Origin of the sequence: Flavobacterium sp. C4GT6, assembly GCF_036347315.1 — a bacterium.
GTDB lineage: Bacteria > Bacteroidota > Bacteroidia > Flavobacteriales > Flavobacteriaceae > Flavobacterium.
The window spans coordinates 230,686-316,853 of sequence record NZ_JAZGZU010000004.1 but is presented as its reverse complement, the minus strand read 5'-3'; the positions used below and the strand labels follow the sequence as shown (position 1 = coordinate 316,853).

Genomic DNA, 86,168 nt, shown 5'->3' with positions numbered 1-86,168 from the left:
TCCAACCGTCCGGGTGGACAGGGAGGCAATGATATCTGGAAAGTGGAAGTAAAAGGCAATAACACTTACGGAGAGCCACAAAACTTAGGGGATAAGGTAAACACCCCGGGTAATGATAACTTCCCTTACCTTACTACCGAAGGTAAGTTTTACTTCTCTTCAGACGGACGTAAAGGCTTTGGTGCACTTGATATCTTTGTTATCGACCTGAACAAGGGAACAGAAGCTAAGAACGTTGGCCTGCCTGTAAACTCAGGACAGGATGACTTTGCATTCAGTTTTAATGACAGTAAACAAATCGGGTTCTTCTCCAGTAACAGAACAGGAGTTGACCAGTTGTACAGTGCTACACCAATTTGTGGGGTTGAGGCTATAGTAATGGTAAGAGATGCCAATACAGGCAAACCACTGTCCGGTGCTAAGGTAGCCATCCTAGATGAGCGTAACAATGTGATTGAGACCAGAACGGCCGATGCAAACGGTAAGGTAACCTACAGTGTAGACTGTGACAGAGCCTATACCATACAGGCAAGCATGCCAAAATACGAACAGAATACTTTCCCGATTGCCAAGACCCATGGCGGAGAGGTTACAGTAAATGCTAACCTTAGACCGATCGTAGAAATCGTAAAAGAAGTAGAAGTTGTACTTAACGACATCTTCTTTGAGTTTGATAAGAGCAACATCACTAAAGAGGCTGCTTTTGAATTGGATAAGTTAGTTGAGGCTATGAACAACAACCCTGAAATGGTAATCATGGTTAAGGCCCACACGGATAACCGTGGTAGTGCACAATACAACATGAACCTTTCTAACAAAAGGGCAAAGGCTACAGTTCAGTATGTCATTTCAAAAGGTATTGCTAAAGAGCGTATCTCCGGACAGGGGTATGGTGAGAGCGAGCCTAAGGTTGACTGTAAAGAAAACTGCAGTGAAGAGCAACATGCTCAAAACAGACGATCTGAGTTTATTATTGTAAAAAAATAATCAATTATAAATCGCCTTAACAATTTAAACCAACCTAAAAAGTAAAAGCAGCCCATTGGGCTGCTTTTTTTATTATGTATGCTGCTTTTATTGATTATCGCTCTGATACCATTCGGCAAAAGAAGTTTCGGTCTCCTGAAGCCTTAATGAATGTAGCGCTATGTTTTCCGGTAATCTGCTTTTAATTTTTGCTGCAAAATCAATTACCATATTTTCACTTGTAGGCTGGTAATCTACTAAAATTACATGATGTCCTCTTGTTTTTAATTCGTTAGCAAGCTCAATATGAGGAGTGTTTTGGTTAAAAACAGTAGCGTGATCAAAAATATCTACAATTTCTTCCTTAACTATCTTTTTAAGATCGCCAAAATCAATTACCATTCCGTACTTAACATTACTGGTATCGGTAATAGGGCTTCCTATAACGGTTACCGATAGTTTATAACTGTGCCCGTGTACGTTTTTACATTTGCCGTCATATCCGTAAAGGGCATGTCCTGTTTCAAAATTAAACTGTTTTGTAATCCTGATTTTGCTCATTATAATAGTATTAAGTGTGCAAATTTACTAAATTAAATGCATCGCATTAATTTATTCTCAACGTATTGGTTTTCCTGTTATCTTTGCTCGCCTTTTTTAATTATGGCGCTATATGGATGAATTACAGTTGAATCCGTTGTATGAAAAGGTTATAACCGACCTTTTAGAGAAGCAATATAGTGTGGTAGAAAACTTTTTCCCCTTGGAGGAAGTGCTTGAGCTTCGCCAAAGCCTCTTAGATAAATATGATGACGATCAGTTCAAAAAATCAGCTATTGGAAACTGGTCTAACGAACAGGTTATGAAAGCCGTTAGGGGAGATTTTATTTTCTGGCTCGATGAAAGTAAATGTAACCCTGCTGAAACTAAATTTTTTGCACGGCTGAATCATTTTATCGATTACCTTAATAGAACCTGCTTTATGGGAATTACAGAACAGGAATTCCATTATGCATTATACCCTGAAGGGACTTTTTATAAGCGCCATTTAGATACGTTTCAAAATGACAGTAGAAGAAAACTGTCTGTAGTATGTTATCTTAATGAAGAAGACTGGCTACCGGAATATGGAGGTGAGTTGGCTGTTTATATTCCTGAAAACGGAATAGAACGTACAGAGAATATTTACCCGGTACAGGGTCGAATGGTCATTTTTGAAAGTAGCGTTCTAGAGCATGAGGTTAAGCCTGTAAAACAGGAACGTTTAAGTATTACAGGCTGGTTAAAAACAAGAGGAGAGGCTATTTTTTAAACCTCTCCAATGCCTGTTTTGTAAAGTCGGAAAGTACAAGTCTTCCTGATATTTTTGCGCGTTCTGCCAGTATGGTATCCCAGTTTTCAGTGCCTTCCCACAGTACTTTTTTCATTTCGTTCAATGCTTCGGGGTTATAAGATGCCAGTTTAGAACTGAAAATTTCAAGTTCGTTGTCAAGCTCTTTTATATTTTCAAATACCTTGGCATATAAACCTTTTTCCTGTGCCCAGTAGGCATTTTTCCATTCGTGTGCGGCAAGTGTCATCTCTGCAAGTGCGGCTTTGCCCATTTTTCTTTCTACAGCCGGGGCGATTACAAACGGACCGATACCTATAGTGAATTCAGATAGCTTTATAGCACTTCCTTCTGTCGCCAGTGTATAATCACATGCAGAAGCCAGGCCTACGCCACCACCTACAGCTTTTCCGTGTATACGACCTATAATAAGCTTTGAACAGTTGCGCATAGCATTGATAACATTAGCAAAGCCTGCGAAGAAAACAGCACCTTCTTTTAAATTAGATACGGCTAGTAGCTCGTCAAACGATGCTCCTGCACAAAAAGCACCTTCGCCTTCACTTTTAAGTATAATGATACTTACTTCAGCGTTGTTACTAAGTTTATTAAACTCGTCTGTAAGTCGTTGTAAAAGCTCACCGGGGAATGAATTACTGGCCGGATGACCAAACTCTACAGTAGCGATTTTGTTTTCAATTTTGGTATATAAAGACCCATTAGGTCTGGTTGTAGTACTCATGCTTGCTTTGTTTTTGGTAAAATTAAAGCAAAATGAAAAAGAGAAAAACAAAAACTTTAAAAGTTTGTATTTTTGGTAGTGAATTATATTATATTTGCTTCACAATTTTGGGGATGTAGCTCAGCTGGCTAGAGCGCTTGCATGGCATGCAAGAGGTCGTGGGTTCGACTCCCATCTTCTCCACAAGTAAAAAACCTCCGGTGAAAACCGGAGGTTTTTTTGTTTATATTAGTTATTGAGTTGCATGATTGAATCTAATAAAAGTTATTTATGAAATATTTCGTATTAGTTTGCTTTTTGCTAATTATGAGTTGTAAGTCAGGGAAAGATACAGCTACTCTTGATTCCGTCATTGAAATTGCATACACAAAAAAAATAATTCAAATTGATGACATTTTAAAAATTAAATAGCATGATTACAAAAGAAGAGGCCCACGATATACTAAAAAAATATCTCGGAAAAAAAAGGCGTGATTATGTTACCATTAGTGCTGTTAGTGAGATACAATTAAAAGAAAATAAGAAAATCCTATACGGAGATCATGAAAGTGAATACTTAACCGTCTATATAGCGGGTTACAGCACTTTGTGGGGTATGGAGGAACGGGGGGTAGTCGTATATATAGCTGCAGAAACAGGTGATGTATTATATTCGCTATCATCACATGGCTGGGTTGAAGAATTAGAATAAGGGATTATAAAGATATTTTGCCGTCTTTGAAAATGTTACCCCAATATGACAGATAGTTTATTCATACAAATTTAATTATGAAATATTTTGTAGTAGTGTGCTTTTTGCTAATTATGAGCTGTAAGCCAGGGAAAGATGCAAGTACTGTTGATTCCGTCATTGGAATTGCATCAAATCAAAAATCTGGAGCTATATTAAGTACTGATATTGGAACATGTTCAATTGTAGGATTAAGTAAATGGGATAGTATTTATCTGGGTAATAGAGTAAAAGTAAAGGGAGATTTTTTGTTTATAGATGCTGAAACGGATCGCCTAAAGATTGAAGACTCCATTGTAAAACAATTACAGGCTCAAACATATCCCAAATATTATTCTGTGACAAATGCTACATGGGAATTGTACAACTCTGATTAATCTAGGCCTCTAACAGTATAATATATATAACAAAAGCAAAGGATTTTAAAATCCGTTTCGGCGATTCAAAAAGAAATTAAAATTATGAAGTTAATCACGGTATTAATAATTAGTCTTATGTTTTCCAGCTGTGTAAATAAGAATCTTTCAGATGTAGAAAAGTTTTTTGGGGACTCACTCATAGATAAAGTTGAGTATTTAAGTAGTGATGAAAAGTGGAATGATTTTAATGGGAATGGATTTAAGGTGGATGTTTATGAAATTATAGATTTGAATTATATTAAAGATAAATCAGTAGATAAAAATTTTAAAACTTTCAATTTTAATGAAAGTAAAAGCCCTCTTAATAATACTGATTATAGTAAGTACATTGAAAACGGTTCAGGTTTTTATAAAACTATTTGGCTTGAAAATGAGATTAAAACGATAGTTGTAGATACCACTAATAATAAGTTCTTATATTATTATAACTTAATGTAAAAATATACCAACTAAAAACGATAAGTAATGAGCAGCAAAAATCAATTATCGCACGACCAGTCACAGGAATTACTAAAGGTACTCAAGTCCCGTTTTGAGAAAAACATGGTTAGGCATAAGGATATAAGCTGGGATAAGGTAAAGGAAAAACTGGATGTCAATCCTAACAAATTATGGTCATTAGATGCTATGGAAGAAACAGGAGGCGAGCCCGATGTTGTAGGATTTGATGCCAAAACAGGAGAGTATATTTTTTACGACTGTTCTCCCGAAAGTCCTAAACGCAGGAGTTTATGTTACGACCGTGCAGCGCTTGAGTCGAGAAAAGAACATAAACCTAAAGACAGCGCTCTTGATGTTGCTGCGGCTATGGGTGTAGAGATTTTAACTGAAGAACAATACAGGGAGTTGCAAACGCTTGGTAAGTTTGACACCAAAACATCGAGTTGGTTTAAAACGCCCGATAGTATAAGGCAACTGGGCGGAGCTCTGTTTTGTGACCGTCGTTATGATACGGTTTTTCTGTATCACAATGGTGCCGAATCGTATTATGCTGGAAGGGGCTTTAGGGCTTCTTTAGGGGTTTAATAGGTTAGCGTTGGCTTTATACCGTTTTTTTGTCGAATTTTGATGCAGGATAATTAACCATTCCGTCAAAAGAAATAATATGCCTACAGATAAAAGCAAACAACAGAAATCAGAATTACACCCCCGCAACAAAAACAGGGAACGATATGATTTGGATGCGCTTAAAATTTGTACTCCTGAACTGGCAGGTTATATTAAACTGAATAAGTTTGGAGATGAATCGGTTGACTTTTCTAATCCAAAGGCGGTAAAGCTGTTAAATAAAGCCCTGCTTAATCATTATTACGGTATTGAGTATTGGGACTTCCCTGATAAAAACCTGTGTCCTCCCATACCCGGTAGGGCAGATTATATTCATTATCTGGCCGATTTGCTTGCAGAAGGGAATAATGGTAAAATCCCTGTAGGTAATACTATAACCTGCCTTGATGTGGGGGTAGGTGCGAGTTGTATTTATCCTTTAGTGGGGGTAGCCGAATATGGCTGGAGGTTTATAGCCTGTGATGTTAGTGTGGAATCTATAGCATCTTCAAAAAAGATAACCGAATCTAACTATAAACTGAAGGGAAGTATAGAGTTTAGGCAACAGCAAAATCCCAAGAATATTTTTACGGGGATAATAAACAGTACCGACAGGATAGATGTAACACTGTGTAATCCTCCATTTCATGCCTCGGCAGAGGATGCCCAAAAGGGAACCTTAAGGAAACTTAATAACCTACAGGGAAAAAAAGTGAATTCACCACAACTTAATTTTGCGGGAGTAAGCAACGAACTTATTTACGACGGAGGTGAATACAGGTTTATTACCACCATGATTGCCGAAAGTAAAAAAGTTGCCAAAAACTGCCGATGGTTTACCACGCTTGTTTCAAAAGGAGCTAACCTTAAAGGAATTTATAAGGCATTAAGCAATATAGGGGTAACCCAAACCCAAACCATTGTTATGGGGACAGGTAATAAAACTACACGTATTGTAGTCTGGACATTTTTGAGTGAAAGTGAACTGAAAAATTGGTAACGATGCTTAGCTGGCTTTAGCTTCCTCACTCAAAAACACTTCTTCCTCGGGAGGGAAAATAGATTCGTCTTCAGAGAAATCAAGTATCTCGGCGGTAATCACATATTTAATAATTTCGTCAATACCTTTTTGAAGCATTAACGGGGTAGAATACTTACGGCTGGTTGCCAGTACGAGTCCACCAATAGAGAGTCTGAAAAAATGTTTGCCCGATGGGGTAGCGTTTTTCCTGAAAGTAAACTTTTGGACATCTTCTGTTATGGCTTCTATTATCTTCTGGCAATCAGATTTTTGCTTACAGCCTATGCTGGTAAAAATCGTTTTCCCCTTTCTTGATGTGAAAACAAATTTATAATCTCCGTTGTTTCGTTTACTTATCACGAACATCCCCATATTTCCTGCAATAATTTTTTTCTTAGACTTGTTTTTACGTGGCTCTTATTAGTACAAATCTAAATAAAATAAGGGGTGGTTAAAAGGCGTGTTAACTAATATTTATCAAGAAAATGAGATACGGAAACCTAAACATTGGCTAAACATTTTTTAATCAGCAGGATTATGAAACTAAAAAATCCGCCAATACTTAAAGTATCAAGCGGATTTTCCGTTGGACGAAAGTTGTTGTTTTAAACTATAATCTTATAATTCCTGTAATGTAAGGAGCTCCTCCGTTAAGAGGTTGGAAAATTTCAACGATAGCTTCCCATACTACTTCTGCAGGAGGCATAGAGGCTGTACATTTAAAACGGTAGTTTTTACCGGCTACAACCTGCGTAGATACGCTTTGCGGAGTGTATTTTACTCCAACAAAACCTTTCATTGCCTGATCGAATACTGCTTTGTCTTCTGCAGTTAGCGGATGAAAAGGAGTCCATCCTCCTACTAATGTTGCTTCTAATGAATTTTGAGTTGACATAATTTTAATAATTTTTTAGTTGGTTTTCTTACTCGTTAGGCTTTTCAGAAATAAATACCGCCCGTTTATTTAAGTGGTTATCTGTTCCACGTTTTAATTTGTAAATCAATTGATTAGCTTTGCTAAGTTAGTAAGGTAAAAACATATATACCTGCGTAAAAATTACGGTTTTAAAAAATCCCGTACTTCTACTTAAGTGTGTTAAAAAGTGAAGGAGTTTTCTTAAAACCTTTTTTAACTGCCTAATTTTTACTATAATTATTAGCCTAAACAGAGATTATGGAAAACTTAACCGCTGTAAGGCACTATTTGCATCAAAATCCTGAAATTTCACAACAGGAATACAATACTCAAAAATACATACTTAGTTTACTGGAACCCTTAAAGCCCGACAGGCTTGAAAAGGTTGCCAATACGGGTATTATTGCCTGTTTTTACGGTACTGCGCCCGGTAAGAATATTTTACTGAGAGCCGATACTGATGCACTGCCCATACAGGAAACCAATACCGATTTATCGTATAATTCCAAAACTGCAGGGGTATCCCACAAATGTGGACATGACGGGCACACTACCATAATGTATGGTGTTGCGGGGCATTATGCCAGGCAACGTCCCGAAACAGGGAATGTATACCTGCTGTTTCAGCCTGCGGAAGAAAACGGCTGGGGCGCGCGCAATGTAGCTGATGATTCTTTTTTTAAATCACTTGATGTTGATATGGTGTTTGCCTTGCACAATCTGCCGGGGTTCAAAAAGAATAAAATAGTATGTAAAACAGGTAGCTTTACCTCGAGTGTGGTAAGCCTTGCCGCTTACTTTAAAGGGTATACTGCACATGCCGCCGAACCCTGGAACGGTAAAAATCCTGCTGCTGCCATGAGTAGCTTTATGCTGCAAACCCTTGAGCTTAATATGGAAAACAAACCCGAATATATAACCATCACTCCGGTATATATGGAGATGGGGGAGAGGGCTTATGGTGTCTCGGCGGGAGAAGGATCGGTGCATTTAACCATAAGGGCCGATAATAACCAAAGGCTTAACGATACCATTGCCAAAGCAAAAACAATAGCGACTACTCTTGCTCAACAGGAAGGGCTACAGGTAACTTTTGAAATGATTGAACCTTTTGAGTCTAATCAAAATCATCCTGATGCAGTCGCTATAATCCATGATGCTGCAGGGGAGAATCAACTGGAATATGAAAACCTGTATGAAGGTTTCCGATTTGGGGAAGACTTTGGGGTGTTTACCAACCTGTTCCCCGGAGCAATGTTTGGTGTTGGATCTGGTGAGAACTGTAAACCACTTCACCACCCTGAATACGATTACCCGGATGAGATAACCGAAACCGGAATTAAAATGTTTATTGAAATACAGAGAAAAGCACAATAATTATGATGAAATCCACCCATATTAAACTAAGCAAAAATGCTTTAAAGAGTAATTGGGATTTTTTAAGGGAATATTTTAAAGATAAAAAATTAAGCGCCGTTGTAAAAGGCAATGCCTACGGTCACGGTATTGAGGAGTATGTGACTATGGCCGAGCAGTGTGGTGTAAACCATTTTTCGGTTTTTAATGCCGAAGAGGCTTTGCGTGTAAAACAAACAGTAGCTAAAAATACGACCATTATGATAATGGGGGCTATAGAAGATGAAGATCTTGCATGGGCTATTGAGAACGATATACAGTTTTATGTTTTTAATATGGAACGCTTGTATGCAGCCATAAAAGCTGCGGCTACCACAGGTAAAAAAGCACTGGTACATATTGAGATCGAAACAGGCATGTACCGAACCGGGTTTGAGCAGACTATGATTCCGGAATTGGCAGATACATTTAAGAATAATACTGATACTTTAGTTTTTCAGGGGTTGTGCATGCACTTTGCCGGAGCCGAAAGTATTACCAACTACTTCCGTGTAAAAAAGCAGAAAATCAACTTTAAAAGGGCTGTAAAGCAGTTTAAAAATTTAGGGCTTGAGCCTAATATGATTCATACCTGCTGTAGTGCAGCAGCCGTACGTCTGCCCGATATGCATTATGATATGCTGCGCATAGGTATTATGCAGTATGGCTTTTGGCCCAGTCCGGAAATTTTAATAGAATACCTTAATAAGTATAAAACGGTACAGTCTCCGTTAAGGCGTATTATCAGTTGGGAAAGTAAAATAATGAGTTTAAAGCTCGTGCCTCCGGGAGAGTTTATTGGGTATGGTTCATCATATTTTGCACATCAGGAAATACATGTGGCGGTGGTACCTGTAGGCTATGCGCACGGTTTTAGCCGAAGCCTCAGCAATACAGGGCATGTGCTCATTAATGAAATGAGAGCACCTGTTGTAGGAACGGTAAACATGAACTGTGTAGTGGTTGATGTAAGTAATATCCCTAATGTAAAAATAAACGATAAGGTAACCTTAATAGGGGAACAGGGTAATCAGGAAATTACGGTAGCTTCGTTTGGGGAATTAAGTAGCCAGCTAAATTACGAACTGCTTACCAGGCTTCCTATGGATATACCTAGGTATATGGTTTAGGTTAGAACCCGAATCGGTAATTGGTCGATACTAAAAAGGAAGAGCGCCCACCTAAAAATCCGGTTTCAAAACGAAACTAAATATTATGATTTAGCTGATACTGTCCGCCAAAGCACATGCTCCAGTGAGATATGGCCTCCTTGTTTAGGGAATAGGAAATGGTGGTGCCCGATATATCAACATTTTCAAGTTTATCCTTAATCTTATCGGCAATTTGCTTTACCACTACTTTTTGTGCCGGACCCAGGTTTTGGTACCAGTCGGTGTTTTCAATATCAAAGTCTGGTGCATGTCCTCCTATATTCAGGTCAGAAAGGTTTAGTACGCCTTCGGTAGTACGGTTTATAAATAATCCCTGCGTACCTATCCATAGCCCTAGGTTTCTGTCGGGTCTTCTTTTGGATTGGAATATATATCCAAATCTGGGGGTTACCATTTGGGAATGTATGGAGCCTTTTATTTCGTCAAATTTTGTCCAGGAATGATTGTAATCTATCGTTCCGAAAACATGTTTGTAACCACCGCCAAAGGTGAGGCCTGCTCCCATAATATTGCCGTTAAAATCTACCTCGCTTTTAAAGTCTATGGGATAAACTATCTCTACAGTAGTATTAGCCCATGTTTTTCCTATAATACCATATAAATTTACAAATGGTAATGCCCATACATCAATACGTGCGTTGACCGATTGTACACTGGCGTTAACTTCGCCAAACTTTATAAAATCAAGCGGTACAGGTTCCAAATCGTTAATACCTATCTGCAAATCATGAATTTCTATTTTTTGTGAGGCGTTCACATAGTTTATCATAACCCCTGCGGGGTATGGGAGGTCTATGCCACGTTTGGTAATACGCTGTGCCCACGCAGGTAGTTTATAGGGCCACTTGGAGTTGGCAATACTATCGGTGTAGGCCTGCATGTTATCCTGAGCAAAGGCATGACATTCAAATAGTAATAGGAGTAGGTATAAGTAGTAAGGCTGTCTCATAGGCTACTTTATTTGTTACGGGCTATAGGGATTCCCACGCCAAAATGGAAATACTGGTTCACTCCTGTAAAGGGTACATTACTTTTGTATATGTTGGTTAAACCTGAACAAAACCTCAAGTTGAGGTGTATACCGTTTCCTTCCTTAAGTATATATTGGATATCGGTAGCAAAACCGGCATCAAACCTATGCATATAATCTTTGGTTTTATATTCTACCGTTTCTGTAGATCCGTCATCCCGGTCTTCTATATAAAAATCCTTTGCACCTATCCGTACTCCAAACTGTGGTCCTATTGCTATACTGAATGATGGTGTGAACTTATACCGTAGCAAGGGTACTATTTCAAAATAAACCAGTTTGCGATGTATGGTAGCATCTGGAGAATAAACTCCGTTCGGAATTATCTCATAGTTCAGCGGAATTTCCTTAAGTCCTTTGGGTGATTTGAATGACATAAAATTGCTTATCATCCAATTACCTTTTAGCTTAATGTCGGTATAAGCACCAATAGCAAGACCACTGGCATTTTTACTGTTATCGGTATTGGTTATATAAGATGATTGTCCGGCAAAGTATAACCCTACCGATACTTTATCACTGGATATCTTGTCTCCAAAGAAGAGTGCTATTACAGCTTGGCCTGAAGCAAGAAACGGACAGGCGATAAACACTATAATGAACAGGAACCGATGGGCAGGTTGTAGCATCTGCATAATTATTGTTGGTTTAGGTTAATCGGTTCTTTTGGGTTTAAGATCTTGTTATTGTTAAAGTTACGTATCTTTTTGCTTTAATACTTATTTATTTTTACTCTAACAGTTTACGTTTAGTTAATAAAGATAACATTGATTTAGTGTTATAGTCACCTTGACATAATGTAAGGCTAACGCTTACGTTAAATGTGACTTTTAGTTTTGCGCCCAACAAACACAAAGATTAAATCAATGAAACAACTATTACTATTAATCACGGCTTTTGTGCTAAGTGTATCTGCTTATGCTCAAAAGAACGGGGTAATCTCGGGAAAGATTACCGATCAGGATGAAAATTTCTCACTTCCCGGTGCTACAGTTAGACTTAGCGAAGGAAATAAATACACCGTATCTGACCAGATAGGTGATTTTGAATTTCTTAATGTACCAGCCGGTACTTATACTGTAGAGGTATTGTATTTAGGATACCAAACCCAGTCACAACAGGTTGTTGTGGAAGAGGGTAAAAATGCAACCGTAAATTTTGTATTGGTTAGCGGATCTGAAACACTTGATGAAATTGTTGTTGTGGGTGACGCTCTAAGAGGTCAGGCAAGAGCAATCAATCAGCAAAAAAACAACAGTAACATTACTAATGTTATTTCCAGTGATCAGGTAGGTCGTTTTCCTGATTCAAATATTGGTGATGCATTAAAGCGTGTACCTGGTATTACTATGCAAAATGACCAGGGTGAGGCACGTAATATTATTATCCGTGGTTTGGCTCCGTCACTTAACTCGGTAACCCTTAACGGTGACAGGATTCCTTCTGCCGAAGGTGATAACCGTAATGTACAGATGGACCTTATACCGTCTGACATGATTTCTACCATTCAGGTAAATAAAACACTTACGCCGGATATGGATGCCGATGCAATTGGTGGATCAGTAAACCTTGTTACACGTGCTACACCAAACGGTGAAAGAATCTCTGCTACACTTGCAGGTGGTTATGGTCCAATTAGAGATAAAGGTATTTATACTGCCGGACTTGTTTACGGTAACCGTTACTTTGATAACAAACTGGGTGTTGTTCTTAGCGGATCCTACAACAACAACGATTTTGGTAGTGACAACATTGAGGCCGACTGGACTCAGGATGATTTTGGGAATGTATATGTAAAAGAGCAACAAATAAGAAAGTATGACGTACAACGTATACGTCGTAGCGGATCGTTTGCAATAGACTATAAGTTTAACGATTACAATACTATTTTTGCCAGCGGTATTTACAACTGGAGAGATGACCGTGAAAACCGTTTCAGAACTACTTATGATGATATCGATCCGTTATACAACGGTGAGCAAATTGTAGGTTATACAGGTGTGGTTAAAAGAGAAACTAAAGGTGGTATAGATAACAACCGTAACAAAAACAGAAGACTTGAAGATCAACGTGTACAAAACTACTCTTTAAGAGGGGAGCATCTTTTAAGTCCTAAACTTGATTTAGACTGGGGTGTAAACTATGCAACAGCAAAAGAGTTCCGTCCTAATGAGCGTTACATTGAGTTTGAACAGGAAGACCTTCCTTTTGGTGTAGACCTTTCAAACATGAAAAAACCGTATGTAACTACTACAGGTGAAGATCCTTCACTAATGGAATTTAGTGAACTTACAGAAAACCGTGACTACACTAAAGAAAGTGAGTTTGGTGCTAAAGTAAATATCCGTTTCCCGTTCTCTGTTATTGAAGGGCAAAAAGGACGTTTAAGAACAGGTTTACGTTTACGTTTAAAAGATAAAACAAGACAGAACAACTTCTATGCATATGAGCCGCAAGGTGACCTAACTCTTGCAGATGTTGCTACAAGCTACTGGGGTGGTGACGGATTTAATCCGGGAAGCCAGTATGTGCCGGGTATATATGCTTCTGCAGCATATCTTGGTGGGTTAGACCTAAACAATCCTGCACTTTACAACAGCGAGTCAGATCCGTCTGAATTCCTTGCTGTAAACTACAAAGCAAAAGAGAATATTTTTGCAGGTTATGTAAGATGGGATCAGGATTTCAACAGCAAATTATCTATGATAATTGGTGCCCGTATAGAAAATACACATATTGACTATACCGGTAACAGGGTGCTTGACGAAGAGGAACTTGAAGGTAAAATAGAGAATACAAACTCTTACACTAACATACTTCCAAGTGTTACGTTTAAATATAATGCTACCGAGGATTTTGTAATCAGGGCTGCATTCACTACAGCTTTAGCAAGACCTAACTATTATGCACTTGCTCCATACATTAACAACATCGCTTCAGATACTGAAATCATAGCAGGTAACCCTGATCTTGATGCTACTTATTCTTATAACTTCGACTTAATGGCAGAGAATTACTTTAAGTCGGTAGGTTTAATATCAGGAGGTGTTTTCTACAAAAACCTTCAGGATTTCATTTACACTTACAGCAACAACCAGTATACTTCAGAAAATTTTGCTAATGACTTCCCTAATCAGGCAGATAATCCTGTGCCTGTGGGAGAACAGTGGACATTTATCCAGTCAAGAAACGGTGATAATGTAGATGTATACGGTTTTGAGGTGGCTTTCCAGAGACAGCTTGACTTCCTTCCGGGCTTCCTTAGATACTTTGGTGTGTATGTTAACTATACTTACACGGATTCTAAAGCTAAGGGTATTGCTGATGAGGATGGTAACGAAAGAACAGATGTTACACTACCGGGTACTGCACCTCACATGTTTAACGGATCGCTTTCATGGGAAAACAGCAGATTCTCTGCAAGAGCTTCTGCAAACTTCACTTCTGATTACCTTGACGAACTGGGTGCAGATGAATTTAGCGACAGCTATTACGACAAGCAGTTCTTCCTTGATATCAACGCTTCATACAAGATTACTAAAAACCTTCGCATCTTTGCAGAGGCTAAAAATATTACCAATCAGCCGTTACGTTACTACCAGGGCGTATCAAACAGGGTGAAGCAGTTAGAGTACTACGAAGGTCGTTACAACCTTGGTCTTAAATTTGACTTCTAATAAAAAAATATAATTTTAATGAGCCGGCATTAATTTGCCGGCCTCATTAATCAATGCTTATGAAAAAAATAGTTTTACTTATTGCGTGTTTTGCTTTCCTTAATGCAGGCGCACAGGGATATTTAAAAGAAACTGAATCAGGTTATCAGGGAAAATTTATCCCAAAGCTGCAACAGGAAGACGATGCGCTTCACTTTTTGGTACTGGGTGATTTTGGCCGCCACGGGCAATACCATCAAAAACCGGTAGCCGAACAAATGGGGGCTGCTGCCATAACGCTTGATATAGATTTTACCATATCTGTAGGTGATAATTTCTACCCTAACGGGATAGAGAGCACGCAGGATCCTCAGCTTCAAAATTCGTTTGAGGATATTTATACCAATACCAAGCTGTATGAAAACTGGTATGTGGCACTGGGTAATCACGATTACAATGGTAACATCCAGGCCCAGATAGATTACACAAAAGTGAGCCGTCGCTGGCAAATGCCCGATACGTATTACAGTGAGACATTCAAACTAAAGGATGGCAGCAAACTGCTTATGGTGGTTATGGATACCAATCCGTTTATAGACGGTTACTATAAAAAGGATAATGATATGTATGAAAATATCATTAAGCAGGACACTACAGCCCAAAGGAAATGGCTGGCTGAAACACTGGAAAAAACCGATGCCAAATGGAAAATAGTTGTAGGACATCATCCGTTATATAGCGGAGGGAAAAGAAAAAACAGTGACGATACAAAAGCCTTTGAGAAAAAGTTTGCTTCTTTTTTTGATAAGTATAAAGTAGACGCTTACCTGTGCGGGCACGAGCACGACCTGCAGGTTGTAAAACCAAAGGGGCGTTATACTACTCAGTTCCTTTCGGGGGCAGGTAGTGAGGTAAGACCAAGCGGGGAGCGCGAAGGAACCCTTTTTGCCGATAATCAGGCAGGGTTTATGTGCTTTTCTGTAACCGGTAAAAAGTTACTGGTGCAGTTAGTTAACGAGCACGGAGATATTATTTACAAAACAGAAATGAATAAAAAATGATAAAGAATATAACATTTGCAGCAGCTATTGGATTTACACTTGTTTCCTGCGGAGATAAGCTGGCCCCGGTAAGGGAAGACGCTGTTAAGCCTGCTGTAGTAACACAACCTACACCACACGACACTGATGACCCTTCTATATGGATTAATCTGGAAGATGCTTCTAAAAGCTATATAGTAGGTACAGATAAGGATACCGATGGCGGACTGTATATGTATGATCTTGAAGGGAAAATCGTGAAAAAGTCGGTTACCCTTAAAAGACCTAACAATGTAGATATCGCATACGGACTTATGGTAGCAGGTAAAAAAACAGATGTTGCCGTAACGACCGAAAGGGAAACAAACAAGATAAGGATATTTAGCCTGCCGGAACTTGAACCGATTGATAATGGCGGTATCGAGGTTTTTGAAGGTGAAACAGAGCGCGACCCGATGGGAGTTTCGCTTTATACTCAAACTAAAGACAGTGTAACGGCTATTTATGCTATAGTAGGCAGAAAAAGCGGTCCTTCGGGAAGTTACCTGTGGCAGTATCAGCTAAACGGCAACGATAACGGTACTGTAACGGCAAACGTTGTAAGGAAATTTGGTAACTACAGCGGTAACAAAGAGATTGAGGCTATAGCTGTAGATAACGAGCTTGGAGTAGTTTATTATAGCGACGAGGGTAAAGGTATAAGAAAATACAATGCCGCTCCTGAAGGCGGAAATGAGGAGCTTGCCTTTTTTGGACAGGAAGGCTTTAAGCAGGATCACGAAGGTATTGCAATATATAAGGCTACCGATTCTACCGGATATATACTGATATCTAATCAGCAGGCAAATACCTTTATGGTATACCCGCGTGAGGGTGTTAACGGAAATCCTAACGAATACAAACTACTGGCAGAGGTGCCAACCTCAACTATAGAGTGTGACGGAGCCGATGCTACCAGTGTTAACCTGGGAGGTAAATTCCCTAAAGGTATGTTTGTTGCCATGAGCAACGGTATGACTTTCCACTATTACGACTGGAACACTATCCAAAAAGTAATAGATGAAAATAAAAAACAGTAAGACAGATAAAATGTGAGACTATCTGAATCTTTCTAAACAAAAAGGCCCAATGTGAGAGGGCCTTTTTTTGTACCCTGAAGTGAAGGGCAGTAAAAACAAATTCTAAGTGAAAGGGCAGGAATACTAAGTCAGCCATTAGGTTTACTATTCCTTGCCCTTTTCTCATTATATGGTTTGGTAATTTAGCCTTGAGAGAAGAAAAATATTACAATCTGCAATATGAAAAACAGAAAGATATTAATCGTTTCAGGTGTTATTTTGCTGGTGCTGGCTGCGGCCTATTACTTCTATTTCGGTTTTTTGTACAAAGAGGCAAGAGATGTAACCGCCGAAGCACCGGCCTATACCCTAACCGCCCCCGATATTGTGGAGGAGTACCAAACTAATACTGCTACCGCAGATTCAATGTACCTCAATAAAACCATTGTGGTTATAGGAAACGTAAATGATAATGACAGCATTTCGGTTTCCCTTGATCCAGGTGTGTATTGCAGTTTTGATGTGCCTGCAAAAAATATTATTCCGGGCAAAAACATTAAGGTAAAAGGACGATGCATAGGCTTCGACGAACTTTTTGATGAGGTAAAGCTGGATCAGTGTACAATTAATCAATAATACAAATGAAGAATTTTTTAGGCTTGCTATTTTGCCTTACAGTAGCGTCTTCTGTTTCAGCACAGGACGATTTACTTGCCGAGATAGACTCGGTTTCGACGCAGGATTATGCCACACCTGCTTTTAAAGGATTACAGGTTGTAACACTGCAATCAACAAAAATACCTGCTGCACAGGAATTTTACTTTGTGGTATCCCATAGGTTTGGTTCGGTTAAAGGCGGTATTTCCGAATTTTTCGGGATGGATATGGCTACCACAAAAATAGGTGGAGCCTATGGTATTAACGAATGGCTTTCGGTTAGTGCTTCACGCCATACCCTTTTAAAGGTGTATGAAACTGCTGTAAAGTACAGGCTTGCCAATCAGGCAACCGGAGCTCCGGTAACAGTTATTGGCTACAATACCATATACATCAATACCTTTTTGGAAAAGGAAGATTATCCTAAAATTGAGTTTGCTGACAGGTTAACCTATATAAGCCAGTTACTGGTGTCACGAAAAATATCCGACAGGCTTTCGCTGGAAATGGTGCCTATGTATATTCATAAAAATCGGTACAATCCTGATGTGGAAAACGATAACCAGTTTTCATTGGGAGCAGGGGGAAGGCTTAAGTTGACCAAAAGGCTTTCGCTTAATATGGAATATGTACACAATTTTGATAAGCCTGATTTTTATCAGAATCCATTATCGGTTGGACTTGACTTAGAAACAGGCGGACACATTTTTCAGTTGTTGTTTACCAACTCGCAGGCCATGACAGAAGGTGGTTATGTAACCACTGCGGCGGGCGATTGGGGTAAGGGAGATTTTTTCTTTGGGTTTAATTTATACAGGGTTTTTTAATATGAAGAATACAATTTTATATACAGGTTTGTTAGCGTTGTTTTTTGTTTCGTGTGACTCCAATACTTATGAGGATATAAGCCAAGAGCAAAATATAGAGGGTACGGTTACCTATACGGCTAATGTGAAAACGATTATAGATAATAACTGTTTGTCCTGCCATGCTCCGGGTGGAGTGGCTTCTTTCAGGCCGCTGCTTACCTATGCACAGGTTAAGGATGCGGTAGAGAATCATGATTTGCTGGGGCGCATACAGCTACAAAACGGACAGCAGCAACTAATGCCGCAAACAGGTAGGATGCCACAGGCAAATATCAATGTGATACTGCAATGGAATACCGATGGTTTACTTGAAAATTAAATTACTATGAAAATTAGAAATTTACACTTCGTCCTTTTTTTTGTGGCAGCTATGATGCCCTTTGTTTCTCATGCGCAAAAGTTTGCCACTAAAACAGGTGATATAAAGTTTGAGGCTTCGGTTCCTTCATTTGAGGAGGTAGCTGCCGAAAACAAAAATGTATCGGCTATACTTAATGCCAATAACGGTGAGCTTGCCGCACTGGCACTCATGAATGGTTTCCGTTTTAAGGTTGCCCTTATGGAAGAACATTTTAATGAGAGCTATGCCGAAACAGCAAAATATCCTAAGGCGGTTTTTAAAGGAAAGCTGGATGGGTTTTCGCTGAAAGCACTTTCGCAAAAACCGAAACAGTTTACCCTAACAGGTGAACTTACCCTACACGGAAAAACCAAAAAAATTAATGATATTGCTATGGTGTCGGTTAAAGGAAGTACCATCACTGTAGTCGGTAATTTTATGGTAAAACCTGCCGACTTTGATATTGATGTACCAAAAGTGGTAAGCAAAAAAATAGCCGATGAGGTACAGGTTACCTATACCTTTTTGCTGGAGGAATAGCCTTTAGCTTTCGGTTAACTGTTTTTAAGAACTGTTTAATTGTTAAAAACCATATCTTTATGCCCTAAAACGATCTTCATGAAAGTATTAGGGCTTTTTTTGTGTCTGTTATGTATTGCACCCGATAAAGAATTGGCAACGGTTAGGCAACAGTATATTGATGCTGCTGTTTCTGCCGAAAGTGCGCTTGTGTTTCATGCTTCGCTTGAAGATTTGGATAACAGTCATGAAAATACTACCCTTTTGGCATACAAAGCGGCTTCTATCGTTTTGATGGCTAAATATGAAAAGGGTTTATTTACTAAAACCCGTTACTTTAATAGAGGGACTGACTTACTGGAGGAGGTGATTGAAAAAGATGCCAAAAACTACGAGGCACGCCTGCTACGTTTAAATATTCAGGATAATGTGCCGTGGATTACGGGATATACCGGAGATATTAAAAAAGATAAAGCCTTCCTGATTGCTAATTATGCTGCACAGCCTAAAGATCTTAAAGTTTTCACGAAGAAGTATGTAGTGCAATGTGATGCTTTTTCTGAAAAGGAAAAGGCCGCTTTTAATTAAAAATAAGCCCTAAGCTGTACATTGCCCGTATGTATAGCTTTACTGGTTTCACTCTTACGTCCCTGATAGTTTACGTTTACATCCAGAAACTGTGTAAGGTTTTTTTGTAGCAGTAATCGCCATGTAATATTCTTCCCGGCCTGTAAACCTTCCAGCATTTGGTAGGCTGCGGGGGTAAGTTCGTTACCTGTAAAGGCATTATCATAAAGGGAGAACTCTCCGTTTATGGAAAACTGCCTGTCTGAAGCATAGGTAAACGATGTTCCCACACGCTGTTGATATAGGGTTTCCATTTCGCCTATTTTATTCTCTTTACTTCGGTATTCATAGAAAAGATCCCAACTGGCATTTTTGGAAAAGATGTACGATATTTTAGGCAGTAATGCGAATCCGCCTATTTCGTAGTTCCTGCTGCTGTAATTTTCAGAATAGGTGTCAGATTGCAGGGTTTGTGCCGAAAAACCTAACAACCATAGTTTTTGTATTAAATGGGCATACTGTAACTGATGCGAACTGTTTTTGCTTTCCTGTGAACCGGCATTAAGCAGGGTGCGAGCCCTGTTTTTTAAATAAGTATACGTAACGGAATGGTGCTGTTTCCCCCGATTATAAAATAAACTATTCCTAAAACTGGAGTTAAGTCCCAGTAGTCCGTCTTCACTATTGTCAAACGGGTTAAGGTCAAAAGCTCCCGGCTTGCGTTCTATTTTACGGTCAATTAAAAATGAGGTCTGGTTATAAAAATAGGAGAGCAGTTTTTTAAACCCCTTTTCGTTTTGCCATTGGTTGGCATTCAGGGTAACCGACTGTGAAAACTTATTTTGGTGAGTACGTATGTATACCTGATTGGGCAGGTATACCCTAACATATTTTGCCTGATCGGGGAATGGGGCAACCTCAAACTCTTCCAACTGTTGTATGCCATCGTTGTTATAATCATTCCAGGTGTATGTACCCTGTCCGGGTTCAACTTCCAGATAGGTGAATTCCTGTTGCGGTATGGTACCTGATGTAGTTTCGTAAGCAGTGGTAACCTGTATTAACTGGTCAAAATACCTGTCGTTGTATAAAAGTCTTGAGTTAAGCGATTGTTCGTTTTTTATAGCGGGATCGGTAAACTTTAGGTTCCTGTAATTTACAAAAAGGCTCAGGTCGCTTTTTTCGGTTTTCATTAATCGCGACTTCATGTAGTACGAACGGGAGGTGTTCACCTTGTCTAGAATACCGTTTACAACACTATCATTAGCCCTTTGAAGGTAGCCCAGCTCCACATACACTTTAGTACTGTCACCACGCCCTACGAAAGCTCCAAGCTCATTAAAGCGCTGACTTAATGCCGATAACTGACCTGTTTCCTTAAGTCGTTCCCTGTTGTCTTCAACTCTTACTGTACCGCCTACCCAGTTTTTGCCAAAATGATATTTGGCAAGGGCTTCGTTTCGTATAAATTCTGATGCGGCATAATCGCTGTCACTGTCCAGCCAGCTACCCTGGTTTTGTATCAGGAAATTATTAAAGGTAAAACGTCCGTTAACCACGTGGCGCGTTCCTGTAAAACTGCCCGAAAAATCCAGTTGTTCAAGCTGGTAATTAAACTGTCCTTTTTGCGGTAGCCTGAATGTGGTTCCGGTTGTAAGGTAGCTTTGGTTACCATTTGTAGTAGTAATGCCGTTAAGGTTCCAGTCTCTATTAAACTCTATATTGAACAAGCGCTCTACGGTACGGAAATCTTTTTGGATAAACTGATAGTTGGCAAAGGCATCCAATTCCCACTTACCGGTGTACAGGCGTTGCTTGGCATCTATTTTTGCAGCATAACCATTGTTGTCGTCATTATCAAGCGACGAATACATGTTGAGGTCGTTGTTGCTCATGCCGGCCTCAAAATCGATAAGCGTTTTTTCGCTTGGATTGTATTTACCTAATACGGTAGCGATTTGTATTTTTTGTGGAGCCGTAAGCCGGATAACGGGCTCGTAGTCTCCCTGTGGTATGCCGTTAACAGGAGGCACATACTCAAAAATTCGTCCCACAGCTGCCGAACTTGCCAGTATGTAATTACCCGTATTAGCACCAAGGTAGGTGAAGCGTACATTGTACAGTTCATCGTCAGGGTTATTGGAATATTCAAAAACCTCAACACCGTTAATTAGGGTTTTGCGGTATAATATCTTGTTTTCTGAATAACTATCCAGATAAGCCGATGGGGCAATCATCTGGTCGTTATTATCTCCTGCCTGTTTTAGTATCTCTACCTGTTCTTCGGTAAGGTTTTGTTGCAGGGGTTGGTTTTTAATATCGTTTTCAGAATATACAAATCCGCCAATGCTCCATTTTTCCTCCTCGTGGGTAATACCGCCATAGGTAAGCAGCCTGGTATAGCTTTGTACTGTATACTGGTATTCCACATTAATACGCATTTCACTGGTTATGGGGAACAGTGAGGTGAATATTATTTCCCCGGCATTATAGTCTATAATGTAGTCGTTGTTTTCGCCACGTTCCAATAGTATTCCGTTTACAAAAACCCTTTCTGAACCCGATATTACCAGTATGTACAATTCGTCGTTAGGACCTCGTAGTTTATATGGACCCTGATTGCCTTCCTGTCCGGTAAAAGTACTTCGGGCATATTGGCCTCTTACCAGTGCGGCGGCGGCAAAAATGGTGGTTTTAGAATCATCATCCCCAAAAGAGAAGTTGGTAGATATACCCTGAACCTTTTTATTGAAGTTAAGGAAGCGGGACTGCCTGTTTTCAAGGAAAAGATCTCCGGCACGTATGCTCCAGTTATCACTGAAGAGTTCTATAAAAATCTGGTCAAACTCATCCAGTTTTTGTGAGTAACCGCCTTCCTGTAGCGGGATGTTACTGTCTTGTATGGAAGCGCGCAGGCTTACTTTGTTAGATAGTTTTCCTGTAATCTGTAAATCAAGGTTGGAGTTTACCACCGCATTCTGGTTGTTACCTACGGTTATACCACGGGTTATACTACCCGATGTGGTGAGTCCGTCAAACGGTTTAAAGGTATTGAGCGGGTCGCGTGTTACACGGTACAGGTTTTGGGTTCCGGTGGCATTATTGTCTACCACACGGGAATCGTCATAAATGCTGTATTTCTTGGTTAGGTATTCAGGGTAGCTCAGGTAGCGCATAAACAGGGTGTCCTGCGGAGTATACCCATTTTTAAAAACCAGTGTGCTGTGTTTAAAGTCTACATGGTATAAGGTGGTGTCTATATCTTTTCCGTTCCTGTCTTTAAGTGTAAAAAAAGCATTGTTTATGCTAACACTGTCTATCTGTATGGTGTCGGTTACGGGAGCTATTTTCCGGTTTTTAAACAGGCCGTTTGTTTCCTGACCGGAAACCGCGGAAACCAAACACAATAACGCCATTAAAAACCTATATCTCAGCATCACAAGAGTATAACTCTAAAAAAGCAAAAGTAGTGTATTTACAGGGAAGATTTAAGGAGATATAGGGACTTTGATTTATTCAAGTTTTTTTTGGATTATAGATTCAACATCTGTAGTGCTTCCGATTTTGAAACTTGAATTTATCCACTCGTCTCTACTCATTTCATTAAAAATATCAATATTATTTTTGGTTTTGAAGTTTACTTTCAACGGTTCAATAACATTGTTTTTTATTTCTTCTTTTACATCATTGTAATCTTCTATTTTAAACTCAGGAGGTAGTTTTTTATCTCCCAATAATCTTTGTATAGCATCCTTTGAATAGTAATTTTCTATTTCTCTTTTGTGTAAAATTAATAGTTCCCCTCCTGATTTTTCAATTTCCTCTTTGAGTTTTGATTTATTTTTAACTTTTGCTTCATAATCAATAGCTCCTTTGTCTGAATCTAAGATAAAAAGGAATTTTCGGTTTATTTTTTTGCATAGAGTTGCATTTACATAAAAATCAACTTGATCTCCGCCGCAAGGAATAAATAATATGTCATCAGGTAACGCTCCTGTAATTTTTTTTAAAGCAATATTCCAAAATTGAATATCACCACTGCCTTCGACAAACACAGCTTTTCTGTAATTTTCATTTAATAAGTTATAATTAGGGCGTATTCCTAATTCAGAGATAACTACATCTAGTATATGGTTTTCATTTTCAAAATTGAAGTATTTAGATATTTCATTTTCTTTTTTTACAACAATAATATTTGAGCTTTTAGTTGCTCCAGCGAATATAGGTGAATGAGTGGTTATAAAGAATTGGCTATCGTCAGATAAGCTGATTATTGAATCTAATAAGTCATGCTGTAACTCAGGGTGGAGAAATGTTTCTGGTTCTTCAATTCCAAAAATTTGGTATTGTTTTGTTTTTTTTTGTGCCAAGTATTCGAAATACGCAACCATTAATAATCTTTTAAAGCCTGTACCTTTATTTGAGATAGGGATTTCATAGCTGTCAGAATTGAACTTTAATGATAAATCAAACTTGACTAAATTATTCCAGTTGCAATTGACAGATGGTTTTATAAGTTCTAAATCAGGAACATTTTTTTGCATGAGTTGTGTGATTATTGTAAACTCTTTTTCTAAATCTGATTGAACTCTTCTTTCCAGTTTTGTAGTAAGTCTTTTATTGTCGTCTAATGATTTGTTAGCAATTGGTTTAAATTGATTTTGGAAGTTTGTTGACCCTATATTTAGATCTTGTTCGGCATCAAAAAGTGAAAATTCAGGTAGTTCAAAATAATCAAGCTTTTTTATATTTTTTATGTATTCTTCAGCGGGATATGTTTTTAAAGCGCGTCCAAGATTTTTAGTGTTATTGTCAATTTGTTCTATTTTTGATAGGTTAGTTACTCCCCTTCCTGATTTAGAGAATTCTAAGCCTAATATACTCATGAATTTATTTATTTCTGACTCTTTGTTTCCCCAGCAATTATTCACTGTTTCGTCATTTATATCATAGCAGGTATAGTAAAATTCTTTTAATAGTCGTGCTGAAGTACTGTAATGAAATATTTTTGTCAATGAGACTTTTTGGTCATTATCTAGAGCTAAAGGATGAGTGTTTGGGTTAGGTGTGAATCTAATATTTATTTCTGTTTTTTCAGATTCATGTTTTCCTTGAAAAATATCATTAGAATTAAATTTTTCATTAAAAAAAGCGTCAAGAGCTTTTAATATAGATGATTTTCCAGAGTCATTTTTTCCAACGAATGAATTTATATCTCCAACTTTTAAGTTCGTTAAAGACTTTATTCCTCTAAAATTTTTTATAGTGATATCATAAATTTGCATAAGGTATGGTTTTGAAGTTTTGTTAAAAATAATATTTTTTATTTATTAATGTTTTTAACCTAGCATTACAACCATCAAATATTAAATTTTCCTAAAACTTTGATAGTGTTAAAGATGTAAGTTTTATCTTTAAAGAAAAACTTACATTTCATGACTTCAGGTAAACAAATACTATACACCGGCACTGTTTTCATAGTAGGTATTTATTTTTTAACCGCAGGGCTTATTAAAGCCAAACCCCTGCTGGCTCCCTTGCTTACGGCTGTTATACTGGCACTGCTAATGTTGCCCGTTGCCCGGAAACTGGAATCGTGGAAAATAAATCGTATGCTGTCATCGCTTATCAATACCGTTTTGCTGTTTTTGGTAAGTGTAGGTTTTGTAGCGCTTATCTCAATACAGATACAGAGCTTTGTGGCCGACTGGGATAAAGCAAGGCAAAAAATAATGCCCCAAATTGAAAAACTGGAAAACTACATTTATGAGAAAACCCCCATTAGTCCCGAAGATATAGCCAAACAACAAAATGAGGCTACAGGGAATATGGGGAAACAGGCTATCAGTTTTATAAATGGATTGTACTCCTTTAGCGGGGATTATCTGCTTACGTTTGTTTATGTTTTCTTTTTACTCAACTATCGTAAAAAGTTCAGGCAGTTTTTTGTAAAGCTCTTTAAAAAACAAAACAAAGATGATGTGGATGATGTACTTAGTCAGGCTATAAAAATTACCCAGGGTTACCTGTATGGTAAATTTATACTGATGATATTTTTAACGATAATCTATGCTGTGGGTATGGCAGTTTTTGGAGTTAGTAATTTTATCATCATTAGTGTTTTGGCAGCATTACTTTCTATAATTCCTTATATTGGGAATATTATAGGTTTCCTTATTGCTATTGGATTAGGTTATGTTGCCGATGGAGATACCACAGCCTTAATAGGTATTGTGGTGACTTTCTCTGTTGCGCAGTTTGTAGAGTCATACCTATTTGAACCTTATGTGGTGGGCGATAATGTGAACCTCGATCCGTTTATTACAATTATTGCAGTTGTGGTAGGTAGCATGATGTGGGGAATAATAGGAATGATACTTTCTATACCTATATTAGGAATCATAAATGTGGTGTTTATGCATGTTAAGCCATTAAAACCTTATAGTTTTTTACTGAGTAACGGAGATGATAAAGGAAAAAGTAAAATTATAAAGCAGCATAAATAAACTATCCATAAACTTTTGCATCTTTGTATAAATAACCTATTCATGCCATGCGAATAATCTGTTTTTATCTGTTATTGTTTTTTACTCTTCCATTACTGGCGCAAACTAATGAAACAGATAATGCTGCTGTAGAGTCGGATAGCCTGCTGACTCCCGATCCGTTATACAGGGAAGATCAGTTTTATGCTTCCGTTTCCTATAACCTTATTCACGGTAAAGCCGAGCAGTATTCGCAAAACTCATTCTCTACAGGACTTACATTAGGTTTTTTAAGGGATATTCCGCTTAATGAGGCAAGAAACAGGGCGGTGGCCATTGGTTTGGGCTACTCCTACACCAATATAAAGCATAACCTGAAAGTGTCTGAAGTTACAGAAAGGGAAATTACCGGTAGAGCATATGAGGTTGTGTCTGATAGTGATTTTTCAAAAAACAAATTGGTACTCCATTACTTAGAGTTGCCTATAGAACTACGATGGAGAAACTCTACAATGACCAGTCATAAATTCTGGAGGATATATACAGGGTTTAAGGTGAGTTATTTGTTAAACGACCGTTCTCAATTTGAAAGCAATGAAGGCACAATAAAAATACAGCATAACCCCGATGTGAATAAATGGATTTCTACAGCTTATGTTTCGGCAGGGTGGAATACATGGAACTTTTATGCAGCTTATTCCTTTACCCCGATTTATAAAAATGCCTATACCAAACAGGGAGAAGAATTAAAGCTGAGTTCCTTTAATATTGGGCTAATGTTTTATATATTGTAAATATGAAAGAGGCTTTAAGAAAACATATCGAGGAAATAGTTCCTTTAACAGATGAGCAATTTGATATTGTGTTTTCTTATTTTAAGTCCCAAAAACTTCAAAAAAAAGATTTTCTGGTAAAGCAGGGTGATACTGTAAACTGCGAATATTTTGTGGTTAGCGGACTCGTAAAGGCTTTTTATACTGATGATGAGGGTAAAGACCATATCATGCAGTTTGCTATGGAAGACTGGTGGGTAACCGATTATCAGGCATTGCTGCATAAAACTCCGGCACAACTGGATATAGACTGTCTTGAGGATACCAAATTGCTTTGTATTACCCTTGATGATAAGGATAAGCTTTGTGCGGCGCTCCATAAAATGGAGTACTTTTTCAGAAAGAAATCAAACTCCGGTTATGTCGCCTTACAAAGGCGTATTCTCTCGTTGCTTAATAACGATGCTAAAGAGCGTTATGAGCAGTTTATGAGTTTATATCCGTCATTGCATCAAAGAGTGTCTAAAACGCTTATAGCGGCTTATCTGGGTGTGACGCGCGAAACCTTAAGCAGGCTCGCATAATTCCTTTAGTTATAAAAATGTGATGTATGTCCTGTGTAGTGCAAATGCAGGGCAGTAAATTTGCAGTGTTAATTAATTAAATATTACCATGAAAAAAGTACTTTTTAAAACCGCTTTTCTGGTTTTAGCACTTTCGTTTGCTTCCTGTAAGGAAACTGAGAAAAAGGATGAGGCAGATGCCCAGCTACAAGAAGAAACCCAACCAGCAGAGAAAACCGAGAAAAAGATTTTGTTTGTTGTGACCAGTCATGATAAAAAAGGTGATACCGGTAAACCTACAGGATATTACCTTGCCGAGGTAGCACACCCGTGGGAGGTGTTACACGGAGCAGGTTATACTATTGATTTTGTTAGCCCAAAAGGAGGGAACCCTCCGGTAGATGGTTTTGACCTGAATGATGAGGTGAATAAGAAATTTTGGGAGGATGAGGAATACCATGCAAAAATTGAAAACACAATGACTCCGTCTCAGGTAAATCCAAAAGAGTATGAGGCTATTTATTATGCAGGTGGTCATGGTGCTATGTGGGATTTACCGGATAATGAAGAACTGACAAAAATAGCCGCACAGATATATGAAGATGGCGGAATAGTAGGAGCAGTATGTCATGGTCCTGCCGGACTGGTAAACATAAAACTGTCAGACGGATCGTATCTGGTAAGCGGTAAAAAAGTAAATGGTTTTACCAATGAGGAAGAAAAAGCGGTAGGCCTTGAAATGGTGGTTCCGTTCTTATTGGAAAGCAAACTTATTGAACGTGGCGGACAGTTTGAGAAATCAGGAATGTGGGAACCTCATGTAACTGTAGACGGCAGACTTATTACAGGTCAAAATCCGCAATCGGCAAAAGGAGTTGGGGAAGCGATACTAAAAGAGCTTAACTAAATTATATAAAGCGAATTCTATAAGGCGGACTATAAAGTCCGCTTTTTTTATAGCCACCAGTGCCATAAAGCTATTTGTGGTACAATGCCTATAAGTAGCCCCTGTAGCAGTTCGTTTGGTGTATGCGCTTTTAGATAGAGCCTTGATGAGGCCGTAAAACCTGTGCATAGTATAAAAAAGGCAATGGTGTAGTTAAGGCTAAGGTGAAAGTGCAGGGACAGGCTTATCAGGAAAATGGTAAGCGCACTAACGCCCATTATATGCAGGCTGGATTTTTGATTAAACAATATCATTACTATTGCCAACACTGTACTGATGAGGTAGCCTGCAAAGTAATAATATAGCTCTGGGATAGTGGTGTTGCCAAATCCCTGATAAAGCATTATGCCTAACAGTAGTGCCTGTATAATGAGCGGAATTTTACGCTCCTTCTTGTCCAGCTTCATGGTAGAGTGTACCAGTCCCAGTGAATGAAGGAGGTAATATATGGATATGGGTAATAGTACGGTAAGTATAAGCACCTGTACACTTACCAGTATAATTTCATAGCTGTAAAAATACTGATGGGCAAATAAAAAATATAACAGCGCAGCATATACCGATACAAACAACGGATGGAATATATAGGAGAAAGCCGGCAGTATTTTTTTCATATTAAATCCTCTTTCTCATTCTGGCTACCGGGATATCCAGTTGCTCCCTGTATTTTGCAATAGTCCTTCTGGCTATAGGGTAGCCTTTTTCTTTTAGTATTTCGGCAAGCTTGTCATCCGGTAATGGTTTTCTCTTGTCCTCTTCGTCTATAACGTTTTGAAGTATTTTCTTGATTTCAATGGTAGATACATCTTCTCCCTGATCGTTTTTCATAGCTTCAGAGAAGAATTCCTTAATCAGCTTGGTACCATAAGGGGTTTCTACATACTTACTGTTTGCTACACGAGAAACAGTAGAAATATCAAGCCCCACCATATCGGCAATATCCTTAAGGATCATCGGTTTCAGTTTGGTTTCATCACCGTCAAGGAAATATTCTTCCTGATAATGCATAATGGCATTCATGGTGACAAAAAGGGTTTCCTGACGTTGTTTTATAGCGTCTATAAACCACTTTGCTGAATCCAGTTTTTGTTTAATAAACTGTACTGCATCCTTTTGCTGATTAGATCTGTCTTTTGACTCCTTGTAGCTTTGCAGCATTTCCTGATAATCTTTAGACACGTGCAGTTCCGGAGCATTTCTTCCGTTAAGGGAAAGTTCCAGTTCGCCGTCCACAATTCTTATAGAAAAATCAGGAACAACATGTTCCACAACTTTAGAGTTACTTTCGTAAGCCCCACCCGGTTTAGGGTTTAGCTTTTCTATCTCGTCTATAGCTTTTCTAAGCTGATCCTGACTGATGTCATATTTCTGCAACAGTTTGTCGTAATGCTTTTTGGTAAAGGCATCAAACTGATTTTCCAATATATCTATAGCCAGGTCAATAGACTCGGTAGGGGTTTTATGTTTTAGCTGTAACAGCAGGCACTCCTGCAGGTCGCGTGCGCCAACTCCTGCCGGTTCCAGCTGGTGTATTATGTGTAGTATGTTTTCTACAGTTTGGCTGTCTGTGTAAATACCCTGTGTAAAGGCCATATCATCCACAATGTCGTCCACACTCCTGCGAATGTATCCGGTATCGTCTATACTGCCTACTAAAAACTCGGCAATATCCCTCTCGTTATCACTTAGTATAAAAGTGTTAAGCTGGTCGCTAAGGCTTTGATGGAAACTAACAGGTGCGGCATAAGGCATGGTGCGCTCTTCGTCGTCGTCACTGTAGTTGTTGGTTTGTAATTTATAGTTGGGTATTTCGTCGTCACTAAGGTATTCGTCTATGTTAATATCGTCGGCTTCTATCCTTTCGTTATCATAGTCGTCATAATCATCATAGTCGTCATTGCCAAACTCATCAGCCTCATATTGGTCTTCCTTACCTGTTTCCAATGCCGGATTTTCTACCATTTCTTCTTTAAGGCGTTGCTCAAATGCCTGCGTTGGCAATTGTATCAGCTTCATCAGCTGAATTTGCTGTGGCGATAATTTCTGAGATAATTTTAATTGTAAATTCTGTTTGAGCATAGTAAAAACATAGAGTTTTATGAATTATAAAAGTACAAAAAAGCCCTTTTAAAACGCTAAATTTTTAGAAAAAATTATAATTGAAATAAAAAAAGGTATAATTTTTGATATAGAGGTATATGTCTTACATATCTTATTAATACAATGTATTAAAAAAGCCCTGCAATATCCTGCAGGGCTTTTTCTATATTCTAATATCTCAATTCTCAATACTAATTTCTTGAAATTAAAACTCAGCGTTTTGCGGAGTCCTTGGGAAAGGAATCACGTCGCGAATGTTACTCATACCGGTAACGAACAGTACTAAACGCTCAAAACCAAGTCCGAAACCACTGTGTACAGCAGTACCGAAACGACGTGTGTCAAGATACCACCATAGTTCTTCCTCGTCGATACCAAGCTCTGCAATTTTTTGCTGAAGCACGTCAAGACGTTCTTCTCTTTGTGAACCACCAACAATTTCTCCAATACCAGGGAAAAGAATGTCCATAGCACGAACGGTTTTGTTGTCGTCATTAAGGCGCATATAGAATGCTTTGATCTTAGCAGGATAATCAAACAGAATTACCGGAGATTTAAAGTGTTTCTCTACTAGGTAACGCTCGTGCTCACTTTGTAGGTCGGCACCCCATTCTTCAATAATATAGTTGAACTTTTTGTTCTTGTTAGGTTTAGAGTTTTTAAGGATGTCAATAGCTTCTGTATAGCTAACACGCTTAAAGTTGTTTTCCAGTACAAACTGAAGTTTCTCTAAAAGCCCCATACCGCTACGCTCGTTTTGTGGCTTCTGCTTTTCTTCTGCCGCAAGGCGCTCGTCCAGGAACTTAAGATCATCCTCACATCTTTCCATTGCATATTTAATAACATACTGGATAAAATCTTCTGCAAGATCCATGTTAGCATCAAGGTCGTTAAATGCAACTTCAGGCTCAACCATCCAGAATTCGGCAAGGTGGCGTGATGTGTTAGAGTTTTCAGCACGGAAAGTAGGACCGAATGTATATACCTGTCCTAACGACATAGCAAAAGTTTCTGCCTCTAGCTGACCTGATACGGTAAGGTTTGTTTCTTTACCGAAGAAATCTTCTTTATAGTCTACTTTGCCTTCCTCTGTACGTGGAGTGTTATCAAACGGTAATGCGGTAACCTTGAACATTTCACCTGCTCCCTCGGCATCACTACCGGTAATGATAGGTGTGTTTACATATACAAATCCTTTTTCCTGAAAATACTGGTGGATAGCAAATGATAGTACCGAACGTACTCTCATAATAGCTCCAAAAAGATTAGTACGCGTTCTAAGGTGTGCGTTTTCTCTTAAAAACTCAAGAGAGTGTTTTTTAGGCTGCATAGGGAATTTCTCAGCGTCGCTGTCTCCTAAAATTTCTACCTGCGAAACTTTTATCTCATATTTCTGTCCTTTACCCTGGCTTTCCACAAGGCTACCTTTAATGGCAACTGCAGCTCCGGTAGTGATACGTTTTAAGGTTTCTTCCGGAGTGTTTTCAAAGTCAACAACGCATTGGATATTATGTATAACCGAACCATCGTTCAGTGCTATAAACTGATTATTTCTAAAAGTTCTTACCCATCCTTTTACTGATACTTCATCAATCGTGTTGGTGCTATTCAACAGGTCTTTAACTTTTGTGTGTTTCATTTTTATAATAAATTAAATAGAATAAACTGGAAATCAGCTGCGTTTTGATGTTTTTCAAAAAGCAAATGCCTGCAAATGTAGTAAAAACAACAAAAAGGTGTAAATATTAAAACCATAATTTGGAAAACTTTACCTTGTCTTAAAGTAGTATCTTTGACTTTGTTTAAACAATAGTGCCATGAACTGGATTTTACTTGTAATAGCAGGGCTTTTTGAAGTAGGCTTTGCATCCTGCCTTGGTAAGGCTAAAGAGACGACCGGAACTGCCTCTCAATTATGGATGGGTGGTTTTTTTGTATGCCTTGCTATTAGTATGTTTTTATTGTATAAAGCTACCCAAACACTGCCTATTGGTACTGCTTATGCGGTATGGACCGGGGTAGGGGCAGTAGGTACGGTTTTAGTAGGGATTGTTGTGTTTAAAGAACCTGCCGATTTCTGGAGGCTTTTCTTTATAACTACACTTATAGCTTCTATAATAGGGTTAAAATTTGTTTCGCACTAAAACAGGCTGAATACAAATGATAGCTTGATGGATATGTTACGGTCAAACTCCGGTAAATGATAAGGGCCATAACGGTAAAAGGCGGTTAATCCAAGTCCTTTAAATATTTCATTAAACTCCATGCCACTTTCATAGTAGCCTTTTTCGAGCGTGTTGTACGGTTGTCCTATATGTTTTTCCGGACTTTCCATGTTACCCCAAACGCCTCGGGTTACCAGTACCGGACTAAGCTTAATATCGCCAAAAAGATTTAATCTTCTAAAAGCATGTTTTACCTGAAACATGGCATACTGGCTAGAGAAGAATTCATTAAAATACATGGTCTCAAAACTGTTTTTACCGGCAAAGGTAATACGGGCTATAACGCCGTCTTTATCCAGGTTGTTTGGCGAGGTACTGTACAGGTGAGTGATAGGAGTATCGCCCATGGCTAAGCCTCCCTGTATAACTAATGATGTTTTTTGTCCGTTAATGTATTTTCTCTCGTATTCTGTCCTGAAATCGAGCTTCCCAAAGGTGAAATCACTTTCAAATAGTCCTGTTACTGCCTGAGTGTACTGGAATGTGAATTTAGGGAATCGTTTTTCTACCTCTATACGCCCTTCGGGTGTCTGCATAAAATCACTAAACGGATTCCATTGCAGGGCAGCCTCAAAGGTGCTGAGGTTGTACTTTGTGTATAATTGTCCGTTGGTATTAAAGGCGTAATCGAAACGGGGTTCTACACTAGTGCGGCTAAAACCCCATCGACTTTCGGTTTTAGGTATTATTTTGGTTTCTATATACCCGTGCCACTTTCGGTATTTGTAAAAAGTGGAAACGTTTATAGGGCGGGGGTCATATATTTTAAATACCCGCTTATCGGTAGCAAAATTGGTACTACCTATTTCCTGTACATCTTCGGTAAAGGAGCCTCCAATCCATGAGTCTGAAAAACGCCCTAATCGTACAGCTCCGCCAAGATTGTATTTAAATTGTCCGTCTTTGGTACCATAAGCACCATAAGTACTGATCCTAAATACTTCAGAGAATTTATTGTTGGTTATTCCACCTACACCAAACCTCACGCCTTCGTAGTTGTTGTATTTTATAATTTGTCTCAGGTCAAAGTCAAAAAAGCCAACAGGCAGGTATCCGGTAATAACTCTTTTGCCTAAGTTAATAAACTGTTCTATCCTTTCCTTGGTTAAAATACTATCCAGTGCAGGGTAGGTTTTGATACTGCGTTCGTCCAGTGTATCAGCTCTGTGTTGTGTCCAGTAACTTTCGGGGCGTGTTATGGCTTCTTCATTTATCTCTATAGCAATAGCCGGCCTTTTAATTGTTAACGGGATGTTGAATTCCTTATCGGAATTAATGGATTCAGAATATACATAAACAAAGTCAGATGGTTCCTTATCCCTGTCGGAATTCGTACTGTTTATAGCATCAAATTTAATGGTCTCACCCAGTATGTTTATGTCTTCGCGGTTGTTACCCTTTACTATTTTAAGTGTTTTCCTGTCGGGAAACCAAATGCCTTGTTCTTCCTCAAACTTAAATAGGTGGGTAGAGGTTATATCCAGTACATTTTTCACCCTGAAAACCGCTTTTGCAACGCCAAATGTATTGCTGTCTATGTATACCAGTCCGTCAAGCCTTTTTTTCTTGTTGGCCCGTTTTGGGGTAAAATAGATCATGAATGTTTTACGGTTGTCTATGTATACCGTGTCGAGTATTCTGTATTTGTATTCTAAAAGTGCATTGTATGATAAAGGTCCCCTGTATTTTGTTTCCAGTAAGTCTACATCATTGTAAACCGAGTAAGATTGCAGGCTAAGGCCTATAAACTCGTATACTGGTTGTTTGAACCCGGCCATACGCGCGGCAAGTATATTTTCTTTAAGTCCGTCTTTTTTGGTATAGCTGAACTCTGATATCTTTTCGGTTTGATACAGGTGTTGCTTTTCAATCAGCTTTTTGAATTTATAGTCGGTCGAGTCTATCTTCAGTATCCTGCGTCCGGTTTTTTCATACAGGTAAATTGAATCCAGTTTTGAACTGATGGAATCGGGATTTGCAGTAACAATAAGTTTGTTGTAGGTTTTGTATTTAAAACTGTTTAGTTTTAACTGCGGATCGTTGCTTTCCTTAATCCTGATAGCATGTTTTATTATGGTTGTAGCCTTGTTGGTTTGGTTAATAACCAGTTCTTCCAGTTCGTTTGCCTTTGCTTTTAGGGATACGGTGTAAAATCTTTTACCGCTGCGTGTTTTAATGGTTTTGGCTTCATAACCGGTGTAGGTAATGGTTATGCTTTGTTGCCTGGTTTTACTTTCTATTATGAATTTGCCGTCAAGGTCACCAATAACGGTATTGCTTTCCTCTGTTTTTATAGTAGCAAAAGGAAGCGGTGAGTTGGTACTGCCGTCCTTAACTATCCCGGTTATTGTAAACTGGGCGTTGGCAGCCATGCTGAACAAAAAAAGCAGGACGGTAATAACTCTCATAGGGGTTTTTAAAGCTAAACGCGCAATACGTAAAATTGTTACAAAGATAGTATAAACAAAGAGTCCGCTGTTACCAGCGGACCTTAAAAACTTATACTTTCATAATCTCGGCCTCTTTGTGAGCCAACAGATCATCTATTTTCTTAATGTAAGCATTGGTAAGCTCCTGTATATCGTCTTCTGCTTTTTTACAAACATCTTCAGATGTTCCGTCTTTTTCAAGTTTCTTGATTTCGGTGTTAGCGTCTTTACGGGCATTTCTTACGCCAATTTTAGCATCTTCTGCTTCCGCTTTAGCCTGCTTTACAAGGTCCCTTCTTCTTTCTTCAGTTAAAGCCGGGATGTTAATGATGATGTTTTCACCATTGTTCATTGGGTTAAAACCAAGGTTAGCAATCATAATTGCTTTTTCAATAGGCTGTAGCATAGCTTTTTCCCATGGTGTAACCGTTAAGGTTCTTGCATCGGGAGTGTTAACGTTTGCAACCTGAGAAAGAGGTGTTTGAGAACCGTAGTAATCTACTTTTACACTACCAAGCATGGCAGGACTTGCTTTACCCGCACGGATGTTAAGGAATTCTTTTTCAAGGTGGCTAAGAGATCCTTTCATTGATTCTTCGCTGCTATCTAAAATAAAATCTATTTCTTCCATAATGCTGTTTCTTTTCAGTTTTTAGTTAAACGCTTACTGTAGTTCCTACAGTATCACCTTCGCATACTTTTACTAAGTTGCCTTCCTTGTTCATATCAAACACTATAATAGGCAATTCGTTTTCCTGGCTAAGTGTAAAGGCAGTTGTATCCATTACATTAAGCCCTTTTTGAAGTACGTCTTCAAAAGTAAGCGTGTCATATTTAGTGGCACTAGCGTCTTTTTCCGGGTCAGCAGTATAAATACCGTCAACACGTGTACCTTTTAATATTACATCGGCATGTACTTCCACACCTCTTAGTACTGCAGCCGTATCGGTAGTAAAGTATGGGTTACCTGTACCGGCTCCAAAAATTACAATTCTTCCTTTTTCAAGGTGGCGTACAGCACGTCTCTTAATATAAGGTTCTGCGATAGCTTCAATTTTAAGGGCAGTTTGCAGCCTGGTTTGCATACCGGCATCTTCAAGAGCTCCCTGTAATGCCATACCGTTAATAACGGTAGCTAGCATTCCCATGTAATCTCCCTGAACCCTGTCCATACCGTTGCTGGCTCCGGAAACACCTCTAAAAATGTTACCGCCTCCAATAACGATTGCTATTTCAACACCTTTATCGTGTATTTGTTTTATCTCGTGGGCATATTCGGCAAGTCTTTTAGGATCAATGCCATACTGCCTGTCGCCCATAAGGGCTTCGCCGCTTAGCTTTAACAGGATTCTTTTGTATTTCATAGGGTAATATTTGACTGGTGCAAATATAGTAATTATTGTTTTTCTTAAAACAGAATTTTAACCCCTGCTTATGATAGGTATTTACGCAATGAGCTCCTCATAGGATTTTTTTGCCGATTCGTACCCGATATTGAAAATTTCTTCCATTTTTTGCTTGTTGGTTTCAAAGGTACTATACAGGGCAAGCTCATCGGGACTGATAACCCAATCGCATAGGGTGAACTTTTGCATGTTGCTGTTTGCCGAAAGCAAATCGTAAGCACGGGTGGTTACTGTTTTGATGGATTTCAAATCGTCAGCACCAATTTTTTGTATAGGGCTAACGTATATCCCTATAAGGGTTTCACAACGTCCCTGCAATACATCGGTAGGGAAATGGTTTATAATGCCGCCGTCGCTGTATATTTTACCGTCTATCTCATAAGGTGATATAATACCCGGAAAAGCAGATGATGCCAGTACGGCATCAGCAATTTTTGTTTCCGGACCGAAGATTTTAAGCTTGCCCGAAACCAAATCGGTTGCAGTAATGTGCATGCGGTATTTCATTTCCCCGATAAGAGTTTCGCCAAAGGCCGAATGAAAATAACTTTTAAAAGCTTCTGAATCTATAAAACCTGCCTTACGGAAGGTAAAGTGTTTCCAGTGGAAAAAGTATATGGATTTAAAAAATTCCAGTATCTCTTCGGGCGATTTGCCATGAGCGTAGAGGGATGACACAATAGCACCCGAACTGGTGCCTGCCAGGTGAGATGGTTTTATCCCTATTTCATCAAAAAATTTAAGTACGCCTGCGTGGGCTATACCTTTTGAGCCTCCCCCCGAAAAAATAAGGCCTATAGTGCTGTTGTCAAATTTCATGGTGTGATTAGAATTACCTGACTAAATTACAGTTTTTTATTAGATGGCTTCTTTTTTGCTATTGCAAAAAGTAATTTACTTTTGCACAAATTTATATTATGAGTACACTAATAGAAAAAAGTCTGGATAACAGTTATTCTTATTCAGAGTACCGAAACCATATGGGGTTGCTTCTTCAGGACGGACTGTCTACAGGGGCAACACAATCAGAAGATTTAACCAATTACAGTTCGCTTAATGAAGTAAGGATGAATCGTCTTGATAAAACCATTAAGCTGACAGATGATATTAAGGAAAGACTGAGCAAGCTTAAAAAAGAGCATGTACTGCTTGTAATATCTGAAGGCTGGTGTGGCGATGCGGCACAGATAGTGCCGGTTATAAACAAGATGGCTAATGAGACCGATAAGCTGGAGCTGGAAATAGTGCTTCGTGATGATAACGACGAACTAATGAACGAGTATTTAACTAACGGGGCGAGGTCTATACCAAAGCTGGTGTTAGTGGAAAAAGATACCCATATTGCCCGCGGAAGCTGGGGACCAAGACCTTACGATGCAGCAAAGCTGATAAGGGATTATAAGGAACAGCACGGTGTTATTGACCAGGAGGCTAAAACCGAACTGCAAAAATGGTATTTGCACGATAAAGGTGAAAGCACCATGAAAGAGATAACACTACTGCTTGAAAACGCAGAGAATATGTAAAATAAGAAAGTCCGCTCATTGAGCGGACTTTCTTATTTTGTCATCCTGACGGCAAGAAGGATCTCTTATTGCTTTTCCAGTATTTTGTCTATTTGCTCATAGCTTAAGTTGTATCCTAAAAAATTACCGTTTTTATCAATAAGTATTTTTGATGGTATTGATGTGATTCCGTAATAGTCACATATTTCAGAATCCCAATCGTTCTCGGTAATATAGTTTTTCCAAATCAATCCGTCTTTTTCAATAGCTTTTTTCCATTCGTCTTCTTCATCATCTATCGAAATGGTTATTATTTCCAGCTTATCGCCGTATTTTTTAGCCAGTTCAGGTAATTTTTTATTTTCTCTTCTACAGGGGCCGCACCACGATGCCCAAAAATCTACAATGGTGAATTTGTTGTTTGGAGTATAAAAGTTTTCTGTTTTACCCTCAGTATTCTTTAGTGTGAAGTTTTCTACCGGAGTGCCTTTTTGTGTTCTTTTTTTTGTGTTTAATGTAATGTTGATAATTCTTAAGTCATTGCTATACATTGTAGTAGTGTCAATGAGGCTTTTTATTTCTTTAATCTGAGAAGTGTTTAATACACTGTCTGAGTTTAAATGTAAAATTCTGCCAAGTATAGGAGATTCGGGGAACGAGTCTATGTTCTTTTTAAGCTGTTGCATTATAAGGTCTCCATAGTTGTTTTTTTTATGGTTTTTCCGCCAAAAAGCAGTATAGTTATCCCATATTTTATGGTTTAATGAACCTTCTATTTTCTTGGTTTGCAGAAATGTATAATTAATACTGTCAATTTCTTTAGTGATGTAGTCGAAATCAACGGTAATGTTTCCTTTATCTAAAAAAATAACACCTAAGTTTCCCGGGGTTTTTAGGTGAAGAAAAGCTTCTCCCTGATCAATATTGTCAAGTGTGCCTTCAAATCTAAAAGTGTTGTTTTTTACAACGGTGCAGTCTTTTTTGCTGCCGTATGAAAAAAAGATAGTGTCGCTGTATGGTGTTAGAAGTTTACCTGTTAAAGTGAATTTTTCACCTATAGGTTTTTGCTCTTTTTCATTGCAGCTTATTAATGTTGTTGTAGATACAATTAGTAAGGCAAGGATTGTTTTGAAGATGTGTTTCATTATGGTTTTTGATTTGGTTTCTATCTTATAACGTAGAAATCACTTTAATCTTGTTAGAAGTTGATATTCCACCCGGATTACATCCCGGTAACCCTTCGGGTATATCGGCATTAATGCTTTTGTAGTATTCTACCCAGGCAGGGAAATAATCGTTTGTGCCGGGTTCTTTGTAGGTCATGGGTTGTAATTCAAAAAACGGAGTTCCGTTGTTGGCAAACTTAAAGGCATCATAAATGAGTTCGCTGCAATAGTAGGCGCCGTTGTCATATACATACTCATCGTCATAGGGGATACCAATCTGATTAAGGGAAAAGTCAATAGTCTTAGTGATAAGCTTGAGGTATTTCCTTTTTAGCCTTCCTACATACATAGGTTTTGAAGTGTTTTTTGAAAATTTTTCCAGCGGCGTAAGGCGAACAGCAGTTCCGGCAGCTTCAATAATATAAATGGTATCGTTGCGGTGGTATACCATACCCATGTGGCTAAAGTCGTTTCCTTTATAGCCTTCGGTAACAGCCTCTATGGCATCACATAACGGACCGCAATCCATATCCTGAAAAATAAGATCGCCGTCTTTAAGTTTTATGTTTTGTGCAAAAAGGGAATTTGCAGCTAAGAGTAAAAAGAATATTACTTTTTTCATGCTGCAAAGATATCTAAAGCTATTCGTTATTCCGCTCTTTAACCATAGTTTCAAAAGCATCGGGTAAAATCGCATCCTCTACCGAGAACTCGCCTATTTTGGTGCGGCGTAGTGCCGTTAGATGCGAACCGCTTTGCATGGCTGCTCCAAAATCGTTAGCGATAGAGCGGATATAGGTCCCTTTGCTGCAAACAATCCTGAAATCTATTTCGGGTAGTGCTACTCGGGTAATTTCAAACTCATGTACGGTAACCTTGCGGGAAGCAATTTCTACCTCTTCACCTTTTCGGGCGTGTTCGTACAGGCGTTTTCCGTCTTTTTTAATCGCCGAAAAAACAGGTGGTTTCTGGTCTATCTCACCGGTAAACTGTTTTGTGGTTTCCAGTATCAGTTCTTCAGTTATATGTTCGGTTGGGAAGGTGGCATTTACTTCTGTTTCCAAATCATACGAAGGGGTAGTGGCTCCAATATGGAAAGTTCCGGTATATTCCTTTACCATGCCCTGTAACTCGGGGATGCGTTTGGTGAATTTTCCGGTACATATAATAAGTAGTCCGGTAGCCAGAGGGTCAAGAGTCCCGGCATGGCCTACTTTTATCTTTTTTAAACCTAAGTTTTTTTTAAGGGCCCACTTTACTTTATTCACTGCCTGGAACGAACTCCATTGCAGTGGTTTGTCAATCAATACTACCTGTCCTTCCTGAAAACTTTCTGCCGTCATTAAATAATAGTAAGTGGGTGAATAAAGTAATGTATTATAATTACTGCCAGTCCGGCAATAATCCTGTAGTAACCAAACACTTTAAAGCCATGTCGGCTAAGGTAATTAATAAAGGTTTTTATGGCTAGTGTACCTACAATAAAGGCAACTATGTTACCAATGATAAGCAGGTTTACCTGATCTCCGGTAAGTTCAAATCCGGCTTTATAGTAATCAAATGATTTTTTTGCTGTTGCGCCAAACATGGTAGGTACTGCCAGGAAGAAAGAGAATTCGGCAGCAGCCTTGCGCGAAAGTTTTTGTGACATACCGCCTACAATACTGGCACCACTCCTGGATACACCCGGTATCATGGCAATACACTGAAAGAATCCTATTTTTAATGCGGTAACATAGCTTATTTCGGTATTCTCAGAATCGCCAAAATAGTCGTCTACCTTTAAAAGGATAACCCCGCCTATAACCAGTGATATGGCTACCGTTAGCGGACTCTCCAGCAGGCTGTCTATAAAGTCGCTTAATAATAATCCAAGTACTACGGCAGGCATAAAGGCTACCAGTAGTTTTAGGTAAAAATCTACCGTTTGGAAAAAACGTTTAAAGTAAAGTACAATTACCGAAAGTATAGCGCCAAGTTGTATAACTATGGTAAACAGTTTGGTGAAATCGTCGCCTGCAATCCCGAAAAAGGAGGAAGCGATAATCATGTGTCCGGTAGATGAAACAGGTAAATACTCGGTTAAGCCTTCAATGATGGCTATAATAATGGCCTGTAAGTAATCCATTAGGGGTAATTATTTTTTGAAGTTCTTAATTTCGGCGTCTTCCGGGAAATTGCTGTCTTTTTTAGCGTTCGGGTTTTTAAGTATGGCATAAATGGTAACACCAAAACCAATAAGTACTACAGTAGGTGCAAGCCTTATTCTCCTAAAGTTGAAAATAGCATCACTAAATACTTTAGGGTCGTCGCTACCGCCACCGGCCATAAGTATAAAGCCCAGTAAAATAACGCCAAGGCCTATTAAAAGTATTTTGTAGTTTACCTTTTCAAAAAGGAAATGTGTTTTTATCTCGTTACCCATAATAATTGTTTCAGGTTTAAAATTTTAGGTTTTGCGGTTTACTTAATATAAATCGTCTGTCCTTAGGTTAAGGAAACGCTGCGTAGCAAAGAACGTACTAATGGCGGCGATTATTATACCAAAGCCCAATACACCGCCCATTACGATAGCTGTAGGAACCCAGTCTTTCCAAATATCCAGGAATGGTAATTTACTGTCTACATAGTTAACCAGCCATAATAAAGCTCCTATGGCAAGTAGTGCGCCTATAAGTCCCAGTTTAATGCCTCTCCATACAAAAGGCCTCCTGATGAACGATTTTGTTGCACCTACCATTTGCATGGTTTTAATGGTAAAACGGTGTGAGTATATGGATAGCCTAAGCGAACTGTTTATAAGCAGCATGGCTACAAAGGTAAGTCCGCCACTAATAACCAGTATCCAAAAAGTTATTTTCTTAATGTTTTCGTTAGCCATTTCTACCACTACGGCATCATAACTTACATCGGCAACCATTTCGTTTTTCCTAAACTTCTCATCAATTTTTTTGATGCTGTCGGGTTGCACGTAAGCACTTTTTAGGTGGATGTCGTAAGAATCAAATAACGGATTTTCGATAAGGCTTTCAAAGTCACCTAAAATATCCTTGTTCTTTTCGGCTGCTTCCTTTTTAGAGACGTAGTGAAAGTTTTTAATGTATTCTGCTGTTTCAAGCTCCTTTCCAAACGCTTTAATGTTTTCGTCTTTAGCCTCCCTCTTAAAATAAATCGTAAGCGGAATATTCTCCTTAACATAGCCCGACAGCTTTTCTGTATTAATAACAAAAAGCCCTAATGCCCCTAAAAGGGTAAGTACTATGAAAATGATTAATATAACCGAGAAATATGAAGAAATCAACCGCCTTTTTTGAAATTGTTCAAAAGATGATGCCATACACACATTAATTTTAGGTGTAAAAATAAATAAAGTATTTGTTTATACATAGTTTATAACGGGCAAAGTTTTGACTTTCGTACAATAAGCGTAAATTTGCCTTCCTTAAAGACTTTCAAACTTTTGACTTTAGACTGATACAATGAAATACAATCCTAACGAAATTGAAGCCAGATGGCAAAAGTACTGGGCAGAGAACGGTACTTTTATGGCAGAAGATGTTTCTGATAAGCCGAAATACTATGTGCTTGATATGTTTCCTTACCCATCGGGGGCAGGATTACACGTAGGGCACCCGCTGGGTTATATCGCTTCAGATATTTATGCACGTTACAAACGTCATAAGGGTTTTAACGTACTGCACCCACAGGGATATGACAGTTTTGGACTTCCGGCAGAACAGTATGCCATCCAAACCGGGCAGCACCCTGCTGTAACTACCGAAACCAATATTGCGCGTTACAGGGAGCAGCTGGATAAAATAGGCTTTTCTTTTGACTGGGACAGGGAGGTGAGAACATCTAACCCTGAGTATTACAAATGGACACAGTGGATATTTATCCAACTGTTCAACTCGTGGTTTGATATCGATGCTAACAAGGCAGAGGATATTCGTGCACTTGTTATTGAGTTTGAAGCAAACGGTAATACAAAAGTAAATGCGGTTTGTGATGATAATATCCCGTTGTTTACTGCTGCCGATTGGAAAGGTTACAGCGGAGAGGAACAGCAAAAAATATTATTAAAATACCGTCTTACCTATCTTGCTGAGACCGAAGTGAACTGGTGTCCGGCTTTAGGTACTGTTTTGGCGAACGACGAAATTGTAAACGGTGTTTCCGAAAGGGGAGGACATCCTGTAGTGCGTAAAAAAATGACGCAGTGGAGTATGAGAATTTCTGCTTATGCCGAAAGGTTGCTACAAGGGCTTGATACTATCGACTGGACCGATTCGCTAAAAGACAGTCAGCGTAACTGGATTGGAAAATCGGTTGGGGCTGCTGTTACCTTTAAAGTAAAAGAAAATCATAATAAATTCCTTCACCTGCTAACGGGTGATGATACCGGAGAGTTTGCGATAGATGTATTTACTACGCGCCCTGATACCATTTTTGGGGTTAGCTTTATGACACTGGCACCCGAACATGAACTGGTAGCAAAAATTACTACTCCGGAACAGAAGGCAGCGGTTGAGGCATACATAGAAGCTACTTCAAGAAAGAGTGAGCGCGAGCGTATGGCCGATGTAAAAACCATATCAGGGGTGTTTACCGGTGCGTATGCCGAGCATCCTTTCACTAAGGAGCCTATTCCGGTTTGGATTGGTGACTATGTTCTTGCAGGTTATGGTACGGGGGCTGTTATGGCGGTACCTGCCGGAGACCAGCGTGATTATGATTTTGCGAAGCACTTTAATATCCCAATCAAAAATATTTTTGACGGAGTTGATATTTCTGAAGAGGCTTATGCTGCCAAAGATGGCGTGAAGCTAAAAGATTCTGATTTCTTAAACGGACTTGATTATAAAAAAGCGACCAAAACAGCTATTGAGGCGCTTGAAGATATAGGGCAGGGTAAGGGTAAAACCAATTACCGCCTTCGTGATGCGGTATTCTCGCGCCAGCGTTACTGGGGTGAGCCGTTCCCGGTTTATTATGTAAACGGGTTACCGCAAATGATAGAGGATAAGTACTTACCAATACGCCTTCCGGAAGTGGAGAAATATCTTCCAACCGAAGACGGGCAGCCACCGTTAGGGAACTCTAAAGAGTGGGCATGGAGTGTTGTTGAACACAAAGTGGTAAGCAACGACCTTATTGATAATGTTTCGGTATTCTCGCTTGAGTTAAACACTATGCCGGGTTGGGCAGGTAGTTCATGGTACTGGCTAAGATACATGGACCCGCATAATGATGAGGAATTCGTGTCTAAAAAAGCACAGGAGTACTGGGAAAGCGTAGACTTATACATTGGTGGTAGCGAGCATGCTACAGGTCACTTATTATACAGCCGTTTTTGGAATAAGTTTTTAAAAGACCGCGGATTTATTACTCAGGAAGAGCCGTTTAAAAAGCTGATAAACCAAGGGATGATTTTGGGTAATTCAGCTTTTGTGTATGTGTACTTATTGAAATGTGTTAATAAAGAAAATGACGGCAATATTGCTATTGATGTACCAAGACCAACTTTCTTTATAGTTTCTGAAAAGGATTATGAAAATATAAGTGAGGGTAATGAGATTAAGTCCATTGAGAATTGGTTAGAGGCTAAATACGGTAATAAGGAAACTTGGACTTTTGAAGTGAGATATAATTCTTCAAAAATTTTTAAAAGACATGTAGATATAAATTTACTTCAGGGGCTTACAGATGAATTAGATATTGAAAGGTTTAGAATTGACCCTCTGAATAAAGACTTGGCTAACGCCGAATTTATTTTAAATGAAAACGGTAAGTACATTGTAGGTCGCGAAGTAGAAAAAATGTCCAAGTCAAAATACAATGTGGTTAACCCGGATGATATTTGTGAGCAGTATGGTGCCGATACTCTAAGGTTGTATGAAATGTTTCTTGGTCCGTTAGAGCAGGCCAAGCCGTGGAATACTGCCGGTATAACAGGAGTTTCGGGCTTCCTTAAAAAACTATGGAAACTGTATTTTGACGATAACGGACTTATTGTTAATACGAATCAGCCAAGTAAGGAGGCATACAAAATACTTCACAAAACCATTAAAAAGGTACAGGAAGATATTGAGAACTTCTCGTTCAATACATCGGTAAGTTCATTCATGATTGCCGTTAACGAGCTTTCGGCTATTAAATGTCATGAGCGTACCATACTTGAGCCGTTTACTATACTTATTTCGCCTTATGCACCACACATTGCCGAAGAGCTTTGGCACAGGTTAGGGCATCAGGGAAGTATTGCTAAAGTGCCGTTCCCTAAATTCAATCCGGAACACCTTGTGGAAAGCAGTAAGGAATACCCGGTATCGTTTAACGGAAAAATGCGCTTTAAGATAGAACTGCCTATGGATATGCCTGTCCCTGAGATAGAGAAAACTATTTTAGCCGACGAGCGTACCGTACAGCAACTTGAAGGGCGTGCTCCTAAAAAGGTAATTGTTGTTCCGGGCAAGATTATTAATATAGTAGGATAAACTTTTTTTAAGGTCATAAGTTATAGAAAACCGCAGCTCTCGCTGCGGTTTTTTTATTTTCCATTTCGAGCGAAACATCGTGGAGTCGAGAAATCTATAAAAAAAATAAATCCTTCCTGTCGTCAGGATGACACCTTTGAGTACTGGAGTTCGCTTTGTCATTCTGAATGAAGCGCAGCGTAGTGAAGAATCTAATTCTGTTCAAGATTCTTCGTTCCTCAGAATGACAAAAGAGTACTTGTGTTTTACTCTGCCGTTCTGAATTAATCAGTAATCTTTTTAAGGTCTAACAACCTGTGCTAAAAAGATGTGCTTTAGTGTTAACAGGAATTTTAGCACATAGTTTGGTAGTGGTAAAATCAAATAACCAAATAAACAATCATGCTATGAAAAAAGCCTTACTATTTGCAGCCCTTTGCTGCTTTGGAGTTCAATCGTCAATCTTTGCTCAGGAAACTCAGCCTGAAACAACTACAAACGAAAAAGAGAAACCCGTTTACCTTTATTTTGCATTAGGTGCAAATATTAACAGTGGATTTAAACTTAACGACAAGCTTGCCAATGCCGGTTTCCGCGAAATCGATGAAGCAACTCCCGAATTTGCCCTTGGGTTCCGCATTAATATTCCCGATTCTAAAATGTATACCGATGTAGAGATTTCCGGAAGTTTTTATGATAGGAACGACGGAGGTTTCAGGACACAGTCAATTGGTACCAGCAGTAGGCTAAGGGTGCATTACACGATTTGGGAAAACAAGGACTTTATGTTTTCTGCCGGAGGAGATGTGTCATATACATCTTATTATGTAAACCTGTTTTCAAGAAACAATTATGTAGACCTTGATGATCTTCCTAACACAATGAACAACTCCCATGCTTCACTTAGAAGCGGACTGCTAAATGTTGGTCCGTCTGTTGCTTTTGGTTTTCTTAGAGATACGGAGTTTCCTTTAAGAATTAATGCCGGATATGATATTGGGCTTACAAACGGTAAATGGAAGTCGGATTTTGCCTCTGTAGGGAATACGGTAAAAGAAAACGGTTTGGGTACTTTTTATGTCAGATTAGCACTTTGGGCATGGTAAAAGCCTAATAAAATGTCAAAATAACAGTTAAAGCCAATCTCGAGTAAGATTGGCTTTAATTTTGCTATATATTTACTATATAAATCAAAAAACGATGTATTTACAATATTATATTTTACTAGGTATTATTGGTTTGTTTAGTTACGCTATTAGTGCCAAACTAAAGAGTAAGTTTGCTTTTTATTCAAAAGTACACTTAAGGAATGGTATGAGTGGTGCCGAAATCGCTCAGAAGATGTTACAGGATAATGGTATCTATGATGTAAAGGTAGTATCGGTAGCCGGTAGGTTAACCGATCATTATAACCCCGCAGATAAAACCGTAAACCTAAGTGAAGCTGTATATAATCAGCGTAATGCTGCCGCCGCTGCAGTTGCGGCACACGAGGTAGGGCATGCCGTTCAGCATGCTACGGCATACAGTATGCTTACTTTTAGGTCTAAAATGGTACCTGTGGTAAGCATATCATCTAACCTAGCACCTATGCTTATATTTTTAGGGTTGATTTTAGGTGCTGCTGCTAAAATAGGTATGGGGTATTATATAGCTGTTTTAGGTGTTGCACTTATGGCTATTGCCACACTGTTTAGCTTTGTGACATTGCCGGTGGAGTATGATGCCAGTAATCGTGCCCTTGCATGGTTAAAAAGTAAGAACATGCTTAGCCAGCAGGAATATGCCGGTGCCGAGGATTCATTAAAATGGGCTGCCCGTACTTATGTGGTTGCTGCTGTTGGATCGTTAGCCATGTTGCTATACTGGGCATTGCAGGTATTTGGAGGTTCCAGGGATTAAACCCTGTCTATATATATCTTGATAAACAGCCGGATCTTTAAGTCCGGCTGTTTTTTTTATGCTTATTATTTTGAAAGATATATGCTAAACAGTATGAGTTTTTTTATAACTGTATCTGTCTTTCAATTTGCTGTTCAAGTGATATAAAGGTTTCGGTGCGTGATACTCCGCTAATAGGCTGTATTTTTTTGTTAAGCAGCTGCATTAAGTGTTCGTTATCACGGCATATCATTTTTATCAGTATGGACCAGTTTCCTGTGGTATAATGACATTCCAGTACTTCGGGTATTTTTCTAAGCTCTTTAACCGCTTCAAAATTACTGGATGCTCTTTCAAGATAGATGCCCACAAACGCCATAGTGCTGTAGCCCAAAACCTTGGTATTCACTATAAATTTTGACCCGGCTATTACTCCGGCCTGATCTAATTTGCGTAAACGTTGGTGAATGGCAGCGCCCGATATGCCTATTTTTGCAGCTATCTGTAATATGGGTTTACGGGCATCTTCCATAAGGTAGCGCAGTATCTCTTTATCAATTCCGTCTATTTCAATCTGTAGCGAATTTATCTTCATAGCATTTCAGTTTGATATAAATATACGTTTTTTGGTTACAATTGATAATATGTGTCGTGTTTATTATATCGGCTTAAAATGGAAATAAAAAAACCTTTCCCGGGGCGGTGGGAAAGGCTATAAAAATATTGAGTTAGTAAAGGAGGTCTAGCTCACTACATTATTGGCATTGTAGCCCATGTATGGAACTTGTTTTTCGTGAAAAACGACCCCAAAATCTTCAAGTTCTTTTAATATTGGCTCGTATACTTCTTTATTTATAGGTATTTGTACCCCTGTTGTGGTAATGTTACCGTTTAATATTTGTAAGGTTGCCATAGCTACGGGTAAACCTACTGTTTTTGCCATTGCAGTGTAAGTTTGATCCTCTCCTATGCATACCATTGTAGAATCGATTTGTTTACGTTCTCCGTTCAGTTCGTATCCAAACTTGTGATACATAACAATCATGTCTTTATCCTCTGGGCTAAGAGTCCACTTATCACTTAATATTTTTTCCAGTATCTGAGCCGGAGTGGCATCTATAAGTCCCACTTTTTTATTAGGGTTAAAAATGTCAAGCTCTACCAGTTTGTCCCACTGTATATCATCCTGATCCAGTTTTAGGCTGTGTCTTAATTTCAGTTCAACCGAATCACTAGGGTGGTAAGGTAGAAAAGAATTGACAAACTCCCTGTAGCTCATGTTCTCTGAGTTTTCCATGATGTATGAATCATCGGTCATTCCCAGTTGTACAAACATGTTCCATGCTTTAGAGAAGCCTACACGTCTAAGTGTACCTCTATATAAGGTTAAGGCGTCATCCAATCCATACACGCTACGGTATTTAAGAGAGTCTCTGTTGGCATAGCCTTCAAATCGGCCATAGCCTTCAACTTCCATAAATTCTGTACGACGGAAAAGTTTATTGTAAGGGATGTATTTGTAGGTTCCTTCCTGAATAAATTTTGCTGTTCCGCCCTGTCCTGCAAGTACCACATTGCGGGGGTTCCAGGTAAACTTATAGTTCCACAGGTTATTATCGCTTTCAGGTGCTACGAGTCCGCCACAAAACGATTCAAATAAAATTACTTTACCGCCCTGCTCACGAATTTCGTTTATAACCTTCATAGCACTCATGTGGTCTACACCGGGGTCAAGACCTATCTCGTTCATGAAAACAAGATTGTTTTCCTTAACCAGTGTATCCAGCTCCTGCATGGCAGGGCTAACATATGATGCGGTTACTAAGTGTTTTTTATGCTTAATACAGTCTTTAGCTACCTCATAATGCAAATGTGCCGGCAGCATGGATATTACTATATCGGCTTTGCTTAATTGTGTATCACGTTGTTCTGCATTAAAAATATCAAAAGCTATAGCTGTGGCGCGAGGATGGCCTGCAGTTTTCTTTAGGGCAAGTTCAAGGGAAAGATCTGCAATAGTAAGGTGCAGGTTTTCAGTCTCTGATTTGTCTAAAAGGTATTTAATTAATGATGATGCAGAGCGTCCTGCACCAATTATTAATATATTCCTCATTTGAGTTTGGTTATTTTAATTATAACACGAAAGTAGCAATTTGTTATATTTATAAAAATTATTTGGCAAAATAAATGCGTTAAACTTTTTAAATTTACCCTCACAATAATACAATCATGGATAGAAAAACAATTGCCATTGCAGCAATACTGGGAGCTACAGGTATTATGCTTGGTGCTTTTGGAGCACACGGACTTAAAAAACTAATAGAGCCGGAACAGATAGCTACTTTTGATACAGGGGTAAAATACCAAATATATCATGCATTATTCCTGCTTTTTGTAGGGACAACTTCAATGTTAACACAAAAGGCAAAAAAGACAATTTTAACACTTACAACGGTAGGGGTGTTTTTCTTTTCGGGATCTATCTATTTTTTATCGTGTAACAGCCTTTTTTCGTTCGATTTCAAAACAATAGGTTTTATAACACCTGTTGGAGGATTATTATTAATTTGTGCTTGGGTAGTATTATTTTTACAGATAATGAAGCAAAAACAATAATTTTGTTTTAATTTTTTATTTTGTAAAGTTTAATTTATACTTTTGTCCCCTGAAACAATGCAACTTAATAACAAAACTTATGAGTAATTTTGGCCTTTTTACGAAAACGATTTCGTTAGAGAAAATGGGAATTAAAAATGCTAATGTAAAGTATCAGTTAACTCCGGATGAGTTACATGATATTACGATAGAGAAAGGCCAGGGTGTCGAAAGTTCTACAGGGGCGCTGGCAATTAATACCGGAGAGTTCACCGGAAGATCTCCTCAAGACCGCTTTATAGTTAAAGACAGTGTTACTGAAGATAAAGTGTGGTGGGGTAATGTCAATATTCCTTTTGATAGTGATAAATTTGAAAAACTGTATAATAAAGTAACCGAATACCTTTCGGGAAAAGAAGTTTTTGTAAGGGATAGCTATGTATGTGCTGATCCCAATTACAGAATGAACGTAAGGGTGGTTACCGAATGTGCATGGTCAAACCTTTTCTGTTATAATATGTTCCTTCGTCCTGAAGATTCAGAACTGGAGAACTTTGATGCAGAATGGCATGTGGTATGTGCACCGGGCTTTATGGCCGATCCGGCTGTAGACGGAACACGTCAGCATAACTTTGCAATACTAGACTTCACAAGAAAAATTGCTCTTATAGGTGGTACAGGTTATACCGGAGAAATGAAAAAAGGTATTTTCTCTGCGCTTAACTTTATTCTTCCTGTATTTAAAAATACTTTACCTATGCATTGTAGTGCTAATGTAGGTGAAAAAGGTGATACAGCTATTTTCTTCGGTCTTTCAGGTACAGGTAAAACTACACTTTCTGCCGATCCTGCACGTAAGCTTATTGGTGACGATGAGCACGGATGGACTAAAGAAAATACTATTTTCAACTTTGAAGGAGGCTGTTATGCGAAGGTTATCAATCTAACAGAAGAAAACGAGCCGGATATCTTTAGGGCTATTAAAAAAGGTGCGCTTTTAGAGAATGTAATCTTTAAAGAAGGTACTAAAGAGGTTGATTTTGAAGATATTTCAATCACACCTAATACACGTGTAAGCTACCCAATATATCATATAGATAATATTCAGCCGGGATCTATCGGCGAAAATCCTAAAAACATATTTTTCCTTACTGCCGATGCGTTTGGGGTACTGCCTCCGGTTTCTAAGTTAACTCCGGGTCAGGCTGCTTATCACTTCATTTCGGGCTATACAGCTAAGGTAGCAGGTACGGAGGCAGGCATCAATGAGCCGGTGCCTAACTTCTCTGCTTGTTTTGGTGCGCCGTTTATGCCGCTACACCCAACAAAATATGCTGAAATGCTAAGCGCTAAAATGAAAGAAGCCGGCGTTAACGTATGGCTTATTAATACCGGATGGACCGGTGGTGCTTACGGTACGGGTCAGCGTATGAAATTAAAATATACCAGAGCCATGATTACTGCAGCTCTTAACGGAGAGCTGGATAATGTGGATTACAAAACACATAAAGTATTTGGCTTAGCGATACCACAAACCTGCCCTAATGTTCCTGCAGAGGTGTTAAACCCAAGGACTACATGGGATGATAAGGATGCTTATGATGCAAAAGCACACGAGCTTGCCGAGTCGTTCAGGAAAAACTTTGCCAAATTTGAAGAATTTGCTAATGATGAAATCATGGCAGGTGCACCAGTGGCATAATCAGGAAATTTTAGAATAATGAAAAAGAGCCGTTTTTACGGCTCTTTTTTTTGCTTTTATAGTAGGTTAGTGAAACGTGTATAAACAAAAAAAGCCGCTTAAAAAGCGGCTTTTGTAGTATTGTGTGTGTTTGGTGTAATGTAATATAATATTATTTCCCTTTGTTGGCTTCTATAATATATTTTTCAAGAGCCATTGTCATAGAAGGGGTTCCCGGTGCAGGCGCCATAATATCTATGCGCAGGTCGCGATCCAGGGCTTCTTTCTGGGTGGTACTTCCAAATACAGCAATTCTGGTGTCGTTTTGCTTAAAGTCAGGGAAGTTTTTAAATAAAGATTTAATTCCTGTAGGACTGAAAAATACCAGTACATCGTAGTAAACATCTTTAAGGTCAGAAAGGTCACTCATCACAGTTTTATAAAAAGTACCTGCTGTCCAGTTCACCTTAAGGTTGTCCATTGTTTGAGGGACATCGTCGTTAAGCTGGTCTGAGGCCGGTAAAAGGAATTTCTCATCCTTGTACTTTTTAATAAGCGGAGAAAGATCGGCAAAATCTTTCTGGCCCACATAGATTTTTCTTTTTCTGTACACCACATACTTCTGCAGGTAAAAGGCTACGGCCTCGCTCTGGCAAAAGTATTTCATAGTTTCAGGCACTTTATAACGCATTTCTTCCGCTACCCGGAAAAAATTATCAACAGAATTCTTGCTGGTAAGGACTATGGCAGTGAAATTGTTAAGGTCAATTTTTTGAGCCCTAACATCTTTTGCGCTTACACCCTCTACGTGGATAAATGGCCTAAAGTCTACTTTTACTTTTAGTTTGTTCTGGATTTCGAAGTATGGTGAATTTTCTACTTTAGGTTCCGGCTGCGAAACCAAAATTGTTTTCACTTTCATATTTGACATGTTGTTATAACTAACTTTTTGTAAACCAATAATACATGAAATAATAGGGTGCTATTTCAAGAGTGCAAAGATACAAAATAAAATAGAATAATTTACCGAGTATCAAATTTTGATAAGTCTTCAATGAAACTATGTATGAATAAAGGCTTCCCGTAATAATAAGGATTAAAATTGTATAAACCACAAAAGGAGAGGGGTTGCTGTTGTAAAACAGTATTGCATTTAACGGGAGTAACACCAGTCCTATATAGGTTCGGTAGTTTACTTTCAGAAGATTAAACTGCTCGTTAAACTCTTCTATGTTAAATGAGGTGGCAATTATTTTTTCGGTAAGGTATTTAGAGAGGATAAAAAAGCTCAAAAAAGTAAATATCTGTACAAAGGTAACAAGGCTGTATTTACTGCTACTGCCAAAATAACTTAACAGGAACTGTATAAAAAAAGTGAATGACACCAGTTGTACAAAAAAGAAAGATATGGTAAAACTACTGGTCATATTACCGCTGTCCTTGTATATTTTTATGTATTTGTTTGATAGTGCGAGTTTTGAGAATTCGGCAAAGCGTCCCCCAAATACAGAGCGGTTTGCGGCAATAAGCACAAAGCAAAAAACAAACAGGATGGTGGCCCAGTCTTTGCTATCGGTTATTCTTTCATGTAAAACGAAGTCGGTCATACTCAGCAAAATTAAACATTTTTATGCACAGTTATTTTGCAGAATTATAATTTAATTATGGCATGCACGTTAGAAATACATTATTTTTGCATTCAAAATTCACGCGCACATGAGCGAAGGTATAGTAGTAATACCTACTTATAACGAGATTGAGAACATTGAAACCATTGTAAGGGCTGTTTTTTCTTTAGAGACAAGCTTCGATATACTGGTGGTTGATGATAATTCACCCGATGGTACTGCTGCTAGGGTAAAAGAGCTTCAGGCTGAGTTTCCTGATAACCTTTTTTTGGAAGTGAGAGCCGGTAAAGCGGGGTTAGGTACTGCCTATGTGCACGGGTTTAAATGGGCTATTGCGAGGAAATACGAATATATTTTTGAAATGGATGCCGATTTTTCACACAATCCTGCCGATTTAGAAAGATTGCAGGTGAGCTGTAAAAACGGAGCCGATATGGCAATAGGGTCAAGGTACAGTACCGGGGTAAATGTTGTGAACTGGCCACTTAGTCGTGTGCTTATGTCATATTATGCTTCGGTTTATGTGAAAATGATAACGGGAATGAAAATTCACGATGCTACTGCCGGTTTTATATGCTATACACGCAAGGTGCTGGAAACCATAAATCTTGATAAAATTAAATTTGTGGGGTATGCTTTCCAAATAGAAATGAAATACAGAGCCTGGTCTAACGGGTTTATTATAACAGAAGTACCTATAATATTTACCGATAGGACAAAAGGACAGTCTAAAATGAGTAATGCCATTATTAAGGAAGCAATTTTTGGTGTTATTTCATTACGAATAAAAAAAATGCTTAACAGATTATAACGGATAAAATGAACAGGGTTTTAATTAAGAACGCTAAAATCGTAAACGAAGGGTCTATTTTTGAAGGCGATCTTTTAATTGAGGATAAATATATTAAGGAGATTGCTGATAGTATCAGTGCAAAATCTTCTGATATTAAAATTATTGATGCCGAAGGGAATTACCTTATTCCGGGAGCGATAGATGATCAGGTACATTTTAGGGAACCGGGTCTTACCCATAAGGGGAATATTGAAACCGAATCTCGTGCTGCAGTTGCCGGGGGTATCACATCATTCATTGAGCAACCTAATACCGTGCCCAATGCGGTGACACAGGAGCTTTTGGAGCAAAAGTATCAAAGGGCAGCCGAAACATCGTATGCTAACTATTCATTCATGATGGGTGGTACTAACGATAATCTTGAGGAGGTTTTAAAAACCAACCCGAGAAATGTGGCTGGTATAAAACTTTTTTTAGGTTCGTCTACAGGTAACATGCTGGTTGATGATGAGCAGGTGCTGGAAAAGATTTTTTCAAGTACTTCAATGCTTATCGCAGCACACTGTGAGGATGAGGCTACTATACGTGCTAATTTTGCAAAATACCAGGAGGAGTTTGGGGATGATATCCCAATGAAATACCATCCGCTTATACGTAGTGCAGAAGCGTGTTATATATCTTCATCAAGAGCAATTGAGCTGGCTAAAAAAACAGGAGCCAGGCTGCACGTTTTCCACGTGTCTACAGCTAAGGAGACTGAACTTTTTACCAATAAAATTCCGCTTGAGGAGAAAAAAATTACAGCCGAGGTGTGTATACATCACCTTTGGTTTACCGATGCCGATTATGAGAAGAAAGGTTCGTTTATTAAATGGAACCCTGCTGTAAAAACGGCTGAAGACAGAAAGGCGCTTTGGGAAGCATTGCTTGACGACAGGATAGATGTTATTGCTACCGACCATGCCCCTCATACACTGGAGGAGAAACAAAATCCATACACAAGTGCACCATCGGGCGGGCCTCTTGTACAGCATGCTGTGGTGGCAATGTTTGAGGCATATCATCAGGGTAAAATATCTATTGAGAAGATAGTAGAGAAAATGGCACACAACCCTGCAAAACTATTCAGGGTAGAGAAGCGTGGTTTTATCCGTGAAGGTTATTTTGCCGATCTTGCTATTGTAAATGCAGGATTGCCTTGGAATGTGAAAAAAGAAAACATACTATATAAATGCGGTTGGTCTCCGTTTGAGGGAACTAACTTTAAATCTAGAATTACGCACACGTTTGTAAACGGACAACTGGTATATAATAACTTTAAGGTGAAAGATATCCGTTGTGGTGAGCGTTTACTTTTTGACAGGGAATAATCATGAAAAAAATTGCAGTTTTATTATCGGCATTATGCCTTTTTGCCTGTAATGATAAATTACAGCGACCGGATAATCTTTTAAGTGAAGATAAGATGGAGGATATACTTTATGATGTGGCCCTGCTACAGTCTATAAGTTCTTTTGCTCCGGCTGTGCTTAGTGCAAACGATATTAAAATTGATACTTATATCTATGATAAATACCAAACAGACAGCTTAACTTTCGTCCAAAGCAATGAATATTATGCTGCCGATTTTGACCGCTATGAAGCAATTTTAGAGAAAGTATCTGAAAGGCTTAAGGCTGAAAAAGTTGAAATTGACAGTATAGTTTCTAAAGAGAATAAAAATGTTGTTAAGGATTTTAAAGCAAAGGTTGTTAAGGATAGCGTTGATGTAATTAGAGATGATATAAAGGTCCTCAACGATAGTATTTCAATAGAATAAAAAAGCGGGCTAACAAGCCCGCTTTTTTATTGATGATTATTCCTGTATTTTTCTCCTATTTTGGTAAGATAGCTCTTTACATCCCTAAAGTTGTAGTTAAGGACTTCTCTTATTTTTGAATTGTCAAAGTTTTGATGTTTGTGTGCCGATTTTGCCATGCTTTTGGTAAAGTGCCTTTTCCTGAAAAGTAGTTTTGAGAAAAACCAGTCCAAGCGATAAGCCACATCGGTCATGAAAGGGGTGGCATATATAAACGTATGTTTTTTGTGCATGCCGTCGGCTATGGCGTTAAAAATGTTCTCATAAGTAATGTTTTCGGCTACCACGGTATAACGTTCCCCTGATATGTCAGACTCCATTAGTTGTATCATTATTTCCACTACATCTTCAACTGCTACAGCGCCACAGGTGCCTTTGGTGTAAAAATACTGTCCCTTGTTTACGGCTTTAAATATTTCGCCGCTACCCTGATTCCAAAAACCATAACCGAAAATCAATCCCGGGTTTACAATGGCAACCTCAAGACCTTCCTGCCAGCCTCTCCAAACTTCGGTTTCTGCGCCGTGTTTGCTAATAGCATAATCGGCATGAAACTTTTCGGGATTCCATTCGGTCTCCTCAGTAATTACAGTTTCGTTATATTTTAGGTCGCCCAAAGCAGCTACCGAACTTACATGGCACAGTTTGCGAACACCCAGTGCCAGGCAGCAGTTTACCACATTTGCAGTTCCTTCTATGTTTACTTTGCGGAGTAATTTTTCGTCGGCAGGATCAAAAGAAATACTGGCGGCACAATGGTATACTTTCTCTACACCTGCCAAGGCAAGTTCCAGTGACGGAGTTTCCAGTATATCGCCTTCCAGCCATTCTATTTTTTCAAACAGGTTTTGTTTGCCGTAATGAGAAAACAGGTGCTTTGTTTTTCTGGTTGTGTCGGCGTTGCGATACAATGCCCTTACGGGCGTTTCGCCTTCAGCCAAACGCAGCAGCAGGTGTGCACCTACCAGTCCTGTTCCTCCTGTAACTAATATCATATAACAAATATAACCATTGATGAGTGTATTTTATATTGGCTTAATTATAAATATTCACTTTTTTTAAACAACGAGGTGTATTTTTATCGCCGTACATTGTATTTTTGCATTTCACTAAATTTTTGATATGAAGAACTTTGTAGAAGAGCTAAGATGGAGAGGTATGATACATGATATCATGCCCGGAACCGAAGAACAACTGAGTGAAGAGGTTACAACGGCGTATATTGGCTTTGATCCAACTTCAGATTCGCTGCACATTGGTAGTTTAGTGCCTATTATTATTTTAGTACACCTGCATAAATGTGGGCATAAGCCTATTGCGCTTGTGGGTGGTGCAACCGGTATGATAGGTGACCCGTCGGGCAAGAGTGACGAGAGGAACCTGCTTGATGAAGAATCGCTAAACAAAAATGTAGAGGGAATTAAAAGAGTGCTTTCCCGTTTTCTTGACTTTAATGCTAAAGAAGAAAATGCTCCGGTACTGGTTAATAACTACGACTGGATGAAGGAATTCTCTTTTATCGGGTTTGTACGTGATGTGGGTAAACGTATTACTGTTAACTACATGATGGCAAAAGACTCGGTTAAAAAGAGGCTTACGGGCGAGGCAGGATCAGGTATGTCGTTTACCGAATTTACCTATCAGTTAATACAGGGTTACGATTTCTATCACCTTCACAAACATTATAACTGTATGCTTCAGCTGGGCGGTAGTGACCAGTGGGGTAATATTACCACGGGTACCGAGCTTGTTAGAAGAATGAACGACGAGGGGGCTAAGGCTTATGCTATGACCACTCCGCTTATCACGAAGGCAGACGGTTCTAAATTTGGTAAATCTGAAGGCGGAAACATTTGGCTGGATGCCGATAAGACTTCGGTTTACAAATTCTACCAGTTCTGGTTAAATACCAGTGATGCTGATGCTGAGAAATATATTAAGATATTTACTTTCCTTGAACAGGAAGAGATTGAGCAGTTGATTGAAGGGCACAAACAGGCTCCGCACCTAAGAGTTTTACAGAAGAAACTGGCGCAGGAGGTAACGGTGTTTGTTCATTCGCAGGAAGCGTATGAGGATGCGGTTAAGAAAGCCGAATTTGTTTTCTCTAACTATGACAAAGCTGCGATTGAAGCTGAGAGTGAGGAATTCTTTACCGATATTTTTGGTGAGTTCTTTAAAGCTCCAGTTAAAAGGTCAGTGCTTACAGAAGGAGAGGATATAGTTGTGGTGTTGAGTGATCTTACCGGTATATTCCCTTCAAGAAAAGAGGCTAGGAAATCATTAGTGGCAAATGCTGTTGCTATAAATAAAGTTAAGGTAGATGAGGCTTATGGCTTAAGTTCAGCCGATTTACTTTTTGATAAGTATATACTTGTTTCTTTTGGTAAGAAAAAGAACTTTGTAGTTCCGGTTGAGGACTAGTTTAAAATACATCTATAAAAAAGCCGCTCATTGAGCGGCTTTTTTTAGTTCATTGGAGTACCTCTAAGTTTCCTGAAGTTCTCGTATGTTTTTTCAACTCTTTCCTTTGGAGTTGTTTTAAACTCCTCATCGGTTACTTTGTATTGTTGTTGTAGCTCTTTTAGTCTTTTGTGTAGCTGTTTTTGTATGTCGGTATAATTTGGATCGTCATACAGGTTGTGCTGCTCTTCAGGGTCGGTTTTAAGATCATACATTTCCCATGCGTCAATGTCGTCATAAAAATGAATAAGCTTGTAGCGTTTGGTTCTTATGCCATAATGCCTTTTTACCATGTGGAAGGCAGGGAAGTCGTAATAATGGTAGTATAGTGCATCCCTAAAATCATCGGGGTTTACTTTGTTGTCTAAAATAGGTTTGATGGACTGTCCCTGGAAATCATCGGGTATAGTAGCTCCGGCATAATCCAAAAGTGTAGCGGCAAAGTCGAGGTTTTGTGTCATAGCAGGCACTACCGAACCTTTCTGGATTTTAGGCGGGTATTGTATAAGCAATGGCTGTTTCATGGAAATGTCATACATAAAACGTTTGTCAAACCATCCGTTTTCGCCCATGTAGAATCCTTGGTCTGATGTGTATACCACTATGGTGTTTTCGGTAAGTCCGTTTGCATCCAGATGATCCAGTATTTTACCTACTCCTTCATCTACCGATGCTATGGTGGCAAGATAATCCTGAACGTAACGCTGGTATTTGTATTTTGCTAGTTCTTTACCATGCAGGTTAGCTTTGTGGAAAGCATCGTTTTTTGCCTGATAGGCATTATCCCATATTTTGCGCTGTTCGGGAGTCATGCGGTCAAAATCAGTTTTCCACGGGTTGTGTGCCAGTTCGGGACTGCCTTCTTTTTTGGTTAGTTTCAGGTCGTGACCTTCATACATGTCATTATAAACCGTCATGAGTTGCTGTTGTGCGGCAAGCTGACCTTCGTGTTTGGAGAAATAAGTATCCGGTAACGGGAAATGAACAGTGTCATACATATTAAGGTGACGTAAGGCAGGCATCCAATTGCGGTGCGGTGCCTTGTGGTGAACCATGATAAAAAAAGGTTTGTCTCCGTTTTTATTCTGGTTTATCCAGTCGATACTTTTATCGGTAATCAAATCGGTTGCATAACCTTCGGTAACCGTGGTGTCCTGTTGTTTTATAAACTGCGGATTGTAGTAGTTGCCCTGGTCGTTTAATATATCCCAATAGTCAAATCCGGTAGGAGTGCCCGATAGGTGCCATTTGCCTATTATGGCTGTTTTATAGCCTGCTTGTTGCAAGTATTTAGGTAAAGTAGGCTGATCGTTGTCAAATTTGTCTCCGTTCGTCCTAAAACCGTTTAAATGGCTGAATTTTCCGGTTAGTATGGTAGCACGACTGGGACCGCAAAGGGAGTTGGTACAAAAGTTATTGGTAAATAATGCGCCGTTTTGAGCCAATCGGTCAATATTTGGTGTTTTTGCAAGCTGACTTATAGGATGACCGTATGCGCTTATGGCCTGTAGGGCATGGTCGTCGGTCATTATGAAAATAATGTTTGGTTTTTGCAGCTCGGTTTGTGCTGTTTCCGCCTCTTTCTTTTTACCGCAGGAGGTTAACGCCAGCACAGCCAGCGCAGTGTAAAGTACTCTTCTAAACATGTGTATAACAGATTTGCGTAAAGGTAAAGATACGATTATCTATGTAACGCTATGTTAAAGTACCATAAGGTTGCAGCCTCTTATGTCTGAATTGTCAAAACGTCCCAGTACCTCAAACGACTGGTTAGGGTACTTTTTGCCTAAGTCCTGTGTAGCAATAAAGGAGCAGGAGTTGATGTTAGCAAGGTCTATCACGTTTATACCTCCGGTTTTTCCGGTATTTACATAAGTAAGTGCATCTTCGGTATCGCGGATAAGAATGTCCATCCAGGGCGGACATTCAAAAATACCGTCACCTAAAGAATAGGCCTGTGAAAGCAGTTCGGTCATTCCGTATTCCGAATGTATTTTTCCAACTCCAAAGCCATTACTAAGTATTTCATGAAGTTCTTCACGTATCATTTCACGGCGTTTACCTTTCATGCCTCCTGTTTCCATGATAATGGTATTCTTAAGGTTGAACTGCTGCATTTCGGTAAGGTCGAGCAGTGCATAGGTTACACCTATAAGTAATACGTTTTGTCCGTTACTTTCCAGTTCGGTAAGTTTTTTTATAAGCTCGTTGTGGTTGTGTAAATAAAAACCGCTGTCGGGATTATTGGAGCGTTCTATAAGGTCTTCAACCATATAAATAAGCGACGATCCTTCACGTTCCAGGTATGATGGTAGCAGTGCCAGTACGGCATAGTCTTCAATGTTGCCGTAAAACTGAGAGAAGGCCAGCCTGAAGCTGTCTTCATAATAGGTTAAATCGGTAACAAGGTGTCTGCTGGTAGTCATTCCGGTAGTTCCACTACTGGTAAAGGTTATCTGTATATCATCTGTACTGCTAAGAACCTCGTGGGTTTTAAAAAACTGTATAGGTAGGAAAGGAATGTCTTTAATAGCTTTTACGTTTTGCTTGTCTTTCCCCAGTAGTTCGCAAAAGTTGCGGTACACGGCATTGTTGTCAAACTGATGCCTGAATACTTTAAGGGTTGTTTTTTCGAACTCCTTTTTTGATGCTATGGTAAATATATCGTTTGGGGTAAGCAATGGGTAAAAGTTTTGTCAAAAGTACAAATAAAAAAGCACCGCTGTTGCAGTGCTTTAAATGTTATTAATTTAAATATCGTTATTTAACTATCAGCTTTCTGGTTGCAGTTGCTTCACCTTCTTTAATCTTAATGATATACACGCCTGCAGTAAGGTTAGATATATTAAGCTCTTTACCTGTAATGGTTGTGTGAAGTATTTTCTTGCCCAGTACGTCAAAAATCTCTACCTCTTTGCTTTGAGATGACTTAGAGGTAATATAAACCCTGTCTGAACTTACCGGGTTAGGGTAGATGTTCAAACCTTCTATGCTCTCCTGCTGTACAGTTAGATTCCCTTTGTTCTCCTGAGCTACTGCGGCAAAGGAAAAAAGGAAAAAGAACAATAAAGTAATATAAAAGTAGTTTTTCTTCATTTATGACTTTTGATTATGTAAAGATATAAAATTAATTTCAAATATCATACCAAAAAAATACCCCTCTTTTTGGAGGGGTATTCTTAATAATATTTTATTGTGGTTCGGATTAGAAAGCGTAGCCAGTCCAAGCGAATACAGAAGAGTTAGCACCTGTTTGAGTACCGTTTTCTGTAATTGTAGCGCTATCAGTTGGAGTGTTTTTAATATTAGCTTCACCAAGACCGTTAGCAGCATCTCTTGTTACTGTAAGAGCAGTACCGTCTGCAGCAGGACCTTTAGAGTCAGTTAAGTCGATGAAGTCATTAGCAGTTACACCAGTACCAAATTTAGCATATCCGTTAAGGATAGTAGCTTTAGCACCTCTTCTGATTTTGAATACATCCTGCATTGTAGCTTCAGCACCAGCAGCGTTGTTAATGATAGTGATTCCGTTGATAACGAAGTCAGATTGGTTAATGTCTGTTGGAGAGTTACCGTCTAGGTTACCATCAGCCTCAACACCTCTTGGATCAACAGTTACAGCAGTATAACCAGCCTCACGGATACCATAAGCATTAGTGATAGTACCTTTATAACCCTGAGTAAAGTCAAACATATCGTCAGTACAATTAACAACAAGGATGTTGTTTACGTTTACAGTACCACCAAAGAACTCGATAGCATCATCATCACCGTAAGTAAGGTATATGTTGCTTATTTGAGTACCGTTACCAACACCGTTAAGTGTTAAACCATTGTGCTCAGACTCGTCATCAATTCTAGCACCTGTGTACTCAATGATTACATAGTCAAGGATACCTGAGTTGTCAGCAACGTTGTCTCCACCAAATAGGAATGCGTTGTTAATCTCTGTAGCAGCTTCGCTGTTAGTTCCTTCCTGACGGCTAAGAGGAGCTCTACCGTTAAGGATTATACCACCCCAGTCACCAGCAGCTGGTGTAGCAGCATCTGAAGTGAAACGTATTGGGTTTAGAGCGTCACCGTCAGCGATGATTTTACCACCTCTTTCTACTAAAAGATAAACATCAGTACCACCAGCAACAGCGCTAATTGTAGTACCTGCAGGTATTGTTAGAGTAGCTCCGTCTTTTACGATAAGAGCACCTGTTAGTTTATAGTCAAGAGTAGCATCAAGAGTTAAATCCTCAGTAAGGTTACCTGTAAGGTTTGTGTCAACCGGTGTAGGAGTAGGAGTTCCTGAATCGTCATCACTTGAGCAGCTTGTTAAAACTAATGCTGCAACAGCAAGCATTGATAAAAATTTTGATTTCATTTGTCTATTATTAATTGTGTTTACTCGTTTAATTGTGCTTAGTTTTTATTTCTGATGCAAATGAACTAAGAGTACTTAACATGAACATTTAGTTAATATTAAGTTAGTGTTAAAACTTGTAAGTTAATCCTAAGCTAAAGTCAAGACCAAGCTTGTAGGTAGATAATACAGTCTCTGGGTTAGCATTACCGTTAGACTCCCTTGTTAGTTTAAAGTCTGGATTTAAAAGGTTTTTTGCTTTAAGACTGATACCAAAATGCTCTCCTAATGATGTTTGTGTAACAAAGTCCAGAGTTGGAATGCCTTTTTCAACAATGTTTGCAAAACCTCTTGTACCTATAGAGTAAATTCTGTCGCTGAAATAGTTCATTACTACAGATGAAGTAAGACTGTATCCTTCATTTTTAATATTGTAAGTAAGGTCGGCATTTACAAGTAGTGGAGATGCACCCTGTAGCTTATCTTCAGAATTTGTAAATTGTGGAAGTGGGTTCTCTAAATCCTGCCTTGTATGAAGGTAAGATACGTTTGCTCCTGCAGATAATACAGTTTCTTTACCTGTCTCCTCTGAAGTTACTTTGTAAATATTCTTTTTAGCTTCAAGCTCAACACCCATAGCATCTGCAGTACCACCTACGTTTAGGTAAGTTAATGTATTACCTCCTGAAGGTATCTCAGATCTTGCAATAGGGTTTTTAATATGCTTGTAGAAACCTGTAATTGCTATTATTTCATCTCCTTCAGGGTAAAATTCCCATTTAATATCTGCATTGTAGTTTTCAGAAGGTATTAGTAAAGGATTACCCTGGCTTGAGAAACTCACATCCTGGTATTTGAATGGAGCGACCTCTTTAAACTGTGGTAATGTATATGACATACTACCTGCTAAACGTAAAATGTTCTTGTCGTTAAGAGTGTACTTAAGGTTTAGGTTAGGAAGTACATAGCTTTTGTCAATTTTCGCCTTACCATTAGTGTTACTGTTAGAGATATTAGTGTCATACTCTACTTCCTGTAATACTTTTTCAAAACGACCACCTACAACAAGTGTAAGGTTATTGTTTATGTTATGGGTGAAAGTAGTTAAAGCAGCATTTATAGTTCTTGTACCATTGTATGTAAACGGTTCAAATACTCTTGGGTTGCTCATTGTACCTCTTCCTGTTTGAAGTTGGAATACTCCGTTGTCAAGATTCTCCTGGTTAAATAAACCATCGGCATCATTTATATCAACAGGTGTAAGTGTTGAGAAACGGTGGTTAAATATAAGTGAAGAGAAGTCTCTTGTTGTGTGTCTGAAGTTGTAACCAACATCAAGCTTGCTTTTTCCTTCGTTTTCAAATTTGTATGATGCTACTGCTTTTCCTGCAAAGTCATCTTCATTCAGTTCGGCAAAGTAACGCTCGTTGTCTCCGGCACTGTTTGTAGATGGAGTGTAATTACCATTTCTGTAAAGGTATTTATTACTTCTTCTGTCTGGTTCGGTAGTTCTTATCATGTTGTAAGAAGCACCAAGATCTAGGTCAATTTTATCGTTTAGAGCTATAGTAGATAACAGTTGGTTTACCCAAAGGTTATTGTTGTTCATTTGCTGTCTTCTTAAATACTCAATGTCACCTTCCTGCTCAGGGTTGTTAGGTCCTAAATAATCACCAACAGACTGAGTGTTTGAGTGAATGTAAAGAGAGTTATAAGAAATTGTGTTAGAGTTTTCAAAACGATATTTAAAGTTACCCATTAATGTTTGGGCAACATTGTAAGTGTATTTTTTGTAATCCTGATCCTGATAAACAGTACCAATACTTGTTGTTTGTCTTATTTTACCTTCTCTGTATTTGTAGTCGTTGTTAAGTGCTCCTACTAAATACATTGTGAAGCTGTTGTTGTTTTCAAAGTCAAATCTTTTACCGTATGAAGCGTTAGCTCCGGTGTTGATTTGAGTTGATTGTGTATTTGGGTTAAGCTTGTTTGCAAAGCTGTAAGAGTTTAGGTTTGTTATGCCTGCTTCTTTATCGGCTACGGTACCAAACCAGTTTCCTCCGTCAAGTTTAAGGAAATCCTTGCTTACAGTTTGTGTGTTTACTCCTGTAGAAAGGCCTATTTCAAATTCTTCGTTTCCTGAAAGTTCCTTAGAAACGATATCGATGTTGGCACCACCTACGTCACCATAAATATCAGATCCAAAGGTTTTGTTTACACCAATGTTTTTAATAATGTTTGAGGTAAAGAAGTCCAGAGAAATGTTTTTGTATTCAGGATCTTCAGACGGAAGAGGCATGCCATTCATTGTTGTAGAGTTATAACGGTCGCCAAGTCCTCTTACAAATACGTTTTTAGCACCCTGTTGTTTTGTAACACCTGTCATTTTGGTTACAGCACCCTCGGCGTCACTAACACCTTTTCTTGACATTTCCTGTGCACCGATAGTCTGTTTGATTACAACAGCTTTTTTCTGCTCAGCAAGAAGTGCCGATTCTTTTTCACGGTTAATAGTAGTTTCCATAACAAGACCTTCAAGTACTACACTGGTAGAACCTAATGCTTCGTTTATGGTTTTTGTTTCACCGGCTTTAACAGTGAAAGGAACTTCTTTAGTTTCGTAACCAAGAAAGTTAATAATTAAAGTGTGGCTTCCTGCAGGTACAGAAAGTTTGTACTTTCCGTTCTCGTCTGTGTTTGTTCCAATTTGTGTTCCTTTTATAAGTATTGTTGCAAAAGGAAGAGGTTCATTGTTAAGATCTTTGTCGGCAATTGTACCGGTTACTGTACCTTTGTTTTGGGCGAAGCTCATAGCAAAGGTAAATAGTGTGATAATTAAAAATTTAAGTTTCATTTCGTGTCGTTTAATTTCGCTGCAAAGAAACTTCAGGTGTCCGAACCTATTGTTACAAAAACGTTACGTTTGGATTTACGTTTTATTATTAAATTGTTAACAGATTAAATAATTGTTAACCCCTTTGTTCATTTTGTATTATCTTTACCTTTACAGCCGCAAAACATAATATGTAACACCGTTATGAAGAAAAAAGATATTAAGATCTTATTGGTTGACGATGAGCAGGATATACTGGAAATTGTGGGCTACAACCTGTCACAGGAAGGTTACCAGATCATCACTGCAAACAATGGTAAGGATGCTATAGTTAAAGCGAAAAAAGAACTTCCACATCTTATTATTATGGATGTAATGATGCCTGAAATGGATGGTATGGAAGCTGTTGAGACCATTAGGAAAGTGCCTGAACTTAACAATGTGATTATTACATTCCTTACTGCAAGGAGTGAAGATTATTCGCAGGTGGCCGGATTTGATGCCGGAGCGGATGACTATATTGCAAAACCTATTAAACCGAAATTACTTGTTAGCAAAGTGAAAGCTTTACTAAGAAGACTTAAGGAAGACGAAAGCAAAGGTGATGTGCTTAAAGTGGGTAATATTGAAATTAACCGCGAAGAGTATAAAATCATTATGGAAGACTCTGAAGAGATTGTACTTCCAAGAAAAGAGTTCGAACTTTTCTATCTGTTAGCTTCAAAACCAGGTAAAGTATTTAAAAGAGAAGAAATTCTTGATAAAGTATGGGGTAACGAAGTAGTGGTAGGAGGAAGAACTATTGATGTTCACATTAGAAAGCTGCGTGAAAAAATAGGTGACGAACTATTTAAAACAATCAAAGGAGTAGGCTATAAGCTGGAGATTTAGTGGCTATAAATTTTAAGAAAACATACAAGTTTGCTGTTAAGTCAGCATTATACATATCTTTATTCTCTGCTGCTATACTGGCAGGAATGAAATTCTATTATACCGAGATAAGCTGGGAGTTTATTTCGGTCTTCACTACGGCACTTTTCATTTTCTCATTTTTTGTACTGCAATACAGGGCAGAGCGTTTTATTTACCGCAGGGTAAAAAAAATATACGACGATGTTTCCCTTTTGGAGTCCAGCTCATTTAGGAATAAACCTATCACTACAGATATGGCTACCCTTACCCGTGAGGTGGAAAAATTTGCGCGCGACAAGAAAATTGAAATTGAAACCCTAAAGGTGCGTGAAGAATACCGCCGTGAATTTATTGGTAACGTTTCTCACGAACTTAAAACACCGCTTTTTACCGTTCAGGGATATTTGCTTACACTGCTTGATGGCGCTATGAGCGATAAAACCCTGCGTAAAAAATACCTGCAACGTGCTGAAAAAGGGGTGGAAAGGCTTATTTATATTGTTCAGGATCTTGACATGATTACCAAACTTGAGGTGGGTGACCTTAACCTTAACTACACTAAGTTTAATATTGTAGAGGTAATACAAAACGTGTTTGACTTACTGGAGATGAAAGCCGATAAAAAAGGTATTATATTAATGTTTGATATGAAGTATATCAAACCGGTTATGGTGTATGCCGACAGGGAGAAAATCCAGCAGGTGGTAACTAATCTTGTAGTGAACTCTATTAAGTATGGTAAAGAGAACGGTACTACTGAGGTTAGTATTGAAGATCTTGTAAACAATAAGATTATCGTGCGTATAAAAGACAATGGTGAGGGTATAGAAAAGAAAAATATATCCAGACTGTTTGAACGCTTTTACCGCGTGGATAAGAGTGGTGCCCGTACCGAAGGAGGTTCGGGGTTAGGACTTTCCATAGTGAAACACATCATTGAAGGTCATGATGAGAAAATATATGTAGAGAGTAAATACGGAGAGGGTTCAGAATTCTCATTCACCCTCGAAAAGACTAAATAAATCTTTCCAGGTTACCTCCTCAGTATCCATATTCTTTAATCCTTTATACTCGTCTACCTGCTCCAAATCCTTTATAGTAAACTCATCTTGAGTGGCATAAGGTACTAATCCTGATTTTTTAAGTTTTTGTGCCAGGTATTCCTGCTCATATTGTCCGGGTGTTGGGATAAAAAATGCCTTTTTACCCAGCTTGGCTAAATCCATTATAGTGGTATAGCCCGAACGGCATAGTATAAGTTCACTTTCGTTAAAGGACTGTTCAAGCTCTTCACGCCCCATAAAGTTGTAGTAGGTAATATTGTTTTCGGTAACAGATGTCTGTTCTCCGTCTATCACCCCGCGTACAAAAAGTGCTTCGCCTTTGTAACTTTTCAGTTCTTCTTTCAGTCGTTCTTCAAGCATGGTGCGTTGTGGTTCGGGGCCCGAAAGGATAACCATAAGATCATACTTTTTAGGTATACATTTTTTATTCAGCCTGCTTAACGGACCAATGTATTTTACTTTAAGCGAACAGTTTTCGGGATGTCCCAGTTTTCCGGTAAGGTTAGGTGAAGTGGCTACATCGGGCACCCAGCACTGTTTGTGTTTATTGATGAATATGCGGTGTATTTGTGTGGTAAACCAGGTAGTGTTACCGGTAAGTACATTAAGTTGGTGTGTCATAAAGGCCGACGGTACCTTTCGGGAATATACTCCCATACGGTTGTCTGATATAATGCCGCTTATGCCATATTCCTCAATCCATTTTTTTACGGTTTTGTTTTCGTTTCTAACTGCTTTTATTATGTTAGGAATCTGGAAAAGCATTTTCAGCTTAAACAGGCTTCCGTTTTTAGCATATTCTATTTTGTATGATGGGAGTTCCAGTATCTTTTTATCGGGGAACTCTTTTTTAAGTAATTCAAGTGCTACGCCGTCAGATGCAATAACAGGTTCAAAACCATGGTATTCTAAAGCCTCAATAACAGGTATGCATCGGGTGGCATGGCCTAGCCCCCAGTTTAAAGGGGTTACCAGTATTTTTTTGTTTTGCAAAACTGTGAGTTTTTAATAACTATTTAATAAGTGCAAGCTAAAACTATTCTCAGTTTCGTATATTTCCCTAATTTTACCAAAATTTTAAATTTAACCGTGGGAAGTAAAAATAAACTGAAGCGTTTTAGGGAAAACGAAACCTTTGGCAATGTAATTCAGCCAACAAGGGAAGAGGCATTGGCGGGTAATTTTCCGTTAAAAGGCAAATGGGGAAGTGAGTTTTTTAAAAATGATAATCCTATTGTTTTAGAGCTGGGGTGCGGTAAGGGCGAATACTCTGTTGGTCTTGCCCGTTATTATCAGGATAAAAACTTTATTGGTATTGATATTAAAGGTGCCCGTTTTTGGAGAGGAGCTAAAACAGCTGTTGATGAAGGGATACATAACGTAGGTTTTTTACGTACCCAAATTGAACTTATTGAGGAGTTTTTTGCCGAAGGTGAAATCTCTGAAATATGGATTACTTTCCCGGATCCGCAAATTAAATACAAACGTACTAAGCACAGGTTAACCAATACTGAATTCCTGCAGCGCTACAAAAGGATACTTACACCGGACGGTATAATGAATCTTAAAACCGACAGTGAATTTATGCACGGTTATACACTGGGGCTACTTCATGGTGAAGGGCACGAGGTGATATATGCTAATCATAACATATATGAAAATCACGGTGCTCCAAAAGAGGTAACTTCTATACAAACATTTTACGAGCAACAGTATCTTGAAAAAGGTAAACCAATAACTTATATTCAGTTTAAAATAAAGTAAATATGGATATAATTTTCCCTGTGCTAATAGGTATACTTGTCGCAACACCGGGCATCCTGCTTCCGGGTTTGATAAATATGACAGCTGCCAAAATTAGCCTGAGGGACGGTAAATCGTGTGCTGTGGTTTTTGCTGCAGGTGCTACGTTTATTGTTTTAATCCAGTCGTACATTGCTGTATCGTTTGCAAAATTTATTAGCCGAAGGCCCGATATTATTAATCTTCTGGAAGAGGTGGGGCTAGGTATATTTGTACTGCTTACCATCTATTTTATATTTATTGCAAAAAAGCCACAGCAAAAGGAAGATGAAGACGAGCCAGTGAAACTAAGGTCGCGTACCAGTTGTTTCTTTTTGGGTGTACTACTTTCGGTACTTAACTTTTTTCCAATTCCATATTATGTGGTAATGAGTGTAACGCTCTCGGCTTATAAGTATTTCTCTTTTGATAACCTGTTTGTGTTCCTGTTTGTAATGGGGGCAGTGAGTAGTACTTTCGGGGTGTTTTATTTGTATATAGTTTTCTTTAAAAAGCTTGAAAACAGGTCGGGCTTTTTTATGAAAAACGTTAACTACTTTATTGGCGGTGTAACCGGAATCGTATCTGTAATTACCTTAATCAAACTACTTAGGAATATGTAGCCATGCCTGAAAACAAAAATGATAATTTTTTTGAAAGGGTGTATGATGTAGCCCGCCTAATCCCAAGTGGTAGGGTAACATCATATGGAGCTATAGCAAAATATTTAGGCGCAGCACGTTCGGCAAGAATGGTGGGCTGGGCTATGAATGCCTGTCATGGCAGGGACGATGTTCCGGCACACAGGGTGGTTAATAGGCAGGGACTGCTTTCGGGCAAGCATCATTTTCCCGGTAGCAACCTTATGCAACAACTACTGGAAAATGAAGGTGTCGAAATAGAAGACAATAAAGTGGTTCATTTCGATACACATTTTTGGGATCCTTCGGTCGAATTGGATTTTTAACTCTCATAATTACGCTTTTACTGCTTTAAAACTTTATTGTATAAAGTTTTCATACTATCTTTGCAATTTGAAATCAGTCTTAATAAGAGGCTGAAACAGAAAGGTATAAATATTATGAAACTAGATAGAAAAGAGATATTAAAAGCTCTTGAAACCATAACCATAGCCGGAGAAGGGCAAAACATGGTAGAGAGCGGTGCAGTGAGAAATGTACTTACTTTTGGTGATGAAGCTGTTGTAGAACTTGTACTTGCCAATCCGGCAATGCATATTAGAAAACGCGCCGAAGCCGATATTATAAAAACCATACAGGAAAAAGTAAATGCCGATGCTAAGGTTAAGGTGAACGTAAAGGTGGAATCGCCTGAAAAACCTGAAATTAAAGGTAAAGGTATACCGGGTATAAGCAATATCATTGCGGTATCTTCGGGTAAAGGTGGTGTAGGTAAATCTACCATTACAGCAAACTTAGCGGTTACCCTTGCTAAAATGGGCTTTAAGGTTGGTGTTCTTGATGCCGATATTTACGGTCCGTCCATGCCAATTATGTTTGACGTGGAAAGGGAAAAGCCAATCTCGGTAGAAGTAGACGGCAAATCTAAAATGAAGCCAATACAAAGCTACGGTGTGGAACTGCTTTCTATAGGCTTTTTTACAACGCCTGAGCAGGCTATTATATGGAGAGGCCCTATGGCTTCAAAAGCGCTTAACCAAATGCTTTTTGATGCCGACTGGGGTGATCTTGATTTTATGCTTATCGACCTTCCTCCGGGAACGGGAGATATTCACCTGTCCATCATGCAGTCACTTCCTTTAACAGGTGCGGTAGTAGTTAGTACGCCACAGGCTGTTGCCCTTGCCGATGCCAAAAAAGGTGTAGCGATGTTCCAACAGGAGAGCATCAATGTACCTGTACTGGGTATTATTGAGAATATGGCTTACTTTACTCCTGATGAACTTCCTGATAATAAATACTACATCTTTGGTAAAGAAGGTGCTAAAAACTTAGCAGAAGATTTAGATGTTCCTTTCCTTGGAGAGGTGCCAATTGTACAAAGTATACGTGAGGCCGGAGATTACGGTCGCCCTGCTGCCCTGCAAACGGCAACACCGCTTGAGGCTTCGTTTGAAGAACTGGCACGATCTGTAGTACAGGAAACAGTAAACAGAAATGATAATCTTCCGCCTACAGAGGCAATTAAAATAACTACCATGGCTGGCTGTTCAGCAGTTAAAAAGAAATAACCCATGACAACAGAAGAAATTAAATTTAATGTGGAAAAGGCGCTGGATGAGATTCGCCCGTTCCTGGAGTCTGACGGAGGAAACATAAGCCTTATCGAAATTGAAGACGATAAGCATGTAAAAGTTAGACTTGAGGGTGCGTGTGTAGGGTGCAGCGTTAACCAGATGACATTAAAAGCCGGAGTGGAAACTACTATTAAAAAGTATGCTCCGCAAATAGAAACTGTAGTAAATATAGCATAATGATAATTATGGCCTGAAGGCTGATAATTATCATAAAAAGGAAAAACAGTTTTAAAGAATTTTGCTTTAAAACTGTTTTATTATGTCAAGTAAGAAAATGATTAGTACCGATATATTAATAATAGGCGCTGGACCAACCGGTCTTTTTGCCGTATTTGAAGCAGGACTGCTAAAACTGAAATGCCATATTATAGATGCGCTTCCGCAACCGGGCGGACAGCTGGCTGAACTGTATCCGAAAAAACCAATTTTTGATATTCCAGGATTCCCGTCTGTTTTAGCGGGAGACCTTGTAACTAACCTGATGGAACAAATTAAACAGTTCCAGCCGGGCTTTACTCTTAACGAAAAAGCCGAAACCATAGAAAAGCAGGAAGACGGTACCTTTATTGTAACCACAAACAAAGGGACAAAACACCATGCTAAGGCAGTTGCTATTGCCGGTGGTTTAGGTAGCTTTGAACCCAGAAAACCTATAATAGAAGATTTGGAATTCTATGAGGATAAAGGGGTAGAGTATTTTGTAAAAGACCCTGAGCTTTTCCGTGATAAACGTATTGTTATTGCTGGTGGTGGTGACTCTGCTCTGGACTGGAGTATATTCCTTTCTGATGTAGCAAAAGAGGTTACACTGGTACACAGGAGAAACGAGTTTAGAGGGGCTTTAGACTCTGTAGAGAAAGTGCAGGAATTAAAGAAACAGGGTAAAATTAATCTGATTACTCCGGCAGAGGTAACCGGTATTCGAGGTGCAGAGCACGTTGAGGAACTGGATATTAACCACGATGGCGGGCACAGAACTATTAAAACCGATTACTTTATTCCGCTTTTCGGACTTTCTCCAAAACTGGGAGCTATTGCCAACTGGGGTCTTGAGATTGAGAAAAATGCTATTAAGGTTAATAATGCACTGGATTATCAAACCAACATAGAGGGTATTTACGCCATAGGAGATGTTAATACCTATCCTGGCAAGCTAAAGCTTATTCTTTGTGGTTTCCACGAAGCTACGCTTATGTGCCAAAGTGTATACAATAAACTTAACCCGGGCAAAAAATTTGTTCTTAAATATACAACCGTAAGCGGTGTTGACGGTTTTGACGGAACCCGTAAAGAGGCTGAAAAGCAGGTTGTAAAAGCAATAGAATAGTATGGCAGATGTTACCATAAAAATAACAGACAGGGATGGTGTTATGCACGAAGTGCAGGCGCCTACTGATATGTCTATGAATATAATGGAGGTGGTTAGGGCTTACGAGCTTGCTCCCGAAGGTACCATTGGGGTATGTGGGGGTATGGCGATGTGTGCTTCCTGCCAGTGTTATGTGCTTAACGATGTAGAGTTACCTGAAATGGGACCCGATGAGGATGCCATGTTGGGCGAAGCATTTTACGTAAAGCCAAACAGTAGGCTGGGCTGTCAGATACCCGTTACAGAAGACTTAGAGGGGCTTGAAATTGAGCTCGCTCCCGAATCATAAAATAAAAAAAGCGTTCCAATCCGGAGCGCTTTTTTATTTTATATGTCTCGTCCTGAAATAAGTTGACACAAATTCGACTTATTTCAGGACGAGACAACTACAAAAAAGCCCCTTCATATGAAGGGGCTTTTAAGAGGTATGTTTTTAAAACATTATTGCTTTACGAATTTAAGCGTTGTGCTTTGTCCGTTTTTCTCAACTTTTACGAAGTAGATGCCGTTGCTGTATGAGCTTGCATCAATACTTAGGTTAGACTGAGAACTAACTTTAGCCTTAGCAACTATTTGTCCAAGGTTGTTGAATATAGTGTAGCTTTCCGGTAGCTCGTTATTTGGCATTGCAATATTTACAATGTTGTTAACCGGGTTAGGGTAAAGTTTTATTTGCTGTAATGTAGCTTCAAACTCAACGTTGTCTAAAGTAATACCAACACCAAAGTATGACATTTTTAGGAAACTAAAGTTACCATCTCCTTCTGCAAGCACTTCTCCGCCTGATGAAGTAACGCTATATCCTCCTGTTTCAAGTCCGTCACCCCCCATGTCCAGCATAACAAAAGTGTAACATTGGTTAGGATCTACAGTAACAGTTGTGGTATAAGTTTGATTATCGTCATATTCGCCTTCTGCGCCTATATAATAAGGATCTTCGTCACTATTTAGATTTGGGGTTCCCTGGTAAATCGCCCAGCCTATTTCATCTCCGTCATCATCTGTAGTAATAGTTACAATTATTTCTTCGGTGTCAGCATTTGGTATGTTTTCAATAACAATCGGTAAGCTGGTTACGTTATTTGAAGTGTTTTCGTCTTCATTTTCGTTAATAGTTGTAAGTGTTGCAGTTAGAGTGTATGAGCCAATAGCAGGTTGGAAAGAGTTTTCATCTGTAATTGTAGCCATTTCTCCAACAGCGATATTACCTGTCCATTCTATGGTTTGGATAGCAGTGCCGTTAAGTGCTACATTGATAGTTGCAGATGTAATAGTTTCTGTACCGCCATTGTATACTAAGAACGAAGGAGTCATGGTTCCGTCACAATCTAAGTTCGGACTTAGTAGGTTAAGTGAACCGTCAATATCATAGCTTATGCCCGGTTGACATCCGTCAGAAGTTATAAGTGATGCTCTTCTTGGAGAGTTTGCTAATACAGCCTGCATCCTGTCTTTTTGGTTTTGAGTGAAAACGTTTTGACATGAGTCATTTGTGTAGTCCATATAATTTTCAATCATATCAAGTCCCGGAGAACTTGGGCATGAATCCTGATCTTCGGGGCATCCGCTGTTAGCATATGCAGTTACAGGTGTATCTTCACAATAGTCATCTACGCTACAGTTTCCGTCTCCCCAAATATGTCTAAGACCAAAGTAGTGACCTGTTTCGTGAGTTGCAGTTCTACCTTTATCTCTTCCGCCAAACTGATCGTAAGTGCCTTCAGGATATATATCAGATGAACCACAGTATAAGTGTCCTAATACAACACCGTCAGTTTCTGCAAGAACCTCTCCTTCTATACCGTCTAATCCTGATTGTGTTGGGAATTGTGCATAACCTGCAAGTTCACCTATAGGTATACCCATATAACTTATATAGACATTGCTTACTACCCAAATATTAAGATATTTTGTTGGATCCCACTGAGTTTGTGGTTTAATGTTTTCTTCAACGGCATTCATTTCCCAGCCAAACACATCGTCTGTAGGGATGTAGTGTCTTGTAATACCCGATGTTGCAAAGCCGTTAGGGTCACGCTGTGCCAGGCAAAATTCAATTTCCATGTCGGCTCCTACAGGGTTTTCATTATAACCCGGAGTATCTGCCATTCTTCTGTAATCCTGATTTAAAACAGTGATTTGAGAAAGTATCTGCTCATCAGAAATGTTTTCTTCAGATCCTATTGCCGAACCATTGTGTATAACGTGGAACACCACAGGGATGGTTACAACCTGATTAGTTGTTTGTCCGTTTTTTAAAAAGTCTGAAGCTTTATTTTCCTGAATTTTTGGTGCAATCCATGCTTCAAATTCCGGAGTGCTGAACCTGTTAGCCGATTTTTGCTGTAAATAACTTTCGTATTCAGTTGTAGCGCATTTTACTACCGGTAATTTCGGTCCGAATTTTTTTACCGGATTGTTTTGACCAAAAGTAGTAATAGAGAATAAACCTGCTGCCAGTAACAGCGCGGTTTTTAGGTGTGTAATTTTTCTTATCATTGTAAGGGAATAAAATTTTTGCCGAAAATACATTAATATTTTATATGCGAGCCTTTTAAAAGGGGTTTTAACAAAAAATCCCGGATTAAAGTCCGGGATTTGAAAGTGTATTTTTATTTGTTTAAATAGATGCCATATCGTGGTGCATAATGTTTTCCTCAATGGCATTCCATAGCTCAATACGTTTGTCAAGAGCCTGTTTTGAAGCCTCTTCAACCTCTTTCCATTTTTGCTCGTTTTCGCCACATAGCTCGCTAATCATTTGCATTGCCATTGGACCATGCTCATCGGCATCCAGTTCTATGTGTCTTTCAAAATAATAAATAAGTTTTTCCAAGTTCGTTTCAGGGAAATTCTTCTGGAAGTTTCTGAGTATTTCTGTAAACATTGCCGGGATAAGATCTTCACGTCCAAAGGTAAATGCAGCGGCAATTTCATGTGGTTTACCCTGTTCAATAATTCTGAAAGTGAAGTCAATAAATTCTTTAATCTTTTCGTGCAGGTGACTTTGTTTTATGGAAACAAAAATGTTTTGGGTGTTCACTACGTCCTGTAAAAATGCTTTTACTTCGCTGGTGTTAGCGCCACATTCTTCCATTGCATCCACATACATTTCGTAGTGGCTTTGTCTTTTACCTTCTAAAGTGATATCGGTTTCTTCTGCCAGTACAATTTCATTGATAAGATATCTTATCTCTGCATTTCCTACCGGTAACCACGGAGTAGTGGTACAGGTAAGCTTTGATTGTAATGCTTTTAGCAGCGACATAAAATCCCAAACGGCATAAACGTGTCCTTCAAGAAAACACTTTAAATCGTCTATTGTTTTTACTTTGCTGTATAAAGAATGTTTTAACAGAAGGTCTTTTTGGGGTTGGATACTTTTGTTAACGGTATCTGTATTCATAGCATAGTTTTTTACAAAATTAAAAAAGCTTCTTTAGACAAAGAAGCTTTTAACAATTGATTTTTTAAATAAACGTATAATTTTTGCTTATATTTTATTTAAATGCTGCGTGACCGGTTATGTCAAGTCCTGTTATAAGCAGGTGAATATCGTGAGTACCTTCATAAGTAATAACACTTTCAAGGTTCATCATATGGCGCATTATAGAATATTCTCCTGTAATACCCATACCACCTAAAATTTGGCGGGCTTCGCGGGCAATGTGAAGAGCCATATCCACATTGTTTCTTTTTGCCATAGATATTTGTGCCGATGTAGCTTTACCTTCATTCCTTAAAACACCAAGTCTCCATGTTAAAAGTTGGGCTTTAGTGATTTCGGTAATCATTTCGGCAAGTTTTTTCTGTTGCAGCTGGGTAGCGGCAATAGGTTTGTCAAACTGTACACGCTCTTTTGCATAGCGAAGTGCAGTATCGTAACAATCCATGGCTGCACCTATGGCGCCCCATGCGATTCCGTAACGGGCAGAGTCAAGGCATCCAAGCGGACCACCTAACCCTGATTTATTTGGTAAAAGGTTTTCTTTAGGGACTTTTACATTGTCAAAAATAAGTTCACCGGTAGCCGATGCTCTTAGGGACCATTTGTTGTGAGTTTCGGGAGTAGAGAAGCCTTCCATGCCACGCTCTACAATAAGCCCGTGAATTCTTCCTTCTTCGTTTTTAGCCCATACCACAGCGATATCGGCAAACGGTGCGTTAGAGATCCACATTTTGGCACCGTTAAGCAGGTAATGGTCACCCATATCCTTGAAGTTGGTAATCATACCGGCAGGGTTAGAACCGTAGTCTGGCTCTGTTAAACCGAAACACCCCATAAACTCACCTGAAGCAAGTTTAGGAAGGTATTTTTTACGTTGCTCTTCGTTACCGTATTTCCAAATAGGGTACATAACAAGAGATGACTGTACTGATGCTGTTGAACGTACACCACTGTCACCTCTTTCTATTTCCTGCATTATAAGTCCGTAAGAGATTTGGTCTAAACCGGCACCTCCGTACTCTTCAGGAATGTAAGGCCCAAATGCACCAATATCGGCAAGGCCGCTAATAATTTGTTTTGGGAATTCTGCTTTTTGAGCATAATCCTCAATTATTGGAGATACTTCGCGTTTTACCCACTCGCGGGCAGCATCGCGAACCATTTTATGTTCGTCTGACAATAGTTCGTCAAGAAGATAGTAATCAGGAGCTTGAAATAAATCAGGTTTCATTTATAACGTTTTAGTTGATGGCAAAAGTAAAGAAGAATTGTAACAAATCCATAAAAAAATGTTGTATTTTTTATAGTAAGGTAAAAATGAAAGCGCTCCTGCTGTAGTAACAAGTGTGAAATTTAAAACCCGATAAGTTATGAAAGAGGAGGAGGGCTTACAGTTTTAAATAAAAATCTTTAGTAAGCTCGGTGTATTCCGGGGTGTATTGATGGCGTGCCGTTTCAATAACTAACTCGTAAAAAATTGTTTCAGCTTGTTGTCTGGTAAAAGCCATAAGGCTTCTTTTTATTTCGGTATCGGGAGTACCTTTAACTCTTGTAATTTTGGCTGGGTACAGGTCAAATTCAGCAGCAATGGCTATGAATTTTTCCTCTTCCTTAAAAGGAATGATAACCGAAAAGATACCGTTTTCAGATAATAATATCGCAGCGGCTTCAATAAGGTGTTCAAAAGGTAGTGATTCGGTAAAGCGGGCTTTATCCCTTTGTTCATTGCCTGATGAGTAGTTTTCGGAATAGAAAGGAGGGTTAGAAACGATAATGTCATACTCCTCATCGTGCAGTTCCTCAACAAACTCGTCCAGTCCTGCATGGTAGCAAAACAGGCGGTCGCCCCATTTGCTTTCTTCAAAATTCTCTACAGCCTGTTCGTAAGCCTCATCGTCAATTTCTATAGCGTCAATCTGTTCGGCAGTACTTCGTTGTGCCATCATTAAAGCTATTAGTCCGGTTCCGGCTCCAATATCAAGAATGCTAAACGGATGGTTGTCCACCGGTGCCCATGCTCCAAGCAATACGCCATCGGTACCTACTTTCATTGCACATCGGTCCTGCTGGATAGTAAATTGCTTAAACTGGAACATTTCTTAAAATTGAGATGTTAGAATTTAGATTTGTAAGATTAAAGATTGAGGTAGAGTATAGCCTGAAACAAATTAGATGTCAAGGTAAAGGTCTACCAGTCCTTCGGGAGTGTCAAGTATAATTTTTTTGTTTTCACGATCTACCTTTACAATGAAATCATCTATCATAGGGACAAGTATTTCTATATCGCCTTTAAGGATTTCAAAAAGAGGTTGGGCCGAAGTGTCGTTTACACCGGTTATTTTACCAATGTTGCCCAGTCGCAGGTCTTCGGCATCAAAGCCTATTATTTCGTGGAAGTAAAATTTATCGCCTTCCAGTTTAGGTAGCATGGAAAGGGGTAGGTATACTTCGCAGCCTAAAATCTTTTCGGCTTCTTCCTCGCTGTCTATGTCTTCAAAGCGGGTTCTTAAAAAGTCGCCCTTATGAATTGAAGATGATTCAATAAAAAATGGAACCAAGTGTTTGTTGAATTCAACAAACACTGATTCCATGTTTTCATACAAACCCGGCTCGTCGGTATCAAGATAGATAAGGACTTCGCCTTTATAGCTGAATTTTTTGGCGATCTTGCCTAAATAGAAACAATCTTCTTTACGCATAAATCGCAGTCAAATTAAGCTTGGGTTTCTTCTGTGTTTTCTTCTGAAGTTGTGTTTTCTTCAGCTTCAGCTGTAGTCTCTTCAGCAGCATCCTCAGCAACAGCAGCAGCTTCAGCTTCTTTCTTCGCAGCAATACGATCTTCGTTAACTTTTTTCTCTGCTTCAAGAGCTTTAGCTTTCGCGTCAGCTTTAGCAGTAGAAAGTCCGTCTTTCTTAGCGTTTACTTTCGAATCTTTTTGTTCTAACCAAGCAGCAAACTTAGCATCAGCCTGCTCCTGAGTAAGAGCACCTTTACGAACACCTCCGTCCAGGTGGTGTTTAAGTAAAGCACCTTTGTAAGAAAGGATAGCTCTTGCAGTGTCAGTTGGCTGAGCACCGTTGTGTAACCACTGTACAGCTGTTTCAACATTGATGTCGATAGTTGCAGGGTTAGTGTTAGGATTGTAAGTTCCTATTTTTTCAAGGAATTTACCATCTCTTTTTGAGCGGGAATCTGCCGCTACTACCCAGTAAAAAGGTTTTCCTTTTTTACCGTGTCTTTGTAATCTGATTTTTACAGGCATAATCTTTAGATTAAGTTTGAGGTACCCGACCTCTGTTAATTAAGGGTGCAAATATATAAAACTTTAGCTTACAAACTTTTTTTGCGTTAATTTTTATGAATTTTAGCGTTCAAAAAGTTCAAAATACATACTTTTATTGTGATTTATTATAATTTAATTAGGATATATGTCATAAAAAACTATTTTTGTCGTTGTAAAATTTGATACACCATTTCTTTAAGATATATTAATAATGAAAAAGATTTTATCACTACTAGTGCTGATGGTTACTTTTGCCTCATGTGAAGAAGACATCCAATTCAATAATCCGGCCGTGCAGGCAATGAGAGACGATGAGTTGTGGAGGGCAGTAGAGTACACCGCGACAAGAGAAACAGATAATTCACTTACCATACAGGCAACAAATGGTTTTGAAACCCTTATATTAAGGACTGCTTCTGTAGATCCGGGGGTTTACGAACTGGGTCTTAATGAGCAAAATAAGGCGTCTTATTCGGTTTCTGTTGACGGGATAGAGATGAACTATCAGACAGGTACTGACTTAGGTGATGGAAAAATTGAAATACTAGCTGAGGATACCGACTTAACCCAAGGCTTTATAACGGGTACCTTCCGTTTTAATGCAGTTGAGGATGACGGAACGGTAGTTAACTTCAGGAGCGGTGTTTTTTACAGAGTGCCAATACAGCCGGTAGGCCAATAATAAAGAAAACAAAAGCCATCCTAAACGGATGGCTTTTTTATTTGCAAATTATATGTGTTAAGAATTTATTAAGCGTGTAAAGACTTCATTTTGAGCCGTCCGTAAGGATGGTTTTTTTGTTTTTATTGTTGACTGAAAAACTGTATTTTTGAAAAGTTACCCCGAGGGGATTGCTTTTCTTTTAACTTCCAAATAATTAACCGGTTATGTACTTGATTTTTGATACCGAAACCACCGGATTACCTAAACGATGGGACGCTCCCGTTAGCGATACCGATAACTGGCCGCGCTGTATACAAATAGCATGGCAGCTGCATGATGAGATGGGGCAGCTTATAGAGCATCAGGATTATTTAATTAAACCTGATGGCTTTAATATTCCCTATGACGCCGAACGTATTCATGGTATATCTACAGAACTTGCTATGGAGCAGGGTGTAGAGCTCGAGGGTGTATTGGAGAAGTTTAATGAAGCAATGGCGAAAGCCAAATTTATAGTAGGACAAAATGTTGGCTTTGACGTTAACATTATGGGAAGTGAGTACTACAGGTTTGGTGTAGATACTCCGTTACAGGATATGAAGATACTGGATACCTGTACCGAGGTTACTGCCGAACTGCTTAAAATACCCGGAGGTCGTGGAGGTAAATTTAAACTACCCACACTAACCGAGCTTCACGAATATTTATTTGGAGAACCTTTTGCCGAAGCTCACAATGCAACTGCCGACGTTGAGGCTACCACACGTTGTTTCCTTGAACTGGTTAAAAGGGAAATATTTACTTTAGAGGAGCTTGATGTACCGCCTACTTATTACCATGAGTTTAAGGAGGCTAATCCGCAAACCATACAGCTAATAGGGTTAAAACACATTAATCTTAAAGCAGCTTCCCAAGAGGTAAGAAAACGCCTTGATAAATTAAAAGGTGCTCAGGAAGTAAGCCATGTTACCGAAGAACTTAAGCAGGACTTAAAAGAGGTGGAGTTTGTGCACCTGCATAACCACACTCAGTTCTCGGTACTGCAGTCTACCATAGCGGTGCCTAACCTGGTTAAGGCGGCGGCAAAACATAAAATGCCGGCGGTAGCCATGACCGATCATGCTAACATGATGGGGGCATTCCACTTTGTGAGTAACGTACTTAATCATAATAAAGCAGCCGAAGCAAAAAACAAGGAGCTTATAGAGAATGGTGAAGAACCTACCGAGGTAACTATGAAACCTATTGTAGGTTGTGAGTTTTTTGTTTGTGAAGATCATAAAGACAAATCAAGAAAAGACAACGGTTACCAAATTGTAATGCTGGCTAAAAATAAAAATGGCTATCACAATTTGGCAAAAATGGCATCTATAGCCTATACCGCAGGTTTTTACTATGTGCCTAGGATTGATAAAAAAGTTATAGAGCAGTATAAGGAAGATATAATTGTACTTTCGGGTAACCTGTATGGTGAGATTCCTAATAAGGTTTTGAATATAGGTGAAAACCAGGCAGAGGAAGCTTTGCTGTGGTGGAAAAATCAGTTTGCTGATGACTTTTATATAGAGCTTATGCGTCACGGCCAGGAAGATGAGAATCGTGTAAACGACTCACTTATCAGGCTTGCCAAAAAACACGACGTAAAGCTTATTGCTACAAACAACACCTACTATGTAGATAAGGATGATGCCCATGCCCACGATATTTTACTATGTGTAAAGGATGGCGAGAAGCTGGCTACGCCAAAGGGACGTGGTAGAGGTTTCCGTTACGGGCTTCCTAATAACGAATACTACTTCAAATCAGGGGAGGAGATGAAAAAGCTCTTTGCCGATTTACCTGAGGCTATTGTTAATGTTCAGGATATAGTAGATAAGATAGAGATATACTCGCTTTACCGTGATGTACTTCTTCCTAAGTTTGATATTCCGGAAGAATTTCAGGTGGAAGAAGATAATGAAGACGGAGGTAAACGCGGTGAGAATAAATTTTTAAGGCACCTTACTTATGAAGGAGCTAAAAGAAGATATGAGGAAATTACCGATGATATAAGGGAAAGGCTTGACTTTGAGCTTAAAACCATCGAGAATACCGGTTATCCGGGGTACTTCCTTATTGTACAGGATTTTATTGCCGAGGCAAGAAATCTTGGGGTTTCCGTTGGGCCGGGCCGTGGTTCGGCAGCAGGATCGGCGGTAGCCTACTGTTTGGGTATTACCAATATCGACCCTATTGCTTACGATCTCCTTTTTGAGCGTTTCCTTAACCCTGACCGTGTATCGATGCCCGATATTGATATCGACTTTGATGATGAAGGTCGTGGTCGTGTAATGGATTATGTAATCAATAAATATGGAGCGAGCCAGGTAGCGCAGATTATTACCTATGGTACCATGGCGGCAAAATCGTCCATACGTGATACGGCGAGAGTACTTGATCTTCCGCTTTTTGAAGCCGATAAGATTGCTAAGCTTATCCCGAACATGAAACTGGCCAAGATATTTAATCTTGACCCAAATGCGCTTAAGGGTGCGTTACGTTCGGAAGAGTTTGAAAAGGTTCAGGAGCTTATAGGTATGGCAGATGCCGGAGACCTTGCGGGTGAAACCATTCAGCAGGCAAAAGTACTGGAGGGTTCACTTCGTAATACGGGTATCCACGCCTGTGGGGTTATTATTACACCCGATGATATTACCAACTTCGTTCCGGTATCACTGGCAAAGGATTCTGATTTGTATGTTACCCAGTTCGATAACTCGGTGGTGGAGAGTGCCGGACTCCTTAAAATGGATTTCCTGGGGTTAAAGACTCTTACCCTGATAAAAGATACGGTGAAGCTGGTAAAATACCGTTTTGATATAGACCTTGATCCTGATAATTTCCCGATAGACGATAAAAAGACGTATGAGCTTTTCCAGCGTGGTGAAACTGTAGGTGTGTTCCAGTACGAATCGCCCGGTATGCAAAAGTACATGAAGGACTTAAAGCCTACCGTGTTTGCCGATCTTATTGCCATGAACGCCCTGTACCGTCCGGGACCGTTGGAATATATTCCTAGTTTCGTAAGAAGGAAAAATGGGGAGGAAGAAATCAAATACGATCTTGAAGCCTGTGAGGAGTACCTAAAGGAAACCTATGGTATTACAGTATACCAGGAGCAGGTAATGCTACTGTCGCAAAAGCTGGCGGGCTTTACCAAAGGTGAGGCCGACGTACTGCGTAAGGCGATGGGTAAAAAGCAAAAGGACGTACTGGATAAAATGAAACCCAAGTTTGTGGAGCAGGCCGCTGCAAAAGGGCATGATGCTACAGTACTGGAGAAAATATGGAAAGACTGGGAGGCTTTTGCGAGTTACGCCTTCAACAAGTCGCACTCTACCTGTTATGCATGGGTAGCCTATCAAACGGCTTACCTAAAGGCACATTATCCGGCAGAGTATATGGCTGCAGTGCTTTCCAATAACATGAATGATATTAAGCAGGTATCTTTCTTTATGGAGGAATGTAAGCGAATGGGCTTGCAGGTACTTGGACCCGATGTGAACGAATCGTTCTATAAGTTTACGGTAAACGATCAGGGTGCGGTACGTTTTGGTATGGGGGCAATTAAAGGTGTGGGTGCCGGTGCTGTTGATACCATTGTTGAGAACCGTAAAGACGGAAGATACCGATCTATATTTGACTTGGCCAAACGTATTGATTTGCGTGCCGCCAATAAAAAAGCATTTGAAAACCTGGCGCTGGCAGGAGGGTTTGACTGTTTTACTGATACCCAAAGGGCGCAGTACTTCCACCATGAGGAGGGGGATAATATTACCTTCCTTGAGAAGGCAATACGTTATGGAGCCAAGTATCAGGAAAATGAGAATTCCTCTCAGGTGAGTCTTTTTGGTGAGTCGAGCGACGTGCAGATACCCGAACCGGTAATTCCGGCATGTGAGGAGTGGAGTACTATGGAAAAACTTGCCAAGGAGAAAGAGGTAGTAGGGATCTATATATCGGGTCACCCGCTGGATGATTATAAGTTTGAGATGAAATACTTTTGTAATGCCAGGCTTGATGCGTTAAAAAGCCTGGAACAGCATGTAAGTAAGAATCTTAGTTTCGGCGGTATCATTTCAAATGTGCAGCATCGTATAGCTAAAAATGGTAAAGGATGGGCATCATTTATGCTGGAAGGTTATGACGAGAGTTATGAGTTCCGTATTTATGGAGAGGAGTATTTAAAGTTCAGACATTTCCTTATCCCGAACAACTTTACCTATATGAAGATACTGGTGCGTGAAGGTTGGGTAAATGCCGAAGGGAAACGCGGTGAGCCGAGAATACAGTTTATAGCGATACAGTACCTTCAGGATGTGCTTACCACTTTTGCTAAAAAACTCATCATACAGTTTAATATTACCGAACTGCAGGAACAGCTAATTATTCATTTAAATGAGTTGTTTATGCATAACAAGGGGGATCATTCGGTACAGTTTGAGGTAATGGAGCTGGAACGTGTTAAACGCAAAGTTGAGGTGGCTGCCGTAGCCGATGAACAGCTGGACGGCGAAGCTGAGGCTGAACTTGATGGTGAAATGCCGGAAAGCGTAATGACTGATGTAGAGGATATACAGGTGGTTACAAAGGTGACTATGCCAAGCCGTAAGCTGAAGGTTAAAATTTCAAATGAGCTTTTGCACGAACTTGAAAAGTTACAACTTAATTTTAAGCTAAATTAAATTTTTGATAGGTTACGTCTATTTATTCATAATTAAAACTAATAAACGTTTCACTTTTCAATTAAATATTTATACCTATTTTTGTTCTTTATAAACTTAACTATTTATATATAATAATATGGCAAAGGAAATCACAGATGCTACATTTGACGAAGTAGTATTAAAATCAGATAAACCGGTTTTGGTAGATTTTTGGGCTGCATGGTGTGGTCCTTGTAGGATGGTAGGTCCTATCATCGAAGAGATTAGCTCAGAGTATGACGGAAAAGCTGTTGTAGGTAAAGTAGACGTAGATGCTAACCAGGAGTTTGCTGCTAAATATGGTGTTAGAAACATCCCAACTGTATTAGTATTCCAAAACGGAGAAGTTGTTGGAAGACAGGTAGGTGTTGCGCCAAAGCAAACATATACTGATGCTATTGACGCGTTACTATAATCAGTTTTTGTAACAATATACATGAATCCCGGGCCATGCCCGGGATTTTTGTTTTTAAAGGGTTAATGAGTTGTTTCCAGTTTCTCCCTTTTTTCTTCATAATGTTCGTTATCCCATTTTGCCAGCTGTATAATTATTGGGATAAGCGTACGTCCTTTATCTGTCAGGTTATATTCTACCCTTGGAGGTAGTTCCCTGTATTCGGTACGGTTTAAAATACCGTCTTCTTCCAGTTCCTTTAGGGTGGTGGTGAGTACTTTTTTTGATATACTGCCTATAATGGCATGTATTTGTCCAAAACGTGCTGTACGTTCCCTTAGTGCATAAATCACTATAGGCTTCCATTTAGAGCCCAGTATCGCCATAGAGCGGTGCATGGGGCAGTCGCTGTATTTAAAAATATTTCTTGCCATAATGGTTACTTGTTGGTTACCACTTTAAACTCTTTATAGTTACAAAAGTAAACTATTATCAGTTACTTTGTGTAACTATTTAGGTAATAGTGCTATTCGCATAGCTAAATAATTTAAGAACCTTAAAAAATTAAAAACAGGAAAATGAATTTAGACGCCCTTTT

At 39.0% G+C, this 86,168-nt stretch carries 84 protein-coding genes and 1 tRNA gene (1 of these 85 running past the window's edge); 46 read left to right on the top strand and 39 right to left on the bottom strand.

Translation table 11 applies throughout. From position 1 onward, the window contains the following. Positions 1 to 987: OmpA family protein (locus V3Z67_RS07695; RefSeq protein WP_330442748.1), on the top strand; the 987-nt coding region annotated here is incomplete at its 5' end. Positions 988 to 1,074: 87 nt separating this feature from the next. Here V3Z67_RS07695 and V3Z67_RS07690 read toward each other — a convergent pair. Next, the gene (locus V3Z67_RS07690; RefSeq protein WP_157483749.1) at positions 1,075 to 1,527 is read right to left on the bottom strand and encodes a 6-pyruvoyl trahydropterin synthase family protein; all 453 of its coding nucleotides are present in this window, start codon (positions 1,525 to 1,527) and stop codon (positions 1,075 to 1,077) included. A 112-nt stretch (positions 1,528 to 1,639) separates the two neighbouring features. Here V3Z67_RS07690 and V3Z67_RS07685 point away from each other — a divergent pair, with 112 nt between their 5' ends. After that, entirely contained in the window at positions 1,640 to 2,278 is a 639-nt protein-coding gene (locus V3Z67_RS07685) for a 2OG-Fe(II) oxygenase (RefSeq protein ID WP_330442747.1), read from the top strand. On the opposite strand, the gene V3Z67_RS07680 is transcribed toward V3Z67_RS07685, so the two are convergent. Continuing rightward, on the bottom strand, positions 2,268 to 3,038 hold the full coding sequence (locus V3Z67_RS07680; RefSeq protein ID WP_330442746.1) for an enoyl-CoA hydratase/isomerase family protein: 771 nt from the start codon (positions 3,036 to 3,038) through the stop codon (positions 2,268 to 2,270). The two genes, V3Z67_RS07685 and V3Z67_RS07680, sit on opposite strands and share 11 nt — an antisense overlap. Positions 3,039 to 3,147: 109 nt before the next feature. Between V3Z67_RS07680 and V3Z67_RS07675 the strand changes: the two genes are divergently transcribed. The 6 genes from V3Z67_RS07675 to rlmF all read left to right on the top strand — a co-directional run bounded on the left by V3Z67_RS07675 (position 3,148) and on the right by rlmF (position 6,234). Further along, a tRNA-Ala gene (locus tag V3Z67_RS07675) sits at positions 3,148 to 3,221 on the top strand. 229 nt (positions 3,222 to 3,450) lie between these two features. Further along, complete coding sequence (locus V3Z67_RS07670; RefSeq protein ID WP_330442745.1) at positions 3,451 to 3,729, top strand: hypothetical protein; 279 nt, start codon at positions 3,451 to 3,453, stop codon at positions 3,727 to 3,729. Between the two features lie 77 nt (positions 3,730 to 3,806). Next, a complete protein-coding gene (locus V3Z67_RS07665; RefSeq protein ID WP_330442744.1) occupies positions 3,807 to 4,145 on the top strand; it encodes a hypothetical protein in 339 nt (112 codons plus the stop codon). Between the two features lie 84 nt (positions 4,146 to 4,229). Then, positions 4,230 to 4,625: a hypothetical protein gene (locus V3Z67_RS07660; RefSeq protein WP_330442743.1), complete on the top strand. Its 396-nt coding sequence runs from the start codon at positions 4,230 to 4,232 to the stop codon at positions 4,623 to 4,625. Between the two features lie 27 nt (positions 4,626 to 4,652). Next, positions 4,653 to 5,213: a DUF4256 domain-containing protein gene (locus V3Z67_RS07655; protein WP_330442742.1), complete on the top strand. Its 561-nt coding sequence runs from the start codon at positions 4,653 to 4,655 to the stop codon at positions 5,211 to 5,213. A gap of 79 nt (positions 5,214 to 5,292) precedes the next feature. Next, complete coding sequence (gene rlmF, locus V3Z67_RS07650; RefSeq protein WP_330442741.1) at positions 5,293 to 6,234, top strand: 23S rRNA (adenine(1618)-N(6))-methyltransferase RlmF; 942 nt, start codon at positions 5,293 to 5,295, stop codon at positions 6,232 to 6,234. A gap of 6 nt (positions 6,235 to 6,240) precedes the next feature. Here the strand turns inward: rlmF and V3Z67_RS07645 are convergent, their stop codons facing one another. Then, positions 6,241 to 6,627 (bottom strand): DUF1508 domain-containing protein, encoded by a 387-nt coding sequence (locus tag V3Z67_RS07645; RefSeq protein ID WP_330442740.1) that lies wholly within the window; start codon positions 6,625 to 6,627, stop codon positions 6,241 to 6,243. A 238-nt stretch (positions 6,628 to 6,865) separates the two neighbouring features. Beyond that, complete coding sequence (locus V3Z67_RS07640) at positions 6,866 to 7,150, bottom strand: hypothetical protein (protein ID WP_330442739.1); 285 nt, start codon at positions 7,148 to 7,150, stop codon at positions 6,866 to 6,868. Between the two features lie 279 nt (positions 7,151 to 7,429). Here V3Z67_RS07640 and V3Z67_RS07635 point away from each other — a divergent pair, with 279 nt between their 5' ends. Beyond that, entirely contained in the window at positions 7,430 to 8,548 is a 1,119-nt protein-coding gene (locus V3Z67_RS07635) for an amidohydrolase (protein ID WP_330442738.1), read from the top strand. A 2-nt stretch (positions 8,549 to 8,550) separates the two neighbouring features. Continuing rightward, positions 8,551 to 9,696, top strand: a complete 1,146-nt coding sequence (gene alr / locus V3Z67_RS07630) for an alanine racemase (RefSeq protein ID WP_330442737.1) — start codon at positions 8,551 to 8,553, stop codon at positions 9,694 to 9,696. 76 nt (positions 9,697 to 9,772) lie between these two features. On the opposite strand, the gene V3Z67_RS07625 is transcribed toward alr, so the two are convergent. Together V3Z67_RS07625 and V3Z67_RS07620 are read right to left on the bottom strand one after the other, a co-directional pair. Next, positions 9,773 to 10,687 (bottom strand): hypothetical protein, encoded by a 915-nt coding sequence (locus V3Z67_RS07625; RefSeq protein ID WP_330442736.1) that lies wholly within the window; start codon positions 10,685 to 10,687, stop codon positions 9,773 to 9,775. Between the two features lie 8 nt (positions 10,688 to 10,695). Further along, positions 10,696 to 11,403 (bottom strand): outer membrane beta-barrel protein, encoded by a 708-nt coding sequence (locus V3Z67_RS07620; protein ID WP_330442735.1) that lies wholly within the window; start codon positions 11,401 to 11,403, stop codon positions 10,696 to 10,698. A gap of 231 nt (positions 11,404 to 11,634) precedes the next feature. On the opposite strand from V3Z67_RS07620, the gene V3Z67_RS07615 reads away from it, so the two are divergent. From V3Z67_RS07615 to V3Z67_RS07580, 8 genes are all read left to right on the top strand, one after another. Next, the gene (locus tag V3Z67_RS07615) at positions 11,635 to 14,445 is read left to right on the top strand and encodes a TonB-dependent receptor (RefSeq protein ID WP_330442734.1); all 2,811 of its coding nucleotides are present in this window, start codon (positions 11,635 to 11,637) and stop codon (positions 14,443 to 14,445) included. Between the two features lie 59 nt (positions 14,446 to 14,504). After that, on the top strand, positions 14,505 to 15,485 hold the full coding sequence (locus V3Z67_RS07610; protein ID WP_330442733.1) for a metallophosphoesterase: 981 nt from the start codon (positions 14,505 to 14,507) through the stop codon (positions 15,483 to 15,485). After that, positions 15,482 to 16,543 carry a phytase gene (locus tag V3Z67_RS07605; protein ID WP_330442732.1) on the top strand — a complete coding sequence of 354 codons (1,062 nt, stop codon included), beginning with the start codon at positions 15,482 to 15,484 and terminating at the stop codon, positions 16,541 to 16,543. Before V3Z67_RS07610 ends, V3Z67_RS07605 begins: the two co-directional genes overlap by 4 nt. A gap of 219 nt (positions 16,544 to 16,762) precedes the next feature. Further along, complete coding sequence (locus tag V3Z67_RS07600; protein WP_330442731.1) at positions 16,763 to 17,158, top strand: OB-fold protein; 396 nt, start codon at positions 16,763 to 16,765, stop codon at positions 17,156 to 17,158. A gap of 5 nt (positions 17,159 to 17,163) precedes the next feature. Further along, positions 17,164 to 18,006 (top strand): DUF5777 family beta-barrel protein, encoded by an 843-nt coding sequence (locus tag V3Z67_RS07595; RefSeq protein WP_330442730.1) that lies wholly within the window; start codon positions 17,164 to 17,166, stop codon positions 18,004 to 18,006. Position 18,007: 1 nt separating this feature from the next. Next, positions 18,008 to 18,367, top strand: a complete 360-nt coding sequence (locus tag V3Z67_RS07590) for a cytochrome c (protein ID WP_330442729.1) — start codon at positions 18,008 to 18,010, stop codon at positions 18,365 to 18,367. Positions 18,368 to 18,373: 6 nt separating this feature from the next. After that, complete coding sequence (locus V3Z67_RS07585) at positions 18,374 to 18,928, top strand: YceI family protein (RefSeq protein WP_330442728.1); 555 nt, start codon at positions 18,374 to 18,376, stop codon at positions 18,926 to 18,928. 78 nt (positions 18,929 to 19,006) lie between these two features. After that, on the top strand, positions 19,007 to 19,495 hold the full coding sequence (locus V3Z67_RS07580) for a hypothetical protein (protein WP_330442727.1): 489 nt from the start codon (positions 19,007 to 19,009) through the stop codon (positions 19,493 to 19,495). On the opposite strand, the gene V3Z67_RS07575 is transcribed toward V3Z67_RS07580, so the two are convergent. Both V3Z67_RS07575 and V3Z67_RS07570 read right to left on the bottom strand, forming a co-directional pair. Continuing rightward, on the bottom strand, positions 19,492 to 22,911 hold the full coding sequence (locus V3Z67_RS07575) for a hypothetical protein (protein WP_330442726.1): 3,420 nt from the start codon (positions 22,909 to 22,911) through the stop codon (positions 19,492 to 19,494). The two genes, V3Z67_RS07580 and V3Z67_RS07575, sit on opposite strands and share 4 nt — an antisense overlap. Before the next feature lie 75 nt (positions 22,912 to 22,986). After that, positions 22,987 to 24,759: an ATP-dependent nuclease gene (locus tag V3Z67_RS07570; protein WP_330442725.1), complete on the bottom strand. Its 1,773-nt coding sequence runs from the start codon at positions 24,757 to 24,759 to the stop codon at positions 22,987 to 22,989. Between the two features lie 150 nt (positions 24,760 to 24,909). Between V3Z67_RS07570 and V3Z67_RS07565 the strand changes: the two genes are divergently transcribed. From V3Z67_RS07565 to V3Z67_RS07550, 4 genes are all read left to right on the top strand, one after another. Next, on the top strand, positions 24,910 to 25,980 hold the full coding sequence (locus tag V3Z67_RS07565; RefSeq protein ID WP_330442724.1) for an AI-2E family transporter: 1,071 nt from the start codon (positions 24,910 to 24,912) through the stop codon (positions 25,978 to 25,980). A 47-nt stretch (positions 25,981 to 26,027) separates the two neighbouring features. Then, the gene (locus V3Z67_RS07560) at positions 26,028 to 26,753 is read left to right on the top strand and encodes a porin family protein (RefSeq protein WP_330442723.1); all 726 of its coding nucleotides are present in this window, start codon (positions 26,028 to 26,030) and stop codon (positions 26,751 to 26,753) included. A gap of 2 nt (positions 26,754 to 26,755) precedes the next feature. Beyond that, positions 26,756 to 27,316 (top strand): Crp/Fnr family transcriptional regulator, encoded by a 561-nt coding sequence (locus tag V3Z67_RS07555; RefSeq protein WP_330442722.1) that lies wholly within the window; start codon positions 26,756 to 26,758, stop codon positions 27,314 to 27,316. A gap of 88 nt (positions 27,317 to 27,404) precedes the next feature. After that, positions 27,405 to 28,202 (top strand): type 1 glutamine amidotransferase domain-containing protein, encoded by a 798-nt coding sequence (locus V3Z67_RS07550; protein WP_330442721.1) that lies wholly within the window; start codon positions 27,405 to 27,407, stop codon positions 28,200 to 28,202. A gap of 47 nt (positions 28,203 to 28,249) precedes the next feature. Here V3Z67_RS07550 and V3Z67_RS07545 read toward each other — a convergent pair whose 3' ends face one another. The 3 genes from V3Z67_RS07545 to asnS form a co-directional block, all read right to left on the bottom strand. Next, positions 28,250 to 28,855, bottom strand: a complete 606-nt coding sequence (locus V3Z67_RS07545; RefSeq protein WP_330442720.1) for a hypothetical protein — start codon at positions 28,853 to 28,855, stop codon at positions 28,250 to 28,252. Position 28,856: 1 nt separating this feature from the next. Beyond that, entirely contained in the window at positions 28,857 to 30,320 is a 1,464-nt protein-coding gene (gene rpoN / locus V3Z67_RS07540; protein ID WP_330442719.1) for an RNA polymerase factor sigma-54, read from the bottom strand. 226 nt (positions 30,321 to 30,546) lie between these two features. After that, positions 30,547 to 31,980: an asparagine--tRNA ligase gene (asnS, locus tag V3Z67_RS07535; RefSeq protein ID WP_330442718.1), complete on the bottom strand. Its 1,434-nt coding sequence runs from the start codon at positions 31,978 to 31,980 to the stop codon at positions 30,547 to 30,549. A gap of 178 nt (positions 31,981 to 32,158) precedes the next feature. On the opposite strand from asnS, the gene V3Z67_RS07530 reads away from it, so the two are divergent. Further along, positions 32,159 to 32,485 (top strand): DMT family transporter, encoded by a 327-nt coding sequence (locus tag V3Z67_RS07530; protein ID WP_035134507.1) that lies wholly within the window; start codon positions 32,159 to 32,161, stop codon positions 32,483 to 32,485. Here the strand turns inward: V3Z67_RS07530 and V3Z67_RS07525 are convergent. The 4 genes from V3Z67_RS07525 to V3Z67_RS07510 form a co-directional block, all read right to left on the bottom strand. Further along, positions 32,482 to 34,974 carry a DUF5686 family protein gene (locus V3Z67_RS07525; protein WP_330442717.1) on the bottom strand — a complete coding sequence of 831 codons (2,493 nt, stop codon included), beginning with the start codon at positions 34,972 to 34,974 and terminating at the stop codon, positions 32,482 to 32,484. The genes V3Z67_RS07530 and V3Z67_RS07525 overlap by 4 nt on opposite strands. Positions 34,975 to 35,065: 91 nt before the next feature. After that, positions 35,066 to 35,629, bottom strand: a complete 564-nt coding sequence (frr, locus tag V3Z67_RS07520) for a ribosome recycling factor (protein ID WP_330442751.1) — start codon at positions 35,627 to 35,629, stop codon at positions 35,066 to 35,068. A gap of 22 nt (positions 35,630 to 35,651) precedes the next feature. After that, on the bottom strand, positions 35,652 to 36,359 hold the full coding sequence (gene pyrH, locus V3Z67_RS07515; RefSeq protein WP_330442716.1) for a UMP kinase: 708 nt from the start codon (positions 36,357 to 36,359) through the stop codon (positions 35,652 to 35,654). 81 nt (positions 36,360 to 36,440) lie between these two features. Continuing rightward, complete coding sequence (locus tag V3Z67_RS07510; RefSeq protein WP_330442715.1) at positions 36,441 to 37,220, bottom strand: patatin-like phospholipase family protein; 780 nt, start codon at positions 37,218 to 37,220, stop codon at positions 36,441 to 36,443. 98 nt (positions 37,221 to 37,318) lie between these two features. On the opposite strand from V3Z67_RS07510, the gene V3Z67_RS07505 reads away from it, so the two are divergent. Further along, positions 37,319 to 37,927 (top strand): thioredoxin family protein, encoded by a 609-nt coding sequence (locus V3Z67_RS07505; RefSeq protein ID WP_330442714.1) that lies wholly within the window; start codon positions 37,319 to 37,321, stop codon positions 37,925 to 37,927. Between the two features lie 65 nt (positions 37,928 to 37,992). Here V3Z67_RS07505 and V3Z67_RS07500 read toward each other — a convergent pair whose 3' ends face one another. Genes V3Z67_RS07500 through V3Z67_RS07475 form a run of 6 tightly spaced genes read right to left on the bottom strand, consistent with a single transcriptional unit; the run spans position 37,993 to position 42,409 of the window. Then, a complete protein-coding gene (locus V3Z67_RS07500; RefSeq protein ID WP_330442713.1) occupies positions 37,993 to 39,051 on the bottom strand; it encodes a TlpA disulfide reductase family protein in 1,059 nt (352 codons plus the stop codon). Between the two features lie 25 nt (positions 39,052 to 39,076). Next, entirely contained in the window at positions 39,077 to 39,694 is a 618-nt protein-coding gene (locus V3Z67_RS07495) for a YiiX/YebB-like N1pC/P60 family cysteine hydrolase (protein ID WP_330442712.1), read from the bottom strand. 19 nt (positions 39,695 to 39,713) lie between these two features. Further along, positions 39,714 to 40,415, bottom strand: a complete 702-nt coding sequence (truB, locus tag V3Z67_RS07490) for a tRNA pseudouridine(55) synthase TruB (protein WP_330442711.1) — start codon at positions 40,413 to 40,415, stop codon at positions 39,714 to 39,716. Then, on the bottom strand, positions 40,415 to 41,200 hold the full coding sequence (locus tag V3Z67_RS07485) for an undecaprenyl-diphosphate phosphatase (RefSeq protein WP_330442710.1): 786 nt from the start codon (positions 41,198 to 41,200) through the stop codon (positions 40,415 to 40,417). The genes truB and V3Z67_RS07485 overlap by 1 nt, the downstream gene beginning before the upstream one ends. Positions 41,201 to 41,209: 9 nt before the next feature. Continuing rightward, the gene (locus V3Z67_RS07480; protein ID WP_330442709.1) at positions 41,210 to 41,497 is read right to left on the bottom strand and encodes a DUF3098 domain-containing protein; all 288 of its coding nucleotides are present in this window, start codon (positions 41,495 to 41,497) and stop codon (positions 41,210 to 41,212) included. A 42-nt stretch (positions 41,498 to 41,539) separates the two neighbouring features. Next, the gene (locus V3Z67_RS07475; RefSeq protein WP_330442708.1) at positions 41,540 to 42,409 is read right to left on the bottom strand and encodes a cell division protein FtsX; all 870 of its coding nucleotides are present in this window, start codon (positions 42,407 to 42,409) and stop codon (positions 41,540 to 41,542) included. A gap of 142 nt (positions 42,410 to 42,551) precedes the next feature. On the opposite strand from V3Z67_RS07475, the gene V3Z67_RS07470 reads away from it, so the two are divergent. The 3 genes from V3Z67_RS07470 (at position 42,552) to V3Z67_RS07460 (ending at position 47,450) form a co-directional block, all read left to right on the top strand. Beyond that, positions 42,552 to 45,569 (top strand): leucine--tRNA ligase, encoded by a 3,018-nt coding sequence (locus tag V3Z67_RS07470; protein ID WP_330442707.1) that lies wholly within the window; start codon positions 42,552 to 42,554, stop codon positions 45,567 to 45,569. A 386-nt stretch (positions 45,570 to 45,955) separates the two neighbouring features. Next, on the top strand, positions 45,956 to 46,654 hold the full coding sequence (locus V3Z67_RS07465; protein ID WP_330442706.1) for a hypothetical protein: 699 nt from the start codon (positions 45,956 to 45,958) through the stop codon (positions 46,652 to 46,654). A 94-nt stretch (positions 46,655 to 46,748) separates the two neighbouring features. Then, entirely contained in the window at positions 46,749 to 47,450 is a 702-nt protein-coding gene (locus V3Z67_RS07460; RefSeq protein WP_330442705.1) for a zinc metallopeptidase, read from the top strand. A gap of 103 nt (positions 47,451 to 47,553) precedes the next feature. Here the strand turns inward: V3Z67_RS07460 and V3Z67_RS07455 are convergent, their stop codons facing one another. Next, a complete protein-coding gene (locus V3Z67_RS07455; RefSeq protein WP_330442704.1) occupies positions 47,554 to 48,024 on the bottom strand; it encodes an Lrp/AsnC family transcriptional regulator in 471 nt (156 codons plus the stop codon). Between the two features lie 147 nt (positions 48,025 to 48,171). Next, positions 48,172 to 49,542: a saccharopine dehydrogenase family protein gene (locus tag V3Z67_RS07450; protein ID WP_330442703.1), complete on the bottom strand. Its 1,371-nt coding sequence runs from the start codon at positions 49,540 to 49,542 to the stop codon at positions 48,172 to 48,174. Between the two features lie 116 nt (positions 49,543 to 49,658). Between V3Z67_RS07450 and V3Z67_RS07445 the strand changes: the two genes are divergently transcribed. Together V3Z67_RS07445 and pckA are read left to right on the top strand one after the other, a co-directional pair. Then, complete coding sequence (locus V3Z67_RS07445) at positions 49,659 to 50,045, top strand: DUF423 domain-containing protein (protein ID WP_330442702.1); 387 nt, start codon at positions 49,659 to 49,661, stop codon at positions 50,043 to 50,045. A 79-nt stretch (positions 50,046 to 50,124) separates the two neighbouring features. After that, positions 50,125 to 51,726: a phosphoenolpyruvate carboxykinase (ATP) gene (gene pckA, locus V3Z67_RS07440; RefSeq protein WP_330442701.1), complete on the top strand. Its 1,602-nt coding sequence runs from the start codon at positions 50,125 to 50,127 to the stop codon at positions 51,724 to 51,726. A 151-nt stretch (positions 51,727 to 51,877) separates the two neighbouring features. On the opposite strand, the gene V3Z67_RS07435 is transcribed toward pckA, so the two are convergent. Both V3Z67_RS07435 and V3Z67_RS07430 read right to left on the bottom strand, forming a co-directional pair. After that, positions 51,878 to 52,627 (bottom strand): uroporphyrinogen-III synthase, encoded by a 750-nt coding sequence (locus V3Z67_RS07435; protein WP_330442700.1) that lies wholly within the window; start codon positions 52,625 to 52,627, stop codon positions 51,878 to 51,880. Positions 52,628 to 52,646: 19 nt separating this feature from the next. Next, positions 52,647 to 53,312 (bottom strand): DUF4271 domain-containing protein, encoded by a 666-nt coding sequence (locus V3Z67_RS07430; RefSeq protein WP_330442699.1) that lies wholly within the window; start codon positions 53,310 to 53,312, stop codon positions 52,647 to 52,649. 109 nt (positions 53,313 to 53,421) lie between these two features. On the opposite strand from V3Z67_RS07430, the gene V3Z67_RS07425 reads away from it, so the two are divergent. Genes V3Z67_RS07425 through V3Z67_RS07415 form a run of 3 tightly spaced genes read left to right on the top strand, consistent with a single transcriptional unit; the run spans position 53,422 to position 55,945 of the window. After that, the gene (locus V3Z67_RS07425) at positions 53,422 to 54,144 is read left to right on the top strand and encodes a polyprenol monophosphomannose synthase (RefSeq protein ID WP_330442698.1); all 723 of its coding nucleotides are present in this window, start codon (positions 53,422 to 53,424) and stop codon (positions 54,142 to 54,144) included. Positions 54,145 to 54,152: 8 nt separating this feature from the next. Next, the gene (locus V3Z67_RS07420) at positions 54,153 to 55,496 is read left to right on the top strand and encodes a dihydroorotase (protein ID WP_330442697.1); all 1,344 of its coding nucleotides are present in this window, start codon (positions 54,153 to 54,155) and stop codon (positions 55,494 to 55,496) included. 2 nt (positions 55,497 to 55,498) lie between these two features. Beyond that, positions 55,499 to 55,945 carry a DUF4296 domain-containing protein gene (locus V3Z67_RS07415; protein ID WP_330442696.1) on the top strand — a complete coding sequence of 149 codons (447 nt, stop codon included), beginning with the start codon at positions 55,499 to 55,501 and terminating at the stop codon, positions 55,943 to 55,945. Positions 55,946 to 55,971: 26 nt separating this feature from the next. Here V3Z67_RS07415 and V3Z67_RS07410 read toward each other — a convergent pair whose 3' ends face one another. Continuing rightward, positions 55,972 to 56,979, bottom strand: coding sequence for an NAD-dependent epimerase/dehydratase family protein (locus V3Z67_RS07410; RefSeq protein ID WP_330442695.1), 1,008 nt, complete (start codon positions 56,977 to 56,979; stop codon positions 55,972 to 55,974). Positions 56,980 to 57,106: 127 nt separating this feature from the next. Between V3Z67_RS07410 and tyrS the strand changes: the two genes are divergently transcribed. Next, positions 57,107 to 58,408, top strand: coding sequence for a tyrosine--tRNA ligase (gene tyrS / locus V3Z67_RS07405; RefSeq protein WP_330442694.1), 1,302 nt, complete (start codon positions 57,107 to 57,109; stop codon positions 58,406 to 58,408). A gap of 44 nt (positions 58,409 to 58,452) precedes the next feature. On the opposite strand, the gene V3Z67_RS07400 is transcribed toward tyrS, so the two are convergent. From V3Z67_RS07400 to V3Z67_RS07380, 5 genes are all read right to left on the bottom strand, one after another. Then, entirely contained in the window at positions 58,453 to 60,093 is a 1,641-nt protein-coding gene (locus tag V3Z67_RS07400) for a sulfatase family protein (protein WP_330442693.1), read from the bottom strand. Between the two features lie 54 nt (positions 60,094 to 60,147). Then, positions 60,148 to 61,128 carry a LuxE/PaaK family acyltransferase gene (locus V3Z67_RS07395; protein WP_330442692.1) on the bottom strand — a complete coding sequence of 327 codons (981 nt, stop codon included), beginning with the start codon at positions 61,126 to 61,128 and terminating at the stop codon, positions 60,148 to 60,150. A 79-nt stretch (positions 61,129 to 61,207) separates the two neighbouring features. Further along, positions 61,208 to 61,543: a T9SS type A sorting domain-containing protein gene (locus tag V3Z67_RS07390; RefSeq protein ID WP_330442691.1), complete on the bottom strand. Its 336-nt coding sequence runs from the start codon at positions 61,541 to 61,543 to the stop codon at positions 61,208 to 61,210. 109 nt (positions 61,544 to 61,652) lie between these two features. Next, positions 61,653 to 62,819 (bottom strand): hypothetical protein, encoded by a 1,167-nt coding sequence (locus tag V3Z67_RS07385; RefSeq protein WP_330442690.1) that lies wholly within the window; start codon positions 62,817 to 62,819, stop codon positions 61,653 to 61,655. Between the two features lie 109 nt (positions 62,820 to 62,928). Then, the gene (locus V3Z67_RS07380; RefSeq protein WP_330442689.1) at positions 62,929 to 65,652 is read right to left on the bottom strand and encodes a TonB-dependent receptor; all 2,724 of its coding nucleotides are present in this window, start codon (positions 65,650 to 65,652) and stop codon (positions 62,929 to 62,931) included. A gap of 183 nt (positions 65,653 to 65,835) precedes the next feature. On the opposite strand from V3Z67_RS07380, the gene V3Z67_RS07375 reads away from it, so the two are divergent. Beyond that, complete coding sequence (locus V3Z67_RS07375) at positions 65,836 to 66,522, top strand: response regulator transcription factor (protein ID WP_035134450.1); 687 nt, start codon at positions 65,836 to 65,838, stop codon at positions 66,520 to 66,522. After that, positions 66,522 to 67,565 (top strand): sensor histidine kinase, encoded by a 1,044-nt coding sequence (locus V3Z67_RS07370; RefSeq protein WP_330442688.1) that lies wholly within the window; start codon positions 66,522 to 66,524, stop codon positions 67,563 to 67,565. Before V3Z67_RS07375 ends, V3Z67_RS07370 begins: the two co-directional genes overlap by 1 nt. On the opposite strand, the gene V3Z67_RS07365 is transcribed toward V3Z67_RS07370, so the two are convergent. Further along, positions 67,539 to 68,600 carry a glycosyltransferase gene (locus V3Z67_RS07365; protein WP_330442687.1) on the bottom strand — a complete coding sequence of 354 codons (1,062 nt, stop codon included), beginning with the start codon at positions 68,598 to 68,600 and terminating at the stop codon, positions 67,539 to 67,541. The genes V3Z67_RS07370 and V3Z67_RS07365 overlap by 27 nt on opposite strands. 96 nt (positions 68,601 to 68,696) lie before the next feature. Between V3Z67_RS07365 and trmB the strand changes: the two genes are divergently transcribed. The 7 genes from trmB to V3Z67_RS07330 all read left to right on the top strand — a co-directional run bounded on the left by trmB (position 68,697) and on the right by V3Z67_RS07330 (position 73,325). Beyond that, positions 68,697 to 69,371 (top strand): tRNA (guanosine(46)-N7)-methyltransferase TrmB, encoded by a 675-nt coding sequence (gene trmB, locus V3Z67_RS07360; protein WP_317163502.1) that lies wholly within the window; start codon positions 68,697 to 68,699, stop codon positions 69,369 to 69,371. Between the two features lie 2 nt (positions 69,372 to 69,373). After that, positions 69,374 to 70,012, top strand: a complete 639-nt coding sequence (locus V3Z67_RS07355) for a lysine transporter LysE (RefSeq protein ID WP_330442686.1) — start codon at positions 69,374 to 69,376, stop codon at positions 70,010 to 70,012. A 2-nt stretch (positions 70,013 to 70,014) separates the two neighbouring features. After that, positions 70,015 to 70,356 (top strand): MGMT family protein, encoded by a 342-nt coding sequence (locus V3Z67_RS07350; protein ID WP_330442685.1) that lies wholly within the window; start codon positions 70,015 to 70,017, stop codon positions 70,354 to 70,356. A 114-nt stretch (positions 70,357 to 70,470) separates the two neighbouring features. Beyond that, a complete protein-coding gene (locus V3Z67_RS07345; protein WP_330442684.1) occupies positions 70,471 to 71,601 on the top strand; it encodes an Mrp/NBP35 family ATP-binding protein in 1,131 nt (376 codons plus the stop codon). Positions 71,602 to 71,604: 3 nt separating this feature from the next. Next, a complete protein-coding gene (locus tag V3Z67_RS07340; RefSeq protein WP_035134441.1) occupies positions 71,605 to 71,844 on the top strand; it encodes a NifU family protein in 240 nt (79 codons plus the stop codon). A 97-nt stretch (positions 71,845 to 71,941) separates the two neighbouring features. Further along, on the top strand, positions 71,942 to 72,994 hold the full coding sequence (locus tag V3Z67_RS07335; RefSeq protein WP_330442750.1) for an NAD(P)/FAD-dependent oxidoreductase: 1,053 nt from the start codon (positions 71,942 to 71,944) through the stop codon (positions 72,992 to 72,994). Position 72,995: 1 nt separating this feature from the next. Further along, positions 72,996 to 73,325 carry a ferredoxin gene (locus V3Z67_RS07330; protein ID WP_330442683.1) on the top strand — a complete coding sequence of 110 codons (330 nt, stop codon included), beginning with the start codon at positions 72,996 to 72,998 and terminating at the stop codon, positions 73,323 to 73,325. Between the two features lie 152 nt (positions 73,326 to 73,477). On the opposite strand, the gene V3Z67_RS07325 is transcribed toward V3Z67_RS07330, so the two are convergent. From V3Z67_RS07325 to V3Z67_RS07300, 6 genes are all read right to left on the bottom strand, one after another. Beyond that, the gene (locus tag V3Z67_RS07325) at positions 73,478 to 75,535 is read right to left on the bottom strand and encodes a T9SS type A sorting domain-containing protein (protein WP_330442682.1); all 2,058 of its coding nucleotides are present in this window, start codon (positions 75,533 to 75,535) and stop codon (positions 73,478 to 73,480) included. Between the two features lie 121 nt (positions 75,536 to 75,656). Further along, positions 75,657 to 76,442, bottom strand: a complete 786-nt coding sequence (locus V3Z67_RS07320; RefSeq protein ID WP_330442681.1) for a DUF3050 domain-containing protein — start codon at positions 76,440 to 76,442, stop codon at positions 75,657 to 75,659. Between the two features lie 94 nt (positions 76,443 to 76,536). Next, a complete protein-coding gene (locus tag V3Z67_RS07315) occupies positions 76,537 to 77,715 on the bottom strand; it encodes an acyl-CoA dehydrogenase family protein (protein WP_330442680.1) in 1,179 nt (392 codons plus the stop codon). A 157-nt stretch (positions 77,716 to 77,872) separates the two neighbouring features. Beyond that, on the bottom strand, positions 77,873 to 78,580 hold the full coding sequence (locus tag V3Z67_RS07310; RefSeq protein ID WP_330442679.1) for a tRNA1(Val) (adenine(37)-N6)-methyltransferase: 708 nt from the start codon (positions 78,578 to 78,580) through the stop codon (positions 77,873 to 77,875). A 72-nt stretch (positions 78,581 to 78,652) separates the two neighbouring features. Beyond that, positions 78,653 to 79,183, bottom strand: a complete 531-nt coding sequence (rimM, locus tag V3Z67_RS07305; RefSeq protein ID WP_035134429.1) for a ribosome maturation factor RimM — start codon at positions 79,181 to 79,183, stop codon at positions 78,653 to 78,655. 14 nt (positions 79,184 to 79,197) lie between these two features. Next, positions 79,198 to 79,746, bottom strand: a complete 549-nt coding sequence (locus V3Z67_RS07300; protein ID WP_035134427.1) for a 30S ribosomal protein S16 — start codon at positions 79,744 to 79,746, stop codon at positions 79,198 to 79,200. A gap of 232 nt (positions 79,747 to 79,978) precedes the next feature. Here V3Z67_RS07300 and V3Z67_RS07295 point away from each other — a divergent pair, with 232 nt between their 5' ends. From V3Z67_RS07295 to trxA, 3 genes are all read left to right on the top strand, one after another. Then, positions 79,979 to 80,449 carry a DUF6252 family protein gene (locus V3Z67_RS07295; RefSeq protein WP_035134425.1) on the top strand — a complete coding sequence of 157 codons (471 nt, stop codon included), beginning with the start codon at positions 79,979 to 79,981 and terminating at the stop codon, positions 80,447 to 80,449. 206 nt (positions 80,450 to 80,655) lie between these two features. Next, a complete protein-coding gene (gene dnaE / locus V3Z67_RS07290; RefSeq protein WP_330442678.1) occupies positions 80,656 to 85,155 on the top strand; it encodes a DNA polymerase III subunit alpha in 4,500 nt (1,499 codons plus the stop codon). Between the two features lie 118 nt (positions 85,156 to 85,273). Beyond that, complete coding sequence (gene trxA / locus V3Z67_RS07285; RefSeq protein ID WP_035134421.1) at positions 85,274 to 85,591, top strand: thioredoxin; 318 nt, start codon at positions 85,274 to 85,276, stop codon at positions 85,589 to 85,591. 62 nt (positions 85,592 to 85,653) lie between these two features. Here the strand turns inward: trxA and V3Z67_RS07280 are convergent, their stop codons facing one another. Continuing rightward, on the bottom strand, positions 85,654 to 86,004 hold the full coding sequence (locus V3Z67_RS07280; RefSeq protein WP_330442677.1) for a winged helix-turn-helix transcriptional regulator: 351 nt from the start codon (positions 86,002 to 86,004) through the stop codon (positions 85,654 to 85,656). A 144-nt stretch (positions 86,005 to 86,148) separates the two neighbouring features. On the opposite strand from V3Z67_RS07280, the gene V3Z67_RS07275 reads away from it, so the two are divergent. Further along, positions 86,149 to 86,168, top strand: partial view of an NADH:flavin oxidoreductase gene (locus tag V3Z67_RS07275; protein WP_330442676.1) — the beginning only. 1,042 nt of this gene lie beyond the right edge of the window; only the first 20 of its 1,062 coding nucleotides appear in the window; the start codon lies at positions 86,149 to 86,151; its stop codon lies off the right edge, out of view.

What these genes read in the sequence shown, in the direction of transcription:
- V3Z67_RS07690 (WP_157483749.1), bottom strand. Translation starts at nt 1,527, where the DNA reads ATGAGCAAAATCAGGATTACAAAACAGTTTAATTTTGAAACAGGACAT.
- V3Z67_RS07685 (WP_330442747.1), top strand. Translation starts at nt 1,640, where the DNA reads ATGGATGAATTACAGTTGAATCCGTTGTATGAAAAGGTTATAACCGAC.
- V3Z67_RS07680 (WP_330442746.1), bottom strand. Translation starts at nt 3,038, where the DNA reads ATGAGTACTACAACCAGACCTAATGGGTCTTTATATACCAAAATTGAA.
- V3Z67_RS07670 (WP_330442745.1), top strand. Translation starts at nt 3,451, where the DNA reads ATGATTACAAAAGAAGAGGCCCACGATATACTAAAAAAATATCTCGGA.
- V3Z67_RS07665 (WP_330442744.1), top strand. Translation starts at nt 3,807, where the DNA reads ATGAAATATTTTGTAGTAGTGTGCTTTTTGCTAATTATGAGCTGTAAG.
- V3Z67_RS07660 (WP_330442743.1), top strand. Translation starts at nt 4,230, where the DNA reads ATGAAGTTAATCACGGTATTAATAATTAGTCTTATGTTTTCCAGCTGT.
- V3Z67_RS07655 (WP_330442742.1), top strand. Translation starts at nt 4,653, where the DNA reads ATGAGCAGCAAAAATCAATTATCGCACGACCAGTCACAGGAATTACTA.
- rlmF (WP_330442741.1), top strand. Translation starts at nt 5,293, where the DNA reads ATGCCTACAGATAAAAGCAAACAACAGAAATCAGAATTACACCCCCGC.
- V3Z67_RS07645 (WP_330442740.1), bottom strand. Translation starts at nt 6,627, where the DNA reads ATGGGGATGTTCGTGATAAGTAAACGAAACAACGGAGATTATAAATTT.
- V3Z67_RS07640 (WP_330442739.1), bottom strand. Translation starts at nt 7,150, where the DNA reads ATGTCAACTCAAAATTCATTAGAAGCAACATTAGTAGGAGGATGGACT.
- V3Z67_RS07635 (WP_330442738.1), top strand. Translation starts at nt 7,430, where the DNA reads ATGGAAAACTTAACCGCTGTAAGGCACTATTTGCATCAAAATCCTGAA.
- alr (WP_330442737.1), top strand. Translation starts at nt 8,551, where the DNA reads ATGATGAAATCCACCCATATTAAACTAAGCAAAAATGCTTTAAAGAGT.
- V3Z67_RS07625 (WP_330442736.1), bottom strand. Translation starts at nt 10,687, where the DNA reads ATGAGACAGCCTTACTACTTATACCTACTCCTATTACTATTTGAATGT.
- V3Z67_RS07620 (WP_330442735.1), bottom strand. Translation starts at nt 11,403, where the DNA reads ATGCAGATGCTACAACCTGCCCATCGGTTCCTGTTCATTATAGTGTTT.
- V3Z67_RS07615 (WP_330442734.1), top strand. Translation starts at nt 11,635, where the DNA reads ATGAAACAACTATTACTATTAATCACGGCTTTTGTGCTAAGTGTATCT.
- V3Z67_RS07610 (WP_330442733.1), top strand. Translation starts at nt 14,505, where the DNA reads ATGAAAAAAATAGTTTTACTTATTGCGTGTTTTGCTTTCCTTAATGCA.
- V3Z67_RS07605 (WP_330442732.1), top strand. Translation starts at nt 15,482, where the DNA reads ATGATAAAGAATATAACATTTGCAGCAGCTATTGGATTTACACTTGTT.
- V3Z67_RS07600 (WP_330442731.1), top strand. Translation starts at nt 16,763, where the DNA reads ATGAAAAACAGAAAGATATTAATCGTTTCAGGTGTTATTTTGCTGGTG.
- V3Z67_RS07595 (WP_330442730.1), top strand. Translation starts at nt 17,164, where the DNA reads ATGAAGAATTTTTTAGGCTTGCTATTTTGCCTTACAGTAGCGTCTTCT.
- V3Z67_RS07590 (WP_330442729.1), top strand. Translation starts at nt 18,008, where the DNA reads ATGAAGAATACAATTTTATATACAGGTTTGTTAGCGTTGTTTTTTGTT.
- V3Z67_RS07585 (WP_330442728.1), top strand. Translation starts at nt 18,374, where the DNA reads ATGAAAATTAGAAATTTACACTTCGTCCTTTTTTTTGTGGCAGCTATG.
- V3Z67_RS07580 (WP_330442727.1), top strand. Translation starts at nt 19,007, where the DNA reads ATGAAAGTATTAGGGCTTTTTTTGTGTCTGTTATGTATTGCACCCGAT.
- V3Z67_RS07575 (WP_330442726.1), bottom strand. Translation starts at nt 22,911, where the DNA reads ATGCTGAGATATAGGTTTTTAATGGCGTTATTGTGTTTGGTTTCCGCG.
- V3Z67_RS07570 (WP_330442725.1), bottom strand. Translation starts at nt 24,759, where the DNA reads ATGCAAATTTATGATATCACTATAAAAAATTTTAGAGGAATAAAGTCT.
- V3Z67_RS07565 (WP_330442724.1), top strand. Translation starts at nt 24,910, where the DNA reads ATGACTTCAGGTAAACAAATACTATACACCGGCACTGTTTTCATAGTA.
- V3Z67_RS07560 (WP_330442723.1), top strand. Translation starts at nt 26,028, where the DNA reads ATGCGAATAATCTGTTTTTATCTGTTATTGTTTTTTACTCTTCCATTA.
- V3Z67_RS07555 (WP_330442722.1), top strand. Translation starts at nt 26,756, where the DNA reads ATGAAAGAGGCTTTAAGAAAACATATCGAGGAAATAGTTCCTTTAACA.
- V3Z67_RS07550 (WP_330442721.1), top strand. Translation starts at nt 27,405, where the DNA reads ATGAAAAAAGTACTTTTTAAAACCGCTTTTCTGGTTTTAGCACTTTCG.
- V3Z67_RS07545 (WP_330442720.1), bottom strand. Translation starts at nt 28,855, where the DNA reads ATGAAAAAAATACTGCCGGCTTTCTCCTATATATTCCATCCGTTGTTT.
- rpoN (WP_330442719.1), bottom strand. Translation starts at nt 30,320, where the DNA reads ATGCTCAAACAGAATTTACAATTAAAATTATCTCAGAAATTATCGCCA.
- asnS (WP_330442718.1), bottom strand. Translation starts at nt 31,980, where the DNA reads ATGAAACACACAAAAGTTAAAGACCTGTTGAATAGCACCAACACGATT.
- V3Z67_RS07530 (WP_035134507.1), top strand. Translation starts at nt 32,159, where the DNA reads ATGAACTGGATTTTACTTGTAATAGCAGGGCTTTTTGAAGTAGGCTTT.
- V3Z67_RS07525 (WP_330442717.1), bottom strand. Translation starts at nt 34,974, where the DNA reads ATGAGAGTTATTACCGTCCTGCTTTTTTTGTTCAGCATGGCTGCCAAC.
- pyrH (WP_330442716.1), bottom strand. Translation starts at nt 36,359, where the DNA reads ATGAAATACAAAAGAATCCTGTTAAAGCTAAGCGGCGAAGCCCTTATG.
- V3Z67_RS07510 (WP_330442715.1), bottom strand. Translation starts at nt 37,220, where the DNA reads ATGAAATTTGACAACAGCACTATAGGCCTTATTTTTTCGGGGGGAGGC.
- V3Z67_RS07505 (WP_330442714.1), top strand. Translation starts at nt 37,319, where the DNA reads ATGAGTACACTAATAGAAAAAAGTCTGGATAACAGTTATTCTTATTCA.
- V3Z67_RS07500 (WP_330442713.1), bottom strand. Translation starts at nt 39,051, where the DNA reads ATGAAACACATCTTCAAAACAATCCTTGCCTTACTAATTGTATCTACA.
- V3Z67_RS07495 (WP_330442712.1), bottom strand. Translation starts at nt 39,694, where the DNA reads ATGAAAAAAGTAATATTCTTTTTACTCTTAGCTGCAAATTCCCTTTTT.
- truB (WP_330442711.1), bottom strand. Translation starts at nt 40,415, where the DNA reads ATGACGGCAGAAAGTTTTCAGGAAGGACAGGTAGTATTGATTGACAAA.
- V3Z67_RS07485 (WP_330442710.1), bottom strand. Translation starts at nt 41,200, where the DNA reads ATGGATTACTTACAGGCCATTATTATAGCCATCATTGAAGGCTTAACC.
- V3Z67_RS07480 (WP_330442709.1), bottom strand. Translation starts at nt 41,497, where the DNA reads ATGGGTAACGAGATAAAAACACATTTCCTTTTTGAAAAGGTAAACTAC.
- V3Z67_RS07475 (WP_330442708.1), bottom strand. Translation starts at nt 42,409, where the DNA reads ATGGCATCATCTTTTGAACAATTTCAAAAAAGGCGGTTGATTTCTTCA.
- V3Z67_RS07470 (WP_330442707.1), top strand. Translation starts at nt 42,552, where the DNA reads ATGAAATACAATCCTAACGAAATTGAAGCCAGATGGCAAAAGTACTGG.
- V3Z67_RS07465 (WP_330442706.1), top strand. Translation starts at nt 45,956, where the DNA reads ATGAAAAAAGCCTTACTATTTGCAGCCCTTTGCTGCTTTGGAGTTCAA.
- V3Z67_RS07460 (WP_330442705.1), top strand. Translation starts at nt 46,749, where the DNA reads ATGTATTTACAATATTATATTTTACTAGGTATTATTGGTTTGTTTAGT.
- V3Z67_RS07455 (WP_330442704.1), bottom strand. Translation starts at nt 48,024, where the DNA reads ATGAAGATAAATTCGCTACAGATTGAAATAGACGGAATTGATAAAGAG.
- V3Z67_RS07450 (WP_330442703.1), bottom strand. Translation starts at nt 49,542, where the DNA reads ATGAGGAATATATTAATAATTGGTGCAGGACGCTCTGCATCATCATTA.
- V3Z67_RS07445 (WP_330442702.1), top strand. Translation starts at nt 49,659, where the DNA reads ATGGATAGAAAAACAATTGCCATTGCAGCAATACTGGGAGCTACAGGT.
- pckA (WP_330442701.1), top strand. Translation starts at nt 50,125, where the DNA reads ATGAGTAATTTTGGCCTTTTTACGAAAACGATTTCGTTAGAGAAAATG.
- V3Z67_RS07435 (WP_330442700.1), bottom strand. Translation starts at nt 52,627, where the DNA reads ATGAAAGTGAAAACAATTTTGGTTTCGCAGCCGGAACCTAAAGTAGAA.
- V3Z67_RS07430 (WP_330442699.1), bottom strand. Translation starts at nt 53,312, where the DNA reads ATGACCGACTTCGTTTTACATGAAAGAATAACCGATAGCAAAGACTGG.
- V3Z67_RS07425 (WP_330442698.1), top strand. Translation starts at nt 53,422, where the DNA reads ATGAGCGAAGGTATAGTAGTAATACCTACTTATAACGAGATTGAGAAC.
- V3Z67_RS07420 (WP_330442697.1), top strand. Translation starts at nt 54,153, where the DNA reads ATGAACAGGGTTTTAATTAAGAACGCTAAAATCGTAAACGAAGGGTCT.
- V3Z67_RS07415 (WP_330442696.1), top strand. Translation starts at nt 55,499, where the DNA reads ATGAAAAAAATTGCAGTTTTATTATCGGCATTATGCCTTTTTGCCTGT.
- V3Z67_RS07410 (WP_330442695.1), bottom strand. Translation starts at nt 56,979, where the DNA reads ATGATATTAGTTACAGGAGGAACAGGACTGGTAGGTGCACACCTGCTG.
- tyrS (WP_330442694.1), top strand. Translation starts at nt 57,107, where the DNA reads ATGAAGAACTTTGTAGAAGAGCTAAGATGGAGAGGTATGATACATGAT.
- V3Z67_RS07400 (WP_330442693.1), bottom strand. Translation starts at nt 60,093, where the DNA reads ATGTTTAGAAGAGTACTTTACACTGCGCTGGCTGTGCTGGCGTTAACC.
- V3Z67_RS07390 (WP_330442691.1), bottom strand. Translation starts at nt 61,543, where the DNA reads ATGAAGAAAAACTACTTTTATATTACTTTATTGTTCTTTTTCCTTTTT.
- V3Z67_RS07385 (WP_330442690.1), bottom strand. Translation starts at nt 62,819, where the DNA reads ATGAAATCAAAATTTTTATCAATGCTTGCTGTTGCAGCATTAGTTTTA.
- V3Z67_RS07380 (WP_330442689.1), bottom strand. Translation starts at nt 65,652, where the DNA reads ATGAAACTTAAATTTTTAATTATCACACTATTTACCTTTGCTATGAGC.
- V3Z67_RS07375 (WP_035134450.1), top strand. Translation starts at nt 65,836, where the DNA reads ATGAAGAAAAAAGATATTAAGATCTTATTGGTTGACGATGAGCAGGAT.
- V3Z67_RS07355 (WP_330442686.1), top strand. Translation starts at nt 69,374, where the DNA reads ATGGATATAATTTTCCCTGTGCTAATAGGTATACTTGTCGCAACACCG.
- V3Z67_RS07350 (WP_330442685.1), top strand. Translation starts at nt 70,015, where the DNA reads ATGCCTGAAAACAAAAATGATAATTTTTTTGAAAGGGTGTATGATGTA.
- V3Z67_RS07345 (WP_330442684.1), top strand. Translation starts at nt 70,471, where the DNA reads ATGAAACTAGATAGAAAAGAGATATTAAAAGCTCTTGAAACCATAACC.
- V3Z67_RS07340 (WP_035134441.1), top strand. Translation starts at nt 71,605, where the DNA reads ATGACAACAGAAGAAATTAAATTTAATGTGGAAAAGGCGCTGGATGAG.
- V3Z67_RS07335 (WP_330442750.1), top strand. Translation starts at nt 71,942, where the DNA reads ATGATTAGTACCGATATATTAATAATAGGCGCTGGACCAACCGGTCTT.
- V3Z67_RS07330 (WP_330442683.1), top strand. Translation starts at nt 72,996, where the DNA reads ATGGCAGATGTTACCATAAAAATAACAGACAGGGATGGTGTTATGCAC.
- V3Z67_RS07325 (WP_330442682.1), bottom strand. Translation starts at nt 75,535, where the DNA reads ATGATAAGAAAAATTACACACCTAAAAACCGCGCTGTTACTGGCAGCA.
- V3Z67_RS07320 (WP_330442681.1), bottom strand. Translation starts at nt 76,442, where the DNA reads ATGAATACAGATACCGTTAACAAAAGTATCCAACCCCAAAAAGACCTT.
- V3Z67_RS07315 (WP_330442680.1), bottom strand. Translation starts at nt 77,715, where the DNA reads ATGAAACCTGATTTATTTCAAGCTCCTGATTACTATCTTCTTGACGAA.
- V3Z67_RS07310 (WP_330442679.1), bottom strand. Translation starts at nt 78,580, where the DNA reads ATGTTCCAGTTTAAGCAATTTACTATCCAGCAGGACCGATGTGCAATG.
- rimM (WP_035134429.1), bottom strand. Translation starts at nt 79,183, where the DNA reads ATGCGTAAAGAAGATTGTTTCTATTTAGGCAAGATCGCCAAAAAATTC.
- V3Z67_RS07300 (WP_035134427.1), bottom strand. Translation starts at nt 79,746, where the DNA reads ATGCCTGTAAAAATCAGATTACAAAGACACGGTAAAAAAGGAAAACCT.
- V3Z67_RS07295 (WP_035134425.1), top strand. Translation starts at nt 79,979, where the DNA reads ATGAAAAAGATTTTATCACTACTAGTGCTGATGGTTACTTTTGCCTCA.
- dnaE (WP_330442678.1), top strand. Translation starts at nt 80,656, where the DNA reads ATGTACTTGATTTTTGATACCGAAACCACCGGATTACCTAAACGATGG.
- trxA (WP_035134421.1), top strand. Translation starts at nt 85,274, where the DNA reads ATGGCAAAGGAAATCACAGATGCTACATTTGACGAAGTAGTATTAAAA.
- V3Z67_RS07280 (WP_330442677.1), bottom strand. Translation starts at nt 86,004, where the DNA reads ATGGCAAGAAATATTTTTAAATACAGCGACTGCCCCATGCACCGCTCT.